The organism is Pseudolysinimonas sp. (assembly GCF_057350545.1).
Window position 1 is genome coordinate 1 of sequence record NZ_JBMRCP010000076.1, and the last position, 81,733, is coordinate 81,733.

Here is an 81,733-nt window from a genome sequence, read left to right on the forward strand (position 1 = left end):
CCGCCGAGGGCATCGTCGTGCCGGAGGAGCTCGTGGGCCAGGCCGGTCCGTCTGAGGGCTACGCGGGGTACGTGCCCGAGCCGACGGAGTTCGAGCAGATGCAGCAGTTCGCCGACACCATCTCGGCGCAGCTCGGCGACTCCGGGCTCGCGGCCGCCGTCGAGTTCGAGATCGAAGACCGCGGGCTCGTCGTGAAGCTCACGGGCGTCGACACGTTCTTCGACGGCAACTCGGCCCGGCTGCGACCCGACGCGCTCGACGTGCTCAACGCGATCGGTCCCGGCCTCGCCGCGTCCGGGCGCGACCTCGCCATCGAGGGTCACGCCGATCCGCGTTTCAACCCCGCGCCCTACAGCTCCACGTGGGAGCTCGCCGCCGCTCGGGCGACGAGCGTGCTGCGGCACCTCGTCGAAGTGTCCGGGATGCCGGGCAGCAAGATCTCGGGAACGACCTTCGGCTCGGCGCGTCCGAGCAGCAACGGGGATCCCGCACTCAACCGCCGCGTGGACATCGTGGTGCTGACGACCGACCCGGAGGGGCTCGCCCAGCAGCTCGCCGAGTCGGGAGAGTCGTCGACGGTGGGGGCCGCGACGACGGGTTCGGCGTCCGGGGGGACGCCGGACCGCGGGTCGGGCTCGGGGGAGCCCGACCCCCACTCGGGAGAGGGGACGGGATCCGGCCACTGAAACACGTGCCCCGTGGAGCCCGTCCACTGAAAGGGGGGTACCCCGTCCTCTAACGCCGCGTTCGGATACGCCGACTGTCCCTGCCATGACGGTCGTGGTGGCGGAGCTGACGGATGCGGGTACCCCCGCGCCCGAGCCGTACGACTTCCGCCGCCCGGCAGCCATCCCGCGCGACCGCGTGCGCCGCCTCGAGGACGCGTTCGACGTGTTCGCGAACCGTTGGTCGACCACGCTCGGCGCCCGCCTGCACGGCGAGGTCACCGTCGAGTCGACCGGCGTGGCCGTGCTCGACTACCGCGAGATCGTCGACCGCCTCGGCGACGACGACGCGCTCGTGGTGTGCGCCGTGCCCGGCGCCGACGCCCGCGGCCTGCTCCGGATCCCGGTGCCGGCTCTGCTCGGCTGGGTCACCCGCATGCTCGGCGCCGCGCCTGCCGCGACCGCGACCCCGACCCCGACCGCGATTCCGACCCCGACCGCGATTCCGACCCGCACGACGCTCACGGCGATCGAGCAGTCGGTCGTGCGTCTCATGCTCGAGGGCGCCTTCGACGACCTCCGCTACGCCTTCACCGGCTTCCTGCCGATCGACCTCTCGATCGTGTCGTTCCCGCCGGCGCCCCGGCTCGCCTCGGCCGCGCGTCCCGACGACGCGATGCTCGTCGCGACCTTCGCGGTGAGCGTCGACGGACGCCGTACGACCGTCGCGCTGGCGCTCCCCGCGGTCGCCGTGACCCCGGGGGCCGAGGAGCACGCCGCGCCCGCCGCCGACGACCCGGCCGCGCTGCTGCGCGCCCAGGTCACGACCGTCCCCGTCGACCTCGCTCTGCGTCTGCGTCCGGCCGCGGTCAGCCCCGCCACCGTCCTGGGCCTCGCCGTCGGCGACGTGCTCACCCTTCCCCACGCCCAGCACCGTCCGCTCGACCTCGCCGTCGACGGGCAGGTCGTGGCGCACGCCGCGATCGGCACGCAGAGCGGGAATCTCGCCTGTGTCGTCGTCGACCTCGAGGAGACCGAATGACCACGCACATCGACACCGTCGCCGGGATCGAGGAGCGGCTCGTCACGGCGCTCGCGCCGGCGCTCCCGACCGCCGAGGCCGTCATCGCCGAACCGCTCGTCGGTTCACCCGAGGTTCCCGCGGAAGCCGTCGCCGTCGCGGCGACCTTCGTCGGCGCCCGGTCGGCCGACTTCGTGCTCGTCCTCGCCGACGGCGCACTGCTGGCGGATGCCGCGGGCGCCGAGAACGGTCGCGTCACCGCGGCCGACGTGCTACGTCCTGCCCTCGAGGCGGCGGCCGCGCCGCTCGGCGCGGGCGTCGTCGCCGAACCGCGCGAGGTTCCCGCCGCGACGGCGCTGGCGGACGCCGGGCGCGTCGCGTACGAACTCCGCGCCGGCGGCCGTGTCGTCGGCTGGTTCGGCGTCACCGTCCGCAGCGCCGCCGAGCCCGGCACCGCCACCGCGGAGGCCGTCGACTCGCGCCTCGGCCGCATCTCGAACGTCGCGATGGACCTCACCGTCGAGCTCGGTCGCGTGCGCATGAGCGTGCGCGAGGTGCTCGCGCTCGAGCCGGGCGCGGTCATCGAGCTCGACCGCTCGGTCGGGGCGCCCGCCGACGTGCTGCTGAACGGCCGCCCGATCGCCCGCGGAGAGGTCGTCGTCGTGGATCAGGACTACGCGGTGCGCATCACGCGCATCCTCGACCCGGAGGAGAACGTCTGATGGAGACCCTCTTCCTCGCCCTCCGCGTGCTCGTCGCGCTCGGCGCCGTGCTCGGCCTCATCTGGTTCGTGCAGCGCAAGGTGACCCGCGGCTCGAAGAAGTCGGCGATCGCGAGCCGCTTCGGCGGCGGCGCGAAGCGCCCCATCCAGGTCCTCGGCAGCCACCGCCTCACGGCGAAGGCGTCGATCACCGTCGTCGAGATCGACGGCGTCAAGCTCGTGCTCGGGGTCACCGAGCAGGGCATCTCCGTCCTCGAGCCGGCCCCCGCCGCGCCCGTGGTCCTCGCGACGACCCCCGTCGCCGCGACGATCGCCGAACCCGCGGCGATCGACTCCGAAAGCGACCCGACCCAGGTCGCTGCGCCGGCCGAGGACGCCCTTGCCTCGGCCGGCGTCGCCACTCCGGCCCCCGTCGACTTCGCCGCCGTCTTCCGCGAGGCCCTCGACGAGGCCTCCGCGGCGCCCGCCGTCAGCACGGTCGTCGACGCCTCGGTGACGAATGAGGAGCACGTCGCTCCCCGTCGCCGTCGCCGGATGACCGTCCCGGCTCTGCGTGAGCAGCTTCTGCCGCACATGACGCGCACGCTCGCCGGCGCGATCGGAATCCGGGTCGCGGATGCGCCGAGCGTCCCCGCGGAGCCCGCCACGGCATCCGTTCTTCCCGTTCAGAACCACGCGACCACCGCGACGTCCGCGCTCGCCGCGTTCCTCAGCAACAGCACGCCCGAGAAGAAGGTCAAGGACTACTCCACGGCGACCCCGCTCGCCGCCAACCTCCCCGTCCTGCAGCGCGCCTCGTAACGCATGAACGACACTGACGACCTCGGGGGCATCCTCGACGGTCTCCTGGGGAGCGGAACCGCGGCGAGCAACGGCGAGCCGTCGACGAGCGTCGTCGTGCTCATCGGCATCACGCTGCTGTCGGTCGCGCCGGCCCTGCTGCTCATGATGACGGCGTTCACGAAGATCTTCGTGGTGCTCTCGATGACGCGCAACGCGCTCGGGCTCACCACCGTGCCGCCGAACCAGGTGCTCGCGGGTCTCACGCTCTTCCTGTCGCTCTTCATCATGTGGCCGGTGCTCACGGAGGTGAACACCCTCGCGGTGCAGCCCTACCTCGACGGCTCGCTGTCGTTCGGCGGGGCTGTGGATGCCGCCCTCCAGCCGCTCAGCCAGTTCATGCTCGCCCATACGCGCGAGGAGGATCTGGCGCTCATGAGCCGCGCCGCGGGCGTCGAGAACCCGGCGAACGCGGGTGAGGTGCCGATCCAGACCCTCATCCCGGCGTTCATGATCTCGGAGCTCCGCGCGGCTTTCATCATCGGGTTCGTCATCTTCGTGCCGTTCCTCGTGATCGACCTCGTCGTCTCGGCGGCGCTGATGGCGATGGGCATGATGATGCTCCCGCCCGTCATGGTGTCGCTGCCGTTCAAGATCCTGCTCTTCGTGCTCGTCGACGGTTGGGGCCTGCTCGTCACCAACCTCGTGGGGAGCTACACCGTCTGATGGATGCCGCCTCCGTTCTCGACCTCGCCCAGGACGCCCTCATCGTCGCGGCGAAGCTCGGCGCTCCGATCCTCATCACGGCGCTCGTCGTCGGCTTCGCGATCTCGCTCGTGCAGTCGATCACGCAGATCCAGGAGGTGACGCTCTCGTTCGTGCCGAAGGCCGTCGCGGTCGCGATCGCGATGATCGTCTGCGGCCAGTGGATGATCGCCGAGATGGTGTCGTTCACGACCGACCTGTTCTCCCGCATCCCGGCTCTCGTCGGCGGGGCGTGAGGGGCGGACGATGGGCTGGATCGAGGCTGTCGCGCTCGCGGGGGTGCGGGTGACCGCGTTCGTCGTGATCGCTCCGCCGTTCAGCCACAACGCCATCCCGATGCGCATCAAGGCCATGCTCGGCATCGGACTCGGGGTCGCGGTGGCCCCGCGCGTCACCGACCAGTACGTCTCGCAGGAGATCGGCGCGTTCCTGATGGCGCTCACCGGCGAGCTCGTCGTCGGCCTCGCGCTCGGTTTCCTCGTCATGCTCGCGTTCTCGGCGGTGCAGTCGGCCGGCGCGATGATCGACCTGTTCGGCGGCTTCTCGCTCGCGCAGGGCTTCGACCCGATGTCGCAGGTCAACGGCGCGCAGTTCTCGAAGCTCTTCCACCTCGTCGCCCTCGCGCTGCTGTTCGTCACCGACGGCTACCAGCTCGTACTCGGCGGACTGTTCCGCTCGTTCGGGGCGATCCCCGTCGGCTCCGGGCTCGACATGCCCGCCACCGGTGAGCTCATGCTCGGCGGGCTCGGGCAGATGTTCCTCGCGGCGCTGCAGATCGCGGCGCCGCTCATCGTCGTGCTCTTCCTCGCGGATGCCGGGCTCGGCCTGCTCACGCGCGTCGCGCCCGCGCTCAACGCCTTCGCGCTCGGCTTCCCGCTCAAGATCCTGCTGACCATCGTCTTCGCGGGCGTCGTCGTCTCGGCACTGCCCGGGATCGTCGAGGCCCTCACCGACGACGCCGTCCAGACGATCCTGGGGGTGAGGTAGCCGTGAGCGACACCACCGGAGAACGCACCGAGAAGGCCTCCCCGCGCAAGCTCAAGGAGGCCCGGCAGAAGGGCTCGATCGGCACGTCGCGCGATCTCGGCGCGTGGGTCGGGGTCGCCGCGGCCGCCGCGACGTTCGCGACCGTCGGTCAGGCGACCGCCGACGCCGCGGGCGCCGTGCTCCTGCGCCTGCGCGACGTCATCGCCGACCCCGAACCGGAGCTCGCGGTGGCGATCGCGACCGACGCGCTCGACTCGATCATCCCCGCGCTCGCCCCGATGCTCGGCATCGTCGTCATCGCGGCGATCGCGTCCGTCGCGGCGCAGGGCGGCATCCATCTGCGCTCGCCGCAGGCGTCGCTGCGCAACTTCGACCTCGTCGCCGGCCTCAAGCGGATGTTCGGCCTCCAGGCGCTCTGGGAGGGCGGCAAGGGTCTGCTGAAGACCACGGTCATCGGCCTCGTGCTGTTCATGGTCGTGCAGTCGCTCGTGCCGGTGCTCATGAGCGCGGGCCGCCTGTCGCTCGCCGCGGTGCTCGACACGGCCGCCGGCGGGGTGACGCTGCTGCTGCAGGCCGCCGTCGTCGCGGGTCTCGTGCTCGCCCTCGTCGACGTGCTCGTCGTCAACCGTCGCAACCGCAAGCACACCTTCGTCACGAAGAAGGAGGCGCGCGACGAGCACAAGAACACCGACGGCGACCCGCTCGTGAAGGGGCAGCGCCGCAGCCGGCAGCTCGCGATGAGCCGCAACCGGATGATCGCGGCCGTCGGTACGGCGGATGTCGTGCTGCTCAACCCGACGCACCTCGCGGTCGCCGTGAAGTACGAGCCGGGCCGCTCGGCGCCGCGCGTCGTCGCGAAGGGGGCCGACCACGTCGCGACCCGCATCCGCGAGAAGGCGACCGAGAACGGCGTGCCGATGATCGAAGACCTGCCGCTCGCGCGCGCGGTCTACGCGGCCTGCGACGTCGGCCAGGAGATCCCGGTCGAGCTCTACACCGCGATCGCGCGCCTGCTCGCGTTCGTCGCGTCCCTGACCCGTCGCGGCTCGGCCCGCGGCATCCATCGTCCCCTGCGCTCGTTCAGCGCAGCCGCCTGACCCGTCCCGAGGAGAATCCCGTGCGTAGGAACTGGCCCACCCTGGCCGTGCCGGTCGGCATCGTCGGCATCGTCGTGCTGCTCGTCGTGCCGATCCCGGCCGCGCTGCTCGACGTGCTGATCATCGTCAACATCATGCTCGCGCTCGTCATCCTGCTGACGAGCATGTTCGTGAAGAAGCCGCTCGACTTCTCGATCTTCCCGTCGCTGCTGCTCGTCGCGACCCTGTTCAGGCTCGGGCTCAACGTCGCCTCGACGCGCCTCGTGCTCGGCGACGGCTTCGCCGGTCAGGTCATCGAGGCGCTCGGCCACGTCGCGGTGGGCGACTCGCTCATCATCGGCGCCGTGATCTTCCTGATCCTCGTCGTCATCCAGTTCGTCGTCGTCACGAAGGGCGCCGAGCGCGTCGCCGAGGTCGGCGCGCGCTTCACCCTCGACGCCATGCCGGGCAAGCAGATGGCGATCGACGCCGACCTCAACGCGGGCGCGATCACCGAGGAGCAGGCGCGCGCCCGCCGCGCCGAGATCTCGGCCGAGGCCGACTTCTACGGCGCGATGGACGGCGCCTCGAAGTTCGTCAAGGGCGACGCGATCGCGGGCATCATCATCATCATCGTCAACGTCGTCGGTGGCATCGCGATCGGGATGCTGCAGCGCGGGATGGCGGTCGAGGAAGCCCTCGACACCTACGCGATCATGACGATCGGTGACGGGCTCGTCACGCAGATCCCGGCGCTGCTGCTGGCCGTCGCGACGGGTGTCATCGTCACGCGCTCCAACGCCGAGGCCGACATGGGCACGACGACGTCGGCGCAGCTCACCCAGTCGCACATCGCCGTGACGATCGCCGGGGCCGCGGCGATCGTGCTCGGGCTCATCCCGGGCATGCCGATCCTGCCGTTCGCCGTCGTCGGACTGACGCTCATCATCCTGGGACGCCGCCTCGCGGCGCTCAAGAAGCGGCGCGAGCTCGAGGCCGTCGACGCCGTGCGCACCGCCGAGGACGAGGCGCCGAAGGACGGCCCCGAAGATCTCATCGAGCAGATGCGCGTGCACGCTCTCGAGATCCAGCTCTCGCCCGACCTCGTGCCGATCGCATCGGGCTCCGACGACCTGCTCGGCCGCGTGCGGGCCCTGCGGCGCCGTCTCGCGATGGAGCTCGGCATCGTCGTGCCGCCCGTGCGGACCCGCGACAACGTCGAGCTGCCGCTCTCCACCTACGTGATCCGCGTCGCGGGCGTCGAGGCCGGTCGCGGTACGGCGCCGGTCGGCCGGGTGCTCGCGCTCGGCGAGCACCTCGACGCCCTGCCGGGCACCGAGACGGTCGACCCGGTGTTCGGCATGGCCGGCAAGTGGGTGCCCGTCGAGATGCGCCACGGGGCCGAGATGGCGGGGGCCACGGTCATCGATCGCGTCTCGGTCATCATCACGCACCTGTCGGCGATCATCTCGTCGCACGCCCCGCGGCTGCTGTCGCGCGAGGACGTGCGCGTGCTCACCGACGGTGTCAAGCAGATCAACCCCGCCGCGGTCGACGAGCTCGTCCCGTCGCTGCTCTCGCTCGCGGAGGTGCAGCGCGTGCTGCAGGGGCTGCTCGCGGAGCGCGTGCCGATCAACGACCTCGGCCGCATCTACGAGGCGCTCGCGCTGCGGGCGAAGGTCTCGAACGACCCCGACGGCCTCATCGAGGCGGCGCGTGCCGCGCTCGGCCCGGTCATCGCTCAGCCGCACCTCGAGGGCGGACGCCTGCACGTCGTCATGATCGAGCCGCTGCTCGAGCAGGCGATGCTGGAGGCGCTGCGCCCCTCCGAGTTGGGCGCCCAGATCGTGTTCGACCCCGCGCGGCTCGAAGCCGTCATCACGTCGCTCGGCGGCATCGTCGAGCAGGCCCGCCTGTCGGGCACGCAGGTCGCGCTCGTCTGCGCCCCCGCGTTGCGCCCCGCCGTGCGCCGCCTCGTGTCGACGTCGCGCGACGGGCTCCCCGTGCTGTCGTACCAGGAGGCTGCGGCCGCGCAGACTCCGATCGAGACCGTGGGGGTGGTGCGTGTCCTGGATCCGATTGCGGTGTGACCCGGCCCGGCTGGGCGACCCGCGCGCGCACGTGCGGGAGTTGCACGGACCGTCGGCCCGCCTCGTGCGCATCGACGAGGTGCGGGTCGGCGGGATCGCGGGGTTCTTCGCGCGCCGCTACCTCGATCTCGTGGTGGAGCTGCCCGAACCCGACCTGCGTGCCTTCGGGGCGGACACCCTCGACGAGGGCGGCGTCGGCCCCGAACCGGAGCGCCTCTCGACCGAGGGGGCCGGCTTCGGCCTCGTGCTCGGCGACCTCGAGTCGATGCTCGCGACGCGTCGCCCGCTCGGCCGCGGTGCCGCGGTGCCGCGCATCTCGGTGCTGCGCCGCGCTCCCGGCGACCTCGTCATGATCGCGGGTCTGCTCGGTGAGGCGCTGCCCGTCGCGGCGCACCTCGCGGGCGCGACCGGCATCCTGCGCATCGGCGGTGGGCTCGAGTCGCGCGCCGCGGGCCGCATCGACGACCGTCGGGGTGCCGTGCTGCAGAAGGCGGAAGCCGAGGATGCCGGGCTGCCGGTGTTCCTCGCCTGGGGGCTCGGTTCGGGCGACCCGGCCCACGTCGCGGCCGACAACCGCGTGCGGCAGATCGCCCCCGACAAGCTGTGGGTCGTGATCGACCCCGCCCGCAAGCACGACGACACGAAGGCCTGGGTCGCGGCGCTCGCCCGGCACCGGCCGGTCGACGCCTACCTGCCGCTCGCCGGGCCGCACACCGCCTCGGCGGGGACCGTCGGACTCCTCGGCCTGCCTCGAGGCGAACCGGGGGCCGTCGGCTAAAGTGACGCCATGCTGGTGGTCACGCGGAAGAAGGGCGAGAAGGTCCTCATCGGCGATGACATCGTCGTGACGATCATCGACGTCCGCCGTGACGGCGTGCGCGTCGGGGTGGATGCTCCGCGCGGCATCCGCATCCAGCGTCACGAGGTCGTCGAGGCGCTCGCGGTCGCGAACGCCGAAGCCGCCGGCTCCGTCGACGAGGGCACCGAGGCCGCTCTCGCGCAACTGCTCGGCGCCCGCGCTCGCCCCGAGGGCGACTCCGCCGCATCCTGAGCAGCCGTTCTCCCATCCTGCCGCGGTCAGGGCCCGAGTTCGCTTTCCGTTTTCAGGACTTCGTGTGGCAGAAGTCGACTCCTGCATCCTCGCCGCCCACTCCCGTCAACTCCTGTCGCAGGAAGTCCTGAAAACGCGAAGCGGGGACGGCCGGCACGTCGCGCGCTCTCGCGGCGTACGCTGGTGTCAACAAAGTTGACACCGCCCCACGGCGGCGAGAGGAGACGGATCGATGGAGATCGCAGGCAAGGTGTTCGTCGTCACGGGCGGCGGCAACGGGATCGGGCGCGAGGTCGTGCTGGAGCTGCTGCGCAAGGGCGGCCGGGTCGCGGCCCTCGACCTGAGCGACACGGGGCTCGCCGAGACGGCGCAGCTCGCGGGCGCGGGCGACCGGCTCAGCACGCACGTCGTGAACATCGCCGATCGGAAGGCCGTCGAGAAGCTGCCCGCGGCCGTCACGAAGGCGCACGGCCAGGTCGACGGGCTCGTCAACGTCGCCGGCATCATCCACAGGTTCATCCCGATCAGCGACCTCTCGTTCGAGGACATCGAGCGCGTGATGAACGTCAACTTCTGGGGCACGGTCAACACGGTGAAGACGTTCCTGCCCGCGCTGAAGGAGCGCCCCGCGGCGAGCATCGTCAACGTCTCGAGCATGGGTGCGCTCGTGCCGTTCCCGGGGCAGAGCGCCTACGGCGCCTCGAAGGCCGCCGTGAAACTGTTCACCGAGGGGCTCTACGCCGAGTTGCGCGGCACGACCGTGGCCGTCACCGTGGTGTTCCCCGGCGCCGTCGGCACCAACATCACCGGCAACTCGGGCGTGCAGATGCCGGGTGCGGCGACCGCAGAGAACAGCGGCGGCAGGAAGATGACGACGGCGGCCTCGGCGGGTGCGCAGATCGTCGCCGCCATCGAGAGGGGCCGGTACAAGCTGCGGATCGGCAGCGACGCGAAGCTGCTCGACCGGCTCGCGCGGCTCATGCCGCAGCGCGCGACCGCGATCATCGCCGACCAGATGGCGAAGATGATCAAGTAGGAGCCCGGCGCGGTCGCTGGCTAGACTTCCGCCGTCATGACGCGGCCGAGCAGCGAACTCGTCGGCGCGCTCGCCGTGCTCGTTCTCGCGACCGGCGTCGCGGCGATCACCGTCGTGTCGCTCGTCTCCGGCGGACCCGAGTCCGGACCGCGGTTGTCGGCGCCGTTCGCGACGGGCGAGACGTGGGAAGCCTGCGGCGACGGTCCCGAACTCGAGCTCGCCCGCGAGTGCGCCCCGTCGGCGCGGGTGTCGGGCGGCGCCGAACTCCGATCGCCGGCCGAGGCACTGGTCAGCGACGTCGACGACGGCGTCTGCCTCGACCTCGACGACGGTGGCTCGGTGCGCCTCGCCCCGGTCGACGCGACCGTGACCGTGGGCGACCGGGTGGCGACGGGCGACCCGCTCGGAACCGTCGCGGGCGAGAGGGTGCGGTTCGCGGCCTGGTCGGGATCGGGTTGCTCGGGCGACCGGGTGCCGTTCGACGACGCCCACGGCACCCGGCTGCTCTGCGCACCCGACGACCCGGGTGTCGTCGTCGCCTGCCCGGTCGGGATGCTGGGTGGCGTCGACCTGCAGGCCGCGTGCGACGCCCAGTACCCCGACGAGCATCGCGTCGCCGTCACGCGCGAGCCGGCGAGCGCCTACACCTGGGTGTGCGAGAGCCCGGCGGGGGAGCGCGGCGACATCGAGGTGAGCGCCGAATGCTCGCGGCTGTTCGGCCTCGACGTGCGGGCCGTCGCCACCGACCCGGGTGACCCCTACTCCTGGGTCTGCGAGCGTCGAGGCGCGGACTCCGCCTCGACGCCGAGCAGCGCCGCGGAGAGCTCGCGACCTGCGGGGGAGCCGAAGGTCTCGTCATCGAGCGCCGCGACGTCGCCGCGCAGCCGGTCGAGCAGGGTCGAGCCGGCGGGCGTGACGACGATCTGGGCCGGGAGGCCGCCCGGTCCGAGCCCGGCGCGGGCCCAACCCGACTCGACGAGAGCGCGCACGATCGTGCCGACGCCGCGCTCGGTGGTGCGGGCCCCGCGGGCGAGGTCGGGGAGGGAGAGTCCGGGCGTCGTCGCGATGCGCTGCAGCACGGCGTACTTGCGCAGCGTGAGGGAGTGCGGCTCGAGCAGTGCGGCGAGGCGTACCTCGACGTCGCGTGCGAACGTGACGAGGGCGACGGCGGGGCTGAAGACCGGCTCGCCGGCGTTGTCGTCCACCATCAGCGACCGGCGTAGCGCGCGAGGTCGTCGGCGTCGCGCGCCCGGTTCTGCGCGCGCCGTGCGGCGTCGAGCGCGGCGACCGGATCGGCCTCGTTCTCGGCGAACTGCAGCTCGCGCTTGGCTTCGGCGAGCTTCGAGCGCGAGCCCGCGCCGCCGCCGTGCGAGCCGATGAAGTCCTCGACCGCGCTGATCTGGGTGCGGGCGGAGAGGAGGGCGCCACCCAGCGCGGCTCGCGCCCCCTCGAGGCGGCGCTGCTGGTTGCGCGCCGTGGCGACCGCGACGTCGAGGGCGTCGCCGGCATCCACGAGGCGGTCGAGCTCGGCGACCGGATCGCGTCGTCCCGACTTCTCGACGGCGACCAGTTCGCGTTCGAGCTCGCCGATCGCGTCGTTGACGACCGCCGACGAGTCGGGGTCGGGGGGAGCGTCGCGCAGCCCCCGCGCGTCGTCGAGGGCGGCCTGCTGTTCGGCGGCGAGCGAGCGGATGCCGTCCACCGCGGCGGCGAGCTCGTCCCGCCGGTGCTCCACGGCATCGAGGAATGCGGCCGCGTCGCGACCCCGCTGCCGCGCCGTCGTGAGCGACTCGGTGACCGCGGTGACACGGCTGGCGGCGATCGCCGCATCGGCCTCGTCGGCGGCCGCCCGTGCCTCGGCGAGCGCCTCCCGTGCGGCCTCGACGTTGCCCGCGACCGGGGCGACGGCCGTCTCGACGTAGGCCCTGCTCAGGTCGGCGAGTACGGCGCGTGTGGGCTCGAGCCGGGCCTCGACGGCGGTGAGCAGCTCGCGGATCAACTTGAGCGTCTCGGGGGCGTCGGCCTCGCTGCGTCGGAGCTCGGTGAAACGCCGCGCCTCGGCCTCGACGGTCTCACGGGCGCGGTCGGCGAGTGCGCGGATGCTCTTCGCCCAGTCTTTGCGGCGTCGCTCACCCTCCGGCTCCGCGTCGTCGAGTCGGTTCTGCAGCACGAACGCCTTCTCGAGGTCGCTCCGGGCCGCCTCGAGCGCGCGGGCGAAGTCGCGCGTGCGGTCCTCACCGAACTGGGCGACCGCGAACGCCAGATCGTCGGCCGCCGCACGCACCGCCTCGTCGGCGCGGACGAGGGAGACGCCGGCATCCGTGCGGCCCGGAAGCGGCGCCGAGGCGGTGCGACGCGCCCGGCGGCGGAGCAGCACGACGCCGACGACGGTCAACGCGGCGAAGGCGACGCCGACGGTTCCGCCGACGAGTCCCACGAGAGTCGCGAAGTCGGGCGCCACGAGCCCGATTCTAGGGCTGGGAAACCGCAGAACGTGAGGCGCGGGTTGAGTGCCGCGCCCCCGGCGCGGTGTATCGAAACTCCGAAGAGCCTCCCCGATTTCCCGGACCTCCCGACTTATCGTGGCGATGTGCGGCATGCCGATCGGCGGGAGGACGACCTCGGAATGGACGAGGAAGTGTTCGATGCTGCCGTGGACGCGCCCGCGCTGACCCCGGTGGAACCCGACTGGCGCCGCGGCGACCCTGCGGCGCCCGTGCGCGAGCACTGGAGGTCGGAGCTCTCCGGCGTGGGCGGACGCTCGCCGCTGTTGCACTTCGTCGACGACGCGACCACGCGGCTCGAGCTCTCGACGACGCACCCGGGCGGCCTCGCGCGCTTCATCACCGGGGCGAGCACCTTGCTGTCACAGCTCATCCGTGACGACGTCGCCCTGCGTGCCGCACGACTCGCCGCCGACCGGATCGCCGCGAAGGGGCTCGAACTCTCGAGCACGCGCGGGATCGACGCCATCCGTCTCGGCATCGGGGTGGCCACCTGGTCGGGGCCGGACGGCGACTACTGCGCCCCGATCCTGCTGCGTCCCCTGGCGCTGCGACGCTACGGGCGCGACGTCGAGCTCAAGCTGCGCGGAGAGGCGATGCTCAACCCGGCGCTCGCCCGCGTGCTCGAGCAGCAGTTCGGGATCGCGCTCGACCCGCGCGCGTTCGTCGCACTGAGCGACGCCGACGGCACCTTCAAGCCCAACGCCGTCATCGACCAGCTCCGCGCCCTCACCGGGCACCTCGACGGCTTCGGGGTGCAGCCGCGGCTCATCGTGTCGGCGTTCGCGGAAGTCGCGGAAGCTCTCGTCGCCGACGCCGTCGACCTCGAGCATCCCGTGCTCGACGCGCTCGCCGACAACGCGACCGCGAAGTGGGCCCTCGACGAGGGGCAGCGTCCCGTCGAGGTGATCGACGCCGACCAGCGCGACCCGTCGACCGACTCGCTGCTGCTCGACGCGGACGCCGAGCAGGAGCACGTGATCGCGCAGATCGCGGCGGGCAATTCGGTCGTCGTCACCACGATGCCCGGAACAGGTGGCACGCAGACCGTCGTCAACGCGCTCGGCGCGCTGATCGGACAGGGCAAGCGCGTGCTCGTCGTCAGCCCGCGGCGCGGGTCGCTCACCGGCATCTCGCGTCGCCTCACCGACATCGGCCTACCTGGGGTCGCCGTCTCGCCGCGCACGCTGCGCCGCGATCTGCTCCGCGCGATCACCCGCAACGAACGCGCCGCCGCGCCCGACGTGAGCGAGGTCGACGAGGCGCTCGTGCGGCTGCGCTCGGTGCTGCTCGACTACCGCGAGTCGCTCACGCGCACGGATGCCGTGCTCGGCGTCTCGGTACTCGACTGCGTGACCGAGCTGTCCCGCCTCGCGCTCCTGCCGCATCCACCCGCCACGACCGCGCGACTCGGTCGCGAGACCGTGCAGCGGCTCGCCGTCGACCGCGCGCCCGCCGCCTCGACGATGATCGAGGCCGCGAAGCTCGGCGAGTTCCGCTACGGCCCTGCCGACTCCCCCTGGTACGGCGCCGTCTTCGCGTCCGGGGATGCCGCCGCCTCGGCGCACCTCCTCGCGAAGCGCCTGCACGGCGAGGCGGTGCCGTGGCTGCTCGTGCGCGCGCAGGAGCTCATCGGGGCGACCCGCATGCGGCCGTTCGAGACGATCGCCGAGCTCGGGGTCTATCTGCGTCTGCTGGCCGACATCCGCGACACCCTCGACCGTTTCGTGCCCGCCGTGTTCGACCGTTCGCTCGCCGAGCTGGTCGCGGCGACCGCGCCGCGTCGCGAGACGCCCGAGATGAGCGCGGGCGACCGTCGCCGACTCACGCACCTCGCGAAGGAGTATGTGCGCCCCGGGATGCACGTGCGCGACCTGCACGCCTCCCTCGACGCGATCCAACGCCAGCGCATCCTGTGGCAGCGCTTCGTCGCCGCGGGGGTCACGCCGGAGGTGCCCACCGGGATCTCCGAGGTGCAGGCGGCGTGGACGCAGGTCGCGGCCGACCTCGAGTCGCTCGACGCGCCGCTCGGCCGTACGACGCGCGAGACGTCGCTGCTCGGGCTGCCGCTGCACGAGCTCGGCCAGGTGCTCGGCGGTCTCGCCGCGGACTCCGACGCGCTCGCGAACCTTCAGGAGCGCGCGGAGCTCGTCGGCGTGCTGCGGGCCCTCGACCTCGACGCCCTCATCGCCGACCTCGCCAACCGCCACGTGCCCGAGGACGGGGTCGCCGCCGAGCTCGAACTCGCCTGGTGGCGCAGCGCCCTCGACGCCCTGCTCGAGAACGACCGCGCCCTGCTCGGGGCGAAGACCGACGTGCTCGAGCGGCTCGAAGCCGATTTCCGTCTCGTCGACGAGGCGCACGTCGCAGGGAGCGCGCAGGGTCTCGCCCACCGGCTCGCGGAAGGCTGGAAGATCGGGCTGCTCGACTGGCCCGACGAGGCGGGTGCGCTCAAGGCCGCGCTGCGCTCGGAGGACGTGGCCGCCGCCGACCTGCAGCGGGCAGCCCCGCACCTGTCGCGCGCCCTCGCGCCGGTGTGGCTCGCCTCGCCGTACGAGATCGACGCCGTTCCGGGCGACATGAGCTTCGACGCCGTGCTGCTCGTCGACGCCGGCACGCTCACGGTGGCGGAGAGCGTCGGCGCGATCCGCCGGGCCAAGCAGGTCGTCGCGTTCGGCGATCCCGTCATCCAGACGCCGTCGGCGTTCACGACCGGCCTCGTGGCGACCGAGGACGAGGAGCCGCGGCCCGACTCGCGCACCCTCGAAGAGCTGCACGCGCGCTCGGCGATGGCGCGGCTCGCGCAGATCCTCCCGACGCTCGTGCTCACCCGGTCGTACCGCGCCGGCGGCGAGGACCTCGCCGAGCTCGTCAACCGCCGCTTCTACGGCGGCGCCATCGACGCCCTGCCGTGGGCGGGCTCGTTCCTCGGGCACGGCAGTCTCGTGCTCGAGTACGTCGAAGACGGCACCGGACTGCCCGACGCCGTGACCGGCGCGGTCGAGAGCGTGGATGCCGAGGTGCGTCGCGTCGTCGAGCTCGTGATCCAGCACGCGACGTCGCGTCCGCAGGAGTCGCTCATGGTCGTGACGGCGAGCGACAAGCACGCCGCGCGGGTGTGGAAGGCGATCGCCGAGGCGATGTCGGGGCGGCCCGAGCTCACCGACTTCGTGCTGAGCGACCGTGCCGAGCCGTTCGACGTGCTGCCGATCGCGCAGTCGACGGCGCAGAGCCGCGACCGCGTCGTGTTCTCCGTGGGTTACGGCCGCACTCCGCACGGACGCGTGCTCTCCGACTTCGGTCCGCTCGGCAAGCCGGGTGGTGAGCGACTGCTCGCGGTCGCGATGACCCGGGCGCGCCGGTCGCTCTGCATCGTCACGTGCTTCCGTCCGGCGGACATCGACGACGGCCGCCTCGGTCACGGCGCCATCGCGCTCGCCGAGATCCTCGAGGAGGTGGCCGCGCGCCGCGCGTCGGAGCCGCTGCCCGACGACTCCGACCCGATGCTCGTCGACCTCGCCCGCCGCCTCGAACTGCGCGGCCTGCGCGTCGCCCTCGGCCACCGCGGAAAGCTCGGCCTCGTCGCCGCGAACGGCGGCATGTGCGTCGTCGTCGAGACCGACACCGTGCTGATCGGCCGGTCGCTGCGCGAGTCGCTCCGGCTGCGCCCCGAGGTGCTGCGCCGTCTCGGCTGGCACTACGCGCGCGTGCACGCCTTCGAGCTGTTCAGCGATCCGGATGCCGTGGCCGACCGCATCGCGCGGCTCGCCGGCGTGCAGGTCGCGACCATCACGCAGGAGATCCCGGTCATTGCCGGACACTGAGTCCGACCCGCCCGCACCGCTCCCGCCGCCGCGGCGGAAGCACCGCCGCGCGCGCACCGAACAGCCGCCGGGGAGCGACCCGTTCCCGATCGAGGAGCCCGACCGTCACGCCGAGGGTGAGAACGACGCCCGCCTGCGCGGCGACGTCCCCCCGCACTACTGACCATCTCGGTGGTCGAGTAGCGCCGCAGGCGCGTGTCGAGACCACATGCGGAGGTCTCGACACGGCCGCTGCGCGGCCTACTCGACCACCGAGTCGCTACTTCTGCTGGGCGCGGAGCAGGTCGCGGATCTCGGTGAGCAGCTCCTGCTCGGTGGGCACCTTCTCGGCCTCGACGACGGGCTCGTCCTTCTTCTTGCGCCCGAACGGGTTCTTGCGCAGGTAGTTCATCGGCACGATGAGCGCGAAGTAGACGACGGTCGCGACGAGCAGGAACTGGATGAGCGCGGAGATCACGCGGCCCCAGGCGAGCACGATGCCGTCACCGGCGTCGGGGGAGCTGGGCTCGCGCAGCGTGATGCCTGCCGAGTTGAGGTCGTCGGCATTGAAGATCAGGGCGATGACGGGGTTGAACACGCCTTCGACGAGCCCGGTGACGATCCCCGTGAAGGCCGCGCCGATGACGACGGCGACCGCGAGGTCGATGACGTTGCCGCGAAGGATGAACTCCTTGAAACCCTTGAACACGGTTACTCCCCAACCCCCGGCATGTCTGTCAGCCCCGGCACATCTCTCAGAAGGTGACGACGCCCCCGGGCGTCACGACGCCGTTCACGGGCTGGTCGTGGCGCTCCTGCGGCACCGCGTCGACGAGCTCGTCGTCGAAGATCACAGCATAAACGGGAGGGCACTTCTCCATCGAGCCGAGGGTCTTGTCGAAGTACCCGCGTCCCCAGCCCATCCGCATGCCCGTGCGGTCGACCGCTGCGGCCGGCACGAGGATGAGGTCGACGTCGTTGATCGCGATCGGGCCGCGCAGTTCGGAGGTCGGCGTCGGCAACCCGAGCACGTCCTCGTCTTCCTCTTCGCCGTCGTAGGGCGCCCAGTCGAGCAGGCCGTCTTCGCGTGAGATCGGCAGCAGCACCTCGATGCCCTGCTCGAACGTCCACCGGAGGAAGGGCCGTGTGCCCGGCTCTTCGGGCAGCGAGAGGTAGGCGGCGATCGATCGCGCCCCCAGCTGGATCGTCAACTCGCTGAGCCGCCGTGTGAGCGAGGCGGCGTCCTGTTCGCGCTGCGTGCTGGTGCGGATGCGGCGACGCTCGCGCAGCTCGGCACGCAGCGCGCGCTTCTCGCTCTCGACATCCGGCACGCGACCGAGCTTAGGGCCCGGTTACGCTGGACCCCATGCCCTCCCCCATCACCAAAGCGGTCATCCCGGCGGCGGGACTGGGAACACGCTTCCTCCCCGCGACCAAGGCCATGCCGAAAGAGATGCTGCCGGTCGTCGACATGCCGGCCATCCAGTACGTCGTCGAGGAGGCCGTCGCCGCCGGCCTGCACGACGTGCTCATGGTGACGGGTCGCAACAAGCAGGCTCTCGAGAACCACTTCGACAAGGTCGGCGAGCTCGAGCAGATCCTCACTCGCAAGGGCGACCTCGAGAAGCTCGAGAAGGTGCGGCACTCCACCGACCTCGCCGACGTGCACTACGTGCGTCAGGGCGATCCGCGCGGTCTCGGCCACGCGGTGCTACGCGCGCGCATGCACGTCGGCGACGAGCCGTTCGCGGTGCTGCTCGGCGACGACATCATCGACGCGCGCGACGTGCTGCTCACGCGCATGCTCGACGTGCAGGCGGCGCGCAACACGACGGTGGTCGCGCTGCTCGAGGTCGACCCGTCGCAGACGCACCTGTACGGCATCGCCACGGTCGAGGAGACCGACGAAGAGGATGTCGTGCGCATCACCGGCCTCGTCGAGAAGCCGGAGCAGGGCACGGCGCCGTCGAATCTCGCCATCATCGGGCGCTACGTGCTGCGTCCGGAGATCTTCGACATCCTCGAGACGACCGATCCGGGCAAGGGCGGCGAGATCCAGCTGACCGACGCGCTGCAGGAGCTCGCCACCGGTCCGGAGTGGGCGGGCGGCGTGCATGGCGTCGTCTTCCGCGGGCGTCGCTACGACACCGGCGACCGGCTCGACTACCTGAAGGCGATCGTGCAACTCGCGAGCGACCGGGATGATCTCGGCCCCGACTTCCGCGCGTGGCTCAAGCCGTTCGCGTCCGGATTGCGGGACGACGACGGGGGAGTGGCAGACTCTCCGGAGTGACCATCCCGGTTCTGCGCGAGGGCTCGATCGCGATCCGCCCGATCCGCATCCGCGACGCTCGTGCTCTCGAACGCGAACTCCTCGAGAACCGCTCGTGGCTGCGCAAGTGGGAAGCCACCAACCCCGGTGGCCCGGTCGGCTTCGACGCGCGCGCCAGCATCCGCTCGCTTCTCGCCCACGCCCGTTCCGGCCACGGCGTTCCGTTCCTCATCGAGTACGACGGCGAGCTCGCCGGACAGCTCAACGTGTCGGGGATGACGTACGGTTCGCTCTCGTCGGCCTCCATCGGGTACTGGGTCGCTGAGCGGTTCGCCGGTCGCGACGTCACCCCCACCGCCGTGGCTCTCGCCACCGACCACGTCTTCTTCGGCCTGGGCCTGCACCGCATGGAGATCTGCATCCGTCCCGAGAACGCGCCGTCGCTGCGGGTCGTCGAGAAGCTCGGCTTCCGCTACGAGGGACTGCGGCGTCGCTTCATCCACATCAACGGCGACTGGCGCGACCACTTCTGCTTCGCCCTCACCGTCGAGGAGATCCCCGAGGGCGTGCTGCGGCGCTGGAAAGACGGTCGCGTCCCCGCCGGCGTCGGCTCCGTCCCCGCCGCCGACCGCACTGCGGCCGAGCGTCCCCTCCGCCTGAGCTAGTCGGGATATCGGTGGTCGAGTAGCCGCGAAGCGGCGTGTCGAGACCTACAGCCAGACGAACGGCACCATGAGCGTGAGCACGAGGGCGAGGACGAAGATGCCTCCGCCGACGGCGATGAGGATCCACTGCGCCCGCCGGTTGTTGAGCACGGCGGCGATGCCGAGGAGGAACAGGGACAGCGCCATGAGCACGGTGTTGAGCGTCAGCTTGTCGCCGAGCAGGTTGGCCTCGTCGCCTTCGTCGAGGAGCGCCTCGGCCTTCGCGTCGAGTTCGCCGTACTCGCCGAACAGCGCGGCCTGGTAATCCTCGTCGGCCTGCGGGTCGTGCCAGAACTCGGGCTCCGATTCGTCGAGCGCGGCGGCGGCGTCGATCGCGGCGGCGAGGTCGTCGGAGACGCCGACGAAGTTCAGCTCCTCCCACTGGGCTTCGGCGACGGGGTCGCCGGCGTCGGCGGCCACGCGCAGGATGGCGAGCTGCTGGATCGTCTGCGAGTCCTGCACGTACTGCTGGTTGCCTTCGAGGTAGAGCGACTCCGCCTCGGTCTGGGCGGCACCGCCCTTGGAGTAGGCGGAGGCCTGCTGGCCGCCGTAGAGGGCGGCTTCGAACGACGCGTACGCGGTCGCGACGGACACGATGCCGAGCAGGATGACGATGACGAGCTGGAGGTCGGAGAAGAAGGGAATGCGGGTCGACGGCTTCGCGTCGGCGGGTGCGGTCATGATGGGGCCTCGGGTGATGGTGCGGGTATGGGCGGTTCAGATTAGCGCTCGCTGAGCCCCGGCGCGGCACCCCAGTGCGAGGGCGCGCCGACCGTACTCTCACGTCATGGATGGCACGGGTGCGGGTACGGCGATCATGCTCGCCATCGCGGCCGCGCTGTGGTTCCTCTACTTCGTGCCGACCTGGCTGCGCCGCCGCGAGTACCTCGCGACGGAGCGCACCGCGACGCGGCTGCAGCAGACGATCCGCGTGATGGCGGAGACAGCGGAGGTGCCGTCGGAGGTGCGCGTCGCGGCGACGCTCCGGGAGGCGGCCAGGCAGGAGCGACTGCTGCGCGCGGAGCAGCGTCGCGCCGACGCGATGGCGGCCCGCCAGGTGGCGACGGTGCGCCGGGCGACGCCGGCCTCCGCTCCCCGACCTGCTCTCGACCCGGACGTGCTGCGCCGCCGCCGCATGCGCCGCACCCGCCTGGGCGCCTCGCTGCTGCTCGTCGCCGCGACCCTGGTGCTCGGCATCCAGGTGTGGATGATCGCGACCACCGGGATGTCGCTCGGCGGCTTCTTCGTGCTCGTCGCGGGGATCGCGGCCGGCGGTTCGGCGATCGCGGTGCAGCGTCGTCTGGATGCTCTCGCGATGCCGCGGGTGTCCGCCCCGGCCCGAGCCCGCAACGCCGTGCAGGTGCAGGAGTACGAGGCGCCGCGCACGCGCCGGGCACCGTGGACCCCCGTCGAGACGCCACGCCCGCTCTACCTGTCGCACCCGGCGCCGGAGTCTCCCGCGACGCGGCCCGACCTCGCCGCGTCGTTGCGCGCCGCCGCCGCCGCATCGGAGGAGGCGCTGCGGGCCGCGCAGGACTCGCCCGAAGTCGCCCCGCTGCGCGTTGCTTCCCGAACCCCGTCGAAGTACGCCGGGATGGGCGTACTCGGACCCGATGCCACGGTGTCGACCGACCTCGACGAGGTGCTGCGCCGGCGCCGTTCGGCTGGCTGATCGCAGGCTCGAACGCCTGGTAAGGTTGATCCTCGTCCGGGCCCTTGGCGCAGTTGGTAGCGCGCCTCGTTCGCATCGAGGAGGTCAGGGGTTCAAATCCCCTAGGGTCCACCCTGTGATGAGTCGAGATATATGTCTCTGATGAGTCGCGAGATGTGTCACTGATTGAGAGCCTCCGGCCATCGGCCGGGGGCTCTCATCTGGTTGGGCCAGTAGTTGCGGCTTGGGTCGATGGTGTCGGTGGCGACTGGACGTCGAGGCACTCGGCCGGCGAACCCGTCGAGCACGAGCGATACCGTCTGGTGCGGCGCGCGAGGTCGACATGCTCGACGCGAGGCGCGACTCGCTCGCCGAGTCAGGCTGCGGCCGCGCACTCCATCAGCTGCTGTCGCCCTGGACAACTCGTAGGTGCTTTGTGACCTCAGGCAGGGGATCAGACGGCATGGAGCTCGCCCCCTCGAGTAGTCCGTGGACGATCTCATGCGCGCTGTACTCGATGTCCAGAGTGACGGTGCTCAGCGTCGGGATTGTGATCCGAGCGGTCGTGGACTCATCGACGCCAATGACCCCGAGCTGCATCGGCACCAGGCGACCTGCGAGCCTTGATGCGCTCAAGACGGCGAGGGCAACTTCGTCGTTGTATGCGGCAACGCCCGCTCTCTCCGGCGGAAGCGCGGCCGTAGCACCCAGCACGCCTTCAGCTGTTAGCGCAATGTGCAGAGTCTTGAAGAAGTCGACACCGTTAGCCGCGCACCATGCCCGCGCTCCCTCTTCGCGGGCGAGTGCGAATGGCTGTTCGCGAAGATCGACCGGCATGGCAACAGCCACGCCAGCGAAGCCCCGCGCCGCCAAATGAGAGGCCTGGAGTGCTCCAATTTCCTGGTCGATCGCGATCTGGAGGTCTTGCGATTGCTCTACGACGACGACCCCCTGATCTTCGAGGCGCTTCCGCTGGTCAGCGGGAATCGGCGCAACGCTCCAAAGGCCCCGTGGGCGAAGTCCGAGAATCGCATCCTCCAAGTCATCCCGCGTGGAAGCGAGCCGAAGCAGGTTCGTTAGGCCGGCGTCGGCTAGCTCCGCGGTGATCTTGTCGATAAGTTCGCGGAGCTTCGGGCCGAAGGTTATGTTCGGGATGAGGGTGATGACGATGTCGCTCGTTCCGCGCACGAGGGTTCGCCCCGCAACAGACGGACGATAGCCAAGGCTTTGTGCGGTCTGTTGCACGCGCAAGACGATCTCTGGCGTGAACCGGTGTCCGTGTCCGTTGAGGATCTGGCTAACCGTCGATCGGGAGACTCCGGCGGCGACCGCGACGTCGGTGCTGCTAGGCATGAGGTCGCCTTTCGTCGCGTTTCGCGCTCGGTGCCATTCCTGAATTCTAGATGGTGTAACGCCAGGAATTGACACGTGACAACAGGCGTGGTTGGCTGCGGTAGTTCCCACCCATGGAGGCTGTAGTGGACGACAACTATCGCGCATACCTGGACGCCTCGCTGCCCGTTGGTCAGAGGGTCCTCGATCTGTTGGCCCGGATGACGCTGGAAGAGAAGGCGGCTCAGACGGCGTCCCCCTTCGGCACCGCTGTCGACACACATACGCCTCCGTCGACGGGCTGGGGCAGTGCAACGGCCGCCATCTCTTCTCTCGGCCTGCCTCCGCGGGAGGCGGTCGAGCGCGTCAACGAGCTCCAGCGAAAGCACGTCGAAGAGACTCGTCTCGGGATTCCGATCCTCTTGGCCGAAGAAGCGCTCCTCGGCTTCAAGGTTCGAGGTGCAACGACTTTCCCGGATGCAATCGCCCAGGCGGCAACGTGGGATCCGAACCTGATCGAGGCCATGGCGGTTGAGATCGGCTCGCAAATGGCACACCTCGGTGCTCGCGTCGCGCTATCGCCGCTCGCGGATGTCGCGCAAGACCCGCGATGGGGAAGAGTCGGCGAGACCTACGGTGAGGACCCGTACCTCGTCGGCACCATCGCTTCCGCTTTCGTGCGCGGCCTTCAGGAGGCGCGGGCCGACGTTCCGTTGGCGGCGACCCTGAAGCACTTCGTCGGGTATAGCGCTAGCGACGGCGGTCGAAACACCGAACCCGCGAACATCGGCGAGCGCACACTACGCGAGCTTCACGGTGTGGCGTTCGAAATGGCGATCGCCGATGGAGCGCGTGGCGTCATGCCGTCGTACAACGACGTCGATGGAGGGCCGGTGACGGGCTCTGCAGCGCTTCTGACGGACTTGCTCCGCGGTGAGTATGGATTCGACGGTTTCGTCATCTCGGATCTCGCGGCGATCGGACAGCTCCAGTCGAAGCACGGGGTGGTGTCCTCGGCTGAAGAAGCTCACGCGCTGGCGATCCGGGCCGGCGTCGACCTCGACCTGGACAACAGAGTCTCGACGTCGCGAATCATCGAGGCCGTTCGAGCGGGACTCCTTGACGAGGCGGACCTAGATCGCGCGGTGGCGAATATTCTGCGCATGAAGATTCGACTCGGTCTGTTCGAGCGCCCGTATGCGGACGCGGCCGCCGTCCCGGAGGTCCTCGACAGCGATGAGGCTCGTGCCCTTGCCCGAACTGTGGCGGAGCGCTCCATCGTTCTGTTGAAGAACGACTCGGTGGGCGGGGCTCCGCTGCTCCCGCTGTCGGACGCGCCGCGGCGAATCGCTGTGATTGGACCGAACGCCGACCGACCGCTTGGACAGCTCGGCCACTACAGCTATCAAGTGCTCGACAGCATGACGACGCGTTTCGCCCTCGCCGCCGATCCCCAATCCAGAGCGTCGGAAGTGGCCGAGCTCGCAGGTCGAATGGGTCCGGACGACGCGACCCTGCTGGTCGAGACGGTGCCTGTCGTCACGTTCCTCGAGGGCATTCGCAATCGAGCGCCCGAGGGCTCGTCGGTGGAGTTTGAGCGCGGCTGTGGCATCGCGACCGAGGACAGCTCCGGCATCGCTGCCGCCGTATCTCTGGCAGCTGGCGCGGATCTCGCGGTGCTCGTCGTCGGCGACCAAGCTGGCATCAATGGGTTTGGGACGGTTGGCGAGGGACTCGACAGCGCTACCTGCGAACTGCCCGGCTTGCAACGAGAACTCGTCGAGGCTGTTCTCGCCACCGGAACGCCGACCGTCGTTGTGCTCAGTCACGCACGACCGTTCGTGCTCGGGTGGCTCGCTGACAAAGCCACCACCCTCCTGACCGCGTGGTTCGGCGGCGAGGAAGCCGGCAACGCGCTCGCCTCGGTCCTGTTCGGTGATGTCGATCCGGGCGGGCGACTGCCAATCGCCTTCCTCGAGTCGGTAGGCGCCGCCCCCGTGCCGTATTGGCGGTCGTTGCAGCAGGAAGGCTACGTCGACGGCTCCGTGCGAGCTGTCTTCCCCTTCGGCCATGGTCTCGGATACTCGACCGTTGAGTACCTCGACCTTGAACGGGAGAGCGACTCGGTAGCCACGGATGGCACGATCAGGCTCGCCGTCACAATCTCAAACACCGGAGATCGCCGTGCGGATGAGGTCGTCCAGGTGTATGCACGTGACGTCGTCGGACGAACCGCCCGTCGCAACCGTGTGCTTGTTGCGTTTTCGCGCATCCAACTCCAGCCAGGAGAGGAGAAGCGAATCGTCTTCGCAGTCCCGGCAGACATGCTCGCACTCTGGGACCCGCGAGACGGCTGGGTCGTCGAACCGGGCGTCATCAAACTCTTCGTTGGTCCCTCGTCGTCGGTGACGCCGCTGCGAAGTGAGATTCTCTTGACCGGTGCGCCCCACAGGACCGGAACTAGGCGTCGTCTGAAGAGCGCTGTGACTATGGGGGGAGAGGCGTTCTCGCCAGAGGTCCCTTCGTCCGGAGACGCAGCCCCGGCCTTCAAGGAGCGAGTCCTGACGGATGAGAGCACAATCGGCGACTGGCTCGATCACTCGACGGGACGTGCGCTTCTTATGGGAGCTTTGGAGGGGGTGGACGAAGAACAGCTTGTGGCGGCCCACGGACTCACTGTCCGTCAGCTCGTTATGTACAGCCAAGGAGCGCTACCGAGCAACCTTCCGGATCAACTCCTGGCCGCGGCGGCCGCTGCGGAGTCGTGAGGTCGCGGGACTGACGCTCCCGGCCTCGGGCCAAGAGCCGAGATCGCGAGTGCTCTTGGCCCCCAACTCGGCCGCTGCCGGCGTTGGTCTGGTTAACCAAGGCGAGATTGGGCGTTCTGCGCTGCCGTGCTCGAGCTACAGCTCGCCAACTCGATGTGCCTCGCCGTGTGTCACACCGCCCGCGTTGTAGGAGTCCACCGCCACCCAGTAGTCCTGGCCGACCGTGAGGCTCGGGAGAACGAGCTCCTCGGCAGCCCACACCTGCCACGAATGGTAGAGGCGGTCAGGGCGAAGACCGTAGCGAACGTTGTACCCCTCCGCACCAGGGGCCGCAGGCCACGAGATGCGAGCTGTTCGCGCCTCGAGGCGAGCGGCGGTCGGCTGAGCAGCCGCCGGAGGACGCCGTTGATCGTATCCGAACACGCGCAGGCCGCTGATCGCGAAGGTCGACCCCCACGGAGTACTTACGCCCGTCACACGCACGAAACGGAGGTGCGTGGGAGCCTCGAGGCGAACGAGGCGGTGCGTGGAATCCGAGTCGTCCTTGCTCCCATCGTGGACTGTCTCCCACCGCGTCCCATCGAGCGAGACGTCGAGCCGATACCGGGTCGGGATGTCTTCGACAGCGACGGTCCGGAACGCCTCTTTCGAGGCGGCAGGGTCACGAAGCGCTCGACGCGGTTTGTGTGCGGTCGTATCGTGATCGGCGAGGTTGACCTGGATCGCGTGCACTTCGCGAGACGTTTCCAGGTCTACCGTGAGCGCCTCCCCGGGGCTGTCGGTTCCAGCGGCCCACCAGCTTCTGACGTCCTCGTTTACGGCGAGCTCCGCGCCGTGTCCGTTCGCGCTCGACGTCGCGTGCGTCTCGGCACGGAACGACTGCAGCATCCAGCCTGTCGAGATCTCAGTCCACGGATCAGCCGGCCCGGTCGGAATGGTCATGGGGTAGTCGCCAAAGTTCTGATTGCAGAAGAGAACTCCGTCGTCGTCGAATCCCGCAGGGAAGAGACCGATGCGGCGTTCGAAGTGGTGGTTCACCGAGATGCGCATGGTGGCCGCGTGCCACCAGTTTCCAAACCGGTCTTGGAACGTGCTCCCGTGCCCAGCGCCCGTCAAGAAGCCGCCGGGCTTCGATGAGAAGGGGCTGTGAGGCGAGTACTCGAAAGGTCCGAGGGGAGTGGCGGCGGTCGCGTAGCCGTCGGCGTAGACGTTGTACTCCGTGCCCGGACCGGCGTACTGCAGGTAGTACTGGTCTCGGTGTTTCGTGAGCCATGCACCTTCGATGTACGGCTCGGTGCCGTGCGTGCCGAAGATACGTGCGCTCAGCTTCTCAAGCAGTGTTCGCGGTGGCACCGAGACGTTCGACTCTCCGGGGCGTTCCCAACCTCGCTGTTGCGGCTGGCCGCCGATCAGATCAACGGCGTCTCCGATCGGTTGCAGTCGATCATCGACCTCGATGCCGCGCAAAGGCTCGTCGTTCGAGCAGCCCCAGTAGAGATACTTTCGACCGTCGTCATCCTGGAACAGGTTTGGGTCGTAGTGAGGAAAGGCGCTTTGCGCCACGGCTCGGAACGGAACCCGCAGCGGCTCAGGCGAGCTGAAGAATGGCGACGTCTCGCGTCGACGGGAGGCTGTGACGACGAGGTGGTCGTCCACGACGCGCGCATCAGGTGCGTAGTCGCCCACGGCGAGCCACGGCGCACGTTCGAACGTCCAGGAGGTCAGGTCGAGGGAGTGGAAGAACCCTCCACTCATCGACGCGAAGAGGTAGTAGCGATCGCCGAAGTGGACGATCGACGGGTCGGCCGATTCTCGATAGACGGCTCGAAACGGACCCCTCCCGAAGTCCTGGTAGCGGTAGGGGAGGTCGAGCGGATTGCAGATGACACTCATGACGGCCTCCTGGTTAGTGCCACGTGACAATACAACTCTACCGGGAGTTGACACGTGACAATGGGCTCTCTACGCTGGCCGCACGAGGACCGAGGACGCAGATGTCGCGGTCGCTGGAGGGCCCGACGATGGGCCGATGAAAGGTTTCTGATGACACGCGACGATGCGATCAACACGCCCCCCGCCAATAGTCCCATCGACGAGACTGCGCAGGCCGTAGCCGCAGACGAAGTCACGGGCAATGAGGCCGAGGAACGCCTCATCCCGCGAGTCGGCGCGGGGTTCACCGCCGTATACGGCTTCACCTACTTCGGCTTCTACCTGGTCCTCTTCATGCCCGCGTTGTTCAGCGTCGCCTACAAGGTCCAGCTGCTCGACCCCGCGAGCAAGGAGGCGAACCTCGGCCTCATTATCGGAGTAGGGGCGCTTGCGAGCGCGGTCTTTGGCCCCGTGATCGGAGTCTTCAGCGACGGCACGCGACTCGCGTGGGGTCGTCGCCGCCCGTATCTGCTGCTCGGCCTGATTCTCGCGGGTGTGAGTGCGACCGTGATCGCGCTCGCTCCCAACATCGTTATCGTGCTCCTGGGGTGGATCGTCGCCCAAGTCGCGACGAGCACGATCAGTGCCGCCGTCAACCCCACGCTGCCCGAGCGAGTGCCGCCGTCGCAACGCGGACGGCTGGGCGCGATCGGAGGCGTGGCAGCATCGATCGCCGGGGTCTTCGCGACCCTCGTCGGGAGCTTCCTCACCAGCAATCTTCTGCTCCTGTTCCTTGTCCCGGTGGGCGTATTCGCGGTCGGGGTCGTCCTCTGGTTGCTGGTGATCCCTGACGCGCCGGCGCCGGCCGCGGTGGCGTCGCGCTCGGCTCTCGGCGCTCTGCGATCGCTGATCTTCGACCCCCGCAAGCATCGCGACTTCGCGTGGGTGTGGATCGGGAAGTTCTGTCTGCAGGTCGGTACGGCGTTCTTCACGACTTACCAGCTGTACTTCCTGCTCGATCGCCTCGGCTACACGCCGGAGGAGGCCGGCCGCCAGCTCGCCGCCGCGGGCGGCGTGGCGCTTCTCGCCACGATCGGGTTTACGATCGGCGGCGGATTCATCTCCGACCGGCTCCGTCGGCGTAAGCCCTTCATCTATATCGCCGCCGGCATGATTGCCGCAGGCATGGTCGTTGCGGCGATCGCGCCCGACTTCCTGACCTACGTGATCGGCGGAACCTTGCTTGCCGCGGGTACCGGAGCGTTCAACTCGGTGGACCTGGCGTTCGCGGCCGACGTGCTCCCCGACAAGGCGGAGAGCGGGAAGTGGATGTCGATTTACCACCTTTCGGGCTCGCTCTCGAACGCCGTCGGTCCGGCTTTGGCCCCTGCGCTTCTCTTGATTGGGAGCACCGGCGCGAACTACATGGTGCTCTTCATCGCGGGCGGCGCGCTCGCCCTCGGCGCGGCTATCACCGCCGCCCGAGTCCGGGGAGCTCGATGACCGAGCATTGGCGCGCGGAGTTCATCAGTGGTGCGTCGCCGTCTGAGCCCGGAGATCCTGTGCTCTATTTCCGGCGTGAGTTCACCCTCGACCAGGCACTTCAGCGAGCGACCCTGCACGTCACAGCGCTTGGCGTAGTCCAAGCGCACCTCAACGGCCAAGTGGTCGGCGACGAGGTGCTTGCCCCTGGATGGACGTCGTATCGTCACCGCCTCTCTGTGAGTGCGCACGACGTTACGGACTTGCTTGCGGTTGGGGCGAACGTCCTCGGCGCTGTAGTAGGCGACGGATGGGCGGTCGGGCGGCTCGGATACGAGAACCGTCGCGGGCATTACAGCGACCGACCGGCAGTGTTCCTCCAACTCGTACTGGAATATGCGGACCGCACTGAGATCGTCGGTTCGGGGTCTGACTTCTCGTACGGTACCGGGGGCTTGCGGTCGAGCGGGATCTACGAAGGTGAGGAGTTCGACGCACGCCTCGAGCCCCGCGGTTGGAGCGAGCCGGGATTCGACGACAGCACTTGGCATCGAGCCCAACTCTTCGAGTGGGACCTCGCATCGCTGGTTGCCCCGGTTGCTCCACCAATTCGCCGGATCGAAGAGCTCGCGCCGGTGGCCGTCATGACGAGCCCCAACGGGCGTACCGTCGTCGACTTCGGGCAGAACATCTCTGGCTGGGTGCGCCTGACTGTCACCGGCGAAGCTGGCACGAGCATCGTGCTGCGGCATACCGAGTTCGTCGGTCCCGACGGGGAGCCCGACTACGAGCCGAACCGCACCGCACAGGCAACTGACCGTTACACGCTGGCGGGAAACGGCCTTGAGACCTGGGAGCCGCGCTTCACATTCCACGGCTTCCGGTACGTCGACGTCGAAGGATGGCCGGGGCAGATCGACGCCGACGCTTTGCGTGCCGTCGTCGTTCATAGTGACATGGAGCGAACGGGCTGGTTCGAAAGCTCGGACGAGCTCATCAACCGCTTCCATCAGAACGTCGTCTGGTCGATGCGTGGCAACTTCGTCGGGCTTCCGACGGACTGCCCGCAGCGCGATGAGCGCCTGGGCTGGACGGGGGATCTGAACGCTTTCGCCCCTACCGCCGTCTTCCTTTACGACGTTCGCGACGTGCTCGGTTCCTGGCTGATGGACCTCGCCGCCGAGCACGGCGAGAAGGGCTATGTGCCGTGGGTCGTCCCCGACGTACTCTCTCACCCGTCGGCTGCGACCGCGCTCTGGAGCGATGTCGCTGTGAGTCTTCCCTGGGTCCTTTATCAAGAGTACGGCGAACGAGACATCCTGGCACGGAGCTACGAATCGATGAGTTCTTTCGTGCGGCAGGTCGAGGGCCTGCTCGACGAGGGAGGGCTCTGGAGCACAGGGTTTCAGTTCGGTGACTGGCTCGATCCAGATGCGCCAGCAGACAACGCATCAGGCGGGAAGACCGACAAGCACCTTGTCGCGTCGGCGTACTTCTGCAAAGTGACTCGGGAGATGACCGCCGCAGCATTGGTGCTCGAGCGGGACGAAGACGCCTCGAGATTCCGGGCGCTGGCTGATCGTGTTCTTGCCGCGTTTCGTCATGAGTACGTAGCACCGTCGGGTCGAATGGTCGGCGAGTCGTCGACTGCGTATGCCCTCGCGCTGAACTTCGAACTCCTCGAAGGCGATGAAGTTCGCCGGGCAGGCGAGCGCCTCGCCGAGCTCGTCGCCGCGGCCGGGTACCGAATCTCGACCGGGTTCGCAGGCACGCCGCACGTCGCGGCTGCACTGAGCCGTACCGGGCACCTTGACGAGGCCTACCTCATGCTCATGCAGCGAGAGTGCCCCTCCTTCCTCTATCCCGTCATCATGGGGGCCACGTCTATCTGGGAACGGTGGGACTCCGTTCGACCCGACGGGAGTCTCAATTCGACCGGTATGACCTCGCTGAACCATTACGCCCTCGGCTCGATCGCGGACTGGCTCCACCGAGTCGTCGGTGGGCTGGAACGACTGGAGCCGGGGTGGAGACGCTTCCGGATCGCGCCGCAACCTGGTGGCGGTCTAACACACGCGAAAGTCGCGCATCTGACGCCGCTCGGCCATACCGAAGTCAGTTGGCGGATCGAGGGCGGGGAGATCGAGCTCGAGGCGGTCGTGCCCGAGGGAGCCACCGCAGACGTTGTGCTACCGCTACATCCGGACGGTGCCGTCGTCGAAGTCGGAGGAGGCCGACACGCCTGGAACTATCGGGTGCCGCATGGCTACGGAGTCCGCGCACTCCACACGATGGACACTCCGCTCAGTGAGATCGTCGCCGACCCGGCAGCGTGGTACAGCGTCACGCAGGTCTTGAATGAGCACCTGCCAGGAATCCCGATCGACGGCACCGCTCCCGAGGCCGCGGTGATGACCTTGACCATGCTTCTCAGTGTCGTGCCTGGACCTTCGCCGGAGCTTGAGGCTGCCCTCATCCGTGCCCTCGGCCAGGATTCGCGCGCCGAATGACCTCGCCTGATGCGCTCGGACTCTCGGGCACCCAGCTGTACCCGCTTGTCGAGTGGGACTTTCGATCGGCTGACTCGCAGGAGCAGCAATGGACCCAGATCCACCTGCCGCACGACGCAATGCTCAACGCCCGTCGCGGGCTCGATGCTTCGGGGGGTGCGGATACGGCCTGGTTCGAGGGCGGGGTGTATGAGTACCGCACTCGCTGGACGGCGCCCCAACTCGAAGGGTGGAGCGCTGCGCTGATGTTCGAAGGCGTGCAAGGCGATGCTGAGGTGCGCCTCAACGACCATGCGATGGGATCCGTTCGCAGCGGCTATATCGAGCAAGAAGTTGATGTGGGCGAAGCGGTGCGGTGGGGCGCGGAGAACGACATCAGGATCCTCGTCGATCACTCTCGCCAGCCGAGCGAACGCTGGTATCCGGGTTCTGGGCTTTATCGGCCGGTCCATGTCGTCCTGCGGCCCAGCACCCATCTCGATGGCGATGGAGTTCAGGTTACGACGCGCCTCGTTGAAGGCCGCGCTGAAGTCGACGTCCGCTATCGGCTTGTCGGTACGACCGCCCCTGACGAGGTGATGGTTGAGTTTGCACGCAACGGACGCCTGGTTGCCAGCGGCACCGATCAGATCCAGAGCGGCATCGTCCGCGTCGAAGTCGCTGAGCCGGAGTTGTGGAGTGCGCAGTCGCCAGCGCTCTACGACCTCACCGTTGCCGTGCTTGCTGCAGGCAAGACTCTGGACAGGCATCGGGAGAGAGTCGGACTGCGCACGGTCGCAGTGGATGCAACTGGTCTTCGAATCAACGGCGTAGACACGCTCCTTCGCGGGGCGTGCATTCACCATGACAACGGAATCCTCGGAGCGGCGACGCATCGAGCGGCCGAGTTTCGCCGCGTGGAAAAACTCAAGCAAGCGGGGTTCAACGCGATTCGGAGTGCCCACAATCCGATTTCGCGGGAGCTGCTCGACGCGTGTGACGAACTCGGCATGTACGTGCTGGACGAGCTGGCCGACTACTGGTTCGTCCGCAAGACGGCATTCGATCACTCGGACCGCTTTCGCGATACCTGGCAACAGGATGCTCGCTCGCTGGTGCGGAAGGACCGGAATCGCGCGTGCGTCATCATGTACGCGATTGGCAACGAGATCCCAGAGACAGCGACGCCGGCCGGGGTTGATTTGAGCCGGCAGATCGCTGAGTACGTTCGCGTGCTTGACCCATCGCGCCCGGCAACTCTCGCAGTCAACCTCTTCGTGAACACCCTCGTCTCACTCAACGCCTCGCCTTACAAGTCGGGCGAGCGCACGTCAAGCGACGCCGCGGAGCCGGAGAAGTCACTCGCGGGCAGCACTGAGGCGAACGTCATGGTTAACCACATCGGCAAGATGATGCACGTCGTGTCTCGATTGCCGCGCGCCGATCGGGCGTCGCGGGACGCATTCGCAACTGTCGATGTCGCGGGCTACAACTATGGGCTCGGTCGATACCGAGGCGACGCACGGCGGTACCCCGATCGCGTCATTCTCGGCACAGAGACCCTTCCGGGCGACGTTGCGCGCGCGTGGCGACTAGTCCAAGACATCCCGTCGGTCATCGGAGACTTTGTCTGGGCGGGGTGGGAGTATCTCGGCGAAGCGGGAGTTGCCGTCTGGGTGCCCGGAAAGCGCGCGGGGCTTTCAAAGCCGTACCCCTATGTCATTGCGGGTCCGGGAATGTTCGATCTCACGGGTCAGCCCGACGTCTCGCTTCGTCTGGCGCAGGCCGCATGGGGAACGCTTGACGCTCCGGCGATCGCCGTGAGGCCAGTCGACCGATCCGGTCAGCCCTATGTGCGGTCCGCATGGCGTACGACCGACGCGGTGGAGAGTTGGGCATGGCGTGGTTCTGGAGGTCGTCGAGCCGAGATTGAGGTGTACTCTCCCGACGAAGAAGTAGAACTCTTTCTCAATGGCCGCTCGCTTGGTCGACGCAAGACCGGCAGCTCGAGGGGGTTCCTCGCGAGGTACAGCCCTCTCTACGAGGCTGGAACGCTGGCCGCAGTGGGATACCGCGACGGCTCGGTGACTGGGGTCACCACGTTGCAGTCGGCCGACTCCGAGCTCCGACTCCGGCTGACCGCGGAACGTGGCTGGCTGGAGGCCGACGGATTCGACCTCGCATTCGTCAACATCGAGATCGTCGGATCGAACGGCGTGCGCGAGATGCTCGCTGACGAGGTAGTTCACGTGTACTGCGATGGGCCGGCCGATCTGATCGCCGTCGGAACAGCGGCTCCGTCGACCGAGGAGTCCTTTCTCGCGCCATTTGCCACGACATTCCGCGGTCATGCGCTCGCGATCGTCCGCGCACGAACGGAGGAAGGGGCCCTCCGACTGCGAGTGCGGTCGCGCTCACTCGGCGAGGCCTATGTCGACATATCGCTCGGCCTGCCATCCGATCAAACACGACCCTCGACCCCATCTCAGAAGGAGAATCTCGATGACGACATCAGACACGGGCGAACCCGACGTGCCCCTAGGCCGTAAGGCCGCCGCACTGTCCGGCGAGACGTTCTGGGACACGGCGGCGCTGCATGAGCTCGGCGTACGATCCCTGCGTCTGGCCGACGGGCCATACGGGCTGCGTCACCAGTCCGGCTCGCACGACCACCTCGCGATGTTCGAGAGCGACCCAGCCACCTGCTTCCCGCCGGGCGTTGCGATCGGCTCGAGTTGGGACCCCGAGTTGGCTGCTCTCTTGGGGAGCGCGATCGGACGTGAGGCGGCGGCGCTGGGCGTCGACATCGTCCTCGGCCCCGGCGTGAACATCAAACGCACGCCTCTGTGTGGCCGCAACTTCGAGTACTACTCAGAGGACCCGTTGATCTCTGGCGTGCTCGCTAGTGCGTTTACTCGCGCCTTGCAGGATCAGGGTCCCGGCGTTTCGCTGAAGCATTTTGCCGTGAACAACCAAGAGACGAATCGCCAGACGATCAGCGCGGATGTGGACGAGCGGACCCTGCGTGAGATCTATCTCCCTGCGTTCGAACGAGTCGTGAAAGAGGCTCGACCGGCCACGATGATGGCGTCCTATAACCGGGTGAACGGGACGTTCGCTTGGGCGAACGCTCGCCTGATGACGGAGATCCTTCGCGGAGAGTGGGGGTTTGACGGCGTCGTGGTCTCGGACTGGAGCTCGGTCAATGATCGAGCAGCCGCCCTACGGGCTGGACTGGACCTCGAGATGCCCTCGCCCCCAGGCGGCGATAGCGGACTCGCTGACGCGATCGCCGCGGGTTCGGTGACGGAAGAGGAAATCGACGTCGCTCTGGACCGGCTCCGTCAACTCAGCGGCACCGTCGGCCGTAGGAGTGGCGACGTGGACTTCGAAGCGCATCACGAGCTCGCGCGTTCCATCGCCGCGGATTGCGTTGTGCTGCTCCGCAATGAAGACTCGACCCTTCCGCTCGGGCCAGATAGTCGTATCGCCGTTATCGGCGCGTTTGCTCAGGAACCGCGATTCCAGGGCGGAGGAAGCGCTCACGTCAACGCCACTCGCGTCGACCGACCAGTGGACGAGATCCGTGCAACCGCCGCCGAGCTCGGCAGTTTTGTCGTCTTCGAGCCGGGTTCCCGGCTAGACGGCACCCCCGACGAGTCGCTCTACGCCGCAGCAGTCAACAGCGCAGCATCGGCCGACGTCGCCGTCGTGTTCGCCGGCCTTCCGGAAGAGAAGGAGTCCGAGGGCTTCGACAGGCCCGACTTGTACCTGCCCGCCGATCAGATCGCCATGATCCGGGCGGTCGCGGAGGTCGCACCGCGCACCGTGGTCGTCCTGTCCAACGGAGGAGTCGTATCACTCGAAGGTTGGCACGACGAGGTCGACGCCATCGTAGAAGGCTTCGTGCTGGGCCAAGGCGGAGGCCGCGCGATCGCTGACATCCTGTTCGGCCGCACGAACCCATCCGGACATCTCGCCGAGACGATTCCGCTACGCCTCGAGGACCACCCGTCGTGGCTGAACTTCCCGGGAGAACAAGGTCACGTGCGGTATGGCGAGGGGGTCTTCGTCGGCTACCGGCACTTCTCTACCGCCTCCTCGGCCGTGCGGTATCCATTCGGCCACGGCCTCTCGTACACGACGTTCGAGACGACGTCACTCGAGGTCGATCTACTCGGTGAGGACTCAGCGATCGCGCGAGTCACCGTTCGAAACTCGGGCGAACGTTCCGGGAAGCACGTCGTTCAGATCTACGTCGGAGCTGACGCCGGACCGGTACGTCGACCGGTTCGAGAACTCCGTGCGTTCGCAAAGGTGGGACTGGAGCCCGGCGAAATCCGAACGCTCGAGATCGCCCTCGATCGGCGCGCGTTCAGCTACTGGGACATCGAAGCGAACGATTGGGTCGTCGCGGCTGGCGACTACCGAATCGAAGTGTGCGCAGATGCACAGACCGTCCTCGCGTCGGACGTGGTGAGACTCGCGGGCGACGTCATCGACGTCGAACTCACCGTCGACTCCACGATGGCCGCATGGCTCGACCACCCGAAGGCGGGGCCCCTTACCGCAGAACTTCTCGGGTTCTCGACTGCTCAGGTACCAGAGGAGCAGATGGCGATGGTGCGTTCGATGACGATGCAGCAGTTCGTGCGGATCTCGGGCTTCGACGTTCCCGATGCGGCACTCGAGCCCATCATGGCGATCACTCGTGGAAAGGCGGAAGCATGAATCTGGCAGAGAAAGTCATCGTGGTGACCGGTGCCGGCAACGGGATGGGTCGCGAGGTCGCGCTTCAGCTCTTGAGCCGGGGTGCGAAGGTCGCGGGAGTCGATCTCAACCGAGACGGGCTCGAGGAGACGGCCCGCCTGGCGGGTGCGAGCTCAGCGCTTACTCTGCATCCAACCGACGTCACTCGCCTCGACGACGTCGGAGCTCTCCCGTCCGAAGTGGTCGCCGCGCACGGTCAGGTTGACGGGCTGGTGAACATCGCGGGCATCATCCATCGATTCGTGCCTTTCGCCGAGCTCACGCCGGTCGAGGCCGAGCGAGTCCTCGCTGTCAACTTCTGGGGCACGGTAAACACCTGCCGGGCGTTCCTGCCTTATCTGATGGACCGACCGTCGTCGGTGCTGGTCAACATGTCGAGCCTCTCCGCGCTCGTTCCTTTCGCCGGTCAGACCTTCTATGGAGCGAGCAAGGGCGCAGTCAAGCAGTTCAGCGAAGGCCTCTACGCGGAGTTGCATGGCACGAACGTCCACGTGTCGACGATCTTCCCGGGCAACATCAGCACGAACCTCACCGGCAACTCCGGCGTCGAGATGATTTCCGCGGGAGGGCGCAAGGTTCGCGCGACCACGCCGGCCGACGCCGGTCGTCAGATCGTGACCGGGATCGAGCGGGGCCGCTTCCGCATCCTCGTCGGCGCTGACGCGCATTTGCTGAGCCGACTCGCTCGCGTCGCAGCTGGTGCGACGACCCGTTTCGTCGCGGCCCAGATGAAGTCCGTCATGTCTTTCACCCCGTCGAGGAGCACCCGATGACGACTACTTTCCCTGCCGGCTTTCTCTGGGGCGCCGCCACCGCGGCGCACCAAATCGAAGGCAACAATCTCAACAACGACTGGTGGGCGCTCGAGCAGGTGGCCGCCGACTACGGGCTCGAGCCGAGCGGCGACGCGCTCGACAGCTACCACCGTTACGCCGAGGACATGCGACTTCTCGCCGCAGCCGGCCTCGACAGCTATCGCTTCAGCCTTGAGTGGTCGCGCATCGAGCCGTTGCCGGGCAAGTTCTCACGAGCAGAACTCGCGCACTATCGGCGGATGATCGAGACGGCGACAGCACTCGGACTGACGCCCGTCGTCACACTTCATCACTTCACGCACCCCGCTTGGTTCGGAGCGCGCGGGGGCTGGCTGTCTCCAACCGCAGTGGACGACTTCGTCCGCTTCGTGGGACAGGCATGCCAGATTCTCATGGATGTCGAATGGGTCATCACGATCAATGAGCCGAACGTGCTCGCCATAACGCACGGTGGGCAGCGCCAAGTGGCAGAAGGAAAGCCGTATCCCATGAATGCGCTGCCGGATCAGCAGATCGGCGATGCCCTCATCGCGGCTCACCGCGCGGCAGTCCCGATCGTGCGAGCTCGCACGGAGGCGAAGGTCGGGTGGAGTGTTGCCAACCAGGCCCTCACGCTCACGCCCGGCAATGAAGACAAGCATGCCGAGGTGCAGTGGTTGATCGAGGACAAGTACCTCGAGGCGGCGAAGGGCGACGACTTCGTGGGCGTGCAGTCGTATACGAGCCAACCCGTCGACGCCGACGGCATCGTCCCGCACCCGCCCGCAGACGACAACACGCTCATGGGCTGGGCCTACCGCCCCGATGCACTGGGCATTGCGGTCAACCACACGCGTGACGTGCTTCCTGACACCCCGATCCTCGTGACGGAGAACGGGATCGCGACGTCCGACGATGCGCGGCGGATCAGCTACACAAAACGCGCACTTTCGGACCTCGCGGAAGCGATCGAAGACGGCGCGGATGTCCGTGGATACCTCCACTGGAGCCTCCTCGACAACTTCGAGTGGGGACACTGGGGCCCGACGTTCGGGCTCATCGCCGTCGACCGAGAGACCTTCGAGCGTCATCCCAAGCCCAGCCTCGCGTGGCTCGGCGAGTTCGCACGTCGCCACACCCGCTGACGTGAGTGACGCACCGCCGATACGGGTAGGCATCCTCGGTGCCGCCCACATCGTGAAAGGAGCGCTCCTCACGCCCGCCCGATCCGTCAGCGACGTCGCGGTCACGACCCTCGCGGCACGTGATTCTGAACGTGCGCGCCGCTATGCCGCGCACCATGGCATCCCGACGGTACGAGCCAGCTACGAGGAGTTGTTGGGGGACGAGGAGGTCGACGCCGTCTACATCGCGCTTCCCGCGGCCCTTCATGAGCGATGGATGCTCGCCGCGATCGACGCGGGCAAGCACGTGCTGTGCGAGAAGCCGTTCACCAGTAACGCCGTCGCCGCCCGACGAGTCGCAGAACGCGCACGCGCCTCGGGCTCGATCGTCATGGAGGCATATCACTCGCGATATCACCCTCTTTACGCGCGTATTCGACGGATCCTGGAGTCGGACGAGATCGGCCGACCCCGCACGGCATCCGCGCACTTCTTCGCAGCGATCCCACCTGGACCCGACATCCGATGGACGTACGCCTTGGGTGGCGGAGGGCTGCTCGACATCGGGTATTACCCGCTTCGCATGCTGAGGGATCTTGTCGGGGAGGTTGAGTCGGTCGACCGTGCAAAGGCCTATGGCGATGAGGTCGATCGCGCGATGTCTGTCTCATTGACGCTCGCGGGAGGTGTGCGCGCGGACATGCGGTGCGCAATGTGGTCCCGCAGGCTGATGGGGATGGGGTTTGCGGTGCAGGGGACCACTGGTGCGATGACGGTCTCGTTTCCCTTTCACCCACACCTGGGGGCGCGAGTGCGAGTACGGACGGCGAGTGGCAAACGTGAAGAGCGAACTGATCGCGCGCATTCGACCTACCGACACCAGCTCGTCGCTTTCGCGGACGCGGTTCGATCTGGAGCGCCCGTCGCCACTGGCGCCGACGCCGCCGCCACTCACCTTGATTGGGTCGACTCGATCTACGAGGCGGCCGGGTTCACAAAGCGACCATCCATCGGCGTTGACTCGTCGCGTTCTCCCTAGCTCGATGGGCAGCGAGTTCACCCTTGAAGTGACCAATGCGGAACACTTGCTACATATTCGCACTCCTGGTTTGCTTGAGATGCGTTGGGTCGATCTCGCGGCTCCGCCGGAGAAGTCGACGCTCGACCCGCCCGTCGCAACTCGAGACGGAGTCGTTATGTCTACACCCACGGTTCTCGTCGACGGCGCCCGGCCTGTGCGAACGATCCTGAGGATGCTGCGCCGGCGTCCGGGCCGGATGACGGTGGCAGTCGCGGCTTTCACCATCAAGGAGATCCCCGTCTGGTTCCTTCCGGCGATCACCGCAGCGATCATCGACATCGTCGCGCGCGGTGGTTCCGTCTACGAGGTACTCGGATGGTTCGCCGTTGCGGCCCTGCTGCTCCTGCAGAACTATCCCAACACCCTGCTTTACACGCGGAGTTACATGACTGTCGTGCGCGGACTGGGCGCCGACCTGCGCAACGGCTTGACCGCCCGTCTCCAGAGTTTGTCGTTGGGGTACCACGCCCGTGTGAGTTCCGCGGTCGTGCAGACGAAAGTCGTGCGAGACGTCGAGAACGTCGAGATCGCGTTGCAACAGGTCACGCCGCCCCTGCTTTCGGCGGTCACCGTCCTTGTTGGCGCCTTTGCAGTGACCGCAGTCTCTGTGCCGGCGTTCGTCCCGATCTATCTCCTGACGATCCCGATCGCGATCGGACTTCGGGCGTCGCTTCGGCGGAAGATCGACGCATCCAATGCCGTCTTCCGACGCGAGATGGAAGGTCTCGCGTCTCGGGTCGGCGAGATGGCGTCACTCATTCCGGTGACCAGGGCACATGGGCTCGAAGACGTTGCGGTCACCCGCGTCGCCAGTCGAGCCGAAGAGGTGCGGAAGGCAGGGCTCAATCTCGACATCTTGAACGCGCGTGTGTCAACGGTGTCGTGGATCACCATGCAACTGCTGGGCGCCGCATGCCTGATGCTCGCAGCTGTCTTCGCGCTCACCGGCATCCTCCCGATCACGCCGGGTCAAGTGGTGCTGTTGGCGACGTACTTCGCCTTGCTGACGCAAGGCCTCACCCACCTGCTCATGCTCCTGCCGGTGACGGCGCGGGGAGTCGAATCTGTCCGATCGATGGCCGAGGTCATGCAAGAGCCCGATCTCGAGCTCAACGAGGGGAAGCGTGAAGTCGAAGCAGTCGTCGGCAGGCTCACCCTGGTCGGCGCCGCGCACCGCTACCACGGCGTCGACGAGGATGCGGTTCAGGATGTCGACCTCCTGATCGAGCCCGGAGAGACGGTCGCATTCGTTGGTCCGTCGGGATCGGGGAAGTCGACGCTTCTCAATCTCGTCCTCGGGTTCATACGACCCACCCGCGGCCGCATCATGCTCGACGACGTGGACATGCAGGAACTCGATCTGCGCACCGTGCGTCGCTTCGTCTCTGTGGTTCCTCAAGACCCCGTGCTCTTCGAGGGATCGATCAGGGAGAACGTTGCCTATGGGATGCCTCACGCGTCAGATCACGAGGTACGAGAAGCGCTCTCATCGGCGAACGCGCTCGAGTTTGTTGACGCACTACCCCAAGGTTGGGACACGGTAGTGGGGGAACGCGGAGCGCGACTCTCGGGTGGTCAACGACAGCGCCTCACGATCGCGCGAGCTCTTGTGAGGAACCCGCGCATCTTGCTGCTCGACGAAGCGACGAGCGCTCTCGACCCTGAGTCGGAAGAACTAGTCAAGGAAGCGCTTGGTCGCCTCATGCAAGGGCGCACGACTCTTGTCGTGGCCCACCGCCTCTCGACGATCAAAGAGGCGGACCGGATCGTCGTTCTCGAGGCCGGTCGCGTCGTCGAGCAAGGCACGCACGCGCAGCTCGTAGCCCGCCGAGGGCGCTACGCGAGTCTGCACACGAAACAGGCGGGGTAGAAATATGCGGCACAACGCGACGGTTGACGGGCTTCATTTCCGGGACCTCAACGGCAATGGCGTCATGGATCCTTACGAGGATCCGCGCCGCAGTCCTGAAGAGCGAACGAGCGATCTACTTGAGCGACTGTCTGTGCCCGAGAAGGTCGGTCTGATGTTCCAGACCGTGATCGAAATAGGACACGGCGGAACTCTCCTGGAGCGGCCCGGAGCAATCAGCAAGTCGCCGACGTCGGAGGTTGTGCTGAGCAAGCACCTCTCTCACTTCAACGTTCATGCGCTCGGGAGTGCCCGTGATGCTGCAGCATGGAACAACCGCCTGCAGCGCCTCGCCGAGTCAACGCCTCACGGCATCCCTGTGACGATCTCGACGGACCCGAGGCACGCGTTCGTCGAGAACGCCGGCGCCTCCTTCGCGGATGGCCCGTTCTCCAAATGGCCCGATGGACTTGGGCTTGCCGCGATCGACGACCCACGGCTGACGGAAGAGTTCGCAGTATTCGCCCGCGATGAATATCGCGCGGTCGGCATACGCGCCGCGTTGCACCCGCAGATCGATCTCGCGACCGAACCTCGGTGGTGTCGCCAACTGCAAACCTTCGGCGCGTCCCCGTCGCGTGTCGCCGCGCACACGGTCGCCTACCTCCGGGGATTTCAGGGCGAGTGCCTTGGCCAAGGCGGCGTGAGCTGTATCACCAAGCACTTCCCCGGTGGCGGACCGCAGAAGGATGGCGAAGACGCTCACTTCCCGTATGGCCGGGAGCAGGTGTACCCGGCGAGGGCATTCGAAGATCACCTCGCGCCCTTTCGCGCGGCCATCGAAGCGGGGTCCGCGGGGATCATGCCCTACTACGGCATGCCTGAGGGCCTGGAGCTGGACGGTGAAGCCATCGAGGCGGTCGGCTTCGCGTACAACCGGCAGATCCTCGACGGTCTGCTGCGCGGGGAGCTAGGTTTCGATGGCGTCGTCTTGAGCGACTGGGAGCTTGTCAACGATAACTACGTGGGCGACCAGGTGCTCCCCGCCCGGGCGTGGGGCGTGGAGCACCTCGATCCGCATGAGCGGATGATCAAGCTCCTCGATGCCGGCGTCGATCAGTTCGGCGGCGAAGAGTGCGTCGAGGTGCTCCTCTCGCTGATCGCCGCAGGCGCGGTCAGCGAAGAGCGCATCGACCAGTCCGTGCGCCGGATCCTCCTCGTGAAGTTCCGCCTGGGGCTGTTTGACAACCCGTTCGTCGATGAGGATGCGGCGGATGAGCTCGTCGGTACCCCTCAGGCGCGCGCGGCCGGCGCCCTCGCGCAGTCCCGGTCAGTGGTTGTCCTGGAGAACCGATCGCTCGGGGAAGCAGTTGCGTTGCCGCTCACTCGCGGCCTCCGGATCTATGCCGAGGGCATCGATCCGCAATCGCTCGAAAAGTACGGCACGGTAGTCGACTCCATTAGAGACGCCGACGCCGCGATCCTGCGGCTTTCTGCTCCTTTCGAACCGCGAAACGATCTCTTCCTCGAGTCCTACTTCCACCAAGGGAGTTTGGAGTTCCCTCCCGGCCTCATCTCTCGCCTCGCCGCGCTCCGTAAGCATGCTCCCCTCGTCATCGACATCGCGCTGGATCGGGCTGCTGTCGTCGGGCCGATCGCCGACCTCGCATCCGCGCTCACCGTGACGTTCGGTGTCTCCGACGACTCCTTGCTTCGGGCACTGTTCGGCGAGGTGAATCCCATAGGTCGGCTTCCGATAGCCCTGCCGAAGTCGATGGATTCCGTCCGTGCGGTGGAATCAGACGCGGGCCTGAGGGGCGACGCAATTCTGTACGAGCTTGGCTTCGGTCGTGTGCTCAAGCCGTGATCCGCGCGCGTCAGCCGCAGTACGGGGAGGGGCCGCGCGCGCCCTACGGGAGCGTCGAGGCGGTCTCCGGCAACGACCACTCGAAGAACGCCCGCATCGCAGGTTCCATCTCGGCCGAAGGGTCGATCAGCCATTGCAGCTGAACGCCGTCCCAAGTTCCGATCAGCAGGCGTCCCAGAAGAGCGGGGTCGCGGCCGGGGTCGACACGGCCTCGGTCCTGGTCGTAGGCGAAGGCGCGAGCAAGCTCGCTAGCCTTCCGTTGATACCGCTGCACGAACCACTCGTGAGCCGGATGGTTCGGAGCGGAAGACTCCGCCGCGAGGATTGCGAAGAGCCTCAGCAGCTCGGGGCGTTCAACACTCGATCGCACTCGTTCGACAGTCGCGCGCGCCACACCGTATGCCGTGCACGCGGCGTCAAAGTCAAACTCCGCGTAGCCAGTTGTCGTGGTGTCGGCCCTCTCGAGCACCGCTTCAAGCAAGTCGTACTTCGTCCCGAAGTGATGCACGATGCTCGTCAGACTCAGGTCGAGTTGACGAGCGATGTCGCGCAGGGAACCGCCGCTGTAGCCGTAGGTGGCGAACACGGTCGTCGCAGCATCGAGGATGTCGATCGATCGTTGCGCCGACTTCGCGTAGGGCCCCCGAGTCCCTGGAACTTTCGTGCTGCTCATAGGGCGACCTTAGTTCGCTCACCGATCCTCACGTGTTCCCGCGCCCAGCGATGGGGGGAGTAGCCGCCTGTTCTGGAAAATGTAGCAGTCGTGACAATTTGGATGTACTCTTCAGTCACCAAGGGTGCCCGCGTCGGGCTCCCCATGTTCACAAGGAGGTAAACATGAACCTGAGAAGCACGCGCATGCGAAGGGGAGCCGCAGCTGCGGCCTCACTCGCGATGGCATCGGCCCTGCTGGTCGGATGCACCAGCCCGGGTGAGCCTGGCGTCGCGACCATCGACGTGATGGTCGGAGCCAACGACATCAGCGAGGAGCAGATCGCCGAGTTCGAGGCGGCCAACCCGGACGTCAAGGTCAACATCGTCCTGTACGACCTGGCTCGCCTGAACACGCTCCTCGCGTCCAGCAGTCCGCCGGACATCGCATTCGGCAACGCGGTGGGGAGCGCCAACTTCAACGCGCGTGGCCTCGCCACCGACCTGACGCCCTACCTCGCGGCAAGCGACGTTCTTACCGAAGACGACCTCCAGCCGGTCAATGACGCGTTCCGTTGGGACGGTCAGCAGAGCGGCGTTGGCCCGCTGTACGGCATCGTGAAGGACTGGAGCCAGGACAACACGCTCTGGTACAACACGGCGCTCTTCGACGCCGCCGGCGTCGAGTACCTCAGCGACACCGAGCCGATCAGCTACGACGAGCTCCTCGAGATCGCGAAGCAGCTCACCAAGGTCGAGGGTGGCACGACGGCCGTCTACGGGCTGGGCATGGAGTGGCAGTGGTCGCTCTACGGTCCGCTTTCTGCGATGGTCGCTCAGCAGGGCGAGCGCCTCTACAACAGCGACATGACCGAGATCGACTTCACCACGCCGGCGGCCCAGCGCGCCCTGCAGTGGTTCGTGGACTTCGGCCAGTCGGGCGTCGGGCCCACGTCGCTCAACCCGCTTCCGGACGGTTCGGACTACTCGACCTTCGCGGCCGAGCGTATGGCGATCACTCAGGACGGATACTGGTTCGGCGGAAACTTCGCCGGTGAAGGTGCCCTGCAGACGGTCCGTTTCGCGCCCGCTCCGGTGATGGGCGACACCCCCGCGGCCATGAGCTTCGGTGGTGCCGGTCTCTGGATCCCCGCGCAGTCGGACGCCAAGGACGCCGCGTGGAAGTTCATGGAGTACTTCATGGCAGGGTCGCCGGCTGAGGGACGTGCGTCCAGCGGTTGGGGCCTCCCGTCACTCAAGTCGCTGGCCGACCGTCTGCCGCAGGATCTCCCGTACCAGCAGCAGGCCTATGCGGTCGTCCAGAGCCAGCTCGAGAACACGGTGCCGCTCCCGGACTCGCCGTACATCTCGGCGGGACTTCTCCAGGACACGATCGACAAATACCTGCAGCAGGCGATCAAGGGCGAGCTGAGCGTTGAGGAAGCCGGTGAGCAGCTGACGGATGCGCTGAACGAGGCCCTCGCGCAGGGCGTCGACCAGCTCGGCTAAGGAAGCACGGAATGGCTCACAAGTGGACCCGGTACCCGAAGCGCGCGTTTTACGCCTTCGTGGCACCCTGGGCGATCGGATTCTTGCTGCTCACGGCAGCGCCCATGGTGTACGGGTTCCTTGTGAGCCTGACCAACTTCGACGGCAGCTCGCCCCGCTACCGGTGGGTCGGCCTGCGCAACTACGTCGAGCTGTTCTCTGACGGCGACGTCTGGGCGGCACTCGTGAGGACGCTGGCTTTCACAGCTATCGTCGTGCCGCTCAGCGTCGCCGGCTCGCTCGGTCTTGCAGTCCTCATCAATCGACGGCTACGTGCCCTCGGGCTCTGGCGGACGATCTTCTTCCTGCCGTCGGTGGTTCCGATTGTCGCTATGGCAATCATGTGGAAGCTCGTCTTCAACAAGGACTCCGGAATCCTGAACGCCATTCTGAGCGTGCCGGGCATCCAGCCGATCGCGTGGCTCGTCGACCCGAACGTCTTCTTCGCGCTCATCGTCCTCATGCTCTGGGGTCTGGGTGGCGGCATGATCATCATGCTCGCAGCTCTCCAGGGAGTTCCGGCCGAGCTCGAGGAAGCCGCAATCGTCGATGGCGCCGGGCGGTGGACTGTGTTCCGGCACGTCACCGTCCCGATGATCTCTCCGATCCTCTTCTTCCAGGTTGTGACCGGCGTCATCGCCGCGCTCCAGGTCTTCATTCAACCCATGCTGCTCACCAACGCATCGGGCATCTCGGTTGTCGGGGGAGTGCCCGACAGCAACACGCTCTACATGGTGCAGGTCTACGAGGAGTTCTTCCTCAGCAACCGTTTCGGTTACGGATCCGCGATGCTCTGGATCTTCTTCCTGATCATTCTCGGCCTCACGCTGGTTCTGCTCCGCTCAAGCAAATCGTGGGTTCACTACGAGGTCGACGCTGAAGGAGAAGCCCGATGACAACTACTGCCGCTCCGCGCCGCCGCGGACTCTTGGCGGGCCGGCGGAGGCTCAACAAGCGCCCGTCCGTTGCCGTTTACGTCATCATCCTGTTGCTCTGCGTGTTCTTCATCGGGCCGTTCATCTGGCTAGTGCTGGCGGCGCTCAAGACTCCTGCCGAATGGGCCTCGTTTCCCATTCAATTACTCCCGGAAGTGCCGCAATGGGATAACTTCATCGGCGCTGTCAACGCGATGGACTTCCTCGGTTATGCCCGCAACTCGTTGTTGCTCGCGACGGTGTATTCCGTCCTGATCACGCTGTCGAGTGCAGCAGTCGGCTTCGGCTTCGCGCGCCTACGAGCGCCCGGCAAGCGTGCGCTCTTCGTAGTCCTGTTGTCGACGATGATGATCCCGCAGATCCTCACGCTGTTGCCGACCTACATCTTGTTCTCGCGGATCGGCCTCGTGGATACCTACTGGCCGTGGATTCTCTGGGGCCTAGCCGCGTCGCCATATTTGGTCTTCCTCTTCCGGCAGTTCTTTGCCGCGATCCCGCGGGAGCTGGAGGATGCAGCAATCATCGACGGAGCAGGGTGGTTCCGCATCTTCGTAACGATCTTCCTGCCCCTATCTCGTCCGGTGCTGATCACTTCCTTCTTGCTGTCTTTCACCTGGACGTGGGGTGACTACATCGCGCCTGCGCTGCTCCTTGGGATCGACAACACGACGCTCGCCGTTGCGATTACGGCCTGGTATCAGGACCCGAACGGCAACGTGATCCCGACTCTTCAGGCGGCCGCCGCCGTGCTGTACATCCTGCCTGTGCTGGCGATCTTTTTCTTCGCGCAGCGGTACTTCGTGCGATCGGCGGTCTCGTCGGGCATCAAGGGCTGACCGCCTCATCCGAACCCGCACGACGCGGGACCAACCGACCAAAGCCCCACGAGGGCGAGCAACAAGGAGCTATTACCCATGGATTCGCGTGCCCGCGCCGCGGAACTGCTGAGCCGGATGACGCTCGCTGAGAAGGTCTCGCAGCTGACGTCGATCATCCCGACGATGCTCTTCGATGCCGACGGAATTCGATCGGCCGTCGCGGAGAAGAAGCTCGCGAACGGCATCGGCTATGTCGAACCGCATATGGGCGGATTCCCGGCGACCGCCGCCGGGCTAGCGCGTCTCAACAACGAGCTGCAACGCTACCTCGTCGAGCAGACCCGCCTCGGTATCCCGGCCATCATGCATATCGAAGCGCTCAACGGCGTCAACGCTCCAACCTTCACGTCCTTTCCCACGGCGATCGGTCTGGCCGCCACCTGGGACACGTCGAGCGTCAATGAGATGGCGGATCTGACCCGACGCCAGATGCGCGCCGTGGGACTCCACCACGCGCTCTCACCACTGCTCGACGTTGCGAGGGACGCGCGTTGGGGTCGGGTGCACGAAACGTACGGCGAGGATCCCTATCTCGTCAGCGCGCTTGGCGTCGCGTTCGTCCGCGGGCTGCAGGGTTCGTCCTTCAGTTCGGGAGTCGTCGCGACGGGCAAGCACTTCCTGGCCTACGCGATGAGCGAGGCCGGCCTCAACATGGCCACCGTTCCCGTGGGGCCACGCGAGCTTCGCGAGGTCTACGCACGTCCTTTCGCGGCGGCGATTGAGCTCGCCGGGCTGCGTTCGATGATGAACTCGCTCGCGGATTGGGACGGTGTCCCGGCGGCTGCGGACCCTCGTATTTTCCGGCACCTGCTGCGCGAGGAGCTGGGGTTCGTCGGGACGGTCCAGTCGGACTGGAGCTCGATCGAGAACCTGGTCACACACCACCGGGTGGCGCGTGACGCGCGCGAGGCGGGGATCCTGGGTCTGAGAGCGGGTATCGACGTCGAGCTGCCGGCGCCGTTCGGATACGGCGACGCGCTGATCGACGCGGTGCGTTCCGCCGAGATCGATGAGCAGATCATCGACGAGTCGGTCCTTCGTGTCCTCACAGACAAGTTTGACCTCGGGCTCTTCGAGAACCCGTACGTTCAGGACGACCCCATTCGGGTGATGTCGATCGCGACCGAGGGGCAGTCTCTCTCGCGACAGCTGGCGCGCGACTCGGTCACGCTCCTTAAGAACGAGGGCGATCTCCTCCCGCTCTCGAGCGCTCAACGGATCGCGCTCATTGGCCCACATGCGGAGCTCGTGGGTGCCGCGTTTGCGCCATACACCTTCCCCGCCTTCATCGCCCTCTCCCGCGCTCTCCTCGGTGGCGGTACCAGCTCCATGGTCGGCGTCGAGAATCTCGACACGTTCCAACCCGACGCGTCCTACATCCAGCGGGAGATCGGCGATCTTCTGTCGATGGATGAGAACGAGTACGCCTCAACTCAGTATGGCGCCGTCTCGCTAGCCGATGCGCTGGGGGCCTTGCTCCCCGATGCCGAGTTGATCGTAGCCGAAGGGTGCGACATCGATGGCGGCCTGGAGAAGATCGCCGCCGCCGTCGAGGCGGCGCGTGGTGCCGACGTGGTGGTGCTCGCGCTCGGCGGGCTCGCGCGCTGGTTCTTCAGCGAACGCACCGAAGGTGAGGGTGCGGATATTGCCGACATCAGGTTGCCAGAGGCGCAACGCCAGCTCGTGCGGGCCATCTCGGAGCTCGGCGTGCCGACGGTCGGCGTCGTCTTTTCCGGGCGACCGGTCGCTTTGGGTGACCTGGAGTCTGCCCTCGACGCGATCGTGCTGGGATACTTCGGGTCTCAGTTCGGAACTCGCGCGGTTGCCGAAGTGCTGAGCGGAGACGCAGAACCTCGCGGTCGCCTTCCCTACAGCATCCCGCGCACACCCGGCCAGGTCCCGATCCACGTCGGCCAGCGGTTCGGCAGCGGCTACCGCCGACGCGACGACGACGAGCACGGGGGCTACATCGACGTCGACGCGACGCCGCTATACCCCTTCGGGCACGGTCTCAGCTACACGCGATTCGAGTACTCGGAACTGGAACTGAGCGCCACGTCCGTCGCCGCCGAGGGACAAGTTGACGTGTCGGTGACTGTTCGCAACGCGGGCGCGCGCTCGGGCGCCGAGATCGTCCAGCTCTACGTCGAGGACGAAGCGACAGGTGTCACCCGTCCAGCGCAGCAGTTGGCGGGCTTCCACCGTCTCGAACTCGCACCGGGCGAGGCGGCGCGAGTGACCTTCACGCTGCGTCTGCCCCTTCTCGCGTATCTCTCTCTCGACGAGCGCTGGATCGTGGAACCGGGCCCAATGACCATTTCCTTCGGCCCTTCATCCGCCGGGCGTCCCGAATATCTCGTCTTGGACGTCGTCGGAGAAACGGCGGACGTGACGAACAGCCGTGTATACCTCACCGACTCGGCCGCGGTAACCATCTCCAACCGGAAGCAGACACGTTGACGTACGAACACCTCATCGGCCCGGGGCGCGCCACTATTCCCGAGGGATTCTTACTCGGTGCCGCCACGGCCTCCTATCAGATCGAGGGCGGCGCCCGTGCAGACGGGCGCGGGCCGTCGATCTGGGACACCTTCGCGCACACGCCAGGGAAGACGGCTGGTGGTGACACAGGGGATATAGCGGCCGATCACTATCACCGAGTCGACGCGGACCTCGACCTGATGGCAGAGCTCAACCTCGACGCGTATCGATTCTCGATCTCGTGGTCGCGTCTGATGCCGACGGGGGAGCGGGACATCAACGCCGCAGGCGTCGCGTTCTACGACCGCCTGATCGACGGACTGCTGCAACGAGGCATCGCCCCGGTGGTGACGCTCAATCACTGGGACCTTCCGCAGGCTCTCGAAGATCGCTTCGCAGGATGGCGCGGTCGCGAGACCGCGTACGCCTTCGAGCGTTACGCGGAGATCGCAGCGAAGGTCTACGGCGATCGTGTGGCTATCTGGTCGACGCACAACGAACCATGGAACAACTCGTTCTCGGGCTATGGCAGTGGCGCTTTCGCTCCGGGCGGCACAAGCCACGCGGATGCCCTCCTCGCGGCACACCATCTCAACCTGTCTCATGGCTTGGCTGTCGCCGCGTTGCGCAGGACTCTCACCAAGGTCGACGCTCAGGTCTCCGTGGCGCTCAACATCTTCCGGGTCGAGGCGGCGACGGACAGCTTCGAGGACGTCGATGCCGCCCGCCGGTTCGACGCGACCGCGAACCGCGTGTTCACCGGACCGATGCTTCGCGGCGCCTACCCGGACGATCTGATCGCCGACACCGAGCGGTTCACCGACTGGGCATTCGTCCGCGAAGGCGACGTCGAACTTTGTCACCAGCCGCTCGACTTGATCGGCGTCAACTACTACGAGGTCATGCACGTCCGGGCGAATCCGAACTTCGATCCGTCGACCGTGAGCCTCGGCGGGACGGCGTTCCCGGGTTCGGAGCGAGTGGAGTTTGTACGACGTGACGAGCTGGCTCGTACCGCGATGGATTGGGGTGTCGAGCCCCGCGGTCTGGAAGATCATCTCGTCGACCTCTCGTCCGAGTTCCCGGGCCTGCCGATCATGGTGATGGAGAACGGCGCGGCCTTCGATGATGAGGTCGTGTCGACACAGACCGGTCCCGCCGTCTTCGACCACGCTCGCGCGTCCTACATTCGCGACCACATGGCGGCGACCCTCCGCGCGCGTGAACGAGGGGCGAACGTGGCCGGATATCTCGTCTGGTCGCTCCTCGACAACTTCGAATGGGCACTGGGGTACGGTCCCAGATTCGGCATCGTCAGGGTCGACTACGACTCGCTTGTTCGCATTCCGAAACTCAGCGGCCGCTGGTTTGCAGAGCTCTGTGCGAGTCGACGAGTGCCCGATCTCTTGACTTGACCTCTCGCCAGATCGTGCTGCGCGATCCGCCCATGCTCCGTTAGTAGCGAGTGCGAGGCCGCGCCGTCCATCCGCGATCTAAAATGTGCTCACTGTTCCAAATTGCCGCAAACACGCGGCTCCCTCGGACTCGCTAAGGAGTGCTGTGAAGCAAGGAAGTGCCGCCCGCCACTGGTCCGGCCCGTACCTGCGTCGCGAGGACGCAGCCTTCGCGGTCGTCGGCGTCGAAGTGCATAACTCGTCGTCCAGTACCGCTGACCAGATCGCCCGCTCTTTCGCGACCGCTTCCGGCCTCGGAGCCAACACCGTGCTCGCGCCCGTGGCGTGGAACTTGTTCGAACCTGAAGAAGGAGTCTTCGATCCGGCGCTGATCGAAATCATGATCTCGACTGCGCGCGATCTGGAGTTGAAGCTCATCCCTCTGTGGTTTGGGACTTGGAAGAACGCCGCTTCCTCCTACGCCCCCGACTGGGTCAAGAAGGACGGGGTCCGGTTCCCGCGAGCAGTCGCGAGCGGTCGACGTGTCGAGCACGTGAGCGCTTTCTCGATGGCCGCACGCGAGGCTGACGCGCGCGCCTTTGCTGAGTTGATGCGGTGCATTCGGCAGCTTGACGCCGACGGCGTCGTTGTTGCCGTCCAGGTGGAGAACGAGATCGGTCTCCTCGGCGACTCTCGCGACCGCAGCCCCTTGGCCGAAGCGGCATTTGCCGAGCTTGTGCCGGAGGCTGTCATTGGAGCCGTCGCAGGAGACCCGAGCATGCCGCTGCATCGCGAGTGGGTCGAGCATGGGGCGCTTCGGGCCGGCAGGTGGGAAGAAGTGTTTCCGCCTGGTGACCGTCGGGACGAGGCGTTCATGGCATCCGCGTTCGCGACATTCACGGAGGCCGTCGCGAGCGCCGGAACTGCGGAGTACGACGTCCCGCTCTTCGTGAATGCTTGGCTCGACGCCGACAGTGTGCTCGATGGGCCGGTCGCACTTGCGGGCGGTAAGCGACCCGGCGACTACCCGAGCGGCGGGCCAGTGGTGGCGGTCGCGGCGATCTGGGAGGCGCGTGCCCCGTCGTTGGACTTCCTAGCGGTCGACTTGTACGTCAGCGACGCGGAGCCACCCTTTGAAGCGTTCAAGTCTCGTCGTGGACGTCTGTTTGTGCCCGAGCTCCGCGCCGACGATGTAGGTATCGCGCAGATGTTCTCGGCCCTAGGTCAGCACCGGGCCACGGGCATCGCCACCTTCGGGTCAGACAGTTTCGATCTGTCGAGCCCCGAGGCCACGGCGCTGACTGATGCGAACCGTCTTCTTCGCGCCGCGGGTTCTCTGCTCTCGGCAAACCCGGATGCGGTCAGCTACGGGTTCGTCCTCGATGAGACCAGGCCGGGGGTCCGCCTGGAGTTCGACGGCGTCGTTCTTGATGTGCACACGCGGGACGAGTACGGATACGTGATTCCGGTCTACCCCGCCTATGGGCTCGCGATCGAGACCTCTGATGGCATCTACGTGATGGGCCGAGGGTTCTGGATCACGTACGGTGCTACCGATGACAGTGAGATTGGTTTGCTCGCACTCGATCATTTCGCGCCCAACGGCGACGGTCTAACGCTCGTTAGCCGTCTGAATGGTGATGAGGGTGGCTCGATCATCCCCTTCCCGTTCCCAAACATGGGTCTCGTCCCAGGGCGCGCCATTCCGACACGCCTTGCCGAGTCCGGCATCATGCGAATTTCGACCTACACCTACTGAAGCGACGCCCTCATTGACGCCCGAAGGCTTTGAGAACGAAGAGACACGCGTGATCGTAGCCCGCGGTGCCCGACCGTCTGGGCTCCGTTGGGGCATCTTGGGCGCGGGAGGTATCGCGGGCGTCTTTGCCTCAGAGCTGCGGTTTACAGGGAGGCCAATCGCGGCGGTGGCGGCGCGGTCGGGTGATCGGGCAGGGCATCTTCGCGGCCGCTCACGGAATTCCGACGTCCTACGGGAGCTACGCCGAGTTGGTGGAAGACCCGAATGTCGACGTCGTCTACGTCGCGACTATCCACCCTCAGCACGCGGCTGGCGCTCGACTCGCGTTAGAGGCCGGCAAGCATGTACTCGTAGAGAAGCCGTTCACTATGAACGCGGCGGAGGCCCGAGCGCTCACCGCACTTGCGAGCGAGCGGGGGCTCGTAATCCTCGAGGCGATGTGGACACGTTGGCTGCCGCATATGGTCCGCGTGCGTGAAATCCTCGCTGGCGAGCTGCTCGGCGACGTACGAACAGTGATCGCAGACTTCACTGTCCGCAACTCCGATGCGGAACGAATGGCGCGCCGCGAGCTTGGCGGCGGCGCATTGCTCGACCTCGGAATCTACCCGATCTCGTTCGCTGGGACGTCCTGGGCGCCCCGTCATCGATCTGGGCCAGAGGTCAACTCACCCCTGTCGAGCGGGTGGATGCTGAGACGACAGTGATACTCGGATACGAATCAGGCTCGACGGCGATCCTGCATGCGCAAATGACGGCAAGGGGTCCAGTTTCCGCCAGCATCATCGGCACCGATGGTCGCATCGAATTTGAAAGCATGTGGTTCGCGAACCCGCGTTTCAATCGATACGCCGGCGACGAACTTGTCGAGCGGTTCGAGGTTGAAGTCGAAGGTGGAGGGATGCGTTTTCAGGCCGCTGAGCTCGAACGCCTCGTTGCCGGGGGAGTGCTAAGTGGCGACATCATGCCAACGTCCCAGTCCGTCGCCATCATGGAGACCCTCGACGAAGTGCGCGCGCAGATCGGGCTCACCTTCTAGTTGCCGTGTGCCGGTCAAGCCCGAACCACTTGAATCTCGTCGACTCGAGACCGAGCATCGCCGATTGCAGGACCTTCACCGACGGGCGTGTGCCGTCCACCACCGCAATCGGTCCGTCGAGTCAAGGTCGCAGCAGGGTCTGAATCAGTGGTGTGGGTCTTTTGCCGCCGAGGACACGATTTGACCCTAGGGTGAAACTGGAACGACTGATACATTTTAGTCATCGGCGAAAGAGCAATGTCGCCGCCCGGCCCGCTCGAAGGTGAGTTGGGCAGGTCCTGATCGTCGTCGTCTGTGCCGGGGAACCTCGAGCCGAATAGCTCTCGCGTTCGGCCTTCACAGTGAGAAAGGTGAGAAGCGACTATGAGAAAGATAATCAGGGCGGTGCTCGTCGGCAGCGTTGTGGCGGGACTCACGCTGACAGCTGCGACGCCGGCTTCGGCCGCACCGGACCCGGAGGCAACGATTCGGGAACTCGCGCAGCAGGCGGGCGTCCTCTTCGGCTCCGGTTCCGTGAAGGCGTCTGAGTCGGTCAGCGACGAACGCCCGCCGAATTACTTCACGGACCCTCGCTACGGGGCGACACTCGCGGAGCAGTTCAACAGCCTCTCTCCGGAGAACGAGTTCAAGTGGAACATGGTGCAGCCCGCAGAGGGGGTGTTCGACTTCGACGGCCTCGACAGACTGGTCGCCTTCGCCGAACAACACGACATGGCGGTCAAGGCGCACAGCGGGATCTCGCGTTCGTTCAATCCTGACTACCTCGTCGCGAAGACGGACCCTGAGGAGTTCCGTCAGGCGATGATCGATCACTTCGAGACGATCATGCAGCGCTACACCGGCAAGATGGATCGCTGGGACGTCGTGACCGAACCGCTGACGACGTTCGGTGGGAGCGGGCTCGAGCACAACCTCTTCTACAACGTGCTCGGGGCCGACTACGTCGCCGAAGCGTTCGAGATCGCGCACGCCGCCGACCCCTCGGCGACGCTTTTCATCAACGAGAACCTCGTCGAGTTCTACCCGGAGAAGCGTCAGGAGCTCTACGACCTGGTCGCCGGCCTGGTCGCGGACGGCGTGCCGATCGACGGTGTGGCTCTGCAGATGCACGCAACCTTCGTCGGCCCTACTCCGGGTGTGCTGACGGAGATCGTGAACTCTTACACGGCCCTCGGGCTTGAGGTGTCGATCTCAGAGCTGGACGTGCACACCTACGACCCGATCTCGCAAGCCCAGGTCTACGGCGCCATCGTGGCAGAGGCGCTGGCTGCGGGTATCACGGACATCAGCGTGTGGGGCTTCACCGACAAGCACCTCTACACGTGGCTTCCGGGCGCGAAGCCGACGATGTTCGACGAGGAGTTCGAACCGAAGCCGGCGTACTACGCGGTTCGCGACGCGCTCCAGGAGTTCGTCTACAACAACGCTGCACCGAGCAAGGCCAGCCTCTCTAACACGAGCGGCTGGCAGACGGGTTTGCACGACGGCAACTACACAGTCGAGATGAACCTGTGGTGGGGTACTCCGGGCAGCTACTACCGGCTCTACGAGAACGATGTTCTGGTGCTAGCCACGAGGCTCGGCTCTATCGACCTGACGTCTCAAGCCTTGTCGACGCCGTTCAGCGGGAAGCCGAACGGCACCTACGTTTACCGCGCAGAGCTGATCAACTCGGAAGGTGCTACTTCAACGACCACAACGACTGTCACGGTCACCGCCGCCGCGCCCGGAAAGCCAGTCGTGTCGACCGACAACTGGGACAACGACGGTACGTTCACCGCCACGGCCAACAAGTGGTGGGGCACGAACGCGACGTCGTATGTGTTCAAGCTCGACGGAGTCGTGGTGGGCGAGGGGACGCTTGTCGCTGGCTCGCCGAATGCGCAGACTGCGACATTGGCTCTCGAAGGGGTTGCTCAGGGTGCGCACTCGTTGACTGTCGTCTTCGCCAACGCAAACGGCTCGACCGAGTCCGACTCGATCCCGGTGACCGTCAACTGAACTGTCCGACGGGTGGGCGCTTTGCGCCTGCGCCCACCCGTCGGTGCGGTCTCCGCAGTTTGATCACTCGCTGGGGTCGTACGCGGAACATCTCTGACTGCGAGCCTCCGTGGCAGGGGAGCGGTCAAGCCCGTCGACGAGTGAGTCGAGCCTCGCCCCTCTCAGCTACGTCCTGTCCAACCACTCCGCTGCCGAATCGTCGCTCCAACCTTCCTTAAATGCGTCCGTACCGTCTCCGGGTCTAGGCCGAACCGGCGCCCAACCGCAGCCAGCGACTCACCACCCTCGTAGAACTCGACGGTCATCGCGACTTGCGCATCGCTGAGCCCGCGAGTCCGAACCTTCGCTCCCTTGGCGTGCACCATGGCGTTGATCGTTCCCCGGTGGATGCCATGCTTCTCAGCGATCTCGTCAACGAGCACGCCAGCGGCGTACTCGGCCAAGATCGCCTGAGTCTCTTCGGGTGAGGTGTGCCGATTCCGGGACGGCTGCCGTTCCGCGAGCTCCTTCCGGACTGGCTGATCAGCGATCTCGAGCAGTCGCAGCAGGAGATCCCGCTTGGGAGCAAGTTTTGAATACCGCCCAAGTAGGCCCACCGACACACGAATGCCCCTGGTTGGTCCAGGGGCATTCGTCGTTCCCGAGACGTCAGCTCCGCGCGCGCAGTTCGTCCCGGACCGCCTCGAGCCCCGCGCCGACCTCGGCGAACGTCGTGCTGAGGGGGGAGAGGCCGACCCGCAGCCCGTCGGGGTACCGGAAGTCGGGGATCACGCCGCGCTCCCACAGCGCCGCCGTCACCTCCCGCATCGCGGGGTGCGCGAGCGTCACGTGCCCGCCGCGGTGGTCCTCGTCGCGCGGCCCCACCACGCGCACCCCGAGCGAGGCGAGATGCTCGTCGGACCACTCCGCCACGAACGCCGTCAGGAGGAGCGACTTCTCTCGAATCGCCGAGACCCCCGCCTCCTCGACGAGGTCGATCATGTCGTGCAGGGGGAGCATTCCGAGCACCGGCGGGGTGCCGCTGAGGAAGCGCCGCATCCCGTCGCCGGGGGTGTACCGGTCGGCCATCGCGAAGACGTCGGCGGCGCCCATCCAGCCCTGGATCGGCTGGGTGAGCGACCCCTGCAACCCGCGTCGCACATACGCGAACGCCGGCGCACCCGGTCCACCGTTGAGGTACTTGTACGAGCAGCCTACGGCGAGGTCGACGCCCCAGTCGTCGAGCGACGTCGGGATGACGCCGGCCGAGTGGCAGAGGTCCCACAGCACGAGGCCGCCGGCGGCGTGCACCACCGCCGTGATCTCGGGCACCGAGGCGATGTAGCCCGAGCGGTACGCGACGTGGCTCAGCACGACGAGCGCCGTCCGCGGGCCCACGACGGCCCCGACCTGCTCGGGGGTGACGCCGAGGGCGGGGTCGGGCGTGATCCAGCGAAGGGTCATCCCGCACTCGGCGGCGATGCCTTCGAGCACGAACCTGTCGGTCGGGAAGTTGTCGGTGTCGAGCACGAGCTCGTCGCGACCTTCCTGGAGGGCGACGGCGGCGCGCGCGAGCTTGTAGAGCAGCACGGTCGTCGAGTCGCCGACGATCGTCTGCCCGGCGGCGGCGCCGAGGGTCACCGCGGCGATGCGGTCGCCGAGCGCGACCGGCAGGTCCATCCATTGCTCGTCCCACGAGCGGATGAGTCGGGTGCCCCAGTCGTGCGCGAGGAAGGACGCCATCCGAGAAGCGGTCGCGGCGACGGGGCGTCCGAGCGAGTTGCCGTCGAGGTAGGCGACGACACCGTCGGCGGGGACGAAACGGGAGGCGAAGCGCGCGAGCGGGTCGGCGGCGTCGAGGTCGGCGGCGGTTCTCATGCGTTCTCCCGAGGGACGACGGTGGCGAGGAGGAGGTCGTCGAGGGTCAGCTCATCGATCGCCTCGGCGCCCGCGACCACGGAGGAGCCCGGCCCGGGAACGAACCCGCGCAGAGAGTCGACCAGCGCGCGGATGCCGAGGCCCGCCCCCTCGAGCGCCGCGAGTTCTCGAAGGTTCAGCCCCACGGGCAGCGGGCCGTTGCCGAGGTCGGTGCCGTAGTGGATGGTGCCGCCGAACGCGGCGAAGCGCTCGAGGTTGCCCACGGCCCGGGCGAAGTCGGCGCCGTAGGAACCCCAGCCGTGGATGTCGAGGGTGCTGATCCAGGCGAGCCGCCCGACCATCCGCCGCAGCACCTCGTCGGACAGGGTCTCGGTCCACGGCGTGTGGGCGAGCGCATCCACACCCGCGTCGAGGGCACGCGCGGCCTGACCCGTACCCTGTGCGTGGGCGATGACCGGCAACCCCGCGTCGTGCGCGAGGGTCACGACGGCGGCGAGCAGGTCGTCGTCCCACACCGGGCCCGCCTCGGCGTTGAGCGTGATCTTGGCGACCTGCGAGCCCCCGGCGACGAGGTCGCTGATCGCGACCGACGCGGCGCCGGCATCCCCGAGCTCACTCGTGGCGGGGGGCGGCGCCCAGCCGGCGGTCGACGGGTACCCGCCCGGCGCGGCGAGCAGAGGGCCGGCGATCGCCACGTCGAGAGATGGATGCGCGGCGCCCCACGTCGCCGCGACCGCCGGGTCCCAGCCGAGGTCGAGCACGCGACCGATGCCGCCGACGACGAGCGCCGCGGGATCGACGAGCCCGAGGTGCACGTGGGAGTCGCAGAACGCGGGGAGGACGAGTCCCGTCATTCCTTGCCGATCTCGTTGCGCACGGCGTAGAGCTCGGGGAAGAAGGTCTGGCTGAGCGCGCGCTCGAGGAACGCGACGCCCGCACTGCCCCCGGTGCCCGTCTTCAGCCCGATCGTGCGCTGCACCGTGCGGAGGTGCCGGAAGCGCCAGAGCTGGAAGTTGTCCTCGATGTCGACGAGCTCCTCGCACGCCTCGTAGAACCTCCAGTGCTCACTCGAGTTCTGGTAGATCGAGAGCAGCACGGGCACGAGCTCGGAGGTGAACTCCCAGCCCTCGCGCACGTCGCGGTCGAGCACCGACGTCGGGATGTCGAACCCGGCCCGCGCGAGCAGGCGCAGGAACTCGTCGTAGAGCGTCGGCTCCTCGAGTGCCGCGGCGAGCATCGCGCGCGCCCCGGGCTCCGCGTCGAAGACGTCGAGCATGCGCTCGTTCTTGTTGCCGAGCAGGAACTCGACCGCACGATACTGGTACGACTGGAAGCCCGACGACGTCGCGAGGAACCGGCGGAACTCGACGTACTCCGACGGGGTGAGGGTCGCGAGCACCGACCACTGCTCGGTGAGCTGGAACTGGATCTGCTTCATCCGCGCCGTGCGTTTGAGTGCCGTCGAGAGGTCGTCGGCGCGCAGCGCATCCCGCGCCGACCGCAGCTCGTGCAGCAGCAGCTTGAGCCACAGCTCCGACGTCTGGTGCTGGATGATGAACAGCAGCTCGTCGTGGTGCGGCGGCTCGCTGCGCAGATGCTGCGCCCCGAGGAGGTCGTCGAGCGCGAGGTACGAGCCGTAGGTGAGCTGCTCTGCCATGCCGTCACGGTATCCCGGGCTGCGTCGCGCTGGCGGAAACCCGACCTGAGCATCCCTCCCGAATGTCGTCATACTGGGGTCATGATCCTGCCGTTCGACCCGATCCTGATCGTCGCCATCGCCGCCGCTGCGCTGATCCTCCTCATCCTGCTGATCGTCATCGTGCGGGGCATCAAGATCGCCAAGCCCGACGAGGCGATCATCGTCACCTCGCGCCGCCGCCGCGGCTCCGCGGGCGACGAGAACGCGGGACAGAAGGTCGTCTTCGGCTCGCGGGTCTTCGTGAAGCCGATCGTGGAGGCCTACTTCAAGCTCAGCCTGCGCAGCCGCCAGCTCAACGTGCAGGCCGTGGCGCAGACCCGGGATGCCATCACCATCCGCGTCAACGCCGTCGCGGTCGTCAAGGTGGGCGGCTCCGAACCGATGGTGCGCGCCGCCGCCCAGCGCTTCCTCAACCAGCAGGACCAGATCGAGACGTCGACCGAGGAGGTGCTGTCCGGCTCCATCCGCTCGATCGTGGGTCAGCTCACCGTCACCGAGATCATCACGAACCGCCAGGCACTGCAGGGTCAGGTGCTCGAGGCCGTCGGCGAGTCGCTCGACATCCAGGGTCTGCAGATCGACACGCTGCAGATCAAAGAGATCGACGACGACAACGGCTACATCAAAGACCTCGGTCGTGGCGAGGCCGCGCGCGTGAAGCAGGTCGCCGAGATCGCCGAGGCCGAGGCCCGTCGCGCCTCCGAGCAGGCCCGCATCGCGGCCGACCAGTCGGTCGCCGAGGCGCAGCGCGAACTCGACCTGCGCACGGCCGACATCCAGAAGGAGACCGACAAGGCGCGCGCCGAGGCCGCTGCGTCGGCTCCGCTCGCCGAGGCGATCGCGCAGCAGGAGGTCGTCGCGCAGCAGGAGATCACCGCCGGCAAGCGCGTCGGTCTGCGCAAGCAGGAGCTCGACGCCGAGATCCGCGCGAAGGCGGATGCCGACGCCTACGCCCTCGAGAAGGAGGCCCAGGCGGGCGCCGCGGCCGCCGTCGCGACCGCCAACGCCGACCGCGACGCCCGACGCTCCGCCGCCGAGGCTCTCGAGTCGGAGGGTCTCGCCGAGCGCAACCGCCGCATCGCCGCCGCCGAGGCGCTTCGTGCGGAGGGCGAGGCCGAGGCGGAGGCCATCCGGCTCAAGGGTTCCGCCGAGGCCGAGTCGCAGCGTCTCCAGGCCGAGGCGCTCGCCGAGCGCAGCGGCGAGCTGCTCAAGCAGCAGATCATCGCCCAGCTGCCCGACATCGTGCGCGCCGCGTCCGAGCCGCTCTCCGCGATCTCGAACATGACGGTCATCTCGTCCGACGGCAGCGGCGCCGCCGCGGTCGGGCAGGGGGTCGCCGGTCAGCTCGCGACGTCGGTGCAGATCGTCAAGGACGTCACCGGCATCGACATCGCCGACATCCTCAACGCCCGTGCGACGGGTGAGGCGATCGGCGAGGCTCTGAACCAGCCCGCGCCGCGCCGCGCGGCGAAGCCGAAGCCGACGGAGAGTTGAGCGGCCGAGCTGTCGCGCATGTAAAGAAAGCTTGACACAACGTCAGAGATTCTTGACACTCGTGTCATGACGACCGACACCGCTCGCACCCGCCCCGCCCGTGTGCCCCCGCGCTGGGTGGTGCGTGCGGCCTGGGCGATCCACCGCGCGATCTACCGGATCTCGGGCGGCACCCGCGGTCTCAGCCGACCGCGGCCCGGGCATTACGGGATGCTGCGGCTGCGCACGACGGGTGCGCGCAGCGGCGTCGAACGCGCGGTCATCGTCGCCTACTACCTCGACGGTGACGCCTACGTCACGGTCGCGATGAACGGCTGGGCCGCCGAGCACCCGGCCTGGCTGCACAACCTGCGCGCGCATCCCGACGCGGTCGTCGACACCGTCGACGGAACACGGACGGTCGTCGCGCGCGAGGCCGGCGGTTCTGAGCGGCAGCGGCTCTGGGACGGCTACCGGGCGTACTCCACGGGTCCGACCCTCGACGAGTTCTCGGTCGGCCGCGTCCTGCCCGCCCCCGTCGTCGTGCTCGACCCGGTCGGCTGAGCGGTCAGCGCGGTGTCGTGACCCGCTCCGGCAGGTGCAGCCGCGCGAGAAACCGATCGGCGCCGCGCGGCACCCGCGCCCGATCCGCCCGCGACACGAGCACGACGACGAGGGTCGCGAGCGGCACCGACCAGGCCGCCGGTTGACCGAGCAGCACGCCGACCCACCCGGCCCCCGTGACGAACGGCGCGAGCACGATCGCGCCGCCGCAGAGCACCGCGCCCACCGCCATCCCGGCGACGGCGCCTCGGGCGGTGAGGCCGCGCCACCAGATGCCGAGCAGCAGCACGGGACACAGCGTCGACGCGGTGAACGCGAAGACGAGCCCGACAGAGCCGGCGAGCCCCGCGGAGTCGGTGAGCAGCGCGACCGCGAGCGGCACGAGCGCGGAGCCGATCGCCGCGATGCGGAAGCCGCGCACCGAGCCGCCGAACAGGTCCTGCGAGACGACACCGGCGAGCGACACGACGAGTCCCGACGTCGTGGACAGGAACGCCCCGAACGCCCCCGCGATGACGAGCGCCGTGAGCACTTCGCCGAGCACGCCGGGTACGAGCATGCCGGGCAGCAGCAGCACGAGGGCGTCGGCCTCCGACGCGAGCCCCGGTGCGAACACGCGGCCGAGCATCCCGAAGGCGACGGGGAAGAGGTAGAACACCGAGAGCAGCCCGAGCACGATGAGCGTCGTGCGGCGCGCGGCCCGACCGTCGGGATTCGTGTAGAAGCGCACGAGCACGTGCGGCAGGCCCATCGTGCCGAGCAGCAGCGCGAGCAGGAGCGACGCCGAGGTGTAGAGCTCTGCTCCTCCCACGGGCGGGGGCACGGGCAGCGCGACCGAGGTCGGCAGCGCCGGGGTGGCCCCGGGCAGCAGCACGAGGATGACGACGACCGGGATGGCGAGGGCCGTGAGCTTGAGCCAGAACTGGAACGCCTGCACGAAGGTGATCGACCGCATTCCGCCGGCCGCGACGACGACGCCCACGATGACGGCGACGCACGCCGCGCCCGCCCAGCGGGGGAGGCCCGTCGTGATGCCGACGGTGAGGGCCGCACCCTGCAGCTGCGGCACGATGTAGAACCAGCCGATGACGATCACCAGGATGCTCGTCACCCGCCGCACCGTCGCCGACTCGAGCCGCGCCTGCGTGAAGTCGGGGATCGTGTAGGCGCCCGAGCGTCGCAGGGGTGCCGCGACGAAGAGCAGCAGCATGAGGTACCCGGCGGTGTACCCGATGGGGAACCACAGCGCCGCCTCGCCCCGGAGCAGCAGGAGGCCCGCGATGCCCAGCACGCTCGCCGCCGAGAGGTACTCGCCGCCGATCGCCGACGCATTCCACCACGGGCGCACCGTGCGGGAGGCGACGTAGAAGTCGCCCGTCGTGCGCGAGACCCGCAGACCGAAGAATCCGACGAGCACGGTCGCGATCGTCACGACGGCGATCGAGACGTAGCCGACGACGGGGTTCACGCGCCGCCGCTCACGGTGCGCAGCTCACGAGTCCTCGGCGAGCGAGCGATAGCGGGCCTCGTTGCGCTCGGCGGCGCGCACGACGAGCACCGCCACGAGCAGCACGAGCGGGTAGACGCCCGCCCCAAGCACGATCCACGCGATCGGGATGCCACCCACGGTGAACTCGCGCACCTGCGGCACGAAGGCGAGCGCGGCCGTGATGCCCGCGAGCACGATCGCGAACGACCCCGCCGCGACGAGCGCGACCCGCAGCTGTGATCGGATGAGGGAGCGCACGTACACCGTCGAGGCGTCGCCCGGGCCCGCGGTCACGACACCCCCGCGTGACCCGGAGCGCGGCGCCGTCACGCGCACGCGCGGGAGAGAGTCGCTCGCCGGGCGGGAGGCGCTCATCGGGCGAGCCCGGCGCCGAGGCTCTCGCGCAGCGCCGGCAGGCAGCGTCGGCTCACCGGCAGCTCGGCACCGCCCGACGTCACGCTCGGCCCGTCGCCCGTGAGCCGCGCGCGCGAGACGTGCGCCAGGGCGACGAGGTAGGACCGGTGGATACGCACGAACCCCGCGTCGCGCCAGCGGAACTCGAGATCGTTCAACGGGATGCGCACGAGGTAGCTCCCGTCGTCGGTGTGCAGCCGCGCATAGTCGCCGTGGGCCTGCACGTAACGGATGTCGTCGCGGCGGATCATCCGCGTCGTCGTGCCGAGCGTGACGGGCACCATCTCCGGTCGCGAGATCGGACCGGTCTGGGTCGGTGCATGGAGCGACTCGAGCACGCGCGTGACGCTGCGGGCGAGCCGCTCGGTGCGCACGGGCTTCAACAGGTAGTCGACGGCGGCGAGGTCGAACGCCTCGAGGGCTCCGTCTTCGTCGGCCGTGACGAACACGAGCGCCGGCTTGCGTTCGAAGCGGCCGAGCGCGCGGGCGAGGTCGAATCCCGAGAGACCGGGCATGTGGATGTCGAGGAACACGGCGTCGACCGGATGCTGCGCGATGATCCGCACCGCCTCCGCCCCCGACGGAGCGCGGTGCACCTGGCCCACGCGCGGGTCGGCCCCGAGCAGGTACTCGAGCTCGTCGAGCGCGGGCGGCTCGTCGTCGGCGATGAGCACCGAGATGTTCGAGGGCATCAGGCCACCCGCTCCGTCATCCGACCGGGCTGCGACTTCGGCACGCGCATCGTGACGAGGGTGCCGGCGCCGACGTTGGTCTCGACGACGAGGCCGAAGTCGTCGCCGTAGACCTGCCGCAGTCGCGTGTCGACGTTGTGCAGACCGACGTGCTCGCCGGCGGCGCGCCCCGCGAGCACCGAGCGCGCGAGTTCCGGGTCGATCCCGACGCCGTCGTCCTCGACGGTGATGACGGCGTACTCGCCCGAGTCGCTCGCCGTGATCGCGAGACGGCCCGAACCCTCCTTCGCCTCGAGCCCGTGCCGCACGGCGTTCTCGACGAGAGGCTGCACGGAGAGGAACGGGATGATCGTCGACAGCACCTCGGGTGCGATCTGCAGCGTCACCGCGAGCCGCTCGCCGAAGCGCGCGCGCTCGAGCCGCAGATAGCCGTCGACGCTGCGCAGCTCTTCGGCGACGGTCGTGAAGTCGCCGTGCCGGCGGAACGAGTACCGCGTGAAGTCGGCGAACTCGAGCACGAGCTCACGCGCCCGCACCGGGTCGGTGTTGATGAACGACGCGATCGCGTTGAGCGCGTTGTAGATGAAGTGCGGGCTGATCTGCGCCCGCAGCGCGCGCACCTCGGCCTCGGCGAGGGCCGCGCGCGACGTGTCGAGCTCGGCGAGCTCGAGCTGCGTCGCCACCCAGCGGGCGACCTCGCCCGTCGCGCGCACGAGGCCCGCGCGGGCGTTCCGCGAGAACGCGACGACGGCTCCCACCGCCTCGCCGCCGACGATGATCGGGGCGGCGACGGCGTCCAGGGTCTCCCGACCGCTGCCGACCGCCTGCCGCTCGACGTGGGCGCGCCGTCCGTCGAGCACCGCTGTCGCCATCCGCTCGGCCGTCGCGCGCAGCGATTCGGCACCGTCGAGAGCCAGGATGCCGTCCGCCCCGGTCAGCGCGAGCGCGTCGCAGTCGAGAAGAGCCCGCAGATCCCGCACGGCACGAGCGGCATCCGCCGACTCGACGCCGCCGCGGAGCTGCTCGGCGGCGCGCGTGGCCAGGTGGAGCGTCGTGTAGCGCGCCTGCTCCGCCTCGGTGCCGAGCTCCCGTCCGCCGCGCGCGACCCGACGCGCCAGGGCGTACCCGGCGAACCCGGTGACCCCCGCCGCGACGGCCGCCACCAGGACGAGCAGCACCGACTCGGCCATCCCCCCAAACTACTTCCCTCGCTCGTCGGGGGGACAAGGTCGTTCAGCGCACGATCCCGACCGCTCACCGACGACGAACGGCGACCGCCCCCGGCGCGCGTGCCCGCTCGCGCAGAGTGGGGCGCATCACCCTCGACACGGCCGGGCACGGTCCGGCCAGGATGGAGACGCGAATGGGCAACGACGCCCAGGGCGCAGGCAGCGACGTCACCCCCGACGTCGACTTCGGCGCCATTCAGAAGACCGAGAGGTTCCAGGGCCTCCGCCGCCGGCATCGGAACTTCGTGTTCCCGGTGCTCGGGCTCGCGCTGCTCTGGTATCTCGCGTACGTGCTGCTCGCGGGCTACGCGCCCGACTTCATGGCGACCCCGGTGTTCGGCCGGATCAACGTCGGACTGCTCATCGGGCTCGGGCAGGTGGCGACGACCTTCATCATCACGATGGTCTACGTCTCCTACGCCAACCGGAAGCTCGACCCCGACGCCGCCGCCATCCGAGAGGAACTCCGCTGATGGAAACGAACGTGGGCAACCCGCTCCTCAACATCGCCATCTTCGGAGCCTTCGTGCTCGTCACGATGGTGATCGTCTTCCGGGCGAGCCGCAACAACAAGACGGCCGCCGACTACTACGCGGCCGGGCGCTCATTCACCGGACCGCAGAACGGCGCCGCGATCGCGGGCGACTACCTCTCCGCCGCCTCGTTCCTCGGCATCTGCGGTGCGATCGCGCTCAACGGCTACGACGGATTCCTCTACTCGATCGGCTTCCTCGTCGCCTGGCTCGTCGCCCTGCTGTTGGTCGCCGAGCTGCTGCGCAACACCGGCAAGTTCACGATGGCCGACGTGCTCTCGTTCCGGCTCAAGCAGCGCCCCGTGCGCATCGCCGCGGCCATCACGACGCTCGTCGTCTGCTTCTTCTACCTGCTGGCCCAGATGGCGGGCGCGGGCGGTCTCGTGTCGCTGCTGCTCGGCATCCCGGACCGCGTCGGGCAGTCGGTGGTCATCGCCGTCGTCGGCGCGCTCATGATCGTCTACGTGCTCGTCGGCGGGATGAAGGGCACCACGTGGGTGCAGATCATCAAGGCGTTCCTGCTCATCGCGGGCGCGCTCGTGATGAGCGTCTGGGTGCTCGCGATCCACGGCTTCAACCTCTCCGAGCTGCTCGACCACGCCGTGCAGACCGCCGGCACCGACGCGATCCTCGCGCCTGGGGTGCAATACGGGGCTTCGGATACGAGCAAACTCGACTTCCTCTCGCTCGGCCTCGCCCTCGTGCTCGGCACCGCGGCGCTGCCGCACGTGCTCATGCGCTTCTACACGGTGCCGACCGCGAAGGAAGCGCGACGCAGCGTCGTCTGGGCGATCTGGCTCATCGGCATCTTCTACGTGTTCACGCTCATCCTCGGCTACGGCGCGGCGGCCCTCATCGGCGCCGACGCCATCAGGTCGGCTCCGGGCGGCGCGAACTCGGCCGCTCCGCTGCTCGCCTTCGAGCTCGGCGGACCCGTGCTGCTCGGCATCATCTCGGCGGTCGCGTTCGCGACGATCCTCGCGGTCGTCGCCGGACTCACGATCACCGCGGCGGCGTCGTTCTCGCACGACATCTACGGGTCGGTCATCAAGAAGGGCAACCCCGAGCCGGGCTCCGAGGTCAAGGTCGCGCGCCGCACGGTGCTCGTCATCGGCGTCGTCGCCATCATCGGCGGGATCGCGGCGAACGGCCAGAACGTCGCATTCCTCGTGGCGCTCGCTTTCGCCGTCGCGGCGTCGGCCAACCTGCCGACGATCGTGTACTCGCTGTTCTGGAAGCGCTTCACGACCCGGGGCGCGCTGTGGAGCATGTACGGCGGACTCGCGTCGGCGATCATCCTGATCGTCTTCTCGCCGGTCGTCTCGGGTGCGCCGATCAACGAGGCGACCGGCCTGTCGACCTCGATGATCCAGGGCGTCGACTTCCACTGGTGGCCGCTGTCGAACCCTGGCATCGTGAGCATCCCGCTCGCGTTCCTGCTCGGCTTCATCGGCACGATCACCGACCGCAAGAAGGAAGACCCCGCGAAGCAGTCGGAGATGGAGGTGCGCTCGCTCACCGGCATCGGAGCCGAGGGGGCGGTCAAGCACTAAAAGACGCCGCGATCGGTCTCGGGCGGCACCCCCGATCGCGGATACGTTCAGCGGCCCGGTTCCCCACAGGGAGCCGGGCCGCTGGCACGCGTCGCCATCGATCGATCGAGCTTGACGGCAGTGCGCTCGTCTCGATACAGTCTGCTCAAACGTTTGAGCACCGGCCGCCTTCCCAGGTGCCGCAGCGCTTCAACGATTCAGCACCGAGCGCTCGATGAGAGAGGTGAGAGATGCCGACACGGCCCGCCCGCACCGTGACGCTCCGCGAGATCGCCGAGCGAGCCGGGGTCTCGGTGAGCGCCGCCTCGATGGCCCTCAAAGACCACCCCCGGATCGGTCGCGACGCGAAAGACCGCATCCGCGCCATCGCCGACGAGCTCGGATACGTCGCCAACGCCGCCGGTCGAGCGCTGCAGGCCCGCCGCTCGGGCGCCATCGCCGTCATCGTGCCGAACACGGGCCACCACGTCTTCGGGCACGCGTACTTCATGCACGTGCTCACCGGCGTCACCGATGTCGTCAACGACCGGGATGCACAGCTCGTCGTCTCGACGAACCCCGAGACATCGCCCGAAGAGTGGCACGGGGCCGCGGCCTACGAGCGCGTGATGCGCTCCGGATCCGTCGACGGCGCCATCGTCACGAGCGCCGCCGTGACCGACGCCGGGATGACCCGCCTCGTCGAAGCCGGCTTGCCGGTCGTCCTCCTGGGGCGCTTCCCCGAGCTGCCCGACGCGGTCAGCGTCGGTGTCGACGACCGGGACGCCGCTCGTCGGGCCACCGAGCACCTGATCCGGGAGCACGGACGGCGCGAGCTCGTCCACCTCTCCGGTCCGCTCGACCACCAGACCGCCCTCGACCGCCGCGATGGATTCCTCGACGCGATCGACGCGGGCGGTGTGGTCGGCCGGATCGTCGAAGGCGACTTCAGCGAGGAGACCGGGCGCCGCGTCACTCGCGAGACCCTCGCCGGCACCACGTTCGACGGGCTCTTCGCCGCGAACGACGAGATGGCCTTCGGGGCCATGACCGAACTGCTCGCCGCAGGGCGAGCGGTTCCCCACGACGTAGCGATCGTCGGCTTCGACGACTTCGGCCTGAGCCGGGTCACGACGCCGGGGATCGCCACGATGCACGTGCCTGCCGAACGCATGGCACGTCTCGCGACCGAACGGCTGTTCGATCTCGTGTCGGGAACGAGGCCCGCGGAGGACGAGACCCATCTCGTGCTGTCCGTCGACTTCGTCCCGCGCGCGTCGTGCGGCTGCGAGGCCCGCACCACCTGAGAGGGCCGTCTCTCGCCATCCCATCCCACTGTGCCCAAAGGAGAGCAACCCCGATGAGGAGAATCACCACCGCTGCGGCGGCCGGCATCATGGCCGGCGTCGTCGTCTTGAGCGGCTGCACGGCCACCTCGGAGTCCGACGGCCCCGTCGAACTCACCATGCTCGCCGGCTTCACCGGCGGCGACCGCGCGGCGTACGAGGGTCTCGTCGAGACCTTCAACGCGTCGCATGACGACATCCAGGTCACCCTCGAGATCCAGCCCTGGGACTCGATCGCTCAGACCTTGCCGGCCGCGTGGGCGACCGGCCAGGGTCCCGACATCGCGACGCCGAACTTCGATCCGAACATCGTCGCGGAGTACCTCGAGACCGATTCGCTCCTCGCCCTCGACCAGGTGGGCGACGGCGAGACCGAGATCAACGCCGACCGGCTGTTCCCCGCGGCGATCGACGCCTTCACGTCGGACGGCACGCTCTACGCCGTGCCGGCCAACGTGGCCACGCTCCAGCTGTACTACAACAAGGCGCTCTTCGAGGCCGCCGGGATCGCCGAGCCACCCGCGGACGTCGAGGCGTTCAAGGATGCAGCCGTCGCGCTGACCGGCGATGGGGTCTACGGGCTCTCGGTCGCCGAGCGGGAGACGATCCAGATGTGGCCGATCCTGCAGTGGCTCGAAGGTGGCGACATCGTCGACGAGCAGGGCTGCTCGGTTCTGGACAGCGCCGAGAGCATCGCAAGTCTCGAGGTGTGGACGCAGCTGGTGCTCGACGGCGTCGCCCCCGTGGGTCTCACCGGGGCGGAGTCGGACTCGCTCTTCAGCGCGGGTCAGGCCGCGATGCAGCTCAACGGGCCGTGGGCCGCGGCGGGGTACACCGACGCGGGCATCGACCTCGGAGTAGCCCCGGTGCCGACCGGAGTCGACGGCGACGTCACGCTCGGCTCGACCGTCCCGCTGGCGATCGGCGCGGGCACCGAGCACCCGGAGGCCGCACAGGAGTTCCTCGCGTGGTGGACGGGCGCCGAGGCGCAGAAGCAGTTCGCGCTCGCGTCCGGGTTCCCGCCGGTGCGCACCGACCTCGGGGACGACCCCGAGCTCGCGGCCAACGAGGTGGTCGCGGCCTTCGCGGCTGCGCTGCCGAGCGCGAGGCTCTACCTGCCGGGCGTGCCGAACGCGACCCAGGTCGACTCCGAAGGCTACGTGCCGCTCATCGGGGAGATCACGCGCGGTGCGGACGTCGCCACGGCGGCCGCGGCAGCCTCCGCGACGATCAACGCGGCGACGGGCTGCAGTTGACGCAAGCGTCCCTCCTCCCGGTCGTCGGAGCTGCACGCTCCGGCGGCCGGGAGGCCCCGCACCGACGTCGTCGCGGAGTGCGCGGCTGGCGGGCCTGGCTCTTCGCCGGACCGAGCCTCGCGATCATCCTCGTCTTCATCGTCTTCCCGATCGCGCAGTCGTTCTGGTTCAGCCTGCACGACTGGAAGATCGGCGCCGACGTGCAGGAGTGGCTCGGACTCGCCAACTACGAGCGGCTCTTCGGCGACGAGCGGTTCTGGAACGCCCTGCGGGTCACCGGTGTCTTCTCGGTCGTGAGCGTCGCGATGCAGCTGGTGCTCGGGTTCCTCGCCGCGTCGGCGCTGCAGCGCGACGGACTGCTCACCCGGGCCGTCCGCTCGATCTTCTTCTTCCCGACGATCGTCGCGCTCGCGACGATCGGCATGGTCTGGCGTTTCCTGCTCGATCCGAACATCGGACTCGTCGCGGGCATCACGACCACCTTCGGGCTCCCCGCCGTCGGCTGGCTCCAGGACCCGGGCCTCGCACTCCCGACCCTCATCTTCGTGAGCGTGTGGAAGAACGTCGGGTTCACGATGGTCATCCTCCTCGCCGGGCTCAAGGGCGTGCCGACACACCTCTACGAGGCGGCGCGTCTCGACGGCGCGTCGAACGCGCGCATCACCTTCTCGATCACCCTTCCCAGCATCCGACCGACCCTGCTCTTCACCACGATGATCCTCACCATCAACTCGTTCCAGGTCTTCGATCTCGTCTACGTCATGACGAAGGGCGGCCCGCTCTTCTCGACCGACACCCTCGTCTCGATGATGTTCCGCGAGGGCTTCGAGAACTTCGACCTCGGCTACGCCTCCGCGACCGCCTGGATCCTCTTCCTCGTCATCGCCGTGCTGTCGGCGCTGCAGCTGCGTCTGTTCCGGTATGACGATGTCGACTGAGCGCATCCTCCCCGTGAGCCCGACCCGCGTGATCGCGTGGGTGCTGCTCGGCGTGGGCGTCGTCGTCGCGATCGTGCCGTTCGTGTGGATGGTGTCGGGCTCGTTCCGCACGGAGGCCGACCTGTACTCGGCGCCGGAGAGCCTCCTCCCGACCGAGTGGACCCTCGGGGGGTACGAGCGCATCTGGTCGGAGCTGCCGTTCCTGAGGGTCGTCGCGAACAGCTTCATCTTCGCGGGCGTCACGACGTTCCTGTGCCTCCTGTTCGACTCGATGTGCGCGTACGCGCTCGCGCGGCTCGACTTCCGCGGCCGACGCGTCGCGTTCTGGCTCGTGATCGCGACCCTCATGGTGCCGGCCCAGGTGACCCTGATCCCCGTGTTCGTCGAGCTCTTCCACCTCGGCTGGCTCAACACCTACCAGGGACTCATTGTGCCGCGGGCGACGAGCGCGTTCGGCATCTTCATGCTGCGGCAGTTCTTCCTGTCGATCCCGAAGGAACTCGACGAGGCCGCCCGCATCGACGGGGCGGGTCACTTCCGCATCTACTGGCAGATCATCCTGCCCCTCGCCAAGCCCGCCCTGGCGACGCTCGCCGTGCTGCATTTCATGAACCTCTGGAACGACCTCCTCTGGCCGCTCGTCGTGACGTCGTCGACCGAGATGCGCACGCTCCCGGCGGCCTTGACCCTCTTCGGCGGGCAGCATGTGAACGATCACGCCGTGCTCCTCGCCGGGGCCGTCATCTCGCTGCTGCCCCTCGCCATCGCCTTCCTGCTCGCCCAGCGCTTCTTCGTGCAGGGCGTCGCCGCCACGGGGTTGAAGTGAGCGGCGGGCTCTTCGAGCGGGGGCGCATCTCCTGGCTGCTCGGCATCGAGGACACGTGCGTCTACCCGGCGGACCCTGCCCGCGCGCCACTCGACGAGCACGTGCTCACCGAGCACGACGTCCGGATGCCGGAAGACCTGGCGCTCGCGGCCGGGCTCGGCGCCGAGGCGGTGCGCTACGGGGTGAGCTGGCCGCTTGCGCATCCGGCGCCCGGTCGCTTCGACTGGCGCCGCCTCGACGACGCCGTGGCCGAGGCCGAGCGGCTCGGGCTCGAGCTCGTGGCCGACCTCGTGCACTACGGCACCCCGCCGTGGATCGCGGACTCGTTCGCCGACCCGCACTACCCGTCGGCGATCGCTGAGTTCGCGGGCGCGTTCGCCGCGCGCTACGCGGGCCGCGTCACAGCGATCACGCCGCTCAACGAACCCGTGACGACCGCGTCGTTCTGCGGTCTCCGGGGGGTGTGGCCGCCCGCTCTTCACGGGTGGGAGGGCTGGACGCGCGTCGCCGTGCCGATCGCGCTCGGAATGGCGGAGGCGACGCGCGCCATCCGCCGCGCGGCGCCGGACACACGCATCGTGCACGTCGAGGCGTCGACGCTCATGACCGCGATCGGCCCCGACGCCCGCGACGAGCAGGAGTTGCTCGCCGCGATCGGCTGGCTGCCGACCGACCTCCTGCTCGGCCGGGTCGACGCGGGGCATCCGATGCGCGGCTGGCTCGAGGGTCACGGGGCCGACCCGCGCGACCTCGACGCCCTCGTCGCGTCGCCCGCGCCCCCCGACATCCTCGGCGTCAACTACTACCCGGATCTCACGCCCCGCCGACTCGTGCCGCTCGACGGCGAGATCGTGCAGGTCGCGCACGACGCCGGGGCGGCGGGCCTGCGTCAGGTGCTCACGGCGTTCGCCGGCCGCTACGGGTTGCCGCTCGCGGTCACCGAGACGAGCATCGAGGGCAGCGATGACGTGCGCTCCCGCTGGCTCGCAGCCTCGGTCGCCGAGGTGCGATCGCTCGCCGCTGGGGGCCTCGACGTGCGCGGCTACACCTGGTGGCCGCTGCTCGACTTCGTCGACTGGTCGTGGGCCGCAGGCGGTGCGAACGTCGAGGAGTTCGCCGTCGCGCAGACGGGGGCGGACGGCGCGGTGCAGATCGCCCCGGCGCCGCCGCTCGGCGACCCGCGCGACGGGAAGAGCGCGTTCCTGCGGCGGATGGGGCTCGTGCGGCTCGAGGAGACGCCGGAAGGCCGTCTCGAGCGGCATCCCACGCCCGCCGCCGACGAGTTCGCGCGACGCGCACGGGAGACCGGATGAGCGCGCCCGTGCACCCGCGACCGTTCGCCGACCCGTTCGTGACGTCGACCGGCGACGGGTGGCTCGCGATCGGCACGGAGGACCCCGCGCCCGCCGAAGGTCGGCTCTTCCCGCTCATCGCCTCCGACGATCTGCGCGCCTGGGTCGACGCGGGTCACGCCCTCGAACGACCCGACCGGGCGCTCGGCGACGCGTTCTGGGCGCCCGAGATCGCGCACGTCGACGGCCGCTGGTGGCTGTACTACTCCGTTGGCCACGGCATCCACGGTCACCACGTGCGGGTCGCCGTCGCCGACGCGCCGACGGGCCCGTACCGGGACACCGGCGTCGATCTCACGCCCGGGGAGCGCTTCGCGATCGACGCGCACCCGTTCCGCGACGACGACGGTCGGTGGTATCTCTACTTCGCCCGCGACGTGCTCGACGCCACCCGCGCGGGTACCCATCTCGCCGTCCTGCCCCTCGCAGCGCCCGACCGCGCCGCGGGCGAGCCGGTCGCCGTGCTCGAACCCTTCGCCGAGTGGCAGCTCTACGAGCGCGACCGTGCCATGTACGGGTCGCGCTACGACTGGCACACGCTCGAGGGTCCGTCGGTGGTGCGCCGCCACGGCCGCTACTGGATGACCTACTCCGGCGGGGCGTGGACAGGAGACGGCTACCAGGTCTCGTGGGCGGTCGCCGATCACCCGCTCGGGCCGTGGACACCGGCACCCCCGGAAACGCGTCCGCTCCTCGCGAGCGACGGGGAACTCCTCGGTCCCGGCCACAACTCCCTCGTCGACACCGACGAGGGAGACATCATCGCCTTCCACTCCTGGGATGAGGCGCACACCGCGCGTCGGATGCACGTGCGCCGCATCTCCTTCGAGCTGGACGGTCCCCGAGTGACGGACCCACTCGGGGACCGTCCTCCGCCCCGACGCGGCTGAACGTCAGCGGCTCGCCAGGCCGAGTGTGCTGGCGAGCCACCGGTGCGCGCGGGCGACGAGTGCAACCGCAGTGGGGGTGTCGCCCGCCCAGTTCTCGAAGCCGTGCGGTGCGCCGGGCACGACGTCGAGGGTCACGTCGACGCCCGCCGCGCGCAGCCGCTCGGCGTAGGCGACGTCCTCGGCGTGGAAGAGCTCGATGTCGCCGACGCAGATCCACGTCGGCGGCAGTCCCGCGAGGTCGTCGCGGTGCGCGGCGACAGCGTACGGCGGGATGCCCTCCGATCCCGGAGCTCGCCCGAGGTAGGACCGCCAGCCGTGCTCGTTCGCGGTGTTGTTCCAGACGAAGTGGCCGACGGCGTCGAGCGAGCGGTCGGCGGCGGTGCGGTCGTCGAGCATCGGGCAGAACAGCCACTGCGCGATCGGCTGAACGTCCGACGTGTCGCGCAGCCGCTGCACGAGCGTCGCGGCGAGGCCGCCGCCCGCGCTCTCGCCGGCGACCACGAGGCGTGCGGGGTCGACCCCGAGCTCGGCGGCGTGCGTGCGCATCCAATTCCAGACGGCGGTGACGTCGTCGAGAGGTGCGGGGAAGGGATGCTCGGGTGCCAGCCGGTACTCGGCGGAGACGACGGTCACGCCGAGGGCGGCGGCGGTGCCGGCGACGAGCCGGTGGTCTTGTTTCGCGGAGCCGATGACGAACCCTCCGCCGTGGATCCAGAGCACGCCGGGTCCCACGGGCGCGCCGTCGGGTCGGTAGACGAGCGCGCGCATTCCGCCGTCGCGCACGGCGGTCATCGTCACCCCGGGTACCTCGGGGGTCGGGATGAGGCGCGTCGCCAGCCGCACCACCGCGCGGAGCACCGGGTTGCGGGCGTTCAGCGCGGGAAGCTTCAGCGTGGCGGCACGCAGCTCGGGGTCGACGACGACGATGTCCATGCGGCGATCCTGTCGAAACGAAGGAGGGGTGTCAACAATGTTGACACCCCTCCTTCGGAACGGAGACTGCGGATCAGGCGCTGCGGCGCTGCCCGGGAGCCGACGCGCGGCGGTTGCCCCGCGGCCGACCGGCCGAGGCGGGGGCCGACTCCTCGCGGGAGAACGTGGCCCCGCCCGTCGACGACGAGTACACGACGCCTCCGCGCTGCGGACGCGCGACCGGGCTCTGCCCGCCGCCCTGTCCGCCGCGACGACGGCGACCGCCCTGCCCGGCCGGCTGACCCTGGCGGGTCTGCTGGGCATCCGAGCGCTCGCGGCGCTGCTCGCCCTGCTGGCCGCTGCGGCCGCCCGACGACTGACGCTGACGCGGCCTCGACGGTTGCTGCTGCGTCGCGGCCCTGACCGGCGACGGCTTCACGTACTCGGCGACGTCGCCGACGAGCTCGGTGACGGCCGGCGAGGTGTGGGTGACCGGCTGCACCTCGGCGGAGATGCCCGCCTTGCGCATGAGGTCGGCGAGGTCCTTGCGCTGCTCCGGCAGCACGAGCGTGACGACGACGCCTTCCTTGCCCGCGCGGGCGGTGCGGCCCGAGCGGTGCAGGTACGCCTTGTGCTCGGCCGGCGGGTCGATGTGCACGACGAGCTCGATGTCGTCGACGTGCACGCCGCGCGCCGCGATGTCGGTGGCGACGAGAACGCGCGTGGTGCCGTCGGCGAACGCGGCGAGATTGCGCTCGCGCGCGCCCTGGCTGAGGTTGCCGTGCAGGTCGGCGGCGGGGATGCCCGCGGCCGTCAGGTCTTTCGCCCAGCGCTTGGCGACGTGCTTGGTGCGCGTGAACATGATGCGGCGGCCCGTGCCCGAGGCGAGCGTCTTGACGAGCTCCTTCTTGGCGGTGAGGTCGGCGGCGGCGAAGACGACGTGCTCCATGACGCCCTGCGGAACGCCCGAGTCGGTGACCCCGTGGCTGATCGGCTGCGAGAGGAAGCGGTTCGCGATCTTGTCGACGCCGTTGTCGAGCGTCGCGCTGAACAGCATCCGCTGTCCGTCGGCCGGCGTGGCCGACATGATGCGGGTGACACCCGGCAGGAAGCCGAGGTCGGCCATGTGGTCGGCCTCGTCGAGCACGGTGATCTCGATCGCGTCGAGGAACACGTGCTTCTGCTTCATGAGGTCTTCGAGGCGACCGGGGCAGGCGACGACGATGTCGACGCCCGAGCGCAGCGCCGCGACCTGCGGGTTCTGCGAGACGCCGCCGAAGATCGTCGTGACGCTGAGGCCGTACGCCTTCGCGAGCGGCGCGATGGTCTCTGCGATCTGGGTCGCGAGCTCGCGCGTCGGGGCGAGCACGAGGCCGAGGGGACGGCCCGGGCGACGCGGCCCGCCGGCGAGGCGGGTGCCGAGGCGCGCGACGAGCGGGAGGCCGAAGGCGAGGGTCTTGCCCGAGCCGGTGCGGCCGCGACCGAGCACGTCGCGCCCGGCGAGCGTGTCGGGCAGGGTCGCCGACTGGATCGGGAACGGGGTGGTCTTGCCCTGCGCGGCGAGAACCTCGAGGAGCGGGAAGGGCACGCCGAGCGTGCCGAAATCGGTGGTGGTCATGGGGTTCTTTCCGCCGGAGCGCGCGCACGCGCAGCCGGGATTTCTGGTGAGGTGGCGAAGGTGCCGGTGGGCACATCCGTTCGCCGCGAGAGACTCGTCAACTCACCGCTCGTTCAGAGAACTGCGGGAGGAGAGGAAGCGTTCTACGACGCCAGGCCGGCGCAGTGACGCGCGACCAGTGACTCCAGGCTAGCAGAGACCCCCGGATGCCGCCCTCACGCGGCCGTGCGGCGGCGGTTCCAGCGCACGAGCAGCACGATCGCCGTCGCGACGACCGCCGCGAACACGAGCCAGGGGAGCAGCACGCCGAGCGCGACCAGCAGCCCGGAGAAGAAGCCGACGAAGGCGGCCCATCCGGTCTCCAGCCCGCTCACGAAGTCCATCGGTTCGACCGTCGGCGCCTCGGCCTCGGAGCGCAGGTAGAGCGAGAGCGTCGAGAGCGCGACCTGGTCGGCGACCGAGCGCTGCTGCGCTTCGAGTTCCTCGAGCGTCGCCTGGTGCTGCGCGATGCGTTCCTCGAGCTCGATGAGGTCGGCGATCGTCGCGGCGCGACCGAAGAGGGCGTTGAGCCGGTCGATGATGCCGCGCTGGGTCGCGATGCGCGAATCGAGGTCGGCGACCGCGACGGTCACGTCGGTCGAGTTCGTGGAGACCTCGTCGGCGCGACCGTCGATGCCGAGGGCGGCGAGGTCGTCGATGACGCTCTGCAGCTTCTCGGCGGGGATGCGGAGGGTGAGGCTGGCGCTGCCCATGTCGCCGTTCGACGGGGCGTACTCGTTTCGGCCGTCGACCCGGCCCCCGGCAGCCTCGACGAGGCGCACGGCCTCCTGCGACGCGGCGGCCGGATCCTCGGCGGTCACGGTCATCGAGCCGGAGACGATCTCGACGCGGGCATCCTCGGACGCCAGGTCGCCCGCGACTCCGCCGTCGCTGTCGGCGCCGACGTACTCCTCGACGCCACCACCGTCCGGTGCCTGCGGCGCGGAGACGCCCTGGTCGTTCGAGGGCATCGCACCCCCGGCGCTGCAGCCGGCGAGGAGAAGCGTCGCCGCGAGAACCGTCGTACCCAGAATCGTGATCCGCCTCATGCGGCCAACGCTAAAGAGCGCGGCGCGCATGCACCACACAACGTTCATCACGATTCGGTCGTCAGGCGATCACGATTCCGTCACGACCACCCCGGTGCCGACCCGCTGTCAACCCTCTCGAACATCCCAGGTCGGCCTCGTAACTTGGGGCACCCCGCAACGACGACACAAGGAGGATCCCATGGGTTTCATGGACAGCGCGAAGGATGCCGCCGAGGCCACCGGCGAGAAGATCGGCGAGACGGTGGACGACACCAAGGAGCGCATCTCCGACAAGGTCGACGAGATGCAGGCCGATGCCGCGGTGAAGAAGGCCGAGGCCGAGCGCGACGCCGTGCACGCCAAGAACGAGCACAAGGAGAACATGCGGGAGAGCTGAACGCTCTGCGCACGTCGCCGCCCTACGATGGCGGCATGGGGTGGCTCCGCCGACTACTGCGGAGACCGCCCCTTCTCCATGTCGCGCGGGACGCCGGAGACGGCCCGCCCGTCGTGCTCCTGCACGGCATCGCCTCCTCGTCGGTCACCTTCGAGAACGTCGTCCCGCTCATCACGGAGTATCACCGCGCGGTGTCGATCGATCTGCTCGGCTTCGGGGCGTCGCCCGCTCCCGCCGACGCCACGTACACGATCGAGGAGCACGTGGCGGCTCTGCACCGCACGTTGCGGAAGCTCGGCCTCCGCCGCGTCGTGCTCGTCGGGCACTCCATGGGCGCCCTCATCGCCGCGCGCTACGCCGCGACCCACCGCTCCGCCGTGACGCGACTCGTGCTCGTGAGCCCACCCGTCTACTTCGTGCCGACCGAGATCGGCACCCCGATCGACCGTGCGGCGATGGGGCTCTACTTCCGCTTGTACGAGTTCCTCCGCGCCAACAAGGAGTTCACGATCCGCGCCGCCGCCGGGCTCGCCCTGCTGTCGCCGATCAAGAACCTGCTCGACGTGTCCGAGCGCAACTGGAATGCCTTCGTCCTCTCGCTCGAGAAGGCGATCGAGTCGCAGACGACGGTGAACGACCTCGTGCAGGTGACCGCCCCCATCCACCTCGTCTACGGCACGCTCGACCCCTTCCTGCACCCCGCCGGTCTGCGGATCGTCGAGAGCCTGCGTGGCGTGACCGCCCACAGGGTCTCGGGGGTCGACCACGTCATCCGCCCCCGGATGGCGCGTGTCGTCGCCACGGCGATCGGCTGACGGCAGAGCACACGCCCGGCGTCGCACCGCGGGCATAGGGTCGCTCCATGGCGAGGCAGCGACTCGGGGCGGAGTTCGGCAAGGTCTTCACGGCGAACCTGTCGTCGAGCGTCGCGGACGGCATCGCGCGCACCGCCATCCCCCTGCTCGCCGTGCAACTCACCTCCGACCCGCTGCTCGTCGCCGGGGTCGCCGCCCTGCAGATGGTGCCGTGGTTGCTGTTCGCGATCCCGGCGGGCCTCATCGTCGATGCGGTCGACCGCCGCCACGCGCTCGCGATCTCGAACTCGCTGCGCGCGCTGCTCGCGGTCGGGTTGTTCGCACTCGCCCTGACCGGCAACCTGTCGATCTGGTCGCTCTACGTCGTCATCTTCCTGTACGGCGTCGGCGAGACGGTCTACGACGGCGCGATCCGCGCGGTCGTGCCGAGCCTCGTGCCGAAGTCGCTGCTGCCGAAGGCGAACGGCCGCATCGAGGCCGCCGAGACGATCGCGCAGAACTTCCTCGCGGGACCGATCACGGCGCTCCTGTTCGCGGTCACGGTGCTCATCCCGCTCGGCGCCAATGCCGTGGCCTTCGGGCTCGCCGCGGTGCTCGCGCTCTTCCTCCCGACGGCCGCGTCGGGCCGGCAGTTCGCGCTGCCCAAGCCGGCGGTGCGCGAGCCGTGGTACCGCCAGCTCGGCGAGGGTTACCGGTTCATCTTCGGCAACCGGATGCTGACGACCCTGCTGTTGCTCACGACCTTCATCGGGCTGATGTTCTCGGCGGGCACCGCGACGTTCGTGCTCTTCCTCATCGACGACCAGGGACTGCCGCCGGAGCTCTTCGGGCTCTTCATGCTCACCGGAGCCGCGGGCGGCATCCTGGGTTCGCTGCTCGCCTCGGCGCTCACCGCCCGGTTCCGCGCCGGTCCGACGATGGCGGTCGCCTGCTTCGTCTCCACGGCACCCCTCGCGGTGCTCTGGTTCTTCCCGAACCTGTGGGTGGCCGGCGCGATGTACTTCCTGACGTCGCTCGGCGTGCTGATCTGGAACGTGCTCGTCATGTCGCTGCGGCAGGCTGTCATCCCGGGGCGGTTGCTCGGACGCGTGCACGGCAGCTGGCGCACCATCCTGTGGGGCTCGATGCCGTTCGGGTCGCTGCTCGGCGGCCTCATCGCGCGTGTCGACATCACACTGCCGTTCCTCGTCGGGGGCGGTCTCTCGACGCTCGCCGGGCTCGTGTTCTTCCGCTTCCTGTCGAGACTGCCCAACCCGGAGGACGTCGACAACGGCGACCCGCCGGCCGGGGCGCCCGCGGTCGGTCCGTCGGTGGGAGGTCCGTCGACCGACGCCGGCCCGACCGAGCCGCACGCGCAGGACTGATCTCAGCTCGGCTGAATCGACACGGGCTCGGTGTCGGGGATCGGACCCGCCTCGCGCCCGCGGAGGTCGGGCAGGGCGCGGCGGAAGAGCATCGCGATGATCACGGCGGCGGCGACCAGGCCGGCGGCCGTCCAGAACCCGCCGGTCGGGCCCGCCGCGTCGATGAGGAACCCGGCGATCGCCGAGCCGAACGCGGCGCCGAGCAGCTGCCCGGTGCCGACCCAGCCGTACGCCTCGGCGGTGTCGCTGAAACGGACGGTCGCCGAGACGACCGCGAACATGACCGCGAGGGCGGGAGCGACCATGAGCCCGGCGATCGCGAGGGCGCCCGAGATCGTCCAGAACTCGAACGCGAAGATCGCGAGCACCGAGCCGACGAGGATGATCGACATCCTCCGCGCGAGCGCCCACGGGCCGATCGGGCGGTGGCCGAACGCGAGCCCGCCGACGAGCGAGGTGAGCGCGAAGATCGCGAGCACGAAGCCGGCGTCGGGGCTGCCCTCTCCGAACATCGACACGACGCCCGCCTCGATCGCCGCGAAGCAGCCGACGAGCAGCACGCCGAGGATCGTGATGAGCAGCACCGTCGGACGTGCGAGCACGACGCCGAACCGCCGCCGCGACTGCGGGATGCGCACCCGCCCCACCTCGGGGCTCGAGATGAACCACGTGCCGCCGCCGACGAGGAAGACGAGCGAGAGCAGGATGCCGACGGTCGACGAGATCTGCGTCGCGACGAACGTCACGAGCACGGGGCCCGCGACCCAGATGATCTCCTGCGCGCTCGCGTCGAGCGAGAAGAGCGGCGTGAGCTGACGGCTGTTGACGACCTTCGGGTAGATCGTGCGCACGGCGGGCTGGATGGGCGGATAGCTCAGCCCGGTGAGGAGGGCGAAGCCCATGAACCCCGGCACGCCGATCGTGATCGGCGCGAAGGCGAGGGTCGCGAGGCCCGTGGCGCAGACGATGCTCGTGAGGATGAGCACCGGGCGCATGCGCCATGCGCCCATCCACCGGCTCGTGAGCGGACCGGCGACGGCCTGTCCGACGCTCAGGCTCGCGAGCACGAGCCCCGCGGCGCCGTACGAGTGGAAGAGGCTCTCGATGTGGATGAGCAGCCCGAGCGAGAGCATCCCGCCGGGGAAGCGGGCGACGAGTTGCGCGCAGAGGAGCCGGGCGACCCCCGGCGTGCGCAACAGCTCCGCGTAACTCTTCACAGCCGACCCACCCTACTCTCCGGCCCGCCTCCGCCGTGGCGGTGTCGTACGCGTTAAACCCGTCGGCCCGGCGGGTGTCCGAGGCGCGCCGTAGCCTGTGGAATCTGTGCAGAACTCGGCGAACTTATCCACAATCTGTGGACGACACGCCACAAGATGTAGTGGTGGTGCTCGTGTCGGTGCCCCGATATATAGTGGTGAGACTTCCCGGCCGGGGGTGGGACATCGGCCGGGCTCAACTGTCTTAGCCGTTAGGGAAACAGGGGTCACGAGACCTCGCAGGGGATGCCGGAGACGGCACGAAAAGGAGCAAATCGGTGAGCATCACGGTGGTCAAGCGCGACGGGACGCGCGAGCCTTACGACGCCAACAAGATCAACCTCGCGATCGAGCACGCGAGCGCCGGGCTCGGCGAGGACATCACGTGGGTGACGCAGATCGCCTCGGAGCTCGAGCTCACCCTCTTCGACGGCATCACGACGCAGCAGCTCGACGAGGCCGTCATCCAGGTGGCGCTGCAGAACGTCAAGGACGACCCGCAGTTCGACACCGTCGCCGCCCGCCTCCTGCTGAAGACGATCTACAAGCGCGTGCTCGGCGACTACGAGACGCCCGCCGAGCTCAAGTCGCTCCACGCGCAGCACTTCAAGGCCGCCGTCCTGCGCGGCGTCGAAGAGAAGCTGCTCGACCCGCGCTTCCCCGACCTCTACGACTTCGACCGCCTCGCCGCCGCGCTCGAGCCGAGCCGCGACGAGCTGCTCAAGTACATCGGCGTCGTGACGCTCAACAACCGCTACGGCATCAAGGCGCGCAACAACGAGCCGCTCGAGGTGCCGCAGTTCTTCTGGATGCGCATCGCGATGGGTCTCTCGCTCAACGAGGCCGACCCCACCTCGGTCGCGATCGGCTTCTACGACAAGATGTCGAAGCTCGAGTACGTCGCCGCCGGCTCGACCCTCGTCAACGCGGGCACCGCCTACCCGCAGCTCTCCAACTGCTTCGTCATGGAG

69 protein-coding genes, 1 tRNA gene and 1 pseudogene are annotated in these 81,733 nt (G+C 68.4%); 50 read left to right on the forward strand and 21 right to left on the reverse strand.

Going from position 1 to position 81,733, the window contains the following annotated elements; translation table 11 throughout:
* The 12 genes from ACO1X9_RS10640 to ACO1X9_RS10695 all read left to right on the forward strand — a co-directional run.
* Nucleotides 1–686, forward strand: a 686-nt coding sequence (locus ACO1X9_RS10640) for an OmpA/MotB family protein (RefSeq protein ID WP_486350810.1), incomplete at its 5' end; no start/stop codon positions are given.
* Nucleotides 687–771: 85 nt separating this feature from the next.
* The gene (locus ACO1X9_RS10645; RefSeq protein WP_486350811.1) at nt 772–1,707 is read left to right on the forward strand and encodes a FliM/FliN family flagellar motor switch protein; all 936 of its coding nucleotides are present in this window, start codon (nt 772–774) and stop codon (nt 1,705–1,707) included.
* Nucleotides 1,704–2,408 (forward strand): flagellar motor switch protein FliN, encoded by a 705-nt coding sequence (gene fliN / locus ACO1X9_RS10650; protein WP_486350812.1) that lies wholly within the window; start codon nt 1,704–1,706, stop codon nt 2,406–2,408. Before ACO1X9_RS10645 ends, fliN begins: the two co-directional genes overlap by 4 nt.
* Nucleotides 2,408–3,208 carry a FliO/MopB family protein gene (locus tag ACO1X9_RS10655; RefSeq protein ID WP_486350813.1) on the forward strand — a complete coding sequence of 267 codons (801 nt, stop codon included), beginning with the start codon at nt 2,408–2,410 and terminating at the stop codon, nt 3,206–3,208. The genes fliN and ACO1X9_RS10655 overlap by 1 nt, the downstream gene beginning before the upstream one ends.
* Before the next feature lie 3 nt (nt 3,209–3,211).
* A complete protein-coding gene (gene fliP / locus ACO1X9_RS10660; RefSeq protein WP_486350814.1) occupies nt 3,212–3,913 on the forward strand; it encodes a flagellar type III secretion system pore protein FliP in 702 nt (233 codons plus the stop codon).
* A complete protein-coding gene (fliQ, locus tag ACO1X9_RS10665; protein ID WP_486350815.1) occupies nt 3,913–4,188 on the forward strand; it encodes a flagellar biosynthesis protein FliQ in 276 nt (91 codons plus the stop codon). The genes fliP and fliQ overlap by 1 nt, the downstream gene beginning before the upstream one ends.
* A gap of 10 nt (nt 4,189–4,198) precedes the next feature.
* A complete protein-coding gene (gene fliR / locus ACO1X9_RS10670) occupies nt 4,199–4,939 on the forward strand; it encodes a flagellar biosynthetic protein FliR (RefSeq protein WP_486350816.1) in 741 nt (246 codons plus the stop codon).
* A 2-nt stretch (nt 4,940–4,941) separates the two neighbouring features.
* On the forward strand, nt 4,942–6,036 hold the full coding sequence (locus ACO1X9_RS10675; protein ID WP_486350817.1) for an EscU/YscU/HrcU family type III secretion system export apparatus switch protein: 1,095 nt from the start codon (nt 4,942–4,944) through the stop codon (nt 6,034–6,036).
* Between the two features lie 20 nt (nt 6,037–6,056).
* On the forward strand, nt 6,057–8,105 hold the full coding sequence (locus tag ACO1X9_RS10680; protein WP_486350818.1) for a flagellar biosynthesis protein FlhA: 2,049 nt from the start codon (nt 6,057–6,059) through the stop codon (nt 8,103–8,105).
* Complete coding sequence (locus ACO1X9_RS10685; RefSeq protein WP_486350819.1) at nt 8,080–8,883, forward strand: hypothetical protein; 804 nt, start codon at nt 8,080–8,082, stop codon at nt 8,881–8,883. Before ACO1X9_RS10680 ends, ACO1X9_RS10685 begins: the two co-directional genes overlap by 26 nt.
* Before the next feature lie 9 nt (nt 8,884–8,892).
* Nucleotides 8,893–9,156: a carbon storage regulator gene (locus tag ACO1X9_RS10690; protein WP_486350820.1), complete on the forward strand. Its 264-nt coding sequence runs from the start codon at nt 8,893–8,895 to the stop codon at nt 9,154–9,156.
* A 232-nt stretch (nt 9,157–9,388) separates the two neighbouring features.
* Entirely contained in the window at nt 9,389–10,192 is an 804-nt protein-coding gene (locus tag ACO1X9_RS10695; protein WP_486350821.1) for an SDR family NAD(P)-dependent oxidoreductase, read from the forward strand.
* 20 nt (nt 10,193–10,212) lie between these two features.
* Here ACO1X9_RS10695 and ACO1X9_RS10700 read toward each other — a convergent pair whose 3' ends face one another.
* The 3 genes from ACO1X9_RS10700 to ACO1X9_RS10710 form a co-directional block, all read right to left on the reverse strand.
* On the reverse strand, nt 10,213–10,815 hold the full coding sequence (locus ACO1X9_RS10700; protein WP_486350822.1) for a hypothetical protein: 603 nt from the start codon (nt 10,813–10,815) through the stop codon (nt 10,213–10,215).
* 135 nt (nt 10,816–10,950) lie between these two features.
* The gene (locus tag ACO1X9_RS10705; RefSeq protein WP_486350823.1) at nt 10,951–11,400 is read right to left on the reverse strand and encodes a hypothetical protein; all 450 of its coding nucleotides are present in this window, start codon (nt 11,398–11,400) and stop codon (nt 10,951–10,953) included.
* Nucleotides 11,400–12,653, reverse strand: a complete 1,254-nt coding sequence (locus ACO1X9_RS10710; RefSeq protein ID WP_486350824.1) for a hypothetical protein — start codon at nt 12,651–12,653, stop codon at nt 11,400–11,402. Before ACO1X9_RS10710 ends, ACO1X9_RS10705 begins: the two co-directional genes overlap by 1 nt.
* A gap of 165 nt (nt 12,654–12,818) precedes the next feature.
* Here ACO1X9_RS10710 and ACO1X9_RS10715 point away from each other — a divergent pair, with 165 nt between their 5' ends.
* Nucleotides 12,819–16,520: an AAA family ATPase gene (locus ACO1X9_RS10715; RefSeq protein ID WP_486350825.1), complete on the forward strand. Its 3,702-nt coding sequence runs from the start codon at nt 12,819–12,821 to the stop codon at nt 16,518–16,520.
* Nucleotides 16,507–16,683, forward strand: coding sequence for a hypothetical protein (locus ACO1X9_RS10720; RefSeq protein WP_486350826.1), 177 nt, complete (start codon nt 16,507–16,509; stop codon nt 16,681–16,683). The genes ACO1X9_RS10715 and ACO1X9_RS10720 overlap by 14 nt, the downstream gene beginning before the upstream one ends.
* Nucleotides 16,684–16,779: 96 nt before the next feature.
* Here the strand turns inward: ACO1X9_RS10720 and mscL are convergent, their stop codons facing one another.
* On the reverse strand, nt 16,780–17,208 hold the full coding sequence (gene mscL / locus ACO1X9_RS10725) for a large conductance mechanosensitive channel protein MscL (RefSeq protein WP_486350827.1): 429 nt from the start codon (nt 17,206–17,208) through the stop codon (nt 16,780–16,782).
* A 46-nt stretch (nt 17,209–17,254) separates the two neighbouring features.
* Complete coding sequence (locus ACO1X9_RS10730) at nt 17,255–17,830, reverse strand: 5-formyltetrahydrofolate cyclo-ligase (RefSeq protein ID WP_486350828.1); 576 nt, start codon at nt 17,828–17,830, stop codon at nt 17,255–17,257.
* A 35-nt stretch (nt 17,831–17,865) separates the two neighbouring features.
* Between ACO1X9_RS10730 and galU the strand changes: the two genes are divergently transcribed.
* Both galU and ACO1X9_RS10740 read left to right on the forward strand, forming a co-directional pair.
* Nucleotides 17,866–18,792, forward strand: a complete 927-nt coding sequence (galU, locus tag ACO1X9_RS10735) for a UTP--glucose-1-phosphate uridylyltransferase GalU (protein WP_486350829.1) — start codon at nt 17,866–17,868, stop codon at nt 18,790–18,792.
* A complete protein-coding gene (locus tag ACO1X9_RS10740) occupies nt 18,789–19,436 on the forward strand; it encodes a GNAT family N-acetyltransferase (RefSeq protein WP_486350830.1) in 648 nt (215 codons plus the stop codon). Before galU ends, ACO1X9_RS10740 begins: the two co-directional genes overlap by 4 nt.
* A 45-nt stretch (nt 19,437–19,481) precedes the next feature.
* On the opposite strand, the gene ACO1X9_RS10745 is transcribed toward ACO1X9_RS10740, so the two are convergent.
* On the reverse strand, nt 19,482–20,156 hold the full coding sequence (locus tag ACO1X9_RS10745; RefSeq protein ID WP_486350831.1) for a hypothetical protein: 675 nt from the start codon (nt 20,154–20,156) through the stop codon (nt 19,482–19,484).
* A 106-nt stretch (nt 20,157–20,262) separates the two neighbouring features.
* On the opposite strand from ACO1X9_RS10745, the gene ACO1X9_RS10750 reads away from it, so the two are divergent.
* The gene (locus ACO1X9_RS10750; RefSeq protein ID WP_486350832.1) at nt 20,263–21,147 is read left to right on the forward strand and encodes a hypothetical protein; all 885 of its coding nucleotides are present in this window, start codon (nt 20,263–20,265) and stop codon (nt 21,145–21,147) included.
* Between the two features lie 38 nt (nt 21,148–21,185).
* A tRNA-Ala gene (locus ACO1X9_RS10755) sits at nt 21,186–21,258 on the forward strand.
* A 267-nt stretch (nt 21,259–21,525) separates the two neighbouring features.
* Here the strand turns inward: ACO1X9_RS10755 and ACO1X9_RS10760 are convergent.
* Nucleotides 21,526–22,479, reverse strand: a complete 954-nt coding sequence (locus tag ACO1X9_RS10760; RefSeq protein WP_486350833.1) for a LacI family DNA-binding transcriptional regulator — start codon at nt 22,477–22,479, stop codon at nt 21,526–21,528.
* Nucleotides 22,480–22,604: 125 nt separating this feature from the next.
* Between ACO1X9_RS10760 and ACO1X9_RS10765 the strand changes: the two genes are divergently transcribed.
* Nucleotides 22,605–25,226: a beta-glucosidase gene (locus tag ACO1X9_RS10765; RefSeq protein ID WP_486350834.1), complete on the forward strand. Its 2,622-nt coding sequence runs from the start codon at nt 22,605–22,607 to the stop codon at nt 25,224–25,226.
* Between the two features lie 135 nt (nt 25,227–25,361).
* On the opposite strand, the gene ACO1X9_RS10770 is transcribed toward ACO1X9_RS10765, so the two are convergent.
* Nucleotides 25,362–27,119, reverse strand: coding sequence for a family 43 glycosylhydrolase (locus ACO1X9_RS10770; protein ID WP_486350835.1), 1,758 nt, complete (start codon nt 27,117–27,119; stop codon nt 25,362–25,364).
* 150 nt (nt 27,120–27,269) lie between these two features.
* On the opposite strand from ACO1X9_RS10770, the gene ACO1X9_RS10775 reads away from it, so the two are divergent.
* The 9 genes from ACO1X9_RS10775 (at nt 27,270) to ACO1X9_RS10815 (ending at nt 42,554) form a co-directional block, all read left to right on the forward strand.
* Nucleotides 27,270–28,601, forward strand: coding sequence for an MFS transporter (locus ACO1X9_RS10775; RefSeq protein ID WP_486350836.1), 1,332 nt, complete (start codon nt 27,270–27,272; stop codon nt 28,599–28,601).
* Nucleotides 28,598–31,090, forward strand: a complete 2,493-nt coding sequence (locus ACO1X9_RS10780) for a glycoside hydrolase family 78 protein (RefSeq protein WP_486350837.1) — start codon at nt 28,598–28,600, stop codon at nt 31,088–31,090. The genes ACO1X9_RS10775 and ACO1X9_RS10780 overlap by 4 nt, the downstream gene beginning before the upstream one ends.
* Nucleotides 31,087–33,618, forward strand: coding sequence for a glycoside hydrolase family 2 TIM barrel-domain containing protein (locus tag ACO1X9_RS10785; protein WP_486350838.1), 2,532 nt, complete (start codon nt 31,087–31,089; stop codon nt 33,616–33,618). Before ACO1X9_RS10780 ends, ACO1X9_RS10785 begins: the two co-directional genes overlap by 4 nt.
* Entirely contained in the window at nt 33,572–35,800 is a 2,229-nt protein-coding gene (locus ACO1X9_RS10790; RefSeq protein WP_486350839.1) for a beta-glucosidase, read from the forward strand. Before ACO1X9_RS10785 ends, ACO1X9_RS10790 begins: the two co-directional genes overlap by 47 nt.
* Nucleotides 35,797–36,612, forward strand: a complete 816-nt coding sequence (locus ACO1X9_RS10795; RefSeq protein ID WP_486350840.1) for an SDR family NAD(P)-dependent oxidoreductase — start codon at nt 35,797–35,799, stop codon at nt 36,610–36,612. The genes ACO1X9_RS10790 and ACO1X9_RS10795 overlap by 4 nt, the downstream gene beginning before the upstream one ends.
* Entirely contained in the window at nt 36,609–37,778 is a 1,170-nt protein-coding gene (locus tag ACO1X9_RS10800; protein ID WP_486350841.1) for a glycoside hydrolase family 1 protein, read from the forward strand. Before ACO1X9_RS10795 ends, ACO1X9_RS10800 begins: the two co-directional genes overlap by 4 nt.
* 1 nt (nt 37,779) lies before the next feature.
* On the forward strand, nt 37,780–38,796 hold the full coding sequence (locus tag ACO1X9_RS10805; RefSeq protein WP_486350842.1) for a Gfo/Idh/MocA family protein: 1,017 nt from the start codon (nt 37,780–37,782) through the stop codon (nt 38,794–38,796).
* 214 nt (nt 38,797–39,010) lie between these two features.
* Nucleotides 39,011–40,708, forward strand: a complete 1,698-nt coding sequence (locus tag ACO1X9_RS10810; protein ID WP_486350843.1) for an ABC transporter ATP-binding protein — start codon at nt 39,011–39,013, stop codon at nt 40,706–40,708.
* 4 nt (nt 40,709–40,712) lie between these two features.
* On the forward strand, nt 40,713–42,554 hold the full coding sequence (locus tag ACO1X9_RS10815; RefSeq protein ID WP_486350844.1) for a glycoside hydrolase family 3 protein: 1,842 nt from the start codon (nt 40,713–40,715) through the stop codon (nt 42,552–42,554).
* Nucleotides 42,555–42,597: 43 nt separating this feature from the next.
* Here ACO1X9_RS10815 and ACO1X9_RS10820 read toward each other — a convergent pair whose 3' ends face one another.
* The gene (locus ACO1X9_RS10820) at nt 42,598–43,227 is read right to left on the reverse strand and encodes a TetR/AcrR family transcriptional regulator (protein ID WP_486350845.1); all 630 of its coding nucleotides are present in this window, start codon (nt 43,225–43,227) and stop codon (nt 42,598–42,600) included.
* A 185-nt stretch (nt 43,228–43,412) separates the two neighbouring features.
* Between ACO1X9_RS10820 and ACO1X9_RS10825 the strand changes: the two genes are divergently transcribed.
* The 8 genes and pseudogenes from ACO1X9_RS10825 (at nt 43,413) to ACO1X9_RS10860 (ending at nt 55,240) form a co-directional block, all read left to right on the forward strand.
* The gene (locus ACO1X9_RS10825) at nt 43,413–44,714 is read left to right on the forward strand and encodes an ABC transporter substrate-binding protein (protein ID WP_486350846.1); all 1,302 of its coding nucleotides are present in this window, start codon (nt 43,413–43,415) and stop codon (nt 44,712–44,714) included.
* 122 nt (nt 44,715–44,836) lie between these two features.
* Complete coding sequence (locus ACO1X9_RS10830) at nt 44,837–45,649, forward strand: carbohydrate ABC transporter permease (protein WP_486350847.1); 813 nt, start codon at nt 44,837–44,839, stop codon at nt 45,647–45,649.
* Nucleotides 45,646–46,524 (forward strand): carbohydrate ABC transporter permease, encoded by an 879-nt coding sequence (locus ACO1X9_RS10835; RefSeq protein WP_486350848.1) that lies wholly within the window; start codon nt 45,646–45,648, stop codon nt 46,522–46,524. Before ACO1X9_RS10830 ends, ACO1X9_RS10835 begins: the two co-directional genes overlap by 4 nt.
* Before the next feature lie 78 nt (nt 46,525–46,602).
* Nucleotides 46,603–49,026, forward strand: coding sequence for a glycoside hydrolase family 3 N-terminal domain-containing protein (locus ACO1X9_RS10840; RefSeq protein ID WP_486350849.1), 2,424 nt, complete (start codon nt 46,603–46,605; stop codon nt 49,024–49,026).
* Nucleotides 49,023–50,462: a GH1 family beta-glucosidase gene (locus tag ACO1X9_RS10845; protein ID WP_486350850.1), complete on the forward strand. Its 1,440-nt coding sequence runs from the start codon at nt 49,023–49,025 to the stop codon at nt 50,460–50,462. Before ACO1X9_RS10840 ends, ACO1X9_RS10845 begins: the two co-directional genes overlap by 4 nt.
* 145 nt (nt 50,463–50,607) lie before the next feature.
* On the forward strand, nt 50,608–52,200 hold the full coding sequence (locus tag ACO1X9_RS10850; RefSeq protein WP_486350851.1) for a DUF5597 domain-containing protein: 1,593 nt from the start codon (nt 50,608–50,610) through the stop codon (nt 52,198–52,200).
* Nucleotides 52,201–52,451: 251 nt separating this feature from the next.
* Nucleotides 52,452–53,239, forward strand: a pseudogene (locus ACO1X9_RS10855) (Gfo/Idh/MocA family protein).
* A 363-nt stretch (nt 53,240–53,602) separates the two neighbouring features.
* Entirely contained in the window at nt 53,603–55,240 is a 1,638-nt protein-coding gene (locus ACO1X9_RS10860; RefSeq protein WP_486350852.1) for an endo-1,4-beta-xylanase, read from the forward strand.
* 161 nt (nt 55,241–55,401) lie between these two features.
* Here ACO1X9_RS10860 and ACO1X9_RS10865 read toward each other — a convergent pair whose 3' ends face one another.
* The 4 genes from ACO1X9_RS10865 to ACO1X9_RS10880 all read right to left on the reverse strand — a co-directional run bounded on the left by ACO1X9_RS10865 (nt 55,402) and on the right by ACO1X9_RS10880 (nt 58,754).
* Nucleotides 55,402–55,683, reverse strand: coding sequence for a hypothetical protein (locus tag ACO1X9_RS10865; protein ID WP_486350853.1), 282 nt, complete (start codon nt 55,681–55,683; stop codon nt 55,402–55,404).
* Between the two features lie 205 nt (nt 55,684–55,888).
* Nucleotides 55,889–57,097, reverse strand: a complete 1,209-nt coding sequence (locus ACO1X9_RS10870; RefSeq protein ID WP_486350854.1) for a kynureninase — start codon at nt 57,095–57,097, stop codon at nt 55,889–55,891.
* On the reverse strand, nt 57,094–57,951 hold the full coding sequence (locus ACO1X9_RS10875) for an amidohydrolase family protein (RefSeq protein WP_486350855.1): 858 nt from the start codon (nt 57,949–57,951) through the stop codon (nt 57,094–57,096). Before ACO1X9_RS10875 ends, ACO1X9_RS10870 begins: the two co-directional genes overlap by 4 nt.
* Nucleotides 57,948–58,754, reverse strand: a complete 807-nt coding sequence (locus ACO1X9_RS10880; RefSeq protein WP_486350856.1) for a tryptophan 2,3-dioxygenase — start codon at nt 58,752–58,754, stop codon at nt 57,948–57,950. The genes ACO1X9_RS10875 and ACO1X9_RS10880 overlap by 4 nt, the downstream gene beginning before the upstream one ends.
* Nucleotides 58,755–58,835: 81 nt before the next feature.
* Here ACO1X9_RS10880 and ACO1X9_RS10885 point away from each other — a divergent pair, with 81 nt between their 5' ends.
* Nucleotides 58,836–60,290, forward strand: coding sequence for a flotillin family protein (locus tag ACO1X9_RS10885; RefSeq protein WP_486350857.1), 1,455 nt, complete (start codon nt 58,836–58,838; stop codon nt 60,288–60,290).
* Nucleotides 60,291–60,356: 66 nt separating this feature from the next.
* Nucleotides 60,357–60,833 carry a nitroreductase/quinone reductase family protein gene (locus ACO1X9_RS10890; RefSeq protein ID WP_486350858.1) on the forward strand — a complete coding sequence of 159 codons (477 nt, stop codon included), beginning with the start codon at nt 60,357–60,359 and terminating at the stop codon, nt 60,831–60,833.
* 4 nt (nt 60,834–60,837) lie between these two features.
* Here the strand turns inward: ACO1X9_RS10890 and ACO1X9_RS10895 are convergent, their stop codons facing one another.
* The 4 genes from ACO1X9_RS10895 to ACO1X9_RS10910 are packed head-to-tail and all read right to left on the reverse strand — an operon-like array spanning nt 60,838 to nt 64,618.
* Entirely contained in the window at nt 60,838–62,301 is a 1,464-nt protein-coding gene (locus ACO1X9_RS10895; protein ID WP_486350859.1) for a sodium/solute symporter, read from the reverse strand.
* 24 nt (nt 62,302–62,325) lie between these two features.
* Entirely contained in the window at nt 62,326–62,697 is a 372-nt protein-coding gene (locus ACO1X9_RS10900; protein WP_486350860.1) for a hypothetical protein, read from the reverse strand.
* Nucleotides 62,694–63,428 (reverse strand): LytR/AlgR family response regulator transcription factor, encoded by a 735-nt coding sequence (locus tag ACO1X9_RS10905; protein ID WP_486350861.1) that lies wholly within the window; start codon nt 63,426–63,428, stop codon nt 62,694–62,696. Before ACO1X9_RS10905 ends, ACO1X9_RS10900 begins: the two co-directional genes overlap by 4 nt.
* Nucleotides 63,428–64,618, reverse strand: a complete 1,191-nt coding sequence (locus ACO1X9_RS10910) for a sensor histidine kinase (protein WP_486350862.1) — start codon at nt 64,616–64,618, stop codon at nt 63,428–63,430. The genes ACO1X9_RS10905 and ACO1X9_RS10910 overlap by 1 nt, the downstream gene beginning before the upstream one ends.
* Before the next feature lie 173 nt (nt 64,619–64,791).
* Between ACO1X9_RS10910 and ACO1X9_RS10915 the strand changes: the two genes are divergently transcribed.
* From ACO1X9_RS10915 to ACO1X9_RS10950, 8 genes are all read left to right on the forward strand, one after another.
* The gene (locus ACO1X9_RS10915) at nt 64,792–65,130 is read left to right on the forward strand and encodes a DUF485 domain-containing protein (RefSeq protein WP_486350863.1); all 339 of its coding nucleotides are present in this window, start codon (nt 64,792–64,794) and stop codon (nt 65,128–65,130) included.
* Nucleotides 65,130–66,743 carry a solute symporter family protein gene (locus tag ACO1X9_RS10920; protein WP_486350864.1) on the forward strand — a complete coding sequence of 538 codons (1,614 nt, stop codon included), beginning with the start codon at nt 65,130–65,132 and terminating at the stop codon, nt 66,741–66,743. Before ACO1X9_RS10915 ends, ACO1X9_RS10920 begins: the two co-directional genes overlap by 1 nt.
* Before the next feature lie 230 nt (nt 66,744–66,973).
* A complete protein-coding gene (locus ACO1X9_RS10925; RefSeq protein ID WP_486350865.1) occupies nt 66,974–68,029 on the forward strand; it encodes a LacI family DNA-binding transcriptional regulator in 1,056 nt (351 codons plus the stop codon).
* Between the two features lie 53 nt (nt 68,030–68,082).
* Nucleotides 68,083–69,324 carry an ABC transporter substrate-binding protein gene (locus tag ACO1X9_RS10930; RefSeq protein ID WP_486350866.1) on the forward strand — a complete coding sequence of 414 codons (1,242 nt, stop codon included), beginning with the start codon at nt 68,083–68,085 and terminating at the stop codon, nt 69,322–69,324.
* A gap of 77 nt (nt 69,325–69,401) precedes the next feature.
* Nucleotides 69,402–70,262 carry a carbohydrate ABC transporter permease gene (locus tag ACO1X9_RS10935; RefSeq protein WP_486350867.1) on the forward strand — a complete coding sequence of 287 codons (861 nt, stop codon included), beginning with the start codon at nt 69,402–69,404 and terminating at the stop codon, nt 70,260–70,262.
* On the forward strand, nt 70,252–71,088 hold the full coding sequence (locus ACO1X9_RS10940) for a carbohydrate ABC transporter permease (protein ID WP_486350868.1): 837 nt from the start codon (nt 70,252–70,254) through the stop codon (nt 71,086–71,088). Before ACO1X9_RS10935 ends, ACO1X9_RS10940 begins: the two co-directional genes overlap by 11 nt.
* Nucleotides 71,085–72,401: a family 1 glycosylhydrolase gene (locus ACO1X9_RS10945; protein ID WP_486350869.1), complete on the forward strand. Its 1,317-nt coding sequence runs from the start codon at nt 71,085–71,087 to the stop codon at nt 72,399–72,401. Before ACO1X9_RS10940 ends, ACO1X9_RS10945 begins: the two co-directional genes overlap by 4 nt.
* Entirely contained in the window at nt 72,398–73,330 is a 933-nt protein-coding gene (locus ACO1X9_RS10950) for a glycoside hydrolase family 43 protein (RefSeq protein WP_486350870.1), read from the forward strand. Before ACO1X9_RS10945 ends, ACO1X9_RS10950 begins: the two co-directional genes overlap by 4 nt.
* 3 nt (nt 73,331–73,333) lie before the next feature.
* Here ACO1X9_RS10950 and ACO1X9_RS10955 read toward each other — a convergent pair whose 3' ends face one another.
* From ACO1X9_RS10955 to ACO1X9_RS10965, 3 genes are all read right to left on the reverse strand, one after another.
* On the reverse strand, nt 73,334–74,263 hold the full coding sequence (locus ACO1X9_RS10955; RefSeq protein WP_486350871.1) for an alpha/beta hydrolase: 930 nt from the start codon (nt 74,261–74,263) through the stop codon (nt 73,334–73,336).
* A 73-nt stretch (nt 74,264–74,336) separates the two neighbouring features.
* On the reverse strand, nt 74,337–75,860 hold the full coding sequence (locus ACO1X9_RS10960; RefSeq protein ID WP_486350872.1) for a DEAD/DEAH box helicase: 1,524 nt from the start codon (nt 75,858–75,860) through the stop codon (nt 74,337–74,339).
* A 215-nt stretch (nt 75,861–76,075) separates the two neighbouring features.
* Complete coding sequence (locus tag ACO1X9_RS10965; protein ID WP_486350873.1) at nt 76,076–76,948, reverse strand: DUF4349 domain-containing protein; 873 nt, start codon at nt 76,946–76,948, stop codon at nt 76,076–76,078.
* Nucleotides 76,949–77,129: 181 nt separating this feature from the next.
* Between ACO1X9_RS10965 and ACO1X9_RS10970 the strand changes: the two genes are divergently transcribed.
* The 3 genes from ACO1X9_RS10970 to ACO1X9_RS10980 are packed head-to-tail and all read left to right on the forward strand — an operon-like array spanning nt 77,130 to nt 79,506.
* Nucleotides 77,130–77,327, forward strand: a complete 198-nt coding sequence (locus ACO1X9_RS10970) for a hypothetical protein (protein WP_486350874.1) — start codon at nt 77,130–77,132, stop codon at nt 77,325–77,327.
* Between the two features lie 35 nt (nt 77,328–77,362).
* Nucleotides 77,363–78,142 carry an alpha/beta fold hydrolase gene (locus ACO1X9_RS10975; protein ID WP_486350875.1) on the forward strand — a complete coding sequence of 260 codons (780 nt, stop codon included), beginning with the start codon at nt 77,363–77,365 and terminating at the stop codon, nt 78,140–78,142.
* A 47-nt stretch (nt 78,143–78,189) separates the two neighbouring features.
* Entirely contained in the window at nt 78,190–79,506 is a 1,317-nt protein-coding gene (locus ACO1X9_RS10980) for an MFS transporter (protein WP_486350876.1), read from the forward strand.
* A gap of 2 nt (nt 79,507–79,508) precedes the next feature.
* On the opposite strand, the gene ACO1X9_RS10985 is transcribed toward ACO1X9_RS10980, so the two are convergent.
* Entirely contained in the window at nt 79,509–80,723 is a 1,215-nt protein-coding gene (locus ACO1X9_RS10985) for an MFS transporter (protein ID WP_486350877.1), read from the reverse strand.
* A gap of 317 nt (nt 80,724–81,040) precedes the next feature.
* Between ACO1X9_RS10985 and ACO1X9_RS10990 the strand changes: the two genes are divergently transcribed.
* A partial coding sequence (locus ACO1X9_RS10990; protein ID WP_486350878.1) for a ribonucleotide reductase N-terminal alpha domain-containing protein occupies nt 81,041–81,733 on the forward strand: 693 nt, incomplete at its 3' end.

Bases quoted from the DNA above. Each gene is read 5' to 3' on its own strand.
- ACO1X9_RS10655 (WP_486350813.1), top strand. From the start codon at position 2,408: ATGGAGACCCTCTTCCTCGCCCTCCGCGTGCTCGTCGCGCTCGGCGCC.
- ACO1X9_RS10875 (WP_486350855.1), bottom strand. From the start codon at position 57,951: ATGACGGGACTCGTCCTCCCCGCGTTCTGCGACTCCCACGTGCACCTC.
- ACO1X9_RS10910 (WP_486350862.1), bottom strand. From the start codon at position 64,618: ATGGCCGAGTCGGTGCTGCTCGTCCTGGTGGCGGCCGTCGCGGCGGGG.
- ACO1X9_RS10970 (WP_486350874.1), top strand. From the start codon at position 77,130: ATGGGTTTCATGGACAGCGCGAAGGATGCCGCCGAGGCCACCGGCGAG.
- ACO1X9_RS10810 (WP_486350843.1), top strand. From the start codon at position 39,011: ATGCTGCGCCGGCGTCCGGGCCGGATGACGGTGGCAGTCGCGGCTTTC.
- ACO1X9_RS10860 (WP_486350852.1), top strand. From the start codon at position 53,603: ATGAGAAAGATAATCAGGGCGGTGCTCGTCGGCAGCGTTGTGGCGGGA.
- ACO1X9_RS10960 (WP_486350872.1), bottom strand. From the start codon at position 75,860: ATGACCACCACCGATTTCGGCACGCTCGGCGTGCCCTTCCCGCTCCTC.
- ACO1X9_RS10760 (WP_486350833.1), bottom strand. From the start codon at position 22,479: ATGCCTAGCAGCACCGACGTCGCGGTCGCCGCCGGAGTCTCCCGATCG.
- ACO1X9_RS10930 (WP_486350866.1), top strand. From the start codon at position 68,083: ATGAGGAGAATCACCACCGCTGCGGCGGCCGGCATCATGGCCGGCGTC.
- ACO1X9_RS10645 (WP_486350811.1), top strand. From the start codon at position 772: ATGACGGTCGTGGTGGCGGAGCTGACGGATGCGGGTACCCCCGCGCCC.
- ACO1X9_RS10825 (WP_486350846.1), top strand. From the start codon at position 43,413: ATGCGAAGGGGAGCCGCAGCTGCGGCCTCACTCGCGATGGCATCGGCC.
- ACO1X9_RS10940 (WP_486350868.1), top strand. From the start codon at position 70,252: ATGTCGACTGAGCGCATCCTCCCCGTGAGCCCGACCCGCGTGATCGCG.
- ACO1X9_RS10815 (WP_486350844.1), top strand. From the start codon at position 40,713: ATGCGGCACAACGCGACGGTTGACGGGCTTCATTTCCGGGACCTCAAC.
- ACO1X9_RS10800 (WP_486350841.1), top strand. From the start codon at position 36,609: ATGACGACTACTTTCCCTGCCGGCTTTCTCTGGGGCGCCGCCACCGCG.
- ACO1X9_RS10715 (WP_486350825.1), top strand. From the start codon at position 12,819: ATGGACGAGGAAGTGTTCGATGCTGCCGTGGACGCGCCCGCGCTGACC.
- ACO1X9_RS10745 (WP_486350831.1), bottom strand. From the start codon at position 20,156: ATGACCGCACCCGCCGACGCGAAGCCGTCGACCCGCATTCCCTTCTTC.
- ACO1X9_RS10840 (WP_486350849.1), top strand. From the start codon at position 46,603: ATGGATTCGCGTGCCCGCGCCGCGGAACTGCTGAGCCGGATGACGCTC.
- ACO1X9_RS10900 (WP_486350860.1), bottom strand. From the start codon at position 62,697: ATGAGCGCCTCCCGCCCGGCGAGCGACTCTCTCCCGCGCGTGCGCGTG.
- ACO1X9_RS10695 (WP_486350821.1), top strand. From the start codon at position 9,389: ATGGAGATCGCAGGCAAGGTGTTCGTCGTCACGGGCGGCGGCAACGGG.
- ACO1X9_RS10820 (WP_486350845.1), bottom strand. From the start codon at position 43,227: ATGAGCAGCACGAAAGTTCCAGGGACTCGGGGGCCCTACGCGAAGTCG.
- ACO1X9_RS10965 (WP_486350873.1), bottom strand. From the start codon at position 76,948: ATGAGGCGGATCACGATTCTGGGTACGACGGTTCTCGCGGCGACGCTT.
- ACO1X9_RS10975 (WP_486350875.1), top strand. From the start codon at position 77,363: ATGGGGTGGCTCCGCCGACTACTGCGGAGACCGCCCCTTCTCCATGTC.
- ACO1X9_RS10795 (WP_486350840.1), top strand. From the start codon at position 35,797: ATGAATCTGGCAGAGAAAGTCATCGTGGTGACCGGTGCCGGCAACGGG.
- fliP (WP_486350814.1), top strand. From the start codon at position 3,212: ATGAACGACACTGACGACCTCGGGGGCATCCTCGACGGTCTCCTGGGG.
- fliN (WP_486350812.1), top strand. From the start codon at position 1,704: ATGACCACGCACATCGACACCGTCGCCGGGATCGAGGAGCGGCTCGTC.
- ACO1X9_RS10925 (WP_486350865.1), top strand. From the start codon at position 66,974: ATGCCGACACGGCCCGCCCGCACCGTGACGCTCCGCGAGATCGCCGAG.
- ACO1X9_RS10835 (WP_486350848.1), top strand. From the start codon at position 45,646: ATGACAACTACTGCCGCTCCGCGCCGCCGCGGACTCTTGGCGGGCCGG.
- ACO1X9_RS10775 (WP_486350836.1), top strand. From the start codon at position 27,270: ATGACACGCGACGATGCGATCAACACGCCCCCCGCCAATAGTCCCATC.
- ACO1X9_RS10705 (WP_486350823.1), bottom strand. From the start codon at position 11,400: ATGGTGGACGACAACGCCGGCGAGCCGGTCTTCAGCCCCGCCGTCGCC.
- ACO1X9_RS10905 (WP_486350861.1), bottom strand. From the start codon at position 63,428: ATGCCCTCGAACATCTCGGTGCTCATCGCCGACGACGAGCCGCCCGCG.
- ACO1X9_RS10950 (WP_486350870.1), top strand. From the start codon at position 72,398: ATGAGCGCGCCCGTGCACCCGCGACCGTTCGCCGACCCGTTCGTGACG.
- ACO1X9_RS10780 (WP_486350837.1), top strand. From the start codon at position 28,598: ATGACCGAGCATTGGCGCGCGGAGTTCATCAGTGGTGCGTCGCCGTCT.
- ACO1X9_RS10915 (WP_486350863.1), top strand. From the start codon at position 64,792: ATGGGCAACGACGCCCAGGGCGCAGGCAGCGACGTCACCCCCGACGTC.
- fliR (WP_486350816.1), top strand. From the start codon at position 4,199: ATGGGCTGGATCGAGGCTGTCGCGCTCGCGGGGGTGCGGGTGACCGCG.
- ACO1X9_RS10885 (WP_486350857.1), top strand. From the start codon at position 58,836: ATGATCCTGCCGTTCGACCCGATCCTGATCGTCGCCATCGCCGCCGCT.
- ACO1X9_RS10690 (WP_486350820.1), top strand. From the start codon at position 8,893: ATGCTGGTGGTCACGCGGAAGAAGGGCGAGAAGGTCCTCATCGGCGAT.
- galU (WP_486350829.1), top strand. From the start codon at position 17,866: ATGCCCTCCCCCATCACCAAAGCGGTCATCCCGGCGGCGGGACTGGGA.
- fliQ (WP_486350815.1), top strand. From the start codon at position 3,913: ATGGATGCCGCCTCCGTTCTCGACCTCGCCCAGGACGCCCTCATCGTC.
- ACO1X9_RS10785 (WP_486350838.1), top strand. From the start codon at position 31,087: ATGACCTCGCCTGATGCGCTCGGACTCTCGGGCACCCAGCTGTACCCG.
- ACO1X9_RS10955 (WP_486350871.1), bottom strand. From the start codon at position 74,263: ATGGACATCGTCGTCGTCGACCCCGAGCTGCGTGCCGCCACGCTGAAG.
- ACO1X9_RS10870 (WP_486350854.1), bottom strand. From the start codon at position 57,097: ATGAGAACCGCCGCCGACCTCGACGCCGCCGACCCGCTCGCGCGCTTC.
- ACO1X9_RS10890 (WP_486350858.1), top strand. From the start codon at position 60,357: ATGACGACCGACACCGCTCGCACCCGCCCCGCCCGTGTGCCCCCGCGC.
- ACO1X9_RS10790 (WP_486350839.1), top strand. From the start codon at position 33,572: ATGACGACATCAGACACGGGCGAACCCGACGTGCCCCTAGGCCGTAAG.
- ACO1X9_RS10920 (WP_486350864.1), top strand. From the start codon at position 65,130: ATGGAAACGAACGTGGGCAACCCGCTCCTCAACATCGCCATCTTCGGA.
- ACO1X9_RS10750 (WP_486350832.1), top strand. From the start codon at position 20,263: ATGGATGGCACGGGTGCGGGTACGGCGATCATGCTCGCCATCGCGGCC.
- ACO1X9_RS10980 (WP_486350876.1), top strand. From the start codon at position 78,190: ATGGCGAGGCAGCGACTCGGGGCGGAGTTCGGCAAGGTCTTCACGGCG.
- ACO1X9_RS10770 (WP_486350835.1), bottom strand. From the start codon at position 27,119: ATGAGTGTCATCTGCAATCCGCTCGACCTCCCCTACCGCTACCAGGAC.
- ACO1X9_RS10880 (WP_486350856.1), bottom strand. From the start codon at position 58,754: ATGGCAGAGCAGCTCACCTACGGCTCGTACCTCGCGCTCGACGACCTC.